General features: G+C 42.0%; 91 protein-coding genes (1 of these 91 running past the window's edge). 35 read left to right on the top strand and 56 right to left on the bottom strand.

The window, feature by feature from the left end:
- Positions 1–301: 301 nt before the first annotated feature.
- The 13 genes from Q0993_RS16240 to Q0993_RS16180 all read right to left on the bottom strand — a co-directional run bounded on the left by Q0993_RS16240 (position 302) and on the right by Q0993_RS16180 (position 15,768).
- Positions 302–1,054 carry a shikimate dehydrogenase gene (locus Q0993_RS16240; protein ID WP_299534983.1) on the bottom strand — a complete coding sequence of 251 codons (753 nt, stop codon included), beginning with the start codon at positions 1,052–1,054 and terminating at the stop codon, positions 302–304.
- Positions 1,026–2,045 carry a DUF368 domain-containing protein gene (locus Q0993_RS16235; protein WP_299534982.1) on the bottom strand — a complete coding sequence of 340 codons (1,020 nt, stop codon included), beginning with the start codon at positions 2,043–2,045 and terminating at the stop codon, positions 1,026–1,028. The genes Q0993_RS16240 and Q0993_RS16235 overlap by 29 nt, the downstream gene beginning before the upstream one ends.
- A 12-nt stretch (positions 2,046–2,057) precedes the next feature.
- On the bottom strand, positions 2,058–2,972 hold the full coding sequence (locus tag Q0993_RS16230) for a DUF368 domain-containing protein (RefSeq protein ID WP_299534981.1): 915 nt from the start codon (positions 2,970–2,972) through the stop codon (positions 2,058–2,060).
- A gap of 28 nt (positions 2,973–3,000) precedes the next feature.
- Positions 3,001–4,401, bottom strand: a complete 1,401-nt coding sequence (locus tag Q0993_RS16225; RefSeq protein ID WP_299534980.1) for a tetratricopeptide repeat protein — start codon at positions 4,399–4,401, stop codon at positions 3,001–3,003.
- A gap of 97 nt (positions 4,402–4,498) precedes the next feature.
- A complete protein-coding gene (locus Q0993_RS16220) occupies positions 4,499–5,680 on the bottom strand; it encodes an aspartate aminotransferase family protein (protein WP_299534979.1) in 1,182 nt (393 codons plus the stop codon).
- A 26-nt stretch (positions 5,681–5,706) separates the two neighbouring features.
- Entirely contained in the window at positions 5,707–7,413 is a 1,707-nt protein-coding gene (locus Q0993_RS16215) for an OstA-like protein (RefSeq protein WP_299534977.1), read from the bottom strand.
- A gap of 170 nt (positions 7,414–7,583) precedes the next feature.
- Positions 7,584–8,924, bottom strand: a complete 1,341-nt coding sequence (locus tag Q0993_RS16210; RefSeq protein WP_299534975.1) for a Gfo/Idh/MocA family oxidoreductase — start codon at positions 8,922–8,924, stop codon at positions 7,584–7,586.
- A 13-nt stretch (positions 8,925–8,937) separates the two neighbouring features.
- Complete coding sequence (locus Q0993_RS16205; RefSeq protein ID WP_299534973.1) at positions 8,938–9,609, bottom strand: DUF1080 domain-containing protein; 672 nt, start codon at positions 9,607–9,609, stop codon at positions 8,938–8,940.
- Between the two features lie 28 nt (positions 9,610–9,637).
- Positions 9,638–10,909 carry an adenylosuccinate synthase gene (locus tag Q0993_RS16200; protein ID WP_299534970.1) on the bottom strand — a complete coding sequence of 424 codons (1,272 nt, stop codon included), beginning with the start codon at positions 10,907–10,909 and terminating at the stop codon, positions 9,638–9,640.
- An 11-nt stretch (positions 10,910–10,920) separates the two neighbouring features.
- Positions 10,921–11,376, bottom strand: coding sequence for a Fur family transcriptional regulator (locus Q0993_RS16195; RefSeq protein ID WP_299534967.1), 456 nt, complete (start codon positions 11,374–11,376; stop codon positions 10,921–10,923).
- Positions 11,377–11,420: 44 nt separating this feature from the next.
- A complete protein-coding gene (locus Q0993_RS16190) occupies positions 11,421–13,625 on the bottom strand; it encodes a RelA/SpoT family protein (protein ID WP_299534965.1) in 2,205 nt (734 codons plus the stop codon).
- 44 nt (positions 13,626–13,669) lie between these two features.
- A complete protein-coding gene (locus Q0993_RS16185; RefSeq protein WP_299534962.1) occupies positions 13,670–14,896 on the bottom strand; it encodes a M48 family metallopeptidase in 1,227 nt (408 codons plus the stop codon).
- 62 nt (positions 14,897–14,958) lie between these two features.
- Positions 14,959–15,768 carry an RNA methyltransferase gene (locus tag Q0993_RS16180; RefSeq protein WP_299534961.1) on the bottom strand — a complete coding sequence of 270 codons (810 nt, stop codon included), beginning with the start codon at positions 15,766–15,768 and terminating at the stop codon, positions 14,959–14,961.
- A 231-nt stretch (positions 15,769–15,999) separates the two neighbouring features.
- Here Q0993_RS16180 and Q0993_RS16175 point away from each other — a divergent pair, with 231 nt between their 5' ends.
- The 10 genes from Q0993_RS16175 to Q0993_RS16130 all read left to right on the top strand — a co-directional run bounded on the left by Q0993_RS16175 (position 16,000) and on the right by Q0993_RS16130 (position 24,548).
- Positions 16,000–16,464 carry a (2Fe-2S)-binding protein gene (locus Q0993_RS16175; protein ID WP_299534960.1) on the top strand — a complete coding sequence of 155 codons (465 nt, stop codon included), beginning with the start codon at positions 16,000–16,002 and terminating at the stop codon, positions 16,462–16,464.
- A gap of 16 nt (positions 16,465–16,480) precedes the next feature.
- On the top strand, positions 16,481–18,652 hold the full coding sequence (locus Q0993_RS16170; protein ID WP_299534959.1) for a molybdopterin cofactor-binding domain-containing protein: 2,172 nt from the start codon (positions 16,481–16,483) through the stop codon (positions 18,650–18,652).
- 6 nt (positions 18,653–18,658) lie between these two features.
- The gene (locus Q0993_RS16165) at positions 18,659–18,901 is read left to right on the top strand and encodes a MoaD/ThiS family protein (protein WP_299534957.1); all 243 of its coding nucleotides are present in this window, start codon (positions 18,659–18,661) and stop codon (positions 18,899–18,901) included.
- A complete protein-coding gene (locus Q0993_RS16160) occupies positions 18,901–19,320 on the top strand; it encodes a molybdenum cofactor biosynthesis protein MoaE (RefSeq protein WP_299534955.1) in 420 nt (139 codons plus the stop codon). The genes Q0993_RS16165 and Q0993_RS16160 overlap by 1 nt, the downstream gene beginning before the upstream one ends.
- A gap of 177 nt (positions 19,321–19,497) precedes the next feature.
- Positions 19,498–20,481, top strand: coding sequence for a GTP 3',8-cyclase MoaA (gene moaA, locus Q0993_RS16155; RefSeq protein WP_299534953.1), 984 nt, complete (start codon positions 19,498–19,500; stop codon positions 20,479–20,481).
- On the top strand, positions 20,481–20,954 hold the full coding sequence (moaC, locus tag Q0993_RS16150; protein ID WP_299534951.1) for a cyclic pyranopterin monophosphate synthase MoaC: 474 nt from the start codon (positions 20,481–20,483) through the stop codon (positions 20,952–20,954). The genes moaA and moaC overlap by 1 nt, the downstream gene beginning before the upstream one ends.
- On the top strand, positions 20,917–21,534 hold the full coding sequence (locus Q0993_RS16145) for an NTP transferase domain-containing protein (RefSeq protein ID WP_299534949.1): 618 nt from the start codon (positions 20,917–20,919) through the stop codon (positions 21,532–21,534). Before moaC ends, Q0993_RS16145 begins: the two co-directional genes overlap by 38 nt.
- Positions 21,531–22,604, top strand: coding sequence for a HesA/MoeB/ThiF family protein (locus Q0993_RS16140; protein WP_299534947.1), 1,074 nt, complete (start codon positions 21,531–21,533; stop codon positions 22,602–22,604). Before Q0993_RS16145 ends, Q0993_RS16140 begins: the two co-directional genes overlap by 4 nt.
- The gene (locus Q0993_RS16135; RefSeq protein ID WP_299534946.1) at positions 22,588–23,364 is read left to right on the top strand and encodes a sulfite exporter TauE/SafE family protein; all 777 of its coding nucleotides are present in this window, start codon (positions 22,588–22,590) and stop codon (positions 23,362–23,364) included. The genes Q0993_RS16140 and Q0993_RS16135 overlap by 17 nt, the downstream gene beginning before the upstream one ends.
- Positions 23,361–24,548 carry a molybdopterin molybdotransferase MoeA gene (locus Q0993_RS16130; protein ID WP_299534945.1) on the top strand — a complete coding sequence of 396 codons (1,188 nt, stop codon included), beginning with the start codon at positions 23,361–23,363 and terminating at the stop codon, positions 24,546–24,548. The genes Q0993_RS16135 and Q0993_RS16130 overlap by 4 nt, the downstream gene beginning before the upstream one ends.
- Positions 24,549–24,551: 3 nt before the next feature.
- Here the strand turns inward: Q0993_RS16130 and Q0993_RS16125 are convergent, their stop codons facing one another.
- Entirely contained in the window at positions 24,552–24,959 is a 408-nt protein-coding gene (locus Q0993_RS16125; protein ID WP_299534943.1) for a PH domain-containing protein, read from the bottom strand.
- A gap of 44 nt (positions 24,960–25,003) precedes the next feature.
- A complete protein-coding gene (locus Q0993_RS16120; protein WP_299534941.1) occupies positions 25,004–26,071 on the bottom strand; it encodes a DUF3810 domain-containing protein in 1,068 nt (355 codons plus the stop codon).
- A gap of 63 nt (positions 26,072–26,134) precedes the next feature.
- Here Q0993_RS16120 and Q0993_RS16115 point away from each other — a divergent pair, with 63 nt between their 5' ends.
- A complete protein-coding gene (locus tag Q0993_RS16115; RefSeq protein ID WP_299534939.1) occupies positions 26,135–27,598 on the top strand; it encodes an aminoacyl-histidine dipeptidase in 1,464 nt (487 codons plus the stop codon).
- A 106-nt stretch (positions 27,599–27,704) separates the two neighbouring features.
- Positions 27,705–28,172, top strand: a complete 468-nt coding sequence (locus Q0993_RS16110; protein WP_299534937.1) for a CBS domain-containing protein — start codon at positions 27,705–27,707, stop codon at positions 28,170–28,172.
- A gap of 65 nt (positions 28,173–28,237) precedes the next feature.
- Here the strand turns inward: Q0993_RS16110 and Q0993_RS16105 are convergent, their stop codons facing one another.
- The 3 genes from Q0993_RS16105 to Q0993_RS16095 form a co-directional block, all read right to left on the bottom strand.
- On the bottom strand, positions 28,238–29,353 hold the full coding sequence (locus Q0993_RS16105; RefSeq protein WP_299534936.1) for a peptidylprolyl isomerase: 1,116 nt from the start codon (positions 29,351–29,353) through the stop codon (positions 28,238–28,240).
- A gap of 83 nt (positions 29,354–29,436) precedes the next feature.
- Complete coding sequence (gldI, locus tag Q0993_RS16100) at positions 29,437–29,985, bottom strand: gliding motility-associated peptidyl-prolyl isomerase GldI (protein ID WP_299534934.1); 549 nt, start codon at positions 29,983–29,985, stop codon at positions 29,437–29,439.
- The gene (locus Q0993_RS16095; protein ID WP_299534931.1) at positions 29,982–30,998 is read right to left on the bottom strand and encodes a bifunctional oligoribonuclease/PAP phosphatase NrnA; all 1,017 of its coding nucleotides are present in this window, start codon (positions 30,996–30,998) and stop codon (positions 29,982–29,984) included. The genes gldI and Q0993_RS16095 overlap by 4 nt, the downstream gene beginning before the upstream one ends.
- A 107-nt stretch (positions 30,999–31,105) precedes the next feature.
- Here Q0993_RS16095 and Q0993_RS16090 point away from each other — a divergent pair, with 107 nt between their 5' ends.
- Positions 31,106–31,525, top strand: coding sequence for a nucleoside-diphosphate kinase (locus Q0993_RS16090; RefSeq protein WP_299534928.1), 420 nt, complete (start codon positions 31,106–31,108; stop codon positions 31,523–31,525).
- 43 nt (positions 31,526–31,568) lie between these two features.
- Here the strand turns inward: Q0993_RS16090 and Q0993_RS16085 are convergent, their stop codons facing one another.
- Genes Q0993_RS16085 through Q0993_RS16075 form a run of 3 tightly spaced genes read right to left on the bottom strand, consistent with a single transcriptional unit; the run spans position 31,569 to position 33,365 of the window.
- Positions 31,569–31,865, bottom strand: a complete 297-nt coding sequence (locus Q0993_RS16085; protein WP_299534926.1) for a DUF721 domain-containing protein — start codon at positions 31,863–31,865, stop codon at positions 31,569–31,571.
- Complete coding sequence (locus tag Q0993_RS16080) at positions 31,865–32,284, bottom strand: hypothetical protein (RefSeq protein WP_299534924.1); 420 nt, start codon at positions 32,282–32,284, stop codon at positions 31,865–31,867. Before Q0993_RS16080 ends, Q0993_RS16085 begins: the two co-directional genes overlap by 1 nt.
- Position 32,285: 1 nt before the next feature.
- A complete protein-coding gene (locus tag Q0993_RS16075) occupies positions 32,286–33,365 on the bottom strand; it encodes a DNA replication/repair protein RecF (protein ID WP_299534922.1) in 1,080 nt (359 codons plus the stop codon).
- Between the two features lie 128 nt (positions 33,366–33,493).
- Here Q0993_RS16075 and Q0993_RS16070 point away from each other — a divergent pair, with 128 nt between their 5' ends.
- The 7 genes from Q0993_RS16070 to Q0993_RS16040 all read left to right on the top strand — a co-directional run bounded on the left by Q0993_RS16070 (position 33,494) and on the right by Q0993_RS16040 (position 39,690).
- Entirely contained in the window at positions 33,494–34,261 is a 768-nt protein-coding gene (locus tag Q0993_RS16070; RefSeq protein WP_299534920.1) for a tetratricopeptide repeat protein, read from the top strand.
- Positions 34,261–34,746: a 6,7-dimethyl-8-ribityllumazine synthase gene (ribH, locus tag Q0993_RS16065; RefSeq protein WP_299534917.1), complete on the top strand. Its 486-nt coding sequence runs from the start codon at positions 34,261–34,263 to the stop codon at positions 34,744–34,746. The genes Q0993_RS16070 and ribH overlap by 1 nt, the downstream gene beginning before the upstream one ends.
- 157 nt (positions 34,747–34,903) lie before the next feature.
- Positions 34,904–35,176, top strand: a complete 273-nt coding sequence (locus Q0993_RS16060) for a riboflavin synthase subunit beta (protein WP_367279626.1) — start codon at positions 34,904–34,906, stop codon at positions 35,174–35,176.
- The gene (mutL, locus tag Q0993_RS16055; protein ID WP_299534915.1) at positions 35,176–37,032 is read left to right on the top strand and encodes a DNA mismatch repair endonuclease MutL; all 1,857 of its coding nucleotides are present in this window, start codon (positions 35,176–35,178) and stop codon (positions 37,030–37,032) included. The genes Q0993_RS16060 and mutL overlap by 1 nt, the downstream gene beginning before the upstream one ends.
- Entirely contained in the window at positions 37,033–37,776 is a 744-nt protein-coding gene (locus tag Q0993_RS16050) for a rhomboid family intramembrane serine protease (RefSeq protein ID WP_299534912.1), read from the top strand. It begins immediately after the preceding gene.
- Between the two features lie 2 nt (positions 37,777–37,778).
- Complete coding sequence (locus Q0993_RS16045; RefSeq protein ID WP_299534910.1) at positions 37,779–38,654, top strand: rhomboid family intramembrane serine protease; 876 nt, start codon at positions 37,779–37,781, stop codon at positions 38,652–38,654.
- Between the two features lies 1 nt (position 38,655).
- The gene (locus Q0993_RS16040) at positions 38,656–39,690 is read left to right on the top strand and encodes an endonuclease/exonuclease/phosphatase family protein (RefSeq protein ID WP_299534908.1); all 1,035 of its coding nucleotides are present in this window, start codon (positions 38,656–38,658) and stop codon (positions 39,688–39,690) included.
- Here Q0993_RS16040 and Q0993_RS16035 read toward each other — a convergent pair.
- The 11 genes from Q0993_RS16035 to udk all read right to left on the bottom strand — a co-directional run bounded on the left by Q0993_RS16035 (position 39,664) and on the right by udk (position 50,159).
- Positions 39,664–39,987 (bottom strand): DUF6122 family protein, encoded by a 324-nt coding sequence (locus tag Q0993_RS16035; protein WP_299534906.1) that lies wholly within the window; start codon positions 39,985–39,987, stop codon positions 39,664–39,666. The two genes, Q0993_RS16040 and Q0993_RS16035, sit on opposite strands and share 27 nt — an antisense overlap.
- A complete protein-coding gene (locus tag Q0993_RS16030; RefSeq protein WP_299534904.1) occupies positions 39,980–40,630 on the bottom strand; it encodes a WbqC family protein in 651 nt (216 codons plus the stop codon). Before Q0993_RS16030 ends, Q0993_RS16035 begins: the two co-directional genes overlap by 8 nt.
- 59 nt (positions 40,631–40,689) lie before the next feature.
- Complete coding sequence (gene lepB / locus Q0993_RS16025) at positions 40,690–42,390, bottom strand: signal peptidase I (RefSeq protein ID WP_299534902.1); 1,701 nt, start codon at positions 42,388–42,390, stop codon at positions 40,690–40,692.
- A gap of 112 nt (positions 42,391–42,502) precedes the next feature.
- A complete protein-coding gene (gene dapB, locus Q0993_RS16020; RefSeq protein WP_299534900.1) occupies positions 42,503–43,204 on the bottom strand; it encodes a 4-hydroxy-tetrahydrodipicolinate reductase in 702 nt (233 codons plus the stop codon).
- A gap of 3 nt (positions 43,205–43,207) precedes the next feature.
- Positions 43,208–43,861, bottom strand: a complete 654-nt coding sequence (locus Q0993_RS16015; RefSeq protein ID WP_299534990.1) for a DUF5683 domain-containing protein — start codon at positions 43,859–43,861, stop codon at positions 43,208–43,210.
- The gene (locus Q0993_RS16010; RefSeq protein WP_299534898.1) at positions 43,854–44,759 is read right to left on the bottom strand and encodes a ParB/RepB/Spo0J family partition protein; all 906 of its coding nucleotides are present in this window, start codon (positions 44,757–44,759) and stop codon (positions 43,854–43,856) included. The genes Q0993_RS16015 and Q0993_RS16010 overlap by 8 nt, the downstream gene beginning before the upstream one ends.
- Complete coding sequence (locus tag Q0993_RS16005) at positions 44,759–45,532, bottom strand: ParA family protein (protein WP_299534896.1); 774 nt, start codon at positions 45,530–45,532, stop codon at positions 44,759–44,761. Before Q0993_RS16005 ends, Q0993_RS16010 begins: the two co-directional genes overlap by 1 nt.
- A 160-nt stretch (positions 45,533–45,692) precedes the next feature.
- On the bottom strand, positions 45,693–47,843 hold the full coding sequence (gene scpA / locus Q0993_RS16000) for a methylmalonyl-CoA mutase (RefSeq protein ID WP_299534894.1): 2,151 nt from the start codon (positions 47,841–47,843) through the stop codon (positions 45,693–45,695).
- Positions 47,836–49,221: a methylmalonyl-CoA mutase subunit beta gene (locus Q0993_RS15995; RefSeq protein WP_299534893.1), complete on the bottom strand. Its 1,386-nt coding sequence runs from the start codon at positions 49,219–49,221 to the stop codon at positions 47,836–47,838. Before Q0993_RS15995 ends, scpA begins: the two co-directional genes overlap by 8 nt.
- Positions 49,214–49,546: a septum formation initiator family protein gene (locus tag Q0993_RS15990; RefSeq protein WP_299534890.1), complete on the bottom strand. Its 333-nt coding sequence runs from the start codon at positions 49,544–49,546 to the stop codon at positions 49,214–49,216. Before Q0993_RS15990 ends, Q0993_RS15995 begins: the two co-directional genes overlap by 8 nt.
- A 4-nt stretch (positions 49,547–49,550) precedes the next feature.
- Complete coding sequence (udk, locus tag Q0993_RS15985; protein WP_299534889.1) at positions 49,551–50,159, bottom strand: uridine kinase; 609 nt, start codon at positions 50,157–50,159, stop codon at positions 49,551–49,553.
- A gap of 288 nt (positions 50,160–50,447) precedes the next feature.
- Between udk and Q0993_RS15980 the strand changes: the two genes are divergently transcribed.
- From Q0993_RS15980 to Q0993_RS15965, 4 genes are all read left to right on the top strand, one after another.
- Positions 50,448–50,933 carry an acetyl-CoA carboxylase biotin carboxyl carrier protein subunit gene (locus Q0993_RS15980; protein WP_299534887.1) on the top strand — a complete coding sequence of 162 codons (486 nt, stop codon included), beginning with the start codon at positions 50,448–50,450 and terminating at the stop codon, positions 50,931–50,933.
- Between the two features lie 96 nt (positions 50,934–51,029).
- Entirely contained in the window at positions 51,030–52,472 is a 1,443-nt protein-coding gene (accC, locus tag Q0993_RS15975; protein ID WP_299534885.1) for an acetyl-CoA carboxylase biotin carboxylase subunit, read from the top strand.
- 3 nt (positions 52,473–52,475) lie between these two features.
- Entirely contained in the window at positions 52,476–54,017 is a 1,542-nt protein-coding gene (locus tag Q0993_RS15970; RefSeq protein ID WP_299534883.1) for an acyl-CoA carboxylase subunit beta, read from the top strand.
- Between the two features lie 125 nt (positions 54,018–54,142).
- On the top strand, positions 54,143–55,363 hold the full coding sequence (locus Q0993_RS15965) for a multidrug effflux MFS transporter (RefSeq protein WP_299534882.1): 1,221 nt from the start codon (positions 54,143–54,145) through the stop codon (positions 55,361–55,363).
- A gap of 88 nt (positions 55,364–55,451) precedes the next feature.
- Here Q0993_RS15965 and acs read toward each other — a convergent pair whose 3' ends face one another.
- The 10 genes from acs to nagB all read right to left on the bottom strand — a co-directional run bounded on the left by acs (position 55,452) and on the right by nagB (position 69,488).
- Positions 55,452–57,359: an acetate--CoA ligase gene (gene acs / locus Q0993_RS15960; protein ID WP_299534881.1), complete on the bottom strand. Its 1,908-nt coding sequence runs from the start codon at positions 57,357–57,359 to the stop codon at positions 55,452–55,454.
- A gap of 34 nt (positions 57,360–57,393) precedes the next feature.
- Positions 57,394–59,106 (bottom strand): sodium:solute symporter family protein, encoded by a 1,713-nt coding sequence (locus Q0993_RS15955; RefSeq protein WP_299534880.1) that lies wholly within the window; start codon positions 59,104–59,106, stop codon positions 57,394–57,396.
- 29 nt (positions 59,107–59,135) lie between these two features.
- Entirely contained in the window at positions 59,136–59,396 is a 261-nt protein-coding gene (locus Q0993_RS15950; protein WP_299534879.1) for a DUF4212 domain-containing protein, read from the bottom strand.
- Between the two features lie 10 nt (positions 59,397–59,406).
- Complete coding sequence (locus Q0993_RS15945) at positions 59,407–60,627, bottom strand: hypothetical protein (protein ID WP_299534878.1); 1,221 nt, start codon at positions 60,625–60,627, stop codon at positions 59,407–59,409.
- A gap of 270 nt (positions 60,628–60,897) precedes the next feature.
- Positions 60,898–61,974: an anhydro-N-acetylmuramic acid kinase gene (locus Q0993_RS15940; RefSeq protein ID WP_299534876.1), complete on the bottom strand. Its 1,077-nt coding sequence runs from the start codon at positions 61,972–61,974 to the stop codon at positions 60,898–60,900.
- Positions 61,975–62,118: 144 nt separating this feature from the next.
- Positions 62,119–63,051 carry a nitrilase family protein gene (locus tag Q0993_RS15935; RefSeq protein WP_299534874.1) on the bottom strand — a complete coding sequence of 311 codons (933 nt, stop codon included), beginning with the start codon at positions 63,049–63,051 and terminating at the stop codon, positions 62,119–62,121.
- On the bottom strand, positions 63,048–64,658 hold the full coding sequence (locus tag Q0993_RS15930) for a glycoside hydrolase family 3 protein (RefSeq protein WP_299534872.1): 1,611 nt from the start codon (positions 64,656–64,658) through the stop codon (positions 63,048–63,050). The genes Q0993_RS15935 and Q0993_RS15930 overlap by 4 nt, the downstream gene beginning before the upstream one ends.
- Positions 64,651–65,922 (bottom strand): AmpG family muropeptide MFS transporter, encoded by a 1,272-nt coding sequence (locus tag Q0993_RS15925; protein WP_299534870.1) that lies wholly within the window; start codon positions 65,920–65,922, stop codon positions 64,651–64,653. Before Q0993_RS15925 ends, Q0993_RS15930 begins: the two co-directional genes overlap by 8 nt.
- Positions 65,906–67,429, bottom strand: coding sequence for a family 10 glycosylhydrolase (locus Q0993_RS15920; protein WP_299534867.1), 1,524 nt, complete (start codon positions 67,427–67,429; stop codon positions 65,906–65,908). Before Q0993_RS15920 ends, Q0993_RS15925 begins: the two co-directional genes overlap by 17 nt.
- A gap of 136 nt (positions 67,430–67,565) precedes the next feature.
- Entirely contained in the window at positions 67,566–69,488 is a 1,923-nt protein-coding gene (gene nagB / locus Q0993_RS15915; protein WP_299534864.1) for a glucosamine-6-phosphate deaminase, read from the bottom strand.
- 282 nt (positions 69,489–69,770) lie between these two features.
- On the opposite strand from nagB, the gene Q0993_RS15910 reads away from it, so the two are divergent.
- Positions 69,771–70,520 carry a DeoR/GlpR family DNA-binding transcription regulator gene (locus tag Q0993_RS15910; protein WP_299534862.1) on the top strand — a complete coding sequence of 250 codons (750 nt, stop codon included), beginning with the start codon at positions 69,771–69,773 and terminating at the stop codon, positions 70,518–70,520.
- Between the two features lie 3 nt (positions 70,521–70,523).
- Entirely contained in the window at positions 70,524–71,333 is an 810-nt protein-coding gene (murQ, locus tag Q0993_RS15905) for an N-acetylmuramic acid 6-phosphate etherase (RefSeq protein WP_299534860.1), read from the top strand.
- 49 nt (positions 71,334–71,382) lie between these two features.
- On the opposite strand, the gene Q0993_RS15900 is transcribed toward murQ, so the two are convergent.
- Together Q0993_RS15900 and Q0993_RS15895 are read right to left on the bottom strand one after the other, a co-directional pair.
- Positions 71,383–71,787 carry a cytochrome c gene (locus Q0993_RS15900; protein ID WP_299534858.1) on the bottom strand — a complete coding sequence of 135 codons (405 nt, stop codon included), beginning with the start codon at positions 71,785–71,787 and terminating at the stop codon, positions 71,383–71,385.
- Between the two features lie 57 nt (positions 71,788–71,844).
- The gene (locus Q0993_RS15895) at positions 71,845–72,969 is read right to left on the bottom strand and encodes a PQQ-dependent sugar dehydrogenase (RefSeq protein ID WP_299534855.1); all 1,125 of its coding nucleotides are present in this window, start codon (positions 72,967–72,969) and stop codon (positions 71,845–71,847) included.
- A 136-nt stretch (positions 72,970–73,105) separates the two neighbouring features.
- Between Q0993_RS15895 and Q0993_RS15890 the strand changes: the two genes are divergently transcribed.
- The 6 genes from Q0993_RS15890 to Q0993_RS15865 all read left to right on the top strand — a co-directional run bounded on the left by Q0993_RS15890 (position 73,106) and on the right by Q0993_RS15865 (position 90,531).
- The gene (locus tag Q0993_RS15890) at positions 73,106–81,676 is read left to right on the top strand and encodes a T9SS type B sorting domain-containing protein (protein ID WP_299534853.1); all 8,571 of its coding nucleotides are present in this window, start codon (positions 73,106–73,108) and stop codon (positions 81,674–81,676) included.
- Between the two features lie 314 nt (positions 81,677–81,990).
- Positions 81,991–85,194, top strand: coding sequence for a VCBS repeat-containing protein (locus Q0993_RS15885; protein WP_299534851.1), 3,204 nt, complete (start codon positions 81,991–81,993; stop codon positions 85,192–85,194).
- A 9-nt stretch (positions 85,195–85,203) separates the two neighbouring features.
- Entirely contained in the window at positions 85,204–86,445 is a 1,242-nt protein-coding gene (locus Q0993_RS15880; protein ID WP_299534849.1) for a VCBS repeat-containing protein, read from the top strand.
- Positions 86,446–86,464: 19 nt separating this feature from the next.
- Positions 86,465–87,184, top strand: coding sequence for a PHB depolymerase family esterase (locus Q0993_RS15875; RefSeq protein ID WP_299534847.1), 720 nt, complete (start codon positions 86,465–86,467; stop codon positions 87,182–87,184).
- A 94-nt stretch (positions 87,185–87,278) separates the two neighbouring features.
- Positions 87,279–89,012 carry a glycoside hydrolase family 9 protein gene (locus Q0993_RS15870; RefSeq protein WP_299534845.1) on the top strand — a complete coding sequence of 578 codons (1,734 nt, stop codon included), beginning with the start codon at positions 87,279–87,281 and terminating at the stop codon, positions 89,010–89,012.
- A gap of 28 nt (positions 89,013–89,040) precedes the next feature.
- On the top strand, positions 89,041–90,531 hold the full coding sequence (locus Q0993_RS15865) for a sulfatase (protein WP_299534842.1): 1,491 nt from the start codon (positions 89,041–89,043) through the stop codon (positions 90,529–90,531).
- A gap of 13 nt (positions 90,532–90,544) precedes the next feature.
- Here Q0993_RS15865 and Q0993_RS15860 read toward each other — a convergent pair whose 3' ends face one another.
- From Q0993_RS15860 to Q0993_RS15840, 5 genes are all read right to left on the bottom strand, one after another.
- On the bottom strand, positions 90,545–94,126 hold the full coding sequence (locus Q0993_RS15860) for a VCBS repeat-containing protein (RefSeq protein WP_299534840.1): 3,582 nt from the start codon (positions 94,124–94,126) through the stop codon (positions 90,545–90,547).
- 151 nt (positions 94,127–94,277) lie between these two features.
- Entirely contained in the window at positions 94,278–95,570 is a 1,293-nt protein-coding gene (locus Q0993_RS15855) for an HlyD family efflux transporter periplasmic adaptor subunit (protein ID WP_299534838.1), read from the bottom strand.
- Positions 95,571–97,781, bottom strand: coding sequence for a peptidase domain-containing ABC transporter (locus Q0993_RS15850; RefSeq protein WP_299534836.1), 2,211 nt, complete (start codon positions 97,779–97,781; stop codon positions 95,571–95,573).
- A gap of 31 nt (positions 97,782–97,812) precedes the next feature.
- Positions 97,813–99,060: a glycosyltransferase gene (locus Q0993_RS15845; RefSeq protein WP_299534835.1), complete on the bottom strand. Its 1,248-nt coding sequence runs from the start codon at positions 99,058–99,060 to the stop codon at positions 97,813–97,815.
- Between the two features lie 1,505 nt (positions 99,061–100,565).
- Positions 100,566–100,742, bottom strand: coding sequence for a hypothetical protein (locus Q0993_RS15840; RefSeq protein WP_299534833.1), 177 nt, complete (start codon positions 100,740–100,742; stop codon positions 100,566–100,568).
- 487 nt (positions 100,743–101,229) lie between these two features.
- Between Q0993_RS15840 and Q0993_RS15835 the strand changes: the two genes are divergently transcribed.
- Positions 101,230–101,532 carry a helix-turn-helix transcriptional regulator gene (locus tag Q0993_RS15835; RefSeq protein WP_299534831.1) on the top strand — a complete coding sequence of 101 codons (303 nt, stop codon included), beginning with the start codon at positions 101,230–101,232 and terminating at the stop codon, positions 101,530–101,532.
- A gap of 134 nt (positions 101,533–101,666) precedes the next feature.
- Here Q0993_RS15835 and Q0993_RS15830 read toward each other — a convergent pair whose 3' ends face one another.
- From Q0993_RS15830 to Q0993_RS15810, 5 genes are all read right to left on the bottom strand, one after another.
- Complete coding sequence (locus tag Q0993_RS15830; RefSeq protein ID WP_299534828.1) at positions 101,667–103,421, bottom strand: RagB/SusD family nutrient uptake outer membrane protein; 1,755 nt, start codon at positions 103,419–103,421, stop codon at positions 101,667–101,669.
- A gap of 64 nt (positions 103,422–103,485) precedes the next feature.
- Complete coding sequence (locus tag Q0993_RS15825; protein WP_299534825.1) at positions 103,486–106,806, bottom strand: TonB-dependent receptor; 3,321 nt, start codon at positions 106,804–106,806, stop codon at positions 103,486–103,488.
- Between the two features lie 476 nt (positions 106,807–107,282).
- Positions 107,283–108,458, bottom strand: coding sequence for a class I SAM-dependent methyltransferase (locus Q0993_RS15820; protein WP_299534823.1), 1,176 nt, complete (start codon positions 108,456–108,458; stop codon positions 107,283–107,285).
- A 7-nt stretch (positions 108,459–108,465) separates the two neighbouring features.
- Complete coding sequence (locus Q0993_RS15815; RefSeq protein WP_299534821.1) at positions 108,466–109,566, bottom strand: AI-2E family transporter; 1,101 nt, start codon at positions 109,564–109,566, stop codon at positions 108,466–108,468.
- A gap of 95 nt (positions 109,567–109,661) precedes the next feature.
- On the bottom strand, positions 109,662–110,312 hold the full coding sequence (locus tag Q0993_RS15810) for a DUF4159 domain-containing protein (RefSeq protein ID WP_299534819.1): 651 nt from the start codon (positions 110,310–110,312) through the stop codon (positions 109,662–109,664).
- 46 nt (positions 110,313–110,358) lie between these two features.
- Between Q0993_RS15810 and Q0993_RS15805 the strand changes: the two genes are divergently transcribed.
- Positions 110,359–111,141 (top strand): thioredoxin family protein, encoded by a 783-nt coding sequence (locus Q0993_RS15805; RefSeq protein WP_299534816.1) that lies wholly within the window; start codon positions 110,359–110,361, stop codon positions 111,139–111,141.
- Between the two features lie 69 nt (positions 111,142–111,210).
- On the opposite strand, the gene Q0993_RS15800 is transcribed toward Q0993_RS15805, so the two are convergent.
- Together Q0993_RS15800 and tsaD are read right to left on the bottom strand one after the other, a co-directional pair.
- Entirely contained in the window at positions 111,211–111,918 is a 708-nt protein-coding gene (locus Q0993_RS15800) for a 16S rRNA (uracil(1498)-N(3))-methyltransferase (RefSeq protein ID WP_299534814.1), read from the bottom strand.
- A gap of 113 nt (positions 111,919–112,031) precedes the next feature.
- Positions 112,032–113,054: a tRNA (adenosine(37)-N6)-threonylcarbamoyltransferase complex transferase subunit TsaD gene (gene tsaD, locus Q0993_RS15795; RefSeq protein ID WP_299534812.1), complete on the bottom strand. Its 1,023-nt coding sequence runs from the start codon at positions 113,052–113,054 to the stop codon at positions 112,032–112,034.
- A gap of 108 nt (positions 113,055–113,162) precedes the next feature.
- Between tsaD and Q0993_RS15790 the strand changes: the two genes are divergently transcribed.
- On the top strand, positions 113,163–113,553 hold the 5' end (the start) of the coding sequence (locus tag Q0993_RS15790; protein WP_299534810.1) for a translocation/assembly module TamB domain-containing protein. The gene runs 4,016 nt beyond the window's last position; only the first 391 of its 4,407 coding nucleotides appear in the window; it begins with the start codon at positions 113,163–113,165; the stop codon falls past the right edge of the window.

The following is a 113,553-nucleotide window of genomic DNA, read 5'->3' as shown; positions in this document are numbered from 1 at the left end:
CCTCTACATTTTCCTGTAGTTCCTGGTCTTTCCCTTCCAACATGGTCAATAGTTTTGGGTTTTGCAAACAATTGCTATGGTTAAGATACTAACAACCTGAATAACCGCAAAAATTATGGAAGGTTTCTTTAGTAAGGCGAACCTGGAATACTTCTTACCCTTAACCGACACGCTCATCAGAAGGGTTTTACATTACAACCTGTTTTTATCTTCTATCTTTCCAAGATAATTGTCCGCATATAAACTCAGAAGGTATAGGAAAGAAACGAATTGCCAAAACAGGGATAAATAGGAACCAAGATTAGCCATTCCAAATTTCCCAAGCCTTTTCCGCTTGAAGTTCCAACATACGGAGGCCATTGCATATGGTCGCTCCCCGGGATTCCCCTTCCAACAAAAATGCGGTTTTGGCCGGATTGTAAATGAGATCATATAATAAATGCCCTTTATTTAGACACTCGTAGGGAAGGGCAGGTTTTTGCTTTATATTGGGATAGGTGCCCAATGGAGTACAATTGACGATTACCTGGTGCTGTTGCAGAATGTCCTTGTCGATGTCTTTATATCCAAGTTGGGTATGGATTGGATTTCGGGATACAAAGCGAAACGTAATTCCCAACTGCCCAAGAACAAAGGCTACTGCTTTGGAAGCCCCACCAGTTCCCAATATCAAGGCACTGCCATGATGCTTTGCAAGAAAGGGTTCCAAGGACTTTTGAAATCCGTGTGCATCGGTATTGTATCCGATTAATTCCCTACCCTTTAATTTAATGGTGTTAACGGCACCGATTTGCTTTGCAGTATCATCTATTCCGGTTAAAAAGGGCATTACTTCTTCCTTGTACGGAATAGTTATGTTTAAGCCCATTAGTCCTTTAGTATGACGGATTATTTCAGGGAATTCTTCGATATGTTGCAGGTCAAAATTTTCATAAGAATGGTTATCCAAGCCCATATCAGTAAACTTTTGGGCAAAGTATCCTCTGGAGAACGAGTAGGAAATGTTTTTTCCTACCAAGCCATACCTATTTATTTTGTTTCCTGTATTCGCCATACCACTCCAGTGCCAATAAAACAAAAATTCCTAAGATCACAAAGAAAAAGGCCCACCAAGTTTCCGGGTTTCCAAAATCCGGAAAGTACCGCTCGTAATTCACAATAATCGGCTTCCCGTTAGAATCCAAATACATCTCTCCAAGGGCATCCGTTTTGAACATTGTTCTCTTCCATGGCCATACCACGCCTAGGGAGCCCGTAATAAAACCAATAATGACCGCTGTTGTCATATGCTTGTAGTGTTTGAGCACGTAACTGAGGATATGGGAGAGGGTTACCAATCCAGCTGCGGATCCAGTGGTGAAAACGGCCAGAATGGTAAGCGTGTCCAGCCGTTCTTCGTTTTTCATAAAGCTAAAGTCACCCTTAATTACCTCGGCCAATGTGTCGTAAAGGGCATTTACGGAATCGACGAGTAAAAGCACATAATTTCCTAGTAATATCAAAATAAACGAACCAGAAAGTCCCGGTAAGGTCATTCCGGAAACACTTATCATTCCGCATAAAAAAATGAATATTAAATTGTCATTTTCCCTAGCCGGACTCAAAAAACTAATAGAAATACCTACAAGAAGCCCTAGGATACCTGTTGGAATGGTCCTTTTGTTCCAGTGGCCGAAATCTTTGGAGATGTAATAAATGGATCCCAAAATCATTCCAAAAAACGCGGCCCAGACAAAGAGTTCCTTGCGTTCCAAAAAATAGTCGAGCAATTTTGAAACGCTGAAATAGCTGACCAACATTCCGAATATGAGGAGCGATAGAAATTGACCGTTTACATACTGATAAAAACTTTTGAATCTGCCATTGAACAACAGTTTAAACGCCTTCCCATTTATTTTTTGCAGTGAATAGATGAATTCTTCATAGAAGCCCCCCACAAAGGCCACAATTCCCCCAGAAACCCCAGGTACTTTATTTGCGGCACCCATAAAAAGCCCCTTTAGAACCAGGAATACCTTATCCGTAAATGTTCTAGGGTTGTACATAAGGAATAGGGCTCATTTTTTCGAGGCCGTTTTTTCCAGGATAAAAATAAGGGAAAAACCAACGAGGGCGGCAATTGCGGCCGGTATTATTTGATTGTCTCCCTCAAACAAAAATGGGGATACATTTTCATCCAGGACTATGGTCTTGTTAGCAATTTGCTTTGTTTCCAAAACTTTTTTCCAGGGCCATATTTTATTTAAAGAGCCTAAAATAAAACCCGTTAAAATAGCCAAAGTTATATTCTTGTAATGGTCGAACATCCATTTTAAAAGTCGTGCGAAACTCAAGAGCCCAAAGATTACACCTAAGGTGACCGTTATAAGTATTTTGAAATTTTTGTCGTCCACAGCATCCAAAACAGTCTTGTACGAACCTAAAAGAACCAAAATAAAGGAACCTGAAATACCAGGCAAGATCATGGCACAAACGGCCAATGCCCCGGAAAAAAACAAATAGGGGAGGCTATCCGTATTTTGTGAAGGTGGGAGGCCAGTTATGAAATAGGCGACAATGGCACCGCATAACAGTAAAAAAATGGTCATTGCCCCCCATTTTTGTATAGCTTTTGCCACAAACAAGACACTAGCCAAAACCAGCCCAAAAAAGAAGGACCACAAGGGGATAGGTTCATTTTCCAAAAGCCAGCTGATCAATTTGGAGAATGAAAAAATGCTAACCAGCATTCCTAGAAATAGTATGACCAAGAAGTTACCATTCAATTTTTGCCAAAAAGCCTTAAAACCTTCTTTTCGCCAAACACCTATCAAACTAGGGTGCACATTGTTGATGGAAGCGATTAGTTCCTCGTAGATACCAGCGACAAAAGCTATCGTTCCCCCAGAGACTCCTGGCACAAGTTCGGCCACACCCATAGCCATTCCCTTTAATCCGATAATAAAGTATTGGAAGAGGCTTCTATTTTCCATAGGGACAAAAAGGACAAAAGTAGCTTTTTTATCTCGAAGCCCTTTTACAATTGGAGATTATATCATGTATCCACCCCAAATGTTGGAATTCTGCAAACTCCTTTTCGAAGAGGTATAACTTTTCAAAATTGGTATGTAATGCTTCCTTTAAACTTACCCTGGCATTTGCTATGTCCTGTGCCGACAGATATAATCCTGCCATTTTGTATTGAATTTCGGCACTTTCTGGATAAAACTCCTTTCCTTGCAACAAAACCTGTATTCCAGTCGGAATGTCATCATTTTTTAGTAATACATCTGCCCACTGGAGCCAAGTTTCCAGTTCATAATTGCCTAATTCTACGGTTTGTTTGAAGGCGAAGTCCGCCTGTTCATAATTATTGAGAAAGGCATTGATTAGAGCACATTTTTTCCAATAATGTGGGTTTTCCCCATCAATATTCAAAGCTTTGTTAATATAATACAAGGCTTTTTTATAGTTATGAAGTCTTGCGTAGAAATCGGTAATGGCCAACCAACCCTTATCTAGCAGCGGATCCTCGTGGACAGTCTGGTAGTAATAGTATTTTGCCATGTCGTTGTTACCCAGTTTTTCATGGCATTTGCCAATGCGTAAATAGGCATGGGAAGTGGGATCTTCGATTTTAACCGTTGTCTCGTAATTCTCAATGGCGTCTTTATATTTCCCTAATTTTTCAAGCACCTTGCCCTTTTCAAAATATGCCCCGATGAACGAATCGTCCGATATTATGGCAAAATCAAAGGCCGTCAATGCCTCTGGATACATTTCCTTGGTGAAGTATTGTTTGCCTAACTGATGCCAAGCCACTTCGCAATACGGATTGCGTTCCAGATAGTCGTTAAGGTAATGTATGGCCCCATCGTAATCCTCCAAAAACTCAAAACAATAGATAACATTGTACAGGGAAGAATAATCCTGCTCATCAAAATTGACGCATTTCATAAAGCTTTTCTGCGCCAATTTAAAATCATCCATAAAAAGGTATTCCATGCCCAATAGCGAATGGATATCAAAACTGTTTTCAGCCAACTCCAAAGCTTTCTGAAGCAATAATACCGCTGCTTCATGATTGTCCTTTTTGGAATGGATATTGGCCCTTTGGATGTAGATTTCTTCGTTATGGGCATCCAAGAGCTGAAGTTCGTCCAAAAGTTGTTCTGCCACCTCCAAATGGTTTTCGAAAACAAGAACCTCCACTTCCAAAAGCTTTAACTCAATGTTTCCCGGATGTTGCCGCAACCCTATTTTTATAGCCTTTTTGGCCAAGGCTATTTTGCCATGGTTGAGATAGTGATGTATGATTTCCTCAAAATCCTCCGCGTCAAAAAAGTAGATATCATCCGTTTTTAGCATGGACTCAAACTTGGCCACGGATTGGCCCGGTCTTTCGCTAGAATCTAACGCCATAGGCACGTTTTGATTAAACTATGGAATTAAAAGTAATCTTTTGAAGATACTTTTCATTCTCGATCTAGGCTATATTATTAACAAATTAGTTAACAAATTATTGCTCAAATGTTGTCAAAACCTCAAGGATAATCGCGCATCCTTTTTCTATTTCTTGTTTGGATATGGTAAGTGGCGGTGAAATCCTCACTGCTTTAGGTTCGAATAAAAGCCAGAAAAGTATCAACCCTCTTTTGGCACACTCCAGTACAACGTAACTGGCCATTTCCCCGCTTTCCATAATAAGGGCCAACAATAGACCTTTCCCCCTTATCTCATGTATAAGATGATGCCGTAGCAATTTTCTAAACAGCTTTTCCTTTACCAAGGTATCCTGAATCAAAGTGTTTTCCGAAATTTCCCGGAGTGTGGCCAAACAGGCCGAAGCGATTACAGCATTTCCTCCAAAGGTGGTAATGTGCCCCAATTTGGGACTTTCCTGCAAGGTGGCCATCATTTGCCTTGAAGCCGAAAAGCCACCGACAGGTAATCCGGATGCCATAGCTTTGCCCAATACCAAAATATCCGGGCTACAATTGTAGTGTTCAAAAGCGAAAAGTTTGCCTGTTCTTCCAAATCCCGGCTGAATCTCGTCCAATATTAACAAACTACCCGTTTGCTTACAACGTTCCCTTACCTTTTCCAGATAACCGTCCTTAGGAACGATGAATCCGGCACCACCCTGTATGGTTTCCAAAACAACCGCAGCAGTCTTTTCGGTAATTTTCCCAATGTCGGTTAAGGAATTGAATTGTATAAAACGAATATCGCCCAACAAAGGTCTAAAGGCGCTTTTTCTTTCTTCATAACCCATTAGGCTTAAACTCCCCATTGTATTTCCGTGGTAAGCGCCATGAGCTGCAATGATCTGTGTTCTCCCGGTATAACGTCTTGCCAATTTTAAGGCTCCTTCCATGGCTTCAGTTCCAGAATTGACCAAATACGTGGTCTCCAAGTGCGGTGGCAGTAAGGAAGCAAGTAATTTGGTATAGGCCACCGCCGGTTTTTGGATATACTCGCCATATACCATAACGTGCATATACTTTTCTACCTGCTCCTTTACGGCCCGAACTACTTTGGGGTGACAATGTCCCAGTCCACATGCGGATACCCCTGCCACAAAATCCAAATGTGCATTTCCACTGGAATCATAAATGTAGCTTCCCTTGGCATGCGATACTTCCAAACCTAAAGGATTCGGCGTGGTCTGTGCCTGGTATCTGAAAAAATCTTCTTTCATAATGCCTAACAAATCCGCGTTACAAATCAGTTTACTCTAACTTTTTGGACTTTAGGCCGGGTATTGGGCTCCGGGGCTTGCCCATTCGGGTCGGGTGGAATCTCGTTAACCGGATCCCCGGCATTTTTAGTACGGTTTTCCGCTTCTGCATCTATATCTATGGGGTTATCGATACCTTGAATGGTAACCAGTTGAATGTTATTGTCATCTTCATCAAAAATGTCGTCCTTGGTCATGATGCGTTCATCTCCGCGCCAGATAAATCCTTTTAACTTTCTACTTTCCTTGGGCAAATCTTTTTCTGGAAAGATATCGCCATCAGGGTTTACGAAAAAGGTAAGATCTTCCACATCGCTGTTTACCAAGGTCATCCGAATAGCACTGCATATGGTCTTATCGATTCCTAAGAGTTCATCATCATCATTGTACATATAGTATATTACCTCGGTGTTTTTAACCAGGTCAATAATCTTGAGTTCATTATCCTCGAACTGTCCGAATAAATCTTTTCCCTTGGCCTGATTGTACCCTTCCATACTAATACTGTCCAAGGAAATGATAAAGGCATTGTTGAGTACCTTTAGGGAATCCAACTTTTCGGTTTGCAAATCCGAAATTAGATGGATGCTATCCCCGGTCATCTGATTTTCACCGTTCCAGATTATGGGATCCCGGATAAGTTGGGTAAGTCCGGTCCTTTCTTCGGTGTGAATGGAGTCGCATTTTCCGCTCATATCGGTCTTGTAGAACCTAGCGTTTCGAAATGCCCTGGAAATACGATTTTCGGGTTTGCCCGTTACCATTAAGGTATCGCCATGAACATATAGCGAATCCTGCTCCATTAATGAAATGTATACGGCCCGTTTCGTAGCGAAAACAGAATCCCTTGCCTTGAATACTTCCGCATAATGGGCCCTAATGACTCCATTGTTTACCGTGTCCGTTACTTTGATATTGTTAGTGGCGGAAGCGAACTCCGTAGCCTTGTCAAAGAACACGCTATCACCTTCAATGATGCGGTTATTGTAATCTATCCTGGTATTTTTAATTCCGTAACCACTCTCTATTTTGGTATCATAGAATCCCCTTTCGCAATAGATTTTATATTCTTCTCCCGTTATGGTAGACGGTCCATACATGTACGCATTTTTGGAAGTTTCGTAATAATCCAGGCGCTCGGAATCCATTATGTACTGAGGGTTATCAATATGCACGCTATCCAGGAACTGGTATTTTTTCAGTTCCAAAAAATAGCGCCCTATCTCACTGGTCAAAGTGTTGGCTGAATCTACTACGGTACCGAAGCTATCGTAGTAGGATTCCTGTTTTTCCCGATCAAAATATAAGGTATCCGTACGAAGTGTGGTCTCCTGATTTTCCTGTTTATTTTCCAGAACAACGTTTTCCCATGCCTTTGCCAATTTGGTCTGGCCATCATAATCTATTTTTCCACTGGTCAATAACACGGAATCCCCTTGTTGTAACCTAATGTTGCCTATGGCCTTTAACCTGTTTTCCTTTTGGTAATGGATGGCTATATCACACCAAAGATCGGCACCTTCATGTTCAAACTGGACTTGCCTATCGTCTTTACTAAAAATGAAAGCACCGGGAAATTGTTCCTCATCCTTGGTGAAGTTGGCCCCATAGACGATGTTGATTTGCTTACTCTGAACGCTGTCCTGTACCTCGGAACTATCCTGCGACCAGACATTTCCGAAAAAAAATAACATCGTTAAATAAGGAACTAGTTTATGCAAACTCAAATTTTGCCCAAAAATAGGATTTTTTCAACGACGACCCCCAGGGATTAGGATAGATTTAATACCGTTCAATTTTAAGCAATAAAGCCTGGATTCAATTTTGACCGACGGATACCATATGAATTACCTATGGGCCAGTACTAAAAATCCCTATAGGCCGATTCCAAATACTGATTGGCTTCTTCTTCGGAGAACTTGGCCGCTTTGGCATCCCAATGCAAGGTCTTGTTCGGAAAACGCCCTGCAATAACCCCAAGAAGTATGGTTTCGGTCAATCGGGAAGCGTAAGAAAATGGAGCACTACACTCCGCTGTTCCAAGGCAGGCATCCACAAATTGGTGGTAATGCTTTTTGCCTTCGGACGCATAGTCCCTTACCGGCGCGCCCAAGTTAAAGGATTCAATGTCCATTTCTTTGTACTTGCCATCCACTATCAATTGGGGAAGCTTCTGAAAATGGGGAAGATACAGCTTTCCCTTTTCCCCCAAGAACATGGCCCCTTGATCATGAAGTTTCTCTCCATTGGGCAATTCCAGGTCTTTATGTTTCTCAGGTGCTCCCGGGCCATCGTACCATATCCATTTTAGCGTTTTGTCCGTATATTTTGTTCCTGGAAATTTGTAAGTGACTATGTTGTTCTGAGGGTAGGCAAACCCGTTAGGTTCCCTACACTCATTCTTTATGGTTTTTGGCACATCCAACTCAAGGGCATTATATGGGGTATCAAAAATATGTACGCCCATATCTCCCAAGGTACCGCAACCATAATCCATTAATTTTCTCCAATTGACGGGATGGTAAAAATCTTTCTTATAGGGTCTTTCCGCCGAGGTTCCCAACCAAAGATTCCAATCCAAAGTGTCCGGAACCGGATCTACGCTTTGGGGTGCAGACCCATCATATCCCCAGTTTTTGGGAGACCATGCCCTTACGGTATGTACTTTTCCAATGATTCCGGATTGGATCAAGAGTGTTGCTAATTTGTAATCGTAAAAAGAATGCACCTGAATGCCCATTTGGGTAACCAAATTCTTTTCTGCGGCCAACTTTTTCATCGCCCTAGCCTCGGAAACATGGTGTGTCAACGGTTTTTGGCAATATACAGGTTTGTCCATTCCCATGGCCAACATAGAGGCTGGTGCATGGGTATGGTCCGGGGTGGAAACGATAACGGCGTCGATTTCATTTGCCATTTCACGTAGCATAAGCCGGTAATCGGAATACGTCCTGGCATTTGGATGAAGTTTAAGCGCGGCAGCCAATCGCTTCGAATCTACATCACATAATGCGGTGACATCTACTAGCTTATGTGAGGATATGGCTTTTAAATCTTCCATGCCCATACCTCCAACTCCAATATGTGCTGTGCGCAAACGTCCCTTATTGACCAATTTCCCGACTAGGGAGGGGGTTAATGCCACGCCTAAAATTCCTAGGCCACTCTTCTTAACAAATTCCCTGCGATTCGTTTTATTGCTCATAATGCCTTAAAGTTTACTTTTTGGTAAGATCCTTTATACGAATATTCCGAAAACGAACTACATCACCATGTCCTAAAAAACCGATATGTCCTTTGTTTCGTTGCAATCCTGGATGGTCTTTTTTGTCCATCGTACCATTTTTGCTGGCTTCAAGAAAATCGGAATCGACTATGGTGGTTCCGTTTAAATTGATTTTTATAGAAGAACCCTTGACAATCACTTCCTGTTGGTTCCATTCGCCAACAGGCTTTAAAAAACCACGTTTAGCTGGAATCACGCCATAAACCGACCCATGATATTGGTAAGGTTGCAGTTCCGCATACTTTTCCGCCGTGTTGTCTAAAATTTGGAGTTCTTTACCCGTATAAGCTGCGTCTCCTTCCAACGGTGCGTGGATGCCTAACCCATTATTGGCTCCCGGGGTCAACTGAAATTCAAATCGGAAAATGAAATCACTGTACTCCTCCTTGGTAAATAAGTTTCCACCACTACCGCCACCGTTGGGATCTACAATGATCATACCATCTTCGGCCCTATAGGATTCTTTATTGCCGACCCAACCCTCCATATTTTCGCCATTAAAGAGATTGGTAAAGCCCTTATCTACTATTTTTTGGCTGGTGCAGGAAATGGAAGCAAAGACGCAAACAACCAAGACAATTCTTAAAATACGATTTTTATCCATGTGAAGTGATTTGTCAATTCGTATGTTTCTAACGATGTATTGTCTGCGTTCTATCCGGCCCAACGGAAACAATTTTGATGGGTACTTGTAACTCTTGCTCCAAAAACTCAATATACGCATGCAAGGTTTTTGGAAGTTGGTCCGCCTTTTCCATTTGGGTGAGATCTTTTTCCCAGCCTTCCATTTCCGAATAGATCGGCGTTACGTTTTCGGTTTCAATGTTATAGGGTAAATGTTGAATTTCCTTGCCCTTGTAGTTGTAGGCCGTACAAACTTTTATTTTCTTAAAACCGCTTAATACATCGGCCTTCATCATCATCAATTCGGTTACACCATTGATTCGGACCGCATATTTAAGGGCCACAAGATCTAACCAACCACATCGCCTTGGTCTGCCTGTAGTGGCTCCGAACTCATTGCCTACCCGTCCCATGGTCTCCCCATCTTGGTCAAACAGTTCTGTTGGGAAAGGACCGCTTCCTACTCTTGTGGTATACGCCTTAAAAATACCCTTTACATCGCCTATCTTATTAGGTGCAACACCCAATCCCGTACAGGCCCCTGCTGCCGTGGTGTTGGAGGAGGTTACGTAAGGATAGGTCCCAAAATCGATATCCAACAAGGATCCTTGGGCACCTTCGGCCAATATTTTTTTTCCTTTTGATTGTGCTTGGAAAAGATAATCCTCGCTATCGATGAACTGTAGTTTCCGAAGTGTCTCAACAGCATTCAGGAATTCGGTCTCGAGCTCTTTAAGATCGTACTCGATGTCCACGTTATAAAAGGCGATCATGGCTTCGTGCTTATCGGCCAAGGCCCTATATTTTTCTTTCCAGCCATCCAGTTCCAAATCCCCGATACGCATACCGTTACGCCCGGTTTTGTCCATATAGGTGGGGCCTATTCCCTTTAAGGTAGAACCTATTTTTGCTTTTCCCTTCGCGGCTTCCGAAGCTGCATCCAAGAGCCTATGGGTTGGTAAAATGAGGTGAGCCTTTCGGGAAATCAACAGTTTTGAATGGAAATCTATATTGAATTTCCCCAACGCATCCAACTCCTTTTTGAAAATCACAGGATCTATGACTACCCCGTTACCGACAATATTGACGGCGTTTTTGTGAAAAATTCCCGATGGAATGGTGTGCAATACATGCTTTATTCCATCAAATTCCAATGTATGTCCTGCGTTTGGCCCACCTTGAAAACGGGCTATGATATCATAATTTTTCGTCAGTACGTCTACAATTTTTCCTTTTCCTTCGTCACCCCATTGTAGGCCTAACAATAAATCTACCGCCATGTATGCTTTGGTTAGTTGTTTGAGTTTTCTTCTTGGTTTTTCGTGCCATAAAAGTAAAGCGAGTGCGTATTTATCTTGATGTCGAAAACCTCCTCAATAGTCTTTTTGATAGATTGAATTCTGGGATCGCAAAACTCCATGACTTCTCCGGTGTCCGTAAGGATAACGTGATCATGTTGTCGATCAAAATAGGATTTCTCATATTGGGCTTGATTTTTCCCGAATTGATGCTTTCGCACCAGTTTGCAATCCAACAAGAGTTCAATGGTATTGTACAAGGTAGCCCGACTCACCCTATACTTTTTATTTTTCATATTGATGTACAGGGATTCAATATCAAAATGGTCGTCACTATCGTAAATTTCTTGGAGTATGGCGTATCTTTCCGGGGTTTTCCGATGCCCGTTTTCTTCTAGAAAAGTGGTAAAAACACTTTTTACTATTTCTTGATTCTTATTCGGAGTCATTACAATTTTCCAACACTGCTAAACCACAAAGGTACATTTAAAATTTAAATTCGTGTTACTTTGTCAATGCCTTCTATGCGCTTTAAATTGGTAATCAATTTCTTAAGGATACCATTATTTTTGACCACTACGGTAATACTTCCCGTAAAGGTGCCACCTTCCGTACTAAAGTTAAGATTACGCATATTTACGTGCATCTCATCCGAGATGACATCCGTAATCTCACTGACAAGTCCCAGGTTATCGATTCCAGTAAGCCGAATTTCGGATTTGAACTCTTCTTGGGTGGAATCTATCCATTTGGCGCTTATTATACGGTACGCATAATTGGACTGAAGTGATATGGCATTGGGACAGTTCTTTTTATGCACTTTTATACCCTCATTGACACTGATAAAACCAAAGACTTCATCGCCGGGTATAGGATTGCAACACTTGGATAGTTTATAATCCAACTTCTCTTCATCCTTTCCAAATACGAGTACGTCATATTTGGAGGTAATCTCATCCTTGTCAATATCCTCAGGGACGGAGTGCCGACGGATTTTATTTTTGAAGAAACTAATAAAGGCATTGCTATATGAAGAGGCAAATTCCTTGATTTTTTGATTGTCTATGGCCCCGATCCCAACTCGATAGAACAAATCCAGACTGGTCTTGAGTTTAAAATAAATGACCATTTTATTAACCACATCCTCGCTTAGGGTAACCTTTTGAGATTTCAGCTTTCGTCGCAATACTTCCTTGCCTTCTTGGGCAATACTCTTCTTTTCCTCCCGTAGGGACGATTTTATTTTGGCCCTTGCCCTAGCCGTAGTGGCATAGTCCAACCAATTCTGATTGGGTTTGGCCTGATCCGAGGTTATAATTTCTACCTGATCTCCACTATTTAGCGTTGTGTTCAGGGGAACCAATTTGCCATTTACCCGGGCACCCCGGGTGCGCATACCCACCTCGGTATGGATGTTAAAGGCAAAATCCAAGGGTGTGGCTCCCTTAGGAAGCGACTTAAGTTCGCCCTTTGGCGTAAAAACGAAGATTTCCTTGGAATAGAGATTCAATTTAAACTCCTCTACAAAATCCACAGCACTGCCATTGGAATTTTCCAAAGCTTCCTGAAGACGGTTCAACCACACTTCTATACCTTGTTCCCTTTGTTCCCCATGTTTGTACTTAAAGTGGGCGGCATATCCCTTTTCCGCAATTTCATGCATACGTTCACTGCGTATCTGTACCTCTACCCAGTTCCCTTGAGGTCCCATTACCGTGATATGAAGGGCTTCATAACCTGTGGATTTTGGAGAGGAAATCCAGTCCCGTAACCGAACCGGGTTAGGCGTGAAATGATCGGTTACAATGGAATAAATTTTCCAGGCCAGGAATTTTTCGTTCTGCTTGTCGGACTTGTAAATGATTCGGATGGCGAACTTGTCATAAATCTCATCGAAGGAGACATTTTGGGTCTTCATCTTCTTCCGAATGGAAAAGATAGATTTCATCCTGCCCTTGATATAATAGTTGAGACCTTCCTTTTTCAATGATTTATCGATGATGTTCGAAAAGGCATCGATATAATCCTGCTGCTCGACCTTGGAATCCTCTATCTTTTCCGAAATATCCTGATAGACTTCTGGCTCCGTATACTTTAGGCTAAGGTCCTCCAATTCGGTCTTTATATTGTAAAGTCCGATGCGATGGGCCAAGGGAGCGTAGATATAAAGTGTTTCCGACGCCATTTTAACCTGCTTGTGCTCCGGCATGGCATCCAAGGTGAGCATATTGTGGTATCGATCTGCGATTTTTATGATGATGACCCGCACATCATCATGAAGTGTGAGCAGCATTTTCCTAAAATTCTCCGCCTGTTGGGAGATGTTCATGTCCTTTTTAAGGTGTGCTATTTTTGTAAGACCGTCCACAATGCGGGCCACGGTCTCCCCGAACATACGCTCTATGTCATCCAATGTATACTCGGTATCCTCTACAACATCATGCAATAGGGCAGAGGCAATGGAAACCGCATCAAGGCCTATTTCCGAAGCTACAATCTTCGCTACGGCTATAGGGTGAAAAATATAGGCTTCGCCCGACTTTCTCCGTTGATTTTTGTGCGCATCTACGGCTACCTCAAAGGCAGATCGTATCAGTTTTTTGTCATCATCGGACAAAGTCTGATAGCTTATGCGTAGCAATTCCTTGTATTGCTTGGCAATTTGTCTGTTCTCCTTTTCTATGGTGGCCTGCGTCATACTATATTAAAATTACCACAATCCTAACCAATACACAACAAAAACTATGCCTTTAAGTTGCGGATTCGGGCTATTAAAGGCGGATGGGAATAGTGGACAAAAACATAGGCGGGATGTGGGGTAAGGTTACTGAGACTTTTTTTGGACAGCTTTTTAAGGGAGCTGATGAGGGGCATGGCGGCAAAGGTACTTTTGGCATAATCATCCGCTTGAAATTCGAACTTTCGTGATAGATAGTTCATGACAAGGCCCGTAATTTCGGAAATTGGGCTGTATAGAATTCCAAAACCTATCAAGGCGGCATGAAAACTCGGTTCGGTGACACCTATGGCCAGGGACATATTGGGATTGTTGATAAAAAGTGAAAGGATAAATAACGTTAGGCCGGCCAGTAATAAGGATGCGAAAAGATTAAAGACAATATGTCTACGTTTGTAATGGCCTACCTCATGGGCCAAGACTGCCACAATTTCTTCTTCTTCCAAATCGTTGATCAAAGTGTCATACAGGGTAACCCGTTTTTCCCTTCCAAATCCAGAAAAGTACGCATTGGCCTTGGTAGATCTTTTGGAGCCGTCTATCACAAAAATATTTTTTAGCTCAAAACCTACCTGCCGCGCATAGGTCTCTATTTTCTGCTTGAGACTTCCCTGGGCCAAAAGGGTCTGCTTATTGAACAAAGGCACAATTAATCTACTGTAAAAGAGGTTCATAAAAACCGTAAAAATGGCTATCACCGCCCAGGCATAGATCCAAAAACCTGTACCCGCCCACTGAAAGAACCAAATTACGACAGCCAAGACCGCACCGCCCAGAACTGACATGAGCAACCATCCTTTTAGTTTATCGAAGACGAATGTACTTTTAGTGGTTTTGTTGAATCCGAATTTTTCCTCGATTACAAAGGTTTGATAATATGAAAAAGGAGTTGTGATCAAATCGCTGCCCATTAGAATAATGCCGAAAAACAAAAGAGCTTGAAATATGCTATTATTGGTAATTGATCTGGCGATAGAATCAATCCATTCAAACCCACCGAGGGTCAAAAAGCCTAAAGTAAGCAAAAGAGAAAATGTAGAACTCAACAGTCCAAATGAATAATTGGTTTTTTTGTAGGCCTGGGATTTTTGATATTCCTCGGCATCGAACAAATTTTCCAATTCTACCGGAACCGGATCACCATATTTTCGGGCGTTTAAGTAATCTAGGACCGTCTCAACAAGATATTGAACGATTAAAATGGTGATTATGATGTAATAAAGTATATTCATTTTTGGTTTGGTTTTCTACGGCCTAAAGTCTTGGTATTACATAAGCCTACAGAACGGAAGCCTTAAAAACCTCTTTGCCGCAAGCCTTCAAAGATAAGTATTGCCGCGGACACGGAAACGTTAAGGGAATCGATTTGCCCAGCCATAGGGATTAGAATGTTTTGATGGGAGTGCTCCAACCATTCCCTGGAAAGACCTGTGGCTTCCGTGCCGACAACAAGTGCCGAGGGTTTGGTGAAATCAACCAGGGTATATTTCCTGGAAGCGGTAAGCGCTGCACAAATGATGAAAATATTCAGTTTTTTAAGAAATGTTATAACATCGGCAGTGCTTCCCGTGGCAATTTGATTTGTAAAAACGGTCCCAACGCTAGAACGGATGATATTGGGATTGTAGATGTCGGTCTTGGGGTTGGCAATAATTACCGCATCCAGGTTAGCTGCATCTGCCGTTCGTAGCAAAGCACCAATATTCCCAGGTTTTTCCGGAGCCTCGGCTATGAGGATAAAAGGGTTTTCGTTGCTTAGCACAAGATCGTCCAGCGTATGGGACTTGTCCCTGGCAATGGCTAAAATGCCTTCAGTGGTCTCACGATAGGCCAGCTTTTTATAGATTTCATTGGAAATACTTACAAGGTCAGGTCGGGGCCTAACACTTTCAAGAGATCTTAAAAAAACTTCATCATTACAGAAATCGGGATGGATAAGCAGGGTGTCCAATTCATATTTTCCTTTCATGGCCAACTCCACTTCCTGTTTCCCCTCTAGAACAAATAGTCCGGTTTTTCTTCGCTCCCGGGATTTATCCTTAAGGGCCAAGACCCTTTTAACGAGTGGGTTCTGCACACTATTGATTTGTTTAACCTGATTCATCGGTATAAATGTAATGCAATCCGCTCAGTATTTGATGGGTTGTCCTGTTGGCTATGAACAATACCCTAAGAAGAGACGGAAACACGAGAGTCTTTAACATAAAAAAAGGTTAAAAAGCCCCTTTTGAAAATTGAACATACTATATTTTGATTAATTTAGACCTTAAGGTAATCTTTGGAATTCCTCCTCATTCCGGATACCATAACGGATTTTCAACGCAATACAAACAACATGCCAACGTACACCCTAAAAATTAACGGTGAAGATAGGTCCGTGGATGTTTCCTCGGATACTCCATTATTATGGGCTTTACGGGATCATATAGGTCTTGTGGGTACCAAATATGGTTGTGGAATAGGCCAATGTGGAGCCTGCAACGTCCATGTGGACGGAAACGCTATTCAAAGCTGCCTTATACCGGTAGCACAAATGGAGGGCAAAGCCATTACTACCATTGAGGGTCTTTCGGAAGATGGTACCCACCCTGTTCAAGAAGCCTGGAAAGAGGTAGATGTGCCCCAGTGTGGATATTGCCAAGCTGGGCAAATAATGACAGCTTCTTCCTTTTTGGACAAGAATCCCAATCCCACCGAGGATGAAATAAAAAGTGCCATGCATGGCAATATCTGCCGTTGTGCAGCTTACAATCGCATACAAAAGGCGGTTGCCCTCGCCGCAGAAAAAATGGGCGAGTAACTTTAAATCAGAAAACATGTCTACCATAATATCCAATTCATTTAGCAGAAGGGCCTTTTTACGTACCTCTTCCTTGGCCGGGGGAGGAATGCTTATAGGCCTCAATCTCTTCACCGCTTGCAAGGACGAAGTAAAAATGCCTGTGGACATTGCGAGCCTCAATTTCAATGATTTTAATGCCTTTATAAAAATTGCCGATAATGGAATGGTGACAATTTATTCGCCTAATCCTGAGATTGGACAGGGGGTAAAAACCTCCATGCCCATGATTATTGCCGAGGAACTTGACGTTCCCTGGGACCATGTGCATGTAGAGCAAGGCATATTGAATACCAAAGATTATACACGTCAGGTGGCCGGTGGAAGCCAATCCATTCGTCATGGATGGGATGCCCTAAGGCAAACCGGGGCCACAGCGAAGCAAATGTTAATCAATGCCGCCGCCGCCAAATGGGGTATTGACGCTTCCGAATGTTCCGCCAGTGAAGGAGTAATTACGAATACCAAAGGAGAAACCCTTGGTTATGGCGATGTGGTGGGGGAAGCTGCCAGTCTGGATGTCCCCGAAAAAGTTGAACTCAAGGATCCAAAGGATTATACGATTATAGGAACGGATGCCGGTAACGTGGATATTGATAAAATAATAACAGGAAAACCGCTCTTTGGGTTGGATTATAAAAGCGAAGGCATGGTGATTGCTTCTGTTTTACGACCTCCCGCATTCGGAAAAAAGTTAGAATCCTTTGACGATAGCTCGGCCAGAAAAATGGAGGGTGTAATCGATGTCATACGTTTTGGGGATTTCAAGGGCGTGGGTGACAAAGTAGCTGTTTTGGCGAACACCACCTGGCAAGCTATGAAGGCCAAGGAAGCTCTAAGCGCTGAATGGAGTGATGGCACACCGATGGAAAGTACATCCAACCACGACACAGTATTGACCGACCTATTGGATGGTAATGCTTTTGAAACGCTTCGAAAGGATGGGGATGTACAAAAAGCCTTTAGAAATGCGGATCAAGTTGTAGAGCGTACCTATGAATCACCCTTCTTGCCCCACAATTGTATGGAGCCGATGAATTTTTATGCCGATGTCTCGGCTAATAAGGTTCATTTGGTAGGTCCAATACAGACTCCTGAGCGTACCGCAGGACGAGTAGCAGAGCTGTTGGAACGAAATATTGAGGATGTTCATTTGGAAATGACCCGAATGGGCGGGGGATTTGGAAGAAGATTATACGGGGACTTTGTGTTGGAGGCCGCTGAAATATCCCATTTAGCAAAAAAGCCGGTCAAAGTGGTTTATTCCAGGGAGGACGATATGACGGCAGGAATCTACCGTCCGGCCATAAAATATCGTATCAAGGCTGCCTTAAAGGATGGTAAGATTACAGGTTACCATTTAAAGGAAGCATCCGTCAATAGCAATATGTATGGTCTTATACCGAACTTTTTTCCGGCAGGGGCCCTGGAAAATTATCAGGTAGACGTGGCCAAATATGATAGTAACATTACTACCGGGGCTTGGCGCGCACCCTATACCAATTTTCTTTCCTTTGCCGAGCAGAGCTTTTTTGATGAGATTGCCGAAACGTTGGGAATAGATCCGGTACAAATGCGCCTGGATATGCTCCAGAAGGTAAAGGGTACAACGGATGAGCGTATCCAATACTCAGCTGAGCGTATGGAGGATGTTATTAACCTCGCCGTTGAGAAATCCGGATATCGTAACCCGAAGGAAGGGGTCTATCAGGGCTTCTGCGCATATTATTGTCATAATACCCATGTAGCCGAAGTGGCGGACGTAGTAATTGAAAACAATACGCCTGTTGTAAAGAAAGTAACAGTAGCCGTGGATTGTGGAATTGTAGTTAACCCTTTGGGTGCATTGAATCAGATTGAAGGAGGTGTCGTTGATGGGGTAGGGCATTCCATGTATGGTAATTTTACATTTAAGGAGGGTACTCCGGAAATGAATAATTATGATAGGTATCGGCTTATTCGTATGAAGGAAGCTCCTAAGGTTGAGACCCATTTCGTGAAGAACACATTGAGCCCGACCGGACTTGGGGAACCGACATTGCCACCTGCAGGGGCTGCAGTTTCCATCGCGATGAAAAAGGCGACAGGTAACCGAATTTACCGACAACCCTTTGTGGCCAACATGGCGGAAAAGGAAATTATTGGATAGTATTTGATGGAAATATTGCTTTTTGGAATTGCTAAAGACATTGTAGGTAGTGCGCAGATGGACTTATCCGAACTGAAATCCCGGCCATCGTCGGTTGGTGAGCTAAAGGATTTTTTGTGTGACTCTTTTCCTGAATTTGGCAGATTATCCTCGTTAGCGGTAGCGGTGAATAGCGAATATGCCGAAGACGCTGCTGTTTTGGAAGTTGGCGACGAGATAGCCATAATTCCGCCTGTAAGTGGAGGTTGATGGAGAAACCGATTATTGAAATCGTCGATATAATTGATACCTCACTGGTGTATGGGGAACTTTCCCACGCCGGTAGCGGAGGTATTTGTGTTTTTGTGGGTGCTGTTCGGGAATTTACCAATAAGGAGGAAGTGGTTTCCCTAGAATTTGAAACCTATGCAAAAATGGCAATAAAAGAGATGAAAAAAATTGCTGCGGAGGCTTCGGATAAATGGGAATTAAATAAAATTGTGATACGTCATGCCATAGGGGTCAAAAGTGTCCAGGAGCCAGTGGTGGTGGTCGGTGCATCATCGGCACATAGGAATGATTGTTTTGAAGCCTGTCGGTTTTTGATAGACACGTTGAAAGAAAGAGTACCTATCTGGAAAAAGGAGATATTCAAAAATAAATCCGTTTGGGTATCGGCCCATCCATAAGAAGGGTTGTGACCCAAACCAAAAAGCAATATCGGTTCTGAACCGTAATGGATGATAGAAATCTAATGGTGCTATGGTTATTCCATGAGATTGGTAGCAAGAAACTTTCAAAATTTTTATACAGGTAAACATGTCAATTTTTTATAGCTTAAATTTGGGTTTGAACTTCAGAGGAAGATGCTTGTAGACAATCATAATAGAAGAATAAATTATTTGCGACTAGCGGTGACGGATCGTTGCAACCTACGCTGCAATTACTGTATGCCCTCAGAGGGTATCGATTTTGCACAAAACGATAAGCTGTTTACCCTAGAGGAATTGGGGCGCTTGGCCTCTATTTTGGTTTCACAGGGAATAGACAAGATCCGTATTACCGGGGGAGAACCCTTTGTTCGCAAGAACTTGATGGTACTAATGCGGCATTTGGTGAAATTGGAGGGTCTGAATGAAATTTCGGTGACCACTAACGCCACCCTCATTGGGCCGCACATAGACGAACTCAAGCATTTGGGTATCAAAAATATAAATGTAAGTCTAGATGCCATCAACAGAGACACCTTTGAACGGATAACCCGAAGGAATCAGTATGATGTGGTACATAACAACATGCTTAGACTGATTACGGAGGGTTTTAATGTACGGATAAATTTTATTGCTTTGGATGGTCAGAATACCCAGGATATTCTGCCCATTTTGGAGCTTTCCAAACATTTTGATGTAGCCGTGCGCTTTTTGGAGGAAATGCCTTTTAATGGTGGGAGTCGAGCCTTTAATACGATTTCTTGGGATTATAAACGTATTCTTGCCCATATAGGGGATGCCCATCCGGAGTATTATCAATTGGAATCGCCAAGTACATCCACCTCCATTAATTATAAGATACCAGGTTTTAAAGGGACCTTTGGGGTAATACCTTCATTTAGCCGTACGTTTTGTGGCACCTGCAATAGACTACGGATTTCGGCTACGGGTGATGTTATTACGTGTCTTTATGGCAAACCTAAAATGAACCTTAGGGATGTTCTCCGCGGGGAGAATTCGGAGGAAAGGGTCAAGGAACATATCCTGTCTGCTATAGGCAACAGGGCAAAGACAGGTTTTGAGGCACAACAGGAAAATAGCGGTTTCTTCAAAAGCTCAATGACTTCAATAGGTGGATAATGAACAGGGAACTCTCACATGTGGACGATACGGGAAGAGCCAAGATGGTAGATGTATCCAACAAGGATGTTTCCGTACGGTCGGCAATGGCTTCTGGAAAAGTGGAATTTCCCCAAGAGGTTTTTGAAATTTTGTCCGGCAAGGATTTTCTAAGCAAAAAAGGGAGTATCATACAAACCGCGATAATTGCTGGAATTCAAGCCGTAAAGAAGACTTGGGAGCTCATTCCGTTATGTCATCAATTGAACCTTTCCAAGATAGACATCACTGTTGTACCTTTGGATAATGCCCTGCAGATCAATTGTATGGTAAAATGTACCGAACGTACCGGAGTTGAAATGGAAGCTTTGACCGGAGTTTCGGTGAGTGCATTGACCATTTATGATATGTGCAAGGCGTTGTCCCATGATATTCGCATTACGGACATTCGGCTGAATGAAAAAACTGGAGGCAAGCATGATTTTAAGGGATAGACTCTATGGACTGGTCCTCTGCGGTGGGAAAAGTACGCGGATGGGAAAGGACAAGGGTCAAATAGCATATCATGGAATACCCCAACGTGAATATCTTTATCATTTGTTGGATAAAGTCTGTGAGAAGACTTATATGAGCATCCGAAGGGAACAGGAAAGAGAGATTGGGACGAGATATAATCGCATCCAAGATCAAGATAAGTATAGGGGCCCCTTTAACGGCTTGTTATCCGCCCATAACAAATTTCCGGATGTCGCTTGGCTCGTCTTGGCCTGTGATTTGCCCTTGATGGATGTACACGCAATACGACAATTAGTTTTGGCAAGGGATTCTAACAAAATGGCAACCGCATTTGCGCAGTTGGAAAACTCCTTACCCGAACCACTTTGTGCTATCTGGGAACCCCAAGGGCTGCGTTCTTCCATGTCGTATGTAGGACAGGGAAATGGGAACAGTCCCCGTAAATTTTTGATGGAAAACGCAGTTAATTTGGTGTTTCCAAAGAGCACCGATGTACTGCTCAATGCAAATTCCATGGAGGATTATAAAGAAGTCCTGGAGAAATTGGAAGCCCTATGAACGGAGAACGCTATGTACGGCAGACCATTTTGAAGGATTTTGGTCCAAAGGCACAGGAACGTTTGTCAAAATCCAAGGTTCTTGTAATTGGGGCTGGAGGTCTAGGGATTCCGGTATTGACTTATCTTAATGCCATGGGTGTTGGTACTTTGGGCATTGTAGATGGCGATAATGTCTCGGGTTCCAATCTTCATCGTCAGGTATTGTACGATGAGAAGGATGTCGGTAAGTCCAAGGTCCAGGTTGCCATCCGAAAGCTAAAGGCCCAAAATTCCGATACTCGCTTACTCCCCTTTGAACAGTTTTTGACAAGGCAGAATGCGCTGGGAATCATTTCGGATTATGATATTGTTGTGGACGCCTCGGATAATTTTCCTACCCGGTATTTGGTAAACGATGCATGTGTTATTTTGAGAAAACCTTTTGTTTATGGGGCGTTGCACGGGTTTGAAGGTCAAGTGAGCGTTTTTAATCACAATGATGGACCCACCTACCGTTGTCTCTTCCCGAAAATGCCCGGAACGGATGAGGTTCCGGACTGTAATACAAATGGCGTTTTGGGCGTAATCCCAGGTATAGTAGGAAATCTTCAGGCCTTGGAGGTGGTAAAAGTGTTGACCGGTGTAGGAGAGGTGCTTTCAGGAAAACTTTTGCTTTTTGACGGACTGTCCCAAAACTTTCAAAACATCAAATTTTCAGTGGTTCCGGATAACCTGAAAATAGATAAACTTAAATCCACCTACGATTTTGAATGTACCACGCATGTAACTTCCATTGAGAGCTCACAATTGGAACAATTGATGAAAACGGATTCCGTTCAATTGATAGATGTACGAACACCAATGGAGTTTAAAGCAGACCACTTGGAAAAGGCACATCATATTCCGCTATCCGAGTTGATCGAACGCAAATCGGAAATTGATTTTGAACGCCCTGTCTACTTCATCTGTCAATCTGGAGTAAGAAGTCAAAAAGCCATCGAGAGACTGTGCGAATATACTCTTGGACTCGAATTGATCAATATCAAGGGCGGGATGAACAATTTAAGGGCCTATGTTGCTAAGTGCTGAAAGCCTAGTACTACTTTGCTTGGGTTTTTTTTTGGTCGCTACCTTGTATTCTTCCGTTGGATTTGGAGGTGGGTCTAGCTATTTGGCCTTGCTGACCCTTTTTTTTGCCAGTTTCTTTGCTATACGTTCTTTGGCCCTTGTCTGCAATCTGGTGGTAGTTTCGGGAAGTATGTATCTCTACTATAAAAAAGGACATATCCGTTTAAGCAAGTTTATTCCATTTGTAATCACAAGTATTCCCATGGCTTTTTTGGGAGCCTCCTTTCGCCTAAAGGAACAGGTGTTTTTTATAATTTTAGGATGTTCCTTAATTGTATCTGCCATATTTTTGGCCTGGCAGACCTACACTTTTATTGCCGATACCGACAGAATTAAGAAATATCCCGGGTATTTCGATTATTTCATAGGTGCTGCCATAGGGTTTTTATCGGGTCTGGTAGGTATTGGAGGAGGTATTTTCCTGGCGCCTGTGCTCAATCACATGCGATGGGACGTTCCTATAAAAATTGCGGCCCTGGCCAGTTTTTTTATTTTGGTAAATTCAGTCTCGGGAATCGGCGGACTTATGGTAGCCCATACTTTGGAACTTCCATTAAAAGAAACTTTTATTTTGGCAGGGACCGTATTTTTAGGAGGGCAGTTGGGTATTCGAATTAGTTTAAGAAAAATGTCGGCCAATGGCATAAAGCGGGTTACCGCACTTTTGGTTTTCATTGTCGGAATTAGGGTATTGTTAAAAAATGGATTGGAACTAATATGATTTCATTTGACGAAGCTTTTGACAAGGTAATACAGCATACCCAAAATTGGGGGGTAGAGACAGTGGATTTGCTGGAGAGTACTGATCGTGTTTTAGCTGAACCTGTTTTGGCCGATCGGGATTTCCCTCCTTTTGATCGATCTACCAGGGATGGAATAGCCATCGATTTCACGGCTTTTGAAAAGGGAAGATCTACTTTTCAAATTGAAAGTGTATTGAGTGCGGGCATGCCACAAAAAGAATTGAGTTCACCGGAACTTTGTTGTGAAATCATGACCGGGGCCATTGTTCCCAAAAACGCCGATACCGTTATCATGTACGAGGAAGCAACTCTTGAAAATGGTAATGCGATTGTAAAATCCATCCCTAAAAAAGGACAGAACATCCATAAAAGGGGAAGTGATGCACGCACCGGTGCGATATTGTTGCGGCCAGACCGCAGCGTTTCGGCGGCGGAAATCGGAGTTTTGGCTACTGTCGGAAAAACCCGCGTATCCGTAAAAAAACTGCCTAAGGTCTGTGTTATTTCCACAGGTAACGAATTGGTGGATGTTTCGGAAACGCCGCTTCCCCATCAGATTCGAAAATCGAATGCCTTATCCTTGTACGCTGCCTTGTCCAAGGACAATATAACACCGGAGCTTTTGCATCTAACCGATGACAAAAAGACGATAGAAGAAAATATTGTTAGGGTACTGCAGCAAAATGATGTAATCCTCTTGAGTGGGGGAGTATCCAAGGGAAAATTCGATTTTATCCCTGAGGTGATGAAGTCTCTCCATGTTGAAAAAGTGTTTCATCGGGTAGCCCAACGACCTGGAAAGCCATTTTGGTTCGGAGTTCAAAAGCAGCATAATACCCAAGTGTTTTCATTTCCGGGAAATCCGGTGTCTACTTTTACCAACTACCATGTGTATTTTGTACCCTGGTTATACCAATGTTTGGGATTGAGATATCCAAAAAGGGAAGTGATCTTGGATCAACCTATTCGTAATGATTTGCCTTTGACCCGTTTCGTTCAGGTCAAAACGCATTTTGAAAAGGGAAAGCTATGCGCCAATCCTATTACAGATGGTGGTTCCGGGGATTTGGCCAGTCTCTCGAAATCCGATGGATTCGTTTGCTTAAGACCTAGGGAGCAAGAATATGAAAAAGGGGAGTTGGTTTCTTTTTATGAAACATAAAGGCTATGGCGTTTTAAATTCAATCCCTGGATTTAACAGAAGAAGATGGTCAATAAATTCCTTTTTTGCCTTAGGCGAAATCAAGACTGACTTGTCTTGACCATAAAAAAGTTCAAGCCGGTCCAAAGATACGGCCGGGGCACTTACAGGATTGCGGCTTTCGGATATTTTGCTTATGGTGTTGATAGCAACGGTTTTATTAACAAACAGACCGCATCTGATTTTTAGAACTTCGTGGTCAATGACGTAGTATGTGGTCATAAAAGTGTAGGCAACAAATACAAGTACTAAAATGTTGATGCCCAATCCTATCCATTCCCGAATGCTTATCATTACCACAGAAGAACCCAGAATTATAGCCAAGAGGAAAACAACGAGTCCTGCACTGATCTTTGAAGGATACTTTTGCATTTTTATGGCTATTTTTCGGTTTCTTAATTTGAACTTCCAAACACCTATAAAGGGTTTTCCTTATGATAATTGACCAGCAATGAAACCACGGCATTGTAGCTTTTAATACCTTCAGCCTGGCTATTTGCCTTAAGGAACGAATCAAAAATGGACTTAAAAACCGGTTCCAATGGGTTTTCGAATTGTCTCCAGAATTCGACAATTTCGCGAAAATTCCCTTGAACACCAGTATGGAGTTGCGCATAAAGTCTTTTAAAAACAGCATCATCCCTTCTTCTGATTTCGGATAGACAATAGCCCAAGGCATAGGCCGAAGCGGAATATTGAAAATAAAGGTCATCATTGTTTGCCGTAACCAGGTATCCGATAAAATTGGTTTCGTCCTCCGCAGAATACCCCACTTGATGACCAATTTCATGCCCCGCTACCACGGGAAATCTAAAGTTTGGTAATCTGCCGTTTACCTGCCCTTCGTTCGTAAAGGGATTTAGATAACCACCGTATCCCATGTAAGTCAATCCCGTGCTGAACAAAGAAGTTTTGATACTCGGCCTATTATAGGCCAGAAAGGGTAGTGATTTTTCCAATTTTTGATACCCCTCAATGGTCTTCCCAAAAATCTCCTGATTCGTATATGGAATCTCCACCCGTTGAGTCGAGTCCTTGGTGATGGCCAATTGTAGTGCGTTGGTTTTGGCGGTAAGCGCTTCGGTCAGATCAATAAGATCTTCCTGGGTATGGGATTCAGGCAAAACTAGTTTCTCACCGATGGGTTGTCGGTAATAGTTGAACCCCCAAAGTAGGTGAAATGTAAAGTAGGCCGTGGAAAGTACCATGATTACATCCCGGAAGAACCCCTTTTTATGGTCTTTGATATACTTTCGGTGGACGATGAGATAGCGAACAGCAAAAAAAATCAATGAAAAATAGAGAATATCCCCGACCGAGAAGGGAATCCAACCAAATATCCATCGAAAAAACTGGGAAATCCAGGGGTACATACCCTCGCTGTAATAGGTCTCGATAAATTGCGAATTGGCACCAAGCGCTTTAACCAAAACAATCTGGGGAATCAAAGCGATGGCAATACCATTTTTTAACCTATTCTTCATCCTGTCAAAAGTAGCGAATTCCTTTTTCTATATGTACTTTTGAACACTAAACAATGTATTGCTATGAGTGAACCGATACGACAATTGGAACCTTTTTCAATTTGGAACAATTTTGCCAATTTGAACGCAATTCCGCGACCTTCCAAAAAAGAGGATAAAATTATACGGTTTATGCTGGATTTTGGAGATTCCCTAGGGTTGGAAACCTTTAGGGATAGGATAGGCAATGTTATAATAATAAAACCGGCGACAAGGGGAATGGAGGATCGAAAAACGGTAACCCTACAATCCCATTTGGATATGGTCCATCAAAAAAATGCGGATATTAATTTTGATTTCAATAGGCAGGGGATTCAAATGTTCGTAGATGGAGATTGGGTAAGGGCAAAGGGAACCACCCTTGGGGCGGATAATGGTATTGGAGTAGCCACCATAATGGCCTTAATGGAAAGCACGGATATTCCACACCCAAGGTTAGAGGCACTCTTTACAATTGATGAGGAAACGGGGATGACCGGAGCCATGGCCTTGGAAGGGGGTGTTCTTCAGGGAGAGATTTTGTTGAATTTGGACACGGAGGAAGATGATGAAATTGATATTGGTTGTGCAGGAGGCATTGATGTTACGGCAACAAGGGGGTATAATGAAAAACCGGTTCCAAGGGGTGTTACAGCCTACAAAATCGAAGTGAACGGCCTACAAGGTGGCCACAGTGGAATGGATATACACAGAGGTCTTGGAAATGCCAACAAGATAATGAACCGCTTACTATACCACAGTTCGGAGCAGTATCATACCCGAATATCAGAAATAGAGGGAGGAGGGCTTCGAAATGCAATTCCTAGGGAAAGTTTTGCAAAAATAGTGGTTGACAAGTCTCAGGCAGAGAACTTTGAAATCACATTTGAGACAATGCAACGTCAGATTGTTAAGGAACTACAGATCAATGAGCCAAATTTGCAGATTAGGTTACACGGACTAAAGACTGTGCCCAAAAAGGTTATGGGCCTGGGAGCTCAGGAAAAACTGTTGAAGGGGATATACGCTGCACATAATGGGGTATATGCGATGAGTGCGGCAATTGAAGGTTTAACGGAGACCTCCAACAATATAGCCAATGTGGAGGTGAAAAATGGACAAATTCAAATAGGGTGTCTAACACGTTCTTCCATAGATTCCGCAAAGATGGATTTAGCCTATGCGCTAAGGGCAACTTTTGAATTGGCCGGATGCAAGGTAGTCTTTCAAGGGAATTATCCCGGTTGGCAACCTAATCCCAATTCCGAAATCCTAAAGGTATTGGTCAAAAAATACAGGAGCTTGTTCAACGAAAAGCCCGAAGTTGTTGCCTGCCATGCCGGATTGGAATGCGGTATCTTAGGCCAGAATTACCCGGATATGGATATGATAAGCTATGGACCAACAATAAAAGGAGCACATTCACCGGATGAACGGGTAAGCATTTCGTCGGTTGGGAAGTTTTGGAGTTTTACAAAAGAAATCTTAAAAGATATCCCTAAGAAATGAACTCCTAAATTTTCAGCCTACATTAGAAACGTGGGTTGATATAGATTCCGTATTGTTTAATTTGTTGAAATTCAGTAACTTTAGGTAAATCCAAAAGCCGTATATCATGGGAATCAAGAGCTTTCAGGGTGCGAGGAAGCATCAGAAATCAGAAGAGAGTGTTCCGTTAAAAGTTAGTGATTACATGACCCGAAAACTGATAACCTTTAGACCGGAACAATCCGTTGAAGAGGTTATAGATGCCTTAATAAAGAACAAAATATCAGGAGGCCCCGTTGTTAATGAAAAGAATGAACTTGTCGGTATCATTTCCGAGGGCGACTGTATTAAACATATTAGTGATAGTAGGTATTACAATATGCCCCTGGAAAAGAATAAGGTAGAGCACAGTATGGTCAAAGGGGTGAAGACGATAGATGGAAACATGAATATTTTTGACGCCGCCAATAAATTCCTAAACGAGAAAAGAAGACGGTTCCCCATTGTTGAAAATGGTAAATTGGTTGGCCAGATTTCCCAGAAGGATATTCTGAAGGCCACGGTAAGGTTAAAATCGCAGAACTGGGGGAAATAGTAGTATACAATCGTTCTTTGGAGGTGTCCATAGAAAATCTGTGGACACCCCTGAGGATTTACAATTTACTGAACTATTCCTGTTATTTCCAGATCGAAGACCAAATCTGCATTAGGCGGGATTGTGCCTCCAGCCCCAGCTGCTCCATATCCCAAATGGGGAGGGATGAACAAACGTATCTTATCGCCTACTTTCATGGTCATTAAGCCTTCCTTAAACCCAGGGATTAATCTTGCTTCTGGGCTATAGTCCATCGGTATGGCGTCATACCCCCTGCCTAGTTTTCTTCGCTGATCAAACTTATTGAACTTTACGGCAACGTCTTCATAATTGCTATCAAAAAGGTCGCCATTTTGTAAGTGACCTGCATAGAAAACATTCACCTTTTGCCCAATCTTTGGTTTTTCACCCCCACCTTCTTTTAGGGTCAGAATCTTAAGACCTGAGGGTAATTCCTCTGCCTGTTCCCTTTGTTGGGCCAATTCAGCCGCAAAATCTGTCTTCATCTTTTCAAATGCCGCAATTTTCGCTTCCTCTTCCTCAAAATAATCCGTCATTACTTGTACGGCATCAAAATTTTTGGCCTTCTTACCATTCCTTATAATCTCAATGGTCTTCATGATTATGTCATCAACGGGTTTGTCCTTTTGTGGTGGTCCGGTGGTGGTCTCAACATTAGCAATGGAATCTACAACATCCATCCCCACCGTTACCTCGCCGAATACCGTATGCCTTCCATCCAAAAAGGGCGTTTCTTTATGGGTTATAAAAAATTGGCTGCCGTTGGTTCCGGGCCCGGCGTTGGCCATGGAGAGGATACCTGCTTTATAATGACTTAAGGAATCGTGAATTTCATTTTTGAACTTATATCCCGGACTGCCACTGCCCTGGCCGGTAGGATCACCGCCTTGAATCATAAAATCCTTGATGACCCTATGAAAGATGACCCCATCATAATATTTTTTTCCCTTGAACGCGTCAATCACAAAGGGGCTTGTACCTTCGGCAAGGGAAACAAAATTAGCGACCGTTACCGGTGTTTTCTCATATTCCAGCTCTACAATGATGTCGCCTTTATTTGTCTTGATATCGGCAAAGAGGCCATCACCTAAATCAGCATATTGACTTTTGCAACTTGCCAGAAGTAAGGCCAAGATTATTAAAAAATTGATTTTTTTCATTTTATGGATTTTGGTTTTTAACAGTAATCAATAATCAGTAAGCGGTACCCTTTTTATCCTTAAATACCCAGTATTTCTTATTTTCACTTCAAACTATCTTGTTGTTTTTGGATTTTGAGTATGGATAGGGTAGATTTTATGGGTACATTAATCCCTATCTTGTTATTGTCTCCATGGTAACCGTAAGCCAATGAGGAAGGATACAAAAAGGTTGCTGTTTCTTTTTCCTTTAACAATTTTACACTGTTGCGGAGCCCGGGAAAAAGTTCTTGCTTGTCTACTTTGTATTGAACTATGCCAATTGCCTCAGCGGAGTAAATGGTATCGTTGCTTAAACTCAGTATATCGTATGTCATTGTAACCAGATCATCCGACTGGGGCGTATATTCGGTATTTTCGTTCAAGGTTTTATAAAAGTACCAAGAACCGCTGGCACTCTGATTATAATCATGAAAGCTGTCCTTGGCAATAATATCGGCAATCAGTTTTTCTTCAATTTCCAGAAGTTTCTTACTACGCTCGATGGACTCTTTGAAGAAACTACTGGTTTTGGCCTGTATAGGTCTACGGGGTTCGGGACCACCGCAACCAAAGAAGACAACCACTAAGAGAATAAGCCAAAGGTATTTCATGAATTAAGCGACTTCTTATAATTTTCAAGTAGGGACTTAAAATGGGCAACGGTATCTTGTAGGGAAAGATTACTTCTTCCACCTGCAGCATTGTTATGACCACCTCCATTAAAATGTTTGCGGGCAAATTCGTTCACCAGAAAAGAACCCTTGGAACGAAATGAAATTTTAATGATACCTTCCTCCGTATTCTCTATGAAAATAACGGCGAACACAATTTCATCCAAGGTTAGTCCGTAATTTACAAAACCTTCGGTATCCCCTTTTTTAAAGTTGTTTTTTTCCAATTCCTCTTGGCTCAGGGTAATATAAACAGTCTTGTATTCCTGCAGGATAACCAAGTTTTTAAGGGCACAACCCAATAAATGCAATCTGCTAGGTGTGTTCGTATTAAAGACTTCATTATGTATTTGGGCATTCTCAGCGCCCCTGTCAATAAGGTCCGCAACTATCCTATGGGTGCGACTAGTGGTAGAGGAAAATTCAAAGGAACCCGTATCGGTCATGATACCCGTATACAAACAGTTGGCGATTTCCACGGTAATTTTAGAGGTGTCTCCCAAGGATTCTATGAAGTTGTAGACCATCTCACAAGTAGAACTCATCGAAACATCGGAATATGCGATGTCCGCATAATCCGCTGGTTCTTGATGATGATCGATCATTATGAATTTTGCACTGGATCTTTCCAAGGGTTCTTCCAATTGGCCAACCCTTCCTAAATGATTAAAATCCAAGGTAAATATTAGCGAGGCCTCGTTTATTTTCCTTTTGGCCTGACGGTTTTCCTTTTCATAATTGAGGATGTACTCGTTTCCTGGCATCCATTTCAAAAATTTTGGATAATCGTTAGGGGAGATTATAGTGGCCTGCTGCCCTTTATTTTGTAAGAAATGCCAAAGGGCCAAAGTAGATCCTACAGCATCACCATCCGGATTTTTATGGGGAACGATTACAATCTTTTGAGGCTCGGACAACAATTTCTTGATGGCATTTATATCCTCTAAATTCATGCGCGCAAAGATACGATAATATTGAAGAAACCCCACTTGAATGGTAATGAAAACCTAAAAAGTTGTAGGTTGGTGGGAAAAGCGTATTTTTGCGCAAAATTTTACAAATGACTTCGAACAGAACCTTTACAATGCTTAAACCGGACGCGGTGGAAAATGGTCACATAGGTGCCATTCTTGAAAAGATTACCTCTGCTGGTTTTAAGATTGTGGCCATGAAATATACGCAATTGAGCAGACGGGATGCCCAGGAATTTTATGCCATTCACAAGGAACGGCCTTTTTTTGGAGAATTGGTCGACTTTATGACCCGAGGTCCCATTGTTTCGGCCATTTTGGAAAAAGAAAACGCGGTTGAGGATTTCAGGGCTCTTATAGGCGCAACAAATCCGGCCGAGGCGGCGGAGGGAACCATTCGAAGGCTATTTGCCACGGACATTGCCGAGAATGCGGTCCATGGCTCGGACAGTGACGAAAATGCGGCTATAGAAAGCGCATTCCATTTCTCGGGAAGGGAAATATACTGATCAAAAATGGTAGCACCAACCAAAAAAGGTGCTTTTCGGCACCTTAGCGTAACACTAGCTTCTTTACCATATTCTTTTCGAGTTCTTCATTGAGCATTAGAATAATCCTTGACTTTCCAAGGCTCAATTCCTCCCGGAGTACGGAGGAAGAAAGCCCTACGAAAAGTGTTTCATTGCGTAGTTCAACAGAGGTAGTGTAATTGTTTACGCCCTTGCCCATTATTTTCTTCCAGGCTTCCCTTGCGTTTACCTGGTCTATTCCCTTTTCTAGATGGTTCTCCTTAATAAACTCCCGTATAGCATCGCCTATGGGAAGACCCGAATTATTTCTTTTCGCCATTACTCTTTAGCATTAATGGGATTAAACCGTTTATATGCATATTCTACACCCGCGTCGTTGGATACGGAAAAGTTGTCCTCTGAAATCCTGAGAATGGTCTCTTTCCATTCGCTTAAATCGTTTTTATAATGGAAGATGAACTCTCCATCATGTTCAAAAATCGAGAAAAATTCCGCGTCGTTGGAGGTGTCAAAAGTGCCATCAAATTTAGGTTGTACCTTTTTTCGAAAACCTTTGAGACTATCAATTTTAATGAAATCTATACTTGTACTTACCTTATACTCCTTTGTATTTCCGTCCTGAAGGGAAACCTTGGTAATTTCCCAGTAGCCGTTAAGTAAGTCCAAATCCTTTTCGGATATTGTATCGGAACATCCTACTGTAAAAAAGACAAAAGCCAAGATATAGATTCCCCTCATCTTACAATTTAAAGATTTTATAGGTTTGATGTATATTTTTAACGACGTTTTCCGTGCGCTCTGCATGGGTGTCACTAATGAATATCTGTCCAAAATTTTCATTGTCTACCAAAGCTACAATATGGGCTACCCGGGTCTCATCCAATTTATCGAAGATGTCGTCCAATACCAAAATCGGCTTTGCTTTTGCCTGCTTTTTTATAAAATGGAACTGGGCAAACTTTAAAGCGATTAAAAAAGATTTTTGCTGCCCTTGACTCCCGAATTTCTTTACTGGGTAATCGGCAATTTTAAAAATCAGGTCGTCCTTATGGATGCCCACACTGGTATACTGTAGCATCCTGTCCCGTTCTAGATTCTCCTCCAGAAGTTCCAACAGACCCTTTTCTCGTAGCTTACTTTCGTATATCAGGTTCACCATTTCCATTCCTCCCGAAATCTCGCCATATTGTTCTTGAAATATCGGAATGAAGGTCTCCATAAATGCTCGTCTTTTTTTAAAAATTTCGGCACCTAAGCCATGCATTTGCTCATTATAGATTTGAAGCGTACCGGAATCATACGTTTGGTTTACGGCAAAATATTTCAATAATGAATTCCGCTGTAGTAAGACCTTATTGTACTTTATAAGTTGGTGGAGGTATTCCTTATCGGATTGGGAGATGACCCCGTCCATGAATTTCCTTCGTGTATCACTACCTTCAAGGATAAGGTCCCTATCCGCAGGCGATATGATGACCAAGGGTAATAGACCAATATGATCAGATAGGCGATCATAGATTTTACCATTGCGTTTTATGATTTTTTTGGTTCCTCTCTTGAAGCTACAGACAATTTTTTCTGCTCTTTGATTTTTTTCAAACTCCCCATCGAGGACAAAAAAATCCTCCTTATGGCGTATGTTTTGAGTGGCTATGGGGTTGAAATAGCTTTTTCCAAAGGAGAGATGGTACACCGCATCCAAAATATTGGTCTTTCCCACTCCATTGCTACCCACAAAACAATTGATTTTGCTATCGAATTCGAAATTTTGTGATTCAAAGTTTTTATAGTTGATCAGCGATAATTTTTTCAAAAACATATCAAAAACTCCAGGATATTTTTAGTCTCGAACATTAGGGAACCTGCAAAATATCGAAAATTAACGAATAAATACCCCCTGGGATTTCAATAAAAACTTTATTTTTGCGCGACCAATTAAAATGAGGGATGGCTACATACAAGAGGCGGGGTTTTAAACCCAAAAACAAGGCAGAAGGCAAACAGTTCGATACCCAGGAAAGTACAACGGCCGAGGTTTTTAGCACCTTGGATCAAGGTGCTTCGAGAACCGAGGCATGGGTCTCTAAGAACCAGAACTATATTTTAGGGATTATCGGGGTCGTTGCCGTAGGGGTTTTGGGTTACTTGGCTTATATGCAATTTGTACAAAAACCGAAAGAGGCCAGTGCCGCCAATGAAATGTATTACCCACAACAATACTTTGATCAGGCTCTAAATAGTGAAACTGAAAAGGATTCCCTGTATAATTTGGCCTTGAACGGCGCAGAGGGTAAATATGGTTTTCTGGATATTGTAGATGAATATCCAGGGACAAAAGCGGCCAATTTAGCCAATTACTCGGCTGGGATGGCTTATTTGAATACCCAAAAATATCAGGAGGCCATTGATTATCTGGAAGAGTTTAAGTCAGATGATGATATTTTGGGCGCACTGGCAAAAGGTGGCCTTGGAGATGCATTTATGCAATTGGGGCAGCCAGAGGAGGCCCTGGGATACTACGAAAAGGCATTAACCCATAGTACCAATGCCTATACTACCCCAAAATTTTTGTTCAAATCGGGTGTTACTGCATTGGAGCTGGGCCAAAATGAAAAAGCACTTCAATATTTTGAACGTATAAAAAAGGAATTTCCAAATTCTGATGATGCAAAATCCATAGACGCATTCATAGGAATGGCTAAAAGTGGAAAGTAATGGCCACTGCAAATAAGAACTTATCCGTTTATCAAAAAGAAACCATTCCGAATGCCAAGAATCTTAGGTTTGGTGTGGTGGTCTCCGAATGGAATTCCGAGATTACGGAAGGGCTTTTTAGGGGGGCTATGGAAGCCCTGTTGGACTGTGGTGCCCTGTCCGAAAGGATAACTAGATGGAACGTTCCTGGGAGCTTTGAGTTGATCTTTGGTTGCAAAAGAATGGCCAATGAAACAGACGTGGATGCCATTGTCGCCATAGGTAGCGTTATTAGGGGGGAGACCAAACACTTTGATTTTGTTTGTAGTGCCGCAGCACAGGGCATAAAAGACCTTAACTTACAACTAGCGATTCCCGTTATTTTCTGTGTACTGACCGATGATAATTTGCAACAGGCCAGGGAGCGCAGTGGTGGCAAGCATGGTAATAAAGGTACCGAAGCCGCCATAGCCGCTATAAAAATGGCGACTTTGGGAAAAAATTAGTCTTCTTTGCCGCATCATTGATTTTCAAATTTTTATTTGCTTTTTCCGACCTCAATGGCTTTGTGCCCTGTTAACAAATTTTGGGAATCCGTTTACGGCATATTTTTTGATTTTGAGTAACTTTGAAACTATGGGTTTTATTGGGAAATTCACAAAATTGCGTAAAAACAAGGAGTTCGGTTACCAACCCCGTTACTATGATGATAAGGGTGAGGGCAGTCCCTTTAAACTGGAAAATCGTTTTGACAAGTATCGCACTACGGTTAACACTCCCAGAGGCTTAAAAGGCAAATTCCGCAGTGTTAAAGAAGATATGCAAAGGTCCGGTGATCGCCATATCAAAACCCGAATGGTCATTATAATTGCCGTATTGGTCCTCATTTTTCTGTACATCATAGATTTTGATCTTTCTATATTCTTTGGGCGATAATGGCGGATATCATTAAACTACTGCCCGACCATGTGGCCAATCAAATCGCTGCAGGTGAAGTTGTACAACGCCCTGCTTCCGTGGTAAAGGAACTATTGGAGAATGCCATCGATGCTCGGTCCAATACCATAAAGCTTATTATAAAAGATGGCGGCAAAAGCCTTATCCAAGTCGTGGATGACGGTATAGGTATGAGCACTACGGATGCTCGTTTGAGTTTTGAAAGACATGCCACTTCCAAAATTCAGAAAGCGGAAGACCTTTTCAATCTACATACTAAAGGTTTCCGTGGTGAGGCTTTGGCATCTATAGCCGCTATAGCCCATGTAGAAATGCACACCCGCACGGAAGGGGAGGAGGTAGGCACCCAATTGAGGATAGAAGGAAGTGAGGTGGTATCCCAAGAAGTCTGCGTAACTCCCAAGGGCACTTCGTTATCCGTGAAAAATTTGTTCTTTAATATTCCTGCGCGTCGTAACTTTTTAAAGTCGAATCAAGTGGAACTTCGACACATTACGGACGAATTTCATAGAGTAGCCTTAGCACACCCTGGCATAACGTTTCACTTTTATAACAATGGAAGCGAGCTCTTCAACCTGCCTAAAAGCAATTATCGCCAACGAATCGTGCATATTTTTGGAACCAGGACCAATGCGAAATTGGTACCCGTCGGAGAGGAGACCCATGTGGTAAAGATCCAAGGATTTATACATAAACCAGAATTTGCAAAAAGAAGCAGGGGAGAGCAGTTTTTTTTCGTGAACCATAGATTTATCAAGAGCCCGTATCTACATCATGCGGTCGTCTCGGCTTTTGAAGGACTTATTAAAACGGATACCTATCCTGGATATTTTTTGTATTTGGAGGTAGATCCGTCCTCCATTGATATAAATATCCACCCGACCAAGACCGAAGTTAAATTTGATGATGAACATACCCTTTATGCAATTTTAAGGTCTACCATAAAGCACAGTCTAGGGCAATTCAATATAGTTCCTACCTTGGATTTTGAACGTAATCAGAATTTGGATACGCCTTATGCCTATAAGGACCAGGAGGCAAAACAACCGCAAGTTACCGTAGATGCCCAATTCAATCCTTTTTTGGAGACTTCGGGCAAATCACCCTCCGCTGCACAGGGATATACCGCGGCGCGGAAAACCGGCCAGTGGGAGAGTTTGTATGTTGGGATGGATCAACCTTTAGGAGATGATACCGGTTTTAGTAGTGTGCACTTGGAATCTGATGGCATTACAGGTTCGATTTTTGAAGACCAATTGGATGTAGGGCATTCTGTTGCCACTACGTTTCAACTTAGGCGAAAGTATATAGTGACTTCCATTAAATCCGGAATGGTGGTCATTGACCAAAATAGGGCACACCAACGGGTACTTTACGAAAAACTCTTAAAAAACACCACGGTAAAACAGTCCGTAAGTCAACAGCTTTTATTTCCATTGACCCTCTCGTTCACCAAATCGGATAGGGCAATTTTGGAAGAAATAAGGACGGACCTTATCCATATTGGCTTTATTTTTGAAACTTTGGACAAGGAATCCCTAAAAATAACGGGAGTACCGTACTTAATTCCTGAGAACGAAGTGGGTACGGTCTTAGATCAATTGATTTCGGATTACAGGCATGAGATTGCCGGTGAAGGCTTTTCGCAGGCTGATATTTTGTCGAAAACCCTGTCAAAATCGTTGGCGGTGAAAACGGGGGAGGTTTTGGATTGTAGTTCCCAATTGGCCTTGGTCAATGATTTGTTTGCTTGTAAGGAATCCAGGGTAAGTCCGTTTAACAAACCAATATACGTTACGCTTACCGAACAAGATATTGAAAAAAAATTCATTTAGATGGGGAGATTGACCGAAGCTATTAAACATCTGCTTATAATCAATATTTTATTTTTTGTGGCTACGGCCATTTACGGAGACCAGATGTATCAATGGTTTTCGTTATGGTTCCCCAAAAATGAGAATTTCGTGTTTTGGCAAGTTGTTTCACATATGTTCATGCATGGTGGCTTTATGCATATTGCCTTTAACATGTATGCTTTATGGGCCTTTGGAACACCTCTGGAACGTATGTGGGGGCGTAATAAATTTTTATTTTTCTATTTTTCAGCTGGATTGGGAGCCGCTTTGATACACACAGGGGTCAACTATTATTACTTCAATACAGGAATTGACGCCATTGTCAATTCTGGTATTTCCAAAAGTCAGATTATCCAAATCATTTCCGAAGGGAAATATAGTCCAGATTGGTATAATTTGGCTTCAAAAAGTACCATAGACAATTTCCTTTCGGCCTATAACACTCCAGCTGTCGGTGCCTCAGGTGCTATTTATGGTATTTTGGTGGCCTTCGGAATGTCCTACCCTAATAGCGAACTTTTCATCATATTTTTACCCATTCCGATTAAAGCAAAATTCTTCATTCCTATACTTATTGCAATGGATCTTTTTTCAGGAGTTACCGGAGTATCCATTTTCGGACAGGGCATAGCCCATTTTGCTCATATTGGAGGTGCGTTGTTTGGGTTTATTATGATGTGGTATTGGAAAAAAAACCAGTTTAACAAAAATCGCTGGGACTGAATATGAGCGGGGGAAATCTAAAATATCAGTATGCCAGGCTTAGTATAGCCGAAAAGCTTATTGCTATCAATGTTGTGGTATTTATTATAAACGGCCTGTTTCCTTTTTTGCTCGGTCTGCCTAAGAACAGCATTGTACAATGGTTTCAATTGCCCAAGGACTTTTTCGATTTCCTTTCCCAGCCTTGGTCCATAATTACCTACTCCTTTTTTCATGGGGGATTGGGCCATATTTTTTGGAATATGTTGGTGTTGTATTTTGCGGGCCGCATTTTCCTAAATCTTTTTGATGGGAAACGCTTCCTGAACGTCTATTTGTTGGGGGTAATTTTGGGCGGATTGTTTTTTTTGTTGAGCTATAATCTCTTTCCAGCATTCTTTGGGGTAAATGCGGTGCTTATAGGAGCTTCAGCCGGGGTACGTGCCGTGTTGATTTTTATTTGTGCCTATATCCCAAATCAAGAAGTTCGACTTATTTTTTTCAATATCAAGCTTTGGTATATCGGAGTATTCGTAGTATTGATGGATCTTGTCCAAATGCCATATACAGGTAATGCGGGGGGGCATTTGGCACACTTGGGAGGAGCATTGTTGGGTTATGTATATGCACGGCAATTGCTAAACGGGAGGGATATTGGCGAAGGTTTTTCAAAGTTTATGGACGCTATGGCCAACCTTTTTAAGAAAAAAGAGAAGAAGGCACCTTTGAAAACGGTATATAAAAAAAAGAAAGCGACGGAAAAATCAAAAAAGGACTATGGCAAGGAGGCACATCAACGTAAAATAGATGCGATCTTGGATAAAATAAGTAAGTCAGGATATGAAAGCCTGTCCAAGGCCGAAAAAGATTTTTTGTTCAAAGCCGGTAAAGAAGACTAATTTGACCAAACGCTTATCTCTCTTCAATAAATTGGTTTTTATTTTCAATGTCATCTTTGCGTTGGCCCTATTTCTGGTTTACATTGATTACTTCAACCTTGTAGGGACATTTTCTCTAATATCGTTTCTAAACTTGTTGGTTCCGTTTTTGGTGGGCATCAATGTTTTATTTTTGATCTACTGGGCTATTCTAAGGAAAAGGGAGTTTCTTTTGTCCACTGTTATTCTCATTCCGGGATATTTTATGTTTGGTAGTTTTCTAAGGCTTTTTGATTCGAATTCTACCATTGATGAGCAAGACATTAGTATTCTGACTTTTAATGTCCATAGTTTTTATGGTTTGACATGGGCAAGGGACTCAGCCTTCAGTAAGGAAATTTTAGATTTTCTTGCAGAACAAGATGCTGATATCATTAATTTTCAAGAGTTCGGTCCTATAAAGGGAGATGCTCTGGATAAGTATCCCTATAGTTATGTTAATTTCAATTTTAAAAATAGTGAAGGACGAGTAAATCAGGCCATTTACTCAAAATATCCGATCATTGCCAAGGGATCATTGGATTTTCCCCAAAGTCGGAACAACGCTATTTATGCTGATATAGCAATATCTTCAGATACGGTGCGACTATATAATGTGCACCTACAATCCTTAAGATTCCGACTGGGTTCAGTAAAAAGGGAAGAGCCACAACGCTTATATCAAAGATTAGGAGAGGCACTTGCTCAACAAGAGGACCAGGCCCGGATATTGGTAGACCACTTTAAGGGTGTAAGACATAAAAAAATTATTTCAGGAGATTTCAATAACACACAATTCTCACATATCTACCGTACACTGAAGGGCGATTTTAAAGATACCTTTATGGAAAAAGGCGGGGGATTGGGTAGTACCTATAATTTAAGGTTTCTACCCTTTCGAATAGATTTTATCCTGGTTGACCCAAGTTTTGAAGTTACTGCACACAAGAATTATGACGTGCAACTTTCTGACCATTTACCCGTAATGGCGTCATTCCGATTGGATGGCAAGGAATAAACAGTCCGTGGCATCTGCCAACATATGTATCAATGCGGCAATTCCAAAAATTCTGACCTTTTCAAAAAACAGTAGCACAAAATAGCCCGCCAACGCCCAATAGCTGTGTAAAGGATGAAAATTGATACTGCATCGGTTTGGATCAAAAATGGGATCGGCCCATAAATGGTCAATATCTATAAGAATTCCCGCCAAAAGTATTAAGATGATATGCCATTTCCTGCTTTTATAAAAAAGCAGGCCAACAGCTATGGGAACCAAAAAATGAATTCCATAATGTGCAACGGATCTAAGCATAGATAAAATCCAAATTTTGATTTTTCAAAAAAGAAACGGTATGGGGTCCCTCATTGAACAAGAGATCCAACACACTTAGGTTTTCTATAAACCCATTACGGCTTCCAAAAACTTGTGTATATGTTTCCTGAACGAACCGAATTTCTTTTTTGGCATTGACTAAATGGCGTGCGTCCAATATTTTGGGTATTGGATTTTGAGTCTTAACGTTTTTATGGTAAGTCACGGTCTTTTCCAAGGGCATTTCAATTTGAAGACAGTTACAGACGGTTTCTATGGTCCTGAGGTTGAAATCCAACAAAGAAAAATGCTTTTCTCTAAATAGCGGTGCAATATCATCTTCATAGTACTCAAAAAATGGAGAAGTCCTATAAGCGGTTTGTAATGTTCGCCAATGTTGCCGTTGCCAAGAATAAGAGTTGTCCAACCGTACCTCCTTGTACTTTTGCCTTCCCTCTTTTCCACCCACATGCTTTATTGGGATAGTCAACATGTGTTTCCCCTGGTCGGTTGAAATATAACAACGATTACGGTAAGTTTGTTTTTGATAATTGTCTTCAATTTCCCAAAGAACCCTGTCCCTTGTTATAACCGAAAAGATAGCTATGTTCGGAAAGTAAGTAGGATGAAGGAGGGTGTACATCAAGGAATCTATTTCAGAACCGAGGAAAGATAAAACAATTTCTATGAAATATCCCTAGTTTAATCCGTGCTCTTCTTTCTCCTTTTTCTAAAGAAGTCGAATGCAAACCAAGCGCCCAGGACTACCAAGAACCATTTGAAATACGAATAGGGTTCTCCCTCACCATGAACCGTGGTAAAGACTCTATCCCAGCGAATTTTCCAGTTAGCCAGGCCATCAGTAAAATTCTCGATACTCATCCATATAAAAATTGGGGTTCCCACAATGTGGTCTTCAGGGACATAGCCCCACGCCCGACTATCTTCGGAGTGGTCCCTATTGTCTCCCATCATCCAATAGTAGTCCTGCTTAAAAGTATAGCTATCGGCCGCTTCACCATTTATTAATATTTGATTTCCGGACACTTCTATGGAGTTATGCTCATAATCTCGAATGATTTTTTTGTAAAGTGGTAGGCTTCTTAAATTTAGCGATATCGTCGTCCCTTTGGCAGGAATATAAATAGGCCCCATATTATCATAGTTCCAAGGATAATCCGGATTTTGGGGAAATAGATTTATCCCCTGCCTTCCTTTAGGTTCTATAACCTTTATAACCGAATCAATCCCGGAATTGTTTCTCAGCCTGATTGCCATTTCATCTGTTAAGGTTACAACCCTTTGCCTATCGGCAATTTCCTTCAAAGCCAACCGCTGTTGTCTTATCAGCGTGGGATCGATGCCTTTACTATCGGTCAAAATTTGAATCGGTTGGGATTTGTCGTAAACCCTATGGCCTGCATATTGCAAAGCCCTTTTTTGACCCTGAGTCAAAGACTGGGCTACGTACAACCTGTTAAACTCATTTATTCCTAAATCCGAAAGCAGTCTGGAAGACACCCCTTTTTGACCATAGGCCATATAATCGTACTGAGGTTTGGCCCTATCGGAAAGTTGTAGTTGTTTTCCATTTACATAGACAAAACCGTCGATTACGGCCAAAGAATCGCCAGGTACCCCTACACATCGCTTTACGTAGTTCGATTTTTTATCAATAGGTTTTTTAACCCCTTTTTCCTTTTTAAAGAAGACCCGGACCGTATCCGCAGGCCAGCTGAACACCACTATATCGTTGCGCTTTACCTTTGTAAAACCTGGTAATCTAAAATAGGGCAGTTGTGGTTTGTTTAAATAGGAACGGGTGCCGATCAAGGGGAGCGTGTCATGAACCATAGGGGCAGCAACCGTTGTCATGGGTGTCCTAGCCCCATAGTGATATTTGCTAACAAACAGAAAATCCCCCACACGTAGGGTTCTCTCCAAAGATCCCGTGGGTATTACATAGGGCTGAATAAAATAGGTATGTACTAAAGTCGCGGCCACAATAGCGAAGACTATAGAGCTTATCCATTCCCCAAGGCCGGTCTTGGGATGAAGACTTCGATCTTCCACATATTGAACTTCCACCGCGTAGTTTATATAGAAGATATAAAATCCCAAAGTAAGGATAACCAACCATGTCTCCAGGAGATTGTTCCTTCCAAAACTTCGGATGGTCTCTACCCAGATAACCGGAAACATCAACAGGTTAATTATAGGAATAAATAGTAAGAAGACCCACCATCTAGGTCGATTGATGATTTGCATCAAAACGATGGCATTATACACGGGAATGGCTGCTTCCCAAGCTTTTCTACCTGCTTTCACATAGAGTTTCCATGTGCCCAGAAAATGTATTACCTGTACAAGAAGAATAAAAATAATCCATTGCGATCCGTTCATAGAAAATAGTGTTAGTTGCTATTGGCTGGCTTAAAAATCAATTCTTTACATAAGGGTTCATGTAAAAGTATACACGAGGATACGTACTTTAAACTTGGAAAAGTTACATATCTTAACCTAGATTTAACACATCTTTCATGGAAAATATCCCTGTCCTTCCCAAAATCCATTCAGCCGCGATAACCGCGCCTAGGGCAAATCCTTCCCTATTGTGTGCGGTATGGCGTATTTCGATACTATCCACTTCGCTGTGATATGACACCGTATGTGTGCCGGGAACCGCATCTATTCTTTTTGACTTGATGGGTATGGTTTTCTTTCCATCATCGTCCAGCTTCCAATCCTGATAGTCCGTATTTTCTATTATTCCCTTGGCCAAAGTAATAGCCGTGCCGCTTGGAGCATCCAGCTTTTGGGTATGGTGTATTTCCTCCAATGCTATTTTGTATTCCTTGAGATTGTGCATCATTTTGGCCAGATAGGTATTTAGTTCAAAAAAAAGGTTGACACCCAAACTAAAATTGGAAGCATAGATAAAGGCTCCATTTTTATTATGGCATAAATCCACGACTTTGTCATAATCCATTAACCAACCTGTTGTGCCAGAAATAATGGGTATCCCATGTTCCAAACAACTACATATATTACCAAAGGCGGAGTCAGGGGTGCTAAAATCAATAGCTACTTCCATGTCGGAAAAGTCAATATCCGTTGTTCCTATATCAACTTTGGTGGTGATGACATGCCCTCTTTGCAGGGCTATTCGTTCTATCATCTTGCCCATTTTTCCGTATCCGAACAATGCGATTTTCACAAACTAAAACTTAATGGTTAAGGCCAACCCATAATTGGGGTCGGTGGTAATTGGATTTAGATCGATATAGGGTTGTATGTCCAAATCAAAACTTAAATCATCATCAATATTGTATTGCTTTAGGTGCGCGTCTACATTGGCATCTACAACATTAAGAGCGTAAAGGAGAATGGTAATCAAAAGGGCCAGATCCCGGTCGCGTTGAAAACGTTCTTGGGCATCCTCAAGGGCATCATCCGAAAAATCGGGATTTCCAGGGTCTATCCCGCTTCCATCAAGATCATAAAATTCATCATCGGTGAAACCCGCCCGTCTTCTTTTAAAGGCAGCCCTGAAACGATCGTAGCGTCCATCGTTGAAGGTATAGGCGTAAATACCCGTTCCAATGGCCGCGTATACAATGGGAACCTTCCAATACCTTTTATTATAAACTTGTCCCAGGCCTGGCAGCACGGCCGAATAAAAGGCAGCTTTGCTGGGAGCCAATGGATTTATGCGTTTTTTTTCGGTTACCAGGGTGTCCATTACCATAACACCTTCCTCTTCCAAATCCATTTTTAGGGAATCCACTTCTTGATTCTCAAGTTTCTTTTCTTGTGCGGAACTTATTGTCGCGGCAAGATTGAAAAAAATAACTATGATAAGGGTTCTATTCAACAAGAATCAATTTTTTAAGCCGATCAAGTTCTTCCTTGGTATGAAAAGGAATGATAATCTTCCCTTTGCCGGCCTTTGATGCATTGATAATTACCTTTGCCGAGAGGTGATCCGTAAGTTCCTGCGTTAGGTCCTTTGCAAAATCGGGTATTTCAATGGGCTTTTTATTTAAGTCGTTGGCTATATCCTTACCTTCATGATATGCTCTTACCGCTTTTTCCGTATCCCTGACCGACAGATTTCTTGAAACTATTTTTTCATACAAAGAAATTTGGTCCCTTTTCTTATCAATATTGACCAATGCCCTTCCATGACCCATGCTCACAAATCCATCCCGAATCCCAGTCTGGATTATGGGATCTAGACGTAAAAGGCGTAAATAATTGGTAATGGTAGAACGTTTTTTGCCTACCCTGTCACTTAACCTTTCCTGGGTTAGTTCAATTTCATCGATCAATCTTTGATAGGAAAGGGCAATCTCAATAGGATCTAGGTCCTGACGCTGAATGTTCTCTACCAGTGCCATTTCCAGTGATTCTTGGTCGTTTGCAATACGGATATATGCCGGAATAGTGGCCAGACCTATCATTTTGGAAGCCCTTAACCTTCGCTCCCCAGAGACCAATTGGTACGCATTGAAACCCGATTTGCGCACGGTGATGGGTTGTATTACACCTAATTCCTTGATGGAACTTGCCAACTCTTTTAAGGTGTCATCGTTAAAATTAGATCGCGGCTGGAAAGGATTTACCGTAATAGTTTCCAAATCCAATTCCACGATGTTCCCAACGACCTTATCCGCGTTTTTGTCGGATGCCGATTGTATGTCATTTTCGGGATCTTTGAGCAGTGCGGACAATCCTCTCCCAAGAGCCTGTTTTTTTGTCGCCTTAGCCATTATACGGTTTCCATATTTTTCTTCACCAGTTCATTGGCCATATTGAGATAGTTGGCCGCGCCTTTGCTACTGGCATCGTATTTAATGATACTCTCACCATAGCTTGGTGCTTCACTGAGTCTAACGTTGCGTTGTATGATGGTATCAAAAACCATATCCGCAAAATGTTTCCGTACTTCTTCCACTACCTGATTGGAAAGGCGCAATCTTGAGTCGTACATGGTTAGTAGCATCCCTTCGATATCCAAATCAGGGTTATGTATCCTCTGTACGCTCTTAATGGTGTTGAGCAATTTTCCAAGGCCCTCCAGGGCAAAATACTCACACTGGATGGGAATAATGACCGAGTCGGCCGCCGTTAAAGCATTCAAAGTCAATAGGCCTAGTGAAGGCGCACAATCTATTAGAATGTAATCATAAGTGTTTCTGAGATCCGAAATTGCCTGCTTGAGCATATATTCCCGATCTTCTTTATCGACCAACTCAATCTCTATGGCCACCAAATCGATATGGGCCGGAATCAAATCCACATTGGGCGATGACGTTGCCAAAATCGTTTCGGATGCATTTTTGGTATGCTCCAGAAGTTGATATGTGCCAAAATCCACCGATTCCACCTCAATTCCCAATCCAGAAGTGGCATTGGCCTGTGGATCTGCATCTATGAGCAAGACTTTTTTCTCAAGAACCCCCAAAGAAGCCGCTAAATTGACCGTAGTGGTGGTTTTCCCAACCCCGCCTTTCTGATTGGCAATAGCAATAATCTTCCCCATTATATCATCATAAATTAGGGGTTAAAAATACGATTATTTCATCGACCAGAAAATGTATTTTGTTAACACAAGGTGAATAACTATGGTACTTTGCGTTAAAGTTGGTTAAATTGGGTCAGTCTACCGAATCTGGGCATCAAACCGAATCCAATTTTAGCGTTTAGTCGAGCAATATCTCCAAAATCTGTATGGCCGCATCGCTAATTTTAGTTCCAGGTCCAAAAACGGCCACCGCCCCGGCATCAAATAAGAATTCGTAATCCTGATGGGGGATTACCCCACCGACGATTACCATAATATCTTCCCTACCGTGGCCTTTAAGCTCTTCCAAAACTTGGGGGACCAAGGTTTTGTGACCGGCCGCCAAAGAAGAAACACCTAAAATGTGAACATCGTTTTCAACGGCTTGTTTGGCGGCTTCGGCCGGAGTCTGGAAAAGAGGACCAATATCCACGTCAAATCCTAGATCGGCATAACCGGTAGCTACCACCTTTGCTCCCCTATCATGGCCATCTTGTCCCATTTTGGCAATCATAATACGTGGTCTTCTACCATCTTTTTCAGCAAATGTATCGGCCATTTCCCTGGCCTTTTTGAAACTCTTATCGTCTTTTATCTCCTTTGAATACACACCTGTAAATGTTTGGATTTTTGCTTTGTACCGCCCAAATGCGGTCTCCAGGGCATCACTGATCTCTCCCAATGTAGCTCTGGCTTTTGCTGCTTCTACCGCCAAAGCCAATAAATTGTTTTCTTGCGAGGTTTCTTGGGGATTGAATTTTCCTTTGGCAGCTTCCGTCAATTTTTCAAGTGCTTTTTCCACAGCGAGGGTGTTCCTGTTTTTTTTGAGTGCTTCCAGGCGCTCTATTTGCTGTCTTCGTACCTCGGCATTATCAACTTCCAGAATCTGCAAGGCATCCTCTTCTTCGAGCTGATATTTATTGGTGCCTACAATGATATCCTGTTCCCCATCAATGCGGGCCTGTTTTCTCGCGGCTGCTTGCTCGATGCGCATTTTTGGAATACCTGCCTCTATAGCTTTGGTCATTCCACCCAGTTCCTCGATTTCTTCAATGAGCTTCCAAGCCTTATTTGCCAAATCATGGGTAAGACTTTCCACGTAATAACTTCCTCCCCAGGGATCCACGGTCTTGGTAATTTTGGTCTCTTCCTGTAAAAAGATTTGGGTATTCCTGGCAATTCTTGCAGAAAAGTCCGTGGGCAGGGCAATAGCCTCATCAAGGGCGTTGGTATGTAGGCTTTGGGTACCGCCAAAAGCAGCGGCAGCGGCCTCTATTGCCGTACGGGCTACATTGTTGAAGGGATCTTGTTCCGTAAGGCTCCATCCACTGGTTTGACAATGGGTACGAAGCGCCAAGGATTTTGGGCTCTGCGGATTAAATTGTTTTACCAATTTGGCCCATAACATCCGGCCGGCCCTCATTTTGGCTATTTCCATAAAATGGTTCATCCCAATAGCCCAAAAGAATGAGAGCCTGGGTGCAAATTGGTCAATGCCTAACCCAGCCTTTAGCCCTGTCCTAATGTACTCAAGACCATCCGCCAAAGTATAGGCCAACTCAATATCCGCTGTGGCTCCAGCCTCCTGCATATGGTAGCCGGAAATACTTATGCTATTGAACCGGGGCATATGTTTACTGGTATATTCAAAAATATCGGCAATTATTTGCATAGAAGGGGTAGGGGGATAAATGTAGGTATTCCGAACCATAAACTCCTTTAAGATATCATTTTGAATGGTGCCCGCCAATTGCTCTGGTTTTGCGCCTTGCTCCTGTGCTGCCACAATGTAAAAGGCCATAATGGGAAGTACGGCTCCGTTCATGGTCATGGAAACGGACATTTTGTCCAAAGGAATACCGTCAAAAAGAATTTTCATATCCTCAACGGAATCTATAGCCACTCCAGCCTTGCCCACGTCGCCCACAACACGCTCATGGTCACTGTCATAACCCCTATGTGTAGGAAGGTCAAAAGCCACCGATAATCCTTTTTGACCTGCGGCTAGGTTTCGTCTGTAAAAGGCATTACTTTCCTCGGCCGTGGAAAAACCGGCATACTGTCGTATGGTCCAAGGTCTTCTAACATACATCGTAGAATACGGTCCCCTTAAATTAGGAGCGATACCGGCAACAAAGTTCATATGCTTCAGATTCTCCACTTCCTTTTTTTCGTAAATCGGTTTTAAGGGAATATGTTCCGCTGTTTCAAAAACATCTCCTTTTTCAAGATTGTTTTCCGGTACTGGAATTTGTTTTAATTCCAAATGTGCCATTGCTCTTCTATTCATCACTTAACCTTTTTTGTTCGAGGGATTCCGCTAGACGTTTTTCCAAGATTGGCTCTATCAAAGTTTTACGTTTGTCCGTCTTTAGAAAGGGATAAAGTTCCATAGCCTCTTTCATATGGTCTTGATCGTTCTGATATTTATTGGTGCCCAATAGTACCTCCTTTCCTTCATCAAAAAGTGACTGCTCCTTTTCCGCACTTTCCCTTATCTTCTTTTGAATAAGATGTTCTTTTAATTGTCTTAAGAATCCACCACCGGCTTCAACCGATTTGAAGCGCTCAAGGGCCTTTTCCGCCAATTGATAGGTGAGGCTTTCAATATAATATGAACCATCCGCAGGGTTGGCTACTTTCTCAAAATAACTTTCACCCTTTAAAATCAACAATTGATTCCTTGCTATTCGTTCGCCAAATTCGTTATCCTTATGAAAAATACTATCATAGGAAAGATTGCATACTGCATTGGCACCTCCTAAAATGGCCGACATACTCTCCGTAGTCGTACGGAGCATATTTACATTGTAGTCGTACAAGGTTTTGTTTCTCTTCGTAGGAAAGGCCAAAATATGGCAATCGGCTTCTATTCCATACTCTTGGGCCAAGGTTTTCCAAAGTAACCTAAGTGCCCGTAATTTGGCTATTTCAAAGAAATAATTGGTTCCGATACTAACCTTAAAAACAAGACTCGGCAATTCTTTATCCAATTCCTTGAAGAAATTGAGATATTCATTGACATGTGCCAGGGCGTAGGCCAATTGTTGCACTTTATCGGCCCCTGCATTTTGATATAATGAGATGTCGATTCCTAGAATGCTTATGTTTGGATTTCCCTGAACATAGTCATGAACTTCCTTTAAAATCTGGTAATCCTTGTCCATGGAATGGTACCAATTACCGGTTCTTGCCAGATTCCCAATAACATCTAGGTTAAGAAAGATTTTTGCCTTTTTTTCGCCTATGTAATCTATAAGGGACTTCAAATACTTTGCCGAAAGAAAAGTAAACCTAAGATGAATAGGAACTTTCTCCAGATCAATATTCGCCAGTAAATCACTGATCAATATGGTTTCTGAAGGTATGGTGATTAGCAGGCATTCCGCGCCACGCTCCAAGACTTCGATCGCCTTTTGGTTTGCAAGGTTGGAATCCCGGGCATACAAACTTTGGGTAATGTACCATTTTTTTGGAGGTCCCGAAGCACTTGGAATGACCCCTTCAACATCTTCGGAATGGTAAAATGGTTTTACATTGATACCCTCTGGCGATTTCCAAATCAAAGTTTCGTTATAGTCCGCACCTTTTAAATCTACCTGGATTTTTTGTTTCCAAGCCTTGGCCGACACGGGGTCAAACTCATCGAACAAATTCGCGTTACTCATCTTTATTGGTTTTAAGGCTATCTTCATACTCTATGAGATAGATTTCTTCATTTTTCTTCTTGAGGTAATATTGCTCACGTGCAAATTTTTCCAGCTCTTTAGGGTCGGACAGTTTTTCTATAATTTTTTTGTCCTTTGCGATTTCCTCCTGTAAAAACTCTTGCTGTTTTTCCAATTTTTTAATTTCCTTTTTTAGCTCCATGTGTATCAAGAGTGAATTTGTATCGAAGAACAACATCCAAATCACAAATACGGTGAGCACTAAAACGTAAATATTGGTCAGCACTCCGAACCATTTTTTCTGCTTAAGTTCTTTTAGGCCCATAATGCTAAACTAATTTTTCATTGATAATAGTCCGAACGATGTCTACGGCCACCGTGTTATAGTTATTGTTCGGTATTATGATATCCGCATACTCTTTTGTGGGTTCAATAAACTGATCGTGCATCGGTTTTATGGTAGTCTGGTAATTGGTCAAGGTCTCGTTCAGATTCCAACCTCTTTCATTTACATCACGTTTCAATCTACGGATCAGTCTTTCGTCGGAATCGGCATGTACAAAGATCTTTATATCGAACATTTCCCGGATAGACGCATTTGTCAGTATTAGGATGCCTTCCACAATGAGTACTTCACTAGGGTTTACCGTAACGGTTTCCGTTGTTCTGTTACACTCCAAAAAAGAGTATACCGGCTGCTTAATGGAAGAGCCGGTCTTCAATAATTTTAGATGTTCTTCCAACAATTCGAAATCTATGGATTGTGGGTGGTCAAAATTGGTTTTTTTCCTTTCTTCGATACCCAAATGGGAAAGGTCGCGATAATAGGAGTCCTGGGAAATAATGCCCACTTCCCCTGAAGGAAGTTCATCAATTATTTGATTTACCACAGTGGTCTTACCACAGCCTGTACCCCCCGCTATTCCAATGATCAACATGCGTTTTGGTTTTAATCCAAAAATACGGATTTGGTGCTAAAGCAACTATTTCCCTTGAATTTTTCCGCATACAAGATTAGCACCTTCTTTTGTATAAAAACATGATAAATTTCATGTTCCCAAGCGTTTTTTCAGGATACTTTTGTGCCATAATGTGAAGTGCCGATTTGAACAAGTGGAAATTTGGTAAGAGTTGTGGACAGCGAAAAAAAATAAGGATTACTTAACTTAAGAATTTTTAATTTGGAATATAAATTAACGGAAATTAAACTCTAAATGACCATGCCTATGGACAATGCATTTAAGGTAACGGTAAACGAGAATCTTGCGTTTGACCTTACCGATGAGGATATCCAAAAAGTGGATGCCCTCCGTACCAGTGGGACCCAGTACCATATTCTTCAGGGGAACAGACCTTTTTCAGTCGAAATTGTAGACTCCGACTTCAATCAAAAGACATACGAAATAAAAGTAAACAACAATTCCTATGCTGTACGTATTGCCGATAATTTGGACCTTTTGATCAACGATATGGGCTTTTCCTTGTCGTCGACCAAGGATATCGGTTCCATTGAGGCTCCTATGCCGGGCCTAATTTTGGAAATTAATGTAAAGGAAGGTCAGGAAGTAAACGAAGATGATCAACTTTTGATTTTGGAGGCTATGAAAATGGAGAACGTAATTACCTCTCCAAGGAACGGGGTAATCAAATCCGTGGCTGTAAAGCAAGGGGATGCGGTGGAGAAAAAACACTTACTCATTGAATTTGAATAACTGGAATATGAAATGAGCCATACTACTTCTTGGTGCCAACCGAGATGTTGATTGGTGAATTACATCTGACCGTATTAAAACAATAAACATTAACAGATGAAAAAAATATTAGTAGCAAATAGGGGAGAGATAGCGATCAGAGTTATGAAGACGGCACAGAAAATGGGTATCAAGACTGTCGCCGTTTATTCTGTTGTTGACCGAAATGCGCCTCATGTTAGATTTGCGGACGAGGCGGTCTGTATTGGGGAAGCACCTTCCAATCAGTCCTATCTAAGAGGCGATAAGATTATTGAAGTGGCGAAAAATTTGGATGTTGACGGCATTCACCCCGGATACGGATTTTTGAGCGAAAATGCTGATTTTGCAGAGGCGGTGGAAAAGAACAACCTTATCTTCATTGGCCCCAAATCCAAGGCTATTCGAGTTATGGGAAGTAAGCTTGCTGCAAAAGAAGCGGTAAAACAGTATAATATTCCTATGGTCCCAGGTATTGATGAGGCCATAACCGATGTAGAAAAGGCCAAGGAAATCGCGAAGGAAATCGGTTTCCCCATTTTAATTAAGGCATCTGCCGGAGGAGGAGGAAAAGGTATGCGGATCGTGGAAAAGGAAAAGGATCTGGAATCGCAGATGAATAGGGCCATTAGTGAGGCCACTTCGGCCTTTGGCGATGGTTCCGTGTTTATCGAAAAATATGTAACCTCTCCTAGACACGTGGAAATTCAGGTAATGGCGGACAGTCATGGAAATATCCTGCATTTTTTTGAAAGGGAATGTAGCATACAACGTAGGCATCAGAAGGTTGTAGAGGAGGCTCCTTCATCAATTTTAACCCCCGAACTAAGGGCCGAAATGGGGGATGCCGCAGTTAAAGTGGCCAAGGCATGTGACTATCTTGGTGCTGGGACCGTGGAATTCCTTATGGATGCGGACCACAACTTTTACTTTCTGGAAATGAATACACGGCTACAGGTGGAACACCCTGTGAGTGAAATTATCGCTGGGGTGGATCTCGTAGAGTTGCAGATCAATATTGCCAGAGGGGAAGCACTTCAAATTAAGCAGGAAGATTTAAAAATACATGGGCATGCCCTGGAACTTAGGGTGTATGCGGAAGACCCGTTGAACGATTTTCTGCCTAGTGTAGGGACTTTGGAAACTTATAAATTACCAACAGGTGACGGAGTCCGAGTGGATAATGGTTTTGAGGAGGGAATGGACGTTCCCATTTACTACGACCCTATGCTTTCGAAATTGATTACCTATGGTAAAAACCGTGAGGAGGCCATTCAACTTATGATCAAGGCAATTGAGGATTATCATATCGAAGGGGTTCAGACCACCCTACCTTTTGGGAAATACGTATGCGAACATGAAGCCTTCCGTTCAGGAAACTTTGATACCCACTTTGTGAAGAATTACTATTCCCCGGAGGCGCTAAAGGAAAGCACTGAGGAGGAGGCCAAAATAGCCGCAATCATGGCATTGAAACAATACAAGGAAGATCAAAAAATACTAAGAACACCAATACATTAGATTATGGATCCAAAATTGGAAAAGTTAAAAGAAAGAGTGGCCCTCGCACATTTGGGTGGAGGTCAGAAACGGATAGATAAACAACACCAAAAGAAAAAACTGACGGCTCGGGAGCGTATAGACTACTTACTTGATGAAGGTTCGTTTGAGGAAACTGGGGTTTTGGTAACGCATAGAACCACGGACTTCGGCATGGACAAGGAGATTTATTTTGGCGATGGGGTGGTTACAGGTTATGGAACCATTGATGGGCGATTGGTCTATGTGTATGCCCAGGATTTTACTGTTTTCGGTGGAGCTCTGTCCGAGACACACGCAGAAAAAATATGCAAAGTCATGGATTTAGCCATGAAAGTAGGGGCGCCTGTTATCGGACTCAATGATTCGGGTGGAGCCAGGATTCAGGAAGGTGTGAAATCCTTGGGGGGATACGCGGATATTTTCTTTAGGAATGTACAGGCCTCGGGTGTGGTACCGCAGATTTCGGCCATTATGGGCCCATGTGCCGGCGGTGCCGTATATTCACCGGCCATGACCGACTTTACGATTATGGTAGAACAAACAAGCTACATGTTCGTTACAGGTCCCAATGTGGTAAAAACGGTTACCAATGAAGAGGTAACGGCAGAGGAACTGGGAGGGGCCACTACCCACGCCGTAAAATCCGGGGTGGCGCATAAGACCTCTACAAATGACGTAGCCTGTCTGGAAGACGTTAAGAAGCTGTTGAGCTATTTGCCTCAAAGCAATAAGGAAACCCCAGAAAAATTGCCTTATGAATTGAAAGAGGAAGTACGTGACGTGCTCACTGATATTGTTCCCGATAATCCTAATAAGCCGTATGATATGCATGACGTAATCAACGGCATAATCGATGAGGATTCCTTTTATGAAATCCATAAGGATTATGCGGAGAACATTATTGTAGGATTTGCCAGATTGGGCGGTCGAAGTATTGGAATCATTGCCAACCAACCCATGTTCCTCGCTGGTGTTTTAGGAGTCAAGAGTTCCCGAAAAGCATCGCGTTTTGTTCGTTTCTGTGACTCTTTTAATATTCCTATGTTGGTGTTGGAAGATGTGCCAGGGTTCCTGCCTGGGACCGATCAGGAATGGAACGGTATCATTGTTCATGGAGCTAAATTGCTATATGCCTTTAGCGAGGCCACGGTGCCCAGGGTTACCGTTATTACCCGAAAGGCTTATGGTGGGGCCTATGATGTGATGAATTCCAAACATATTGGGGCCGACTTTAACTATGCATGGCCAACCGCGGAAATCGCGGTTATGGGAGCCAAAGGTGCCAGTGAGATTATTTTTAGAAGGGAAATCGCGGCTGCGGAAGACCCTGCGAAAAAACTGGCAGAGAAGGAGGCGGAATATGCGGATAAGTTCGCCAATCCCTACCGGGCGGCCAGACGTGGCTTTATCGATGAGGTGATTCTTCCTAAAAATACCAGAAGGAAATTAATCAAAACCTTTGCCATGCTCGAAAACAAGACTGTGGAACCGCCCAAAAAGAAACACGGGAATATTCCCTTGTAAACTGGATTGATTTCGAGATTTGAGGCCTCGGAGGTTTTTGGACCTTCGGGGCCTTTTTTTCAATTTAACAGAAAATTCAAATGTTTTTTGAATTACAATAGGAGGCATATACCTAATTTTGCCCAATGCAAAATAAACCGGAAAAACCTGATTTTGAGTTTTTGGTTCTAATGGCTTCCCTGATGTCTATTGTGGCCTTGGCCATCGATGCCCTGTTACCGGCTATTTCAGAGATAGGGCAGTCTATAAAGAGCTTCAATGCAACCGACAATCAGATGCTCATTACCATGATATTTTTGGGTCTGGGTGTGGGCCAGTTGTTTTTTGGCCCGCTATCGGATTGTTATGGTCGAAAGCCGATTGTTTATGCGGGTTTTACTCTTTTTGCCGTTGCAAGTGCAGCCTGCGTTTTGGCCCCTTCCTTGGAAATCATGGTTTTGGGGCGAATCTTGCAGGGTGTTGGACTTTCCGCACCTAGAACCATTGCTATTTCCATTATCCGCGATACCTACAAAGGAGATTATATGGCCAGGGTAATGTCTTTTGTTACCGCTTTTTTTATTTTGGTTCCCATAGTGGCACCTGCTATCGGGAAATGGATACTGGATGCATTTGGGTGGGAGGCTATCTTTTATATACAATTATTTTTTGCCCTGGTGGTGGGTATATGGTTTTGGAAACGTCAACCGGAGACTCTTAAGCCGGAATATAAAATCCCTTTCTCCAATCATGTTTTTGTTGATGGGCTAAAGGAGTTTTTAAAATTCCGGGAAACCATTGCCTTTACGTTCACCTCCGGTTTGGTTACTGGTGCATTTTTGGTATACTTGAGCGCATCCCAACAAATATTTGAATCCCAATATGGCCTAAAGGACGCTTTTCCCTATATCTTTGCCGGCTTGGCGATTTCAATAGGGCTTTCCACGTTTCTAAATGGGGCCCTTGTGATTCGTTTCGGAATGCGAAAATTAGCACTCATGGCCCTTATGGCATTTTGTGCAATCGCCCTGCTTTATGTTTTTATTTTTTGGAATAAGCCCAATCCAGGAGTTTTTGTTCTGGTTGCCTTTTTATCTTTTCAATTTTTCTGTTTGGGATTCTTATGGGGCAATTTCCGGTCCATTGCCATGGAACCCGTAGGCCATATTGCCGGAATTGCAGCCGCTATCAATGGTTTTGTTTCAACACTACTTGCCATACCCATCGCGACGTACATAGGAGGTTTTGTTGTGGATTCGGTTTGGCCCCTTTTTGCCGGTTTGGGAATTTGTGGACTGATTTCCCTAGGCATCATGCTTTGGGTACGAAAACCAAGGAGCATCGTTGCTAGAGGATTGAGCCGATGAACCTGCTATGGTTGGTCTGAACGCAGTCAAAGACACTCCGCCATTTTATGTTGCTAGAATCTTTAATGTCTATAATGGAAATTTCCAATTAAAGTACATTCTCCATAATCTCATCTACCACTTCAGGATTTAATAATGTACTGGTATCTCCTAAATTAGAGGTCTCCTGGCTCGCTATCTTGCGCAGTATTCGCCGCATAATCTTACCACTTCGTGTTTTGGGAAGCCCTGATACAAATTGAATTTTATCTAATTTGGCGATGGGGCCGATTTGTTCCGTAATCTGTTGGTTAATTTCCTTTCGAACATTCTCTCGATCCCTACTTTCACCAGTCTCCTTTAGCATAACATACCCATATAGGGCGTTGCCCTTTACATCATGGGGGAAGCCCACAATGGCAGATTCTGCCACCGCGGGATGTTCATTGATGGAGTCTTCTATAGGTGCAGTTCCCAGATTGTGACCCGAAACAATGATGACGTCATCTACCCTGCCTGTAATACGATAGTAACCTACTGCATCCCTATGGGCACCGTCGCCGGTAAAGTACTTGTTCTCATAGGCCGAAAAATAGGTGTCCCGGTAGCGCTCGTGATTTCCCCAAATGGTCCGTGCCATGGAAGGCCATGGGAATTTGATGCATAATCTACCATCTACTTGATTGCCCTGGATTTCTTTGCCTGCCTCGTCCATCAGGGCAGGTTGTATCCCTATGAAAGGGAGCGTGGCGTAAGTAGGGGTAGTCGGGGTAACATAGGGAATAGGAGAAATCATGATACCTCCTGTTTCCGTTTGCCACCAAGTATCTACAATGGGACTGTGTTTTTTGCCCACATTGTTGTTGTACCAATGCCAGGCCTCCTCATTAATCGGTTCTCCCACGGAACCAAGTACTTTTAAACTGCTTAGGTCGTATTTTTCCACAAAGTCCAAATTCTCCTTGGCTAGGGCCCTAATAGCTGTTGGGGCCGTATAAAATTGGGTTATTTTATGCTTTTGCACAATTTCCCAAAAACGACCAAAATCCGGGTAGGAGGGAACCCCTTCGAACATGACGGTGGTTGCACCGTTGGCCAATGGCCCATAAAGAATGTAGGAGTGACCCGTAATCCAACCAATGTCGGCGGTGCACCAAAAGATATCATCTTCCCTATATTGAAAAATGTTTTTGAAGGTATAGGCAGTGTATACCATATAGCCGCCACAGGTGTGTACCATTCCTTTGGGCTTGCCCGTAGAGCCCGATGTGTATAAGATAAACAAAGGGTCTTCCGCATCCATAATTTCGGCTACTAAATCGCCATAAGCGTCATCTAGAAGGGGTTGTATCCAATAATCGCGATTTTTTTGCATATGAACTTCAGTTCCGATACGCTTTACCACCAAAACGGCCTCCACACTTGGGCAATCTTCGAGTGCTTTGTCGACAATGCCCTTTAAATCGATCGTCTTCGCACCGCGATAGGAACCGTCCGAAGTAATGACCATTTTACAATCGGAGTCATTGATTCGGGTAGAGAGGGCATTGGAAGAAAATCCTGCAAAAACTACAGAATGAATTGCACCAATACGTGCACAGGCTAAGACCGCAACGGCCAATTCCGGTATCATAGGGAGATAAATACAAACCCGATCTCCTTTTTCGATACCTTTTTCCTTCAGTACATAGGCCATTTTACTGACCCTTTTGTGCAGTTGACGATAAGTTATATGTTCGGCTTTTTCATTCGGGTCATTGGGCTCAAAAAGAATAGCGGTCTTATCACCCCGGGTAGGCAAGTGTCTATCGATACAGTTTTCCGTAATGTTCAATTTTGCACCTTCAAACCATTTAATCTCCGGCTTTTTAAAATCCCAGTGCAAGACGTTGTTCCATTTTTTTCGCCATACAAAATGCTCTTCGGCAATCTCTTCCCAGAACCCTTCAGGGTTACGTGTGGATTTTCGATAGACTTGGTAATATTCCTCTAAATGCTTAATGTGATAATTGCTCATGCGTACTTCAGATTTCTTTTAAAAATAACAAAATTTAATGATTGGATGCCGCTCCAGCCCCACTAGGAATTCTTATATCCTCAACAATTTCCTGAACCTCATCCGGGGGTTCAGGGGTAAGCTTGTTGATGATGATGGAAACAACAAAGTTTACTATCATGGCCACGCTTCCAAAGCCTTCCGGGGAAATACCGAACCACCAATCTTTTTCAAGATCGGCTACTGCAACTTTTCCCCCATCAAAAATGCCAAACTTGAATTTTAGCATGTAGAACAACATTAAGGATATGCCTACCACCATACCGGCGATTGCCCCTTCCTTGTTCATTTTTTTGTAAAATATGCCCAAAACAATGGCAGGGAAAAAAGATGCTGCAGCCAAGCCAAAGGCCAATGCCACTACGGCAGCTACGAACCCCGGGGGATTGATGCCGAAATAACCGGCAATTACCACAGCTAAGGTCGCTGCTCCACGTGCAGCCCAAAGCTCCCCTTTATCGGAGATGTTTGGGAGAAACACTTTTTTGATCAAATCATGGGAAACAGAGGACGAAATCACCAAAAGCAATCCTGCTGCGGTAGAGAGTGCAGCTGCCAGGCCCCCAGCGGCCACAAGGGCGATTACCCAAGCTGGAAGATTTGCTATTTCGGGATTGGCCAGGACCATGATATCATTGTCTATGACCAATTCGTTAGCCTCTTTGTCAGCGAGATATTGAATCTTCCCATCCTGGTTTTTATCATTAAAAGTTAGTAATCCAGTGCCTTCCCAATTCTTGAACCACGCTGGCATATTTTTGTATTCTTCCTCATTGACTGTGTTGATAAGATTCGTTTTGGCAAATACCGACACGGCAGGGGCGGTAGTATACAAAATCGCGATAAGCAATAACGCCAGTCCTGCAGATTTTCGCGCATCCTTTACGCGCTTTACCGTAAAAAAGCGCACAATAACATGGGGAAGCCCTGCAGTACCGACCATTAAGGCCAATGTTATCATAAATACATCCATCACTGATTTCTTACCTTCGGTATATTCGGCAAACCCAAGTTCCGTGGAGAGACCATTTAATTTTTCCAAGAGATACAAACCGGAACCATCATTTAATTTAGATCCCATACCCAATTGGGGAATAGGGTTTCCTGTCATCTGGATGGAAATAAAAATAGCGGGCACCATAAAGGCAAAAATGAGTACGCAGTATTGGGCGACTTGAGTATATGTAATGCCCTTCATTCCCCCCAGGACCGCGTAAAACAGTACAATGACCATTCCGATGACCACACCTGTGTCGATATCAACTTCCAAGAAGCGGGAAAAGACAACACCTACACCTCGCATCTGTCCAGCCACATAGGTAAAGGAGACAATAAGGGCACAAACAACCGCAACAATACGAGCCGTCTTTGAGTAGTAGCGATCCCCAATAAAGTCAGGAACCGTAAACTTCCCAAATTTCCTTAAATAGGGGGCTAGCAATAGTGCAAGAAGTACATAACCGCCCGTCCACCCCATAAGGTAAACCGAGCCGTCATATCCCGCAAAGGCGATAATTCCGGCCATTGAAATAAACGATGCCGCCGACATCCAATCCGCAGCCGTGGCCATTCCGTTCGCAAGGGGGGATACACCGCCCCCGGCAACATAGAAATCTTTGGTTGACCCCGCTCGGGACCAAATGGCAATACCAATGTATAGGGCAAACGTGATTCCTACTAAAACATACGTCCATACTTGAACACTCATAATTTTGAAAGTTTAGGTTGGTTAGGGTTTTAGGTGTCGTATCCGTATTTTTTGTCTAATTTGTTCATCAACCGTACGTAGATGAAAATGAGGATTACGAAGATGTAGATCGAACCTTGCTGCGCGAACCAAAAACCGAGTTTAAATCCTCCGATTTGTATGTTATCGAGCACATCTTTGAATAAAATTCCGGCTCCATAAGAAACTAGGAACCAAATGGATAGTAGTATGAAAAGATACCTTACATTTTCCTTCCAGTAGGAAGATGCTTTTTTTTGTCTTTCTTTCATAATCGATTCTTTATAAATATATCATTGCTTGCAGCGTAACGGTACCCAGTTTGTCATCACCAAAGCTTTCATGCCTGTATTCCAAAGTAAGCTTGGAATTATGTCCGCTGAAGTAGGTGTTGGCCCCAATACCAAATATAGTCCTATTATTTTCAAAAGCATCATAGGTGTTTAGGGCGTAGGACGCGTATGGTTGAAATCTTGTTTTTAAAACTGACCCGGGAAGCAAGTAACCTAAATGCCCATAAGCCATGTTTCCGGTGCCATAGGCCAGAAAAAAATAATCTTCACCATAGTCGTTATGTTGATATGTGGCGTAGGCGGTAATTGCACTACCGTCATCTCCCCAAGGTGCATCATAAAAAGCATCTACCGCAAAAATCCTGACATCTTCGGGCTCTAGTACACCGTTTACATCTGCCCGTACGGAACCTGAAGGATGGGTAAAAAAACCGACGCCAAGATTAAAAATCCGCTTTCCACCCAAATAGGTACCTACTTTATAAGGCAAAATATCGGATTCCATATCAAAAAAACTATACTCAAAATATCCCGAAAAAACCTTACCTGAGTCGGCCGAACCTAATAATCGCTTTCCGGCATACACCGCACTTCCACCATTTTGTGGGTCCCTATCGTCCAAACCGTTCGTGATGGCATCATTTATTGCCACTCTATATTGCAGTTTCCCCAAACTTCCCTTGGCATAAATTCCCAGATGACGACCAAATTGGTCGGATAGCCCGACCGTGGACCACGATTGCCTGTTGTTATCCAAGGTCATAATATTAAGGGTACTTTGATTGTTGAGCCTTGAAATTCCGTTGAAATAGTGAAGTCCAGCTCCCACTGAATGCCTTTTTCCTAAATTGTATTGTGCCCACACTCCATGAAAAAAAAGTTCGGAGGCGTCTGATAAACCGGTTGGACTCATTGAATTACTGTTTAAGTTATTGAGACCAAAATGGGTCAGGATCAAGAATTTTTCGTTGATTTGGGAGAACATCAATATTCTGGCCCGTGCCAAGTTAAAGCTGGTTTGCTCCTCTTCATCCGACGCCTGTCCATTGTAAATGGCCTGTACCTGCGCCCAAGAAATGATTCTGAGGTACTTTTTGCCATTTTCATCAAATGCGATATTTAGTCCGCCTTCATAATCTGGGGAGCCTTGTGAAAAGGTGGAACCAAATGTTCCAAAAACGATAAGGCATATTAAGAATCTACACGTCATTGGTCAAGTTGGTAATGTGTTTTGAATTGCGATTTATTAGTGGTAAAACACTTTACAATCTATGATACAATTCACAAAAAACCTAAAAATTTTCGCTCTAATGAAGGTTCACATAATTCAATATTTTTATATGCTTTATTTCTCTTATTGTCAATGGTTTATAGGTAATTTGAAGAAATAATGAAATGACTGGAAGGCACGGAAAAAATTGAATATTGAGGATTGCTTTCCAAAAATCCAAAGAAAGATCATCCAAAATGTTTATGGTTTTTAATTGGGTATAAATAATACACCACCCGAAGAATCCCGTAGCGCCCCGGTAACCGAACCCAACACATTTGCTTCATTCCTTAAACGCAATACACCCATAAGCGAAAAGACCAGGGCTTCCTTAAACTCGACAAGCTTTTTTGGAGGTATTATTACTTTGATATCGCGACCCAATTGAACTTGCAACTCTTCCATAAAAAATGTATTCAAGGCACCTCCTCCGGTTACAAAAAGGGTATTGTGCTTTTTGGTTTTATTGGCGTGTATCTGATTCGCAATTTGCTGACAGTTATGATGAATCGCCGTGTGTAACAGATTTTCGATGCTATCTTCTGTAGCATCTATTATGGGAACGATTTCTTCTATAAACCATTCATAACCTGTGGATTTGGGATACGGGAGCTGATAGTACTCCAGCGCATTGAGCTTTTGTAGCATCCCAGAGTTTAATGCTCCCTTTTTGGCCATTTTACCTTCGGCATCATAATTTAGTCCAATTTTCTGCGTAATATGGTTTAAAACCATATTGGCCTGGCCAATATCATAGGCTATGCGCTCTCCATTCTTTTCAAAGGAAACATTGCTAATGCCCCCTAAGTTCAAGCAAAAGTCATATTGACCAAAGAAAAGTCGGTCGCCAATAGGGACAAGTGGAGCTCCTTGACCACCAATGGATACATCATTCGTCCGAAAATCGGAAATAACCTTATGGCCACTGGCGTTGGCCAAATGTTGCCCGGAACCAATTTGAAATGTCAACCCTATTTCAGGCCTGTGGTGGGTGGTATGGCCATGACTGGCTATGATATCTACATCCAGATTAAACGCATTGATAAATGATCTCGTCTGTTCTCCCAACCAAGTACCGTACCCATTGTGCAGTACCAAGAGTTCTTCTGCCGAAAGATGGATGGAATCCTTAAGTCTGGATTTCATTTCCGGGGTATAGGAAACGCTCCTGGTTTCACTGATTTCAAACTCCCAATGGCCCTCTTGTAACCAAATATGGCAATAGGCCAGGTCCAGTCCGTCCAAAGAGGTCCCTGACATGAGACCGATTATTCTATGAATTTTCATCTAGTTATCTTTTTTGCTTAGATCTACCGCTAGCGCTACCGGCTACTATCAATATTTTCGCAGCTGGCGGGCAGGTTCTCACAAACAGAATTCATTACTTCGGTTAGTAAGCAAAAAATGAATTTTGTCTGTGCCCATTTCATATTATTTCATCCAAATGGGATTGGTTTCCGATTTATGATCGTATCCGATAATTTCCTTATACAATTCTGGTCTTCTTGCATTTTTATATCTCCATCCGGCTGATAGCTTTATCTTCTCCTTAGTTACTTTGGATATGGTTATATCATCATCAAAAGATTTTATCTCGGATAGCACCTCGCCATAAGGGTCTATAATCATGGAGTTTCCGTTCTTTAGATGCTCACCGTCATAACCAATGGGATTGCTGAAGGCATAATATACCCCATTGTCGTAGGCCCGGGCTGGTAACCATCGCATCAGCCATTGCCTACCTTTGGGACCATCGAATTCCAAACGTAAGGACACCGGGTCATCTTCCCTATTCGACCAATACTTATGGTCAACATAACCCCTTCCGGGCATGGATGAAGGTGTACAACCTGTTACATGGGGTGCAAATATGAGTTCGGCACCTAAGAGTGAGGTAGCCCTAACATTTTCAATGACGTTGTTATCGTAACAAATCAAGATTCCGCATTTCCATCCCAATAAATCAAATACTACATATTGATTCCCCGGTGACATGTATTGACTTATAAAGGGATGGAGCTTTCGATATTTAGCGATTACGCCCTCCTTGGTGACACAGATATACGTATTATAAATTTTACCGTTTTCTTTTTCTACCAATCCAGCCAAAAGGGGAATATCGTGATTTTTGGAAATCTGAATCAGCTTCCGGGTAATTTCTCCATTGGGTACTTCCTCCGCCAATGTATTTATTTCATCAAAGGTCAGGTCTTTGGTAAACGTATAGGCCGTAACCGACATCTCATGAAAACTTATCACATCGGCCTTCTTTGATTTTGCCTTTTGGGTCAATTCCTCAATAATGGATAAGTTATAGGCTTTATCCCCGTCCTTAGGTTGAAATTGGGCAACGGCTAAATTCATTTTTGAAATTCCTTATGGGTTATGGGCAGGTTACCCTTGGACTCTAGATTACCAAGGAAATGTTGTGCGGCCACTTCTTGGAACACCTTAAAATCTTGGTAGACCATAACAACTGCATTTGCATTTTCACTATCAATATGATTTAAAACATATGGATTCCCAAAAACATATAGTATCGTATTCTCAGTAGCGATCATTTCATTGATGAATTCCAACTCTTCCTTTGATAATCCAAATTTGTTGGTCGGCTTTATCTGAGGTGGAAAAAGGGCCAAAAGAATATTTTTTTTGGCTGTTATCAGCTTAGTATCATCAACTCTTTCAAATTTTGGAAAGGTGGAGTAATCGAATTCTTTGCCTTTACCGATCAATTCAAAAAACAAGTTATCAGTGGAACGGGATATCTCAATCCCCAAAAAATTAGCGGCACTAAATTCTCGTATTTTAGATTCAGTCCCCTTTAACAAGGTGAGACTTTTCTTTGCCAACCTTGTGTTAAGTCCAACACTAGATTCAAGATTAGGGCTTGAGCTCGTTTCGTGAATGCTGAAAACTCGCTTTTTTAGCTTCCAAATACGCTCAAAACTTTCCTGGATCTGATCGGGGGTGGCATTTTCTAGAATGGTTTCAATGCCCTCTTTGGGATGTTCGGCAAAACATAGGATATCGTTTCCCGCATCAAAGGCCAACCATTCCAATTCTCCTTGTTTCGGATAGTTTTTGGAAACGGCATGCATATTCAGTGCATCTGAGATAACGAGACCTTCAAATCCCATTTCTTCCCGAAGCAATCCTTTGATGATGTCCTTGGATATGCTTGAGGGAATAGGCGTGCCATGAGCCAAACTGGGAACCGAAAGATGACCCACCATTACCGAATCTACACCTTCATCAATCAGCTTTTGAAAGGGATATAATTCGTTCTCCAGGAGTTCTTGTTTTGACTTATTAATAAGTGGAAGTCCTAAATGGGAGTCCGTGGCAGTGTCCCCATGACCTGGAAAATGTTTAATGCTAGTGAGCACACCTTCACTTTGCGAACCTTTTATAAAGGCCATGGTCTTCTCTAGGACTGAGTCCTTGTTCTCCCCAAAAGAACGATACCCGATTACTGGATTGTCCGGATTGTTGTTGATGTCCGCTACTGGAGCCAAATTCCAATGAATACCTGCTGCCTTGCAATCCCGGGCTATATTTTGGCCTACCTCAAAAATCAAATCATCATTATCTTGAATGGCACCCAAGGTAATGGCATAAGGGTATTGCGGGGTATTTTCGATTCGCATGGCAAGCCCCCATTCGGCATCAATGGCAATAAGCAAAGGATATTTTGCTGCCTTTTGATAGCGAGAGATCAATTGCTTCAATGTATCAAAGCTGTCTTTATAATAGATGACCTCTTTTTTGCCTTCATAGTTGGTCGCCGCACTGGCACGGCTATGGAAAAAGCAAATTCCACCAATGTTATGCTCCGTTATGAGCCTTTCCAATTTTTGAATTTCGACTTCCGTATCATTGATAAAGGCCGCCGGCATGAATAACTGACCGATTTTTTCGGTCTGTGAAAGTTGTCCAGAAGCCCATTTATGAATACCCTTTTTACTCATTTCCCATAGTTTTTTTACCATAATCGGCAGGGTACTTTAGATATTTCAGTAGAAAGAGTGCGGGCAATGCCGCAATGACTACCCAAATAAAGAAACCACTATAGCCCAACCAACTCTGCATATAACCACTTAACATCCCCGGTAGCATCATGCCTAAGGCCATAAACCCCGTGGCAATGGCATAATGGGAAGTTTTGGATTTCCCCTCGGCAATATATATGAGGTACATAAGAAAGGCTGCAAAGCCGAATCCATAGCCAAATTTCTCAAATACCACGGTCGCCGTAACGGCGATAATATGATCGGTATGGGTGAAGGCTAAAATAGCATAGAGTATGTTCGGAATGTTGAGGGAAAGCACCATAGGGAGCATCCATTTCTTTAAACCATCGCGAGAAATAAGGATTCCGCCCAAAATTCCACCGGCAGAAAGCATTATTACACCTACCGTTCCGAAAATGGTTCCCAATAGTTCCGTGGAATATCCCAAACCTCCCTTTTCATGGGGATCCAGTAAGAATGGTGCGGCCATTTTTACCAATTGTGACTCTCCCAAACGATAGGTGAGTATAAAGGCCAAGGCAATACCAATATTCGGCTTTTTAAAAAAGGATATGAACACCTCCAAGAATCCCTTGGGTTTGTCCAGGGCTATTGAGGATGAGGATTCGTATTTCGGAGTAACCAGGAAATTGGAAACAGTCAAAGCCAGCATTAGAAAAGCAGTAGCAGTCATGGTAATGCTCCAGGCCTTGGTATTGTCTCCGTAATGATTTTCCAAAAAACCGGCAAGAATAACGATTAATCCTTCGCCGGTAACCATGGCCAATCTGTAAAAAGTGCTGCGTATACCTACGAAGAAGGACTGTTTTTTTTCACTAAGCCCAATCATATAATAACCGTCCGAGGCGATGTCATTGGTAGCGGAAGCAAAGGCCGCCATCCAAAAACAGGCCAAGGTGGTTACAAAGAACAAATTGGTGGGCAAACTTAGGCCCACACCCAAAAGTGCCAATGCGATGACCAATTGCATGGCCAAAAACCAATTTCGTTTGGTACTCCTAAGGTCAACGAATGGGCTCCACAAGGGTTTTATTACCCAAGGTAAATACAACAAGCTGGTATACAGGCCTATATCGTCATTGCTAATGCCTAGCTTTTTATACATGATTACCGATACGGTAACTACTATGACGTAAGGTAGCCCTTGGGTAAAGTATAAAATAGGCACCCAGGCCCAGGCCCGTTTATCTTTTTGAATCATCTCGGTCAGTTTGGTCTAAATGTATGACAATCGGTTCGCTTTCCCTACCGAATCTATCAAGAAAGGTAAGCGCTATGTGTTTTCTTCCCTTTACCAATTCCTTGTCGATTTCAATTTGATTCTTAGTGCCGACATAAATTCTGGCCAACAATTTCTTTATAGGATATTCTGAATCTGCCTTTTTTCCTGAAGCATAACATAGCAAGAAAGGATATGCTTTTGAATTACTAAGATTTATTCGGAGGGTACCTCTTCCACTATTGGTGGAAATTATGGGGATTTCAGTTTTGGGAGGCAAATTTGCCCAAGGCGAGATTGGCGTAAGTGCGTCCAAGGCATAGTATTTTTTCTTGAGGTAGTCTACCACATCCAAGTTATTTTGCATTAGGCTTTTGGCACTGAAAAGCACATTACCTGCAACAACATCATTTTTTCGCGCCAGTGATAACTGATCGGGAAGCTCTTTTTTTCGGTTCCACGCCTCGTCGCTATTATTACGGATTTTATAAGCCCCATTTCCAATATACAGATTGGAATTTTGCGTATTGCGGGACCACCAATCTACGATTTTGCTGTGTGATGCAACGGGAAGTTCCATACTCCAATACACTTGCGGAACAAGATAGTCTATCCAACCTTTCTCCATCCAAAGCAGTGGATCCGCGTATAAATCTTCGTAGGTGGTCTGTCCGGCCTTGGTATCCGATCCCCGTGGGTCGGTAGATTTGTTTTTCCAAACCCCAAAAGGACTCACGCCAAATTGTATCCATGGTTTTTTGGATTTAATAGATCGGTGCACATTCTTAATGAGGGAATCCACATTGCTCCTTCGCCAATCTTCCAGTGATTGATTACCAAGGTGATTGGAAGCATAGGACAGCGAATCATTAAACACCTCACCTGGAACTTTATAGGGATAGAAATAATCGTCAAAATGAATGGCATCAATTTCATACTTCGTGACTAGTTCTTCCATCAGTGATACGAGATGCTTCCGCACTTGGGGTAATCCAGGGTTATAATAATACTTTTTGCCATAACGTATCATCCATTCCGGATGTAGATAATAATCATGGGTAGGACTTAGGATTTCCGTATTAAGATCAAAGGTGGCGCGGTATGGGTTGAGCCATGCATGGAATTCCATTCCCCTTTTGTGGGTCTCCTCTATCATCCATTCCAATATATCCGTGCCAGGTGCTTTGCCTTCCTGGCCGCTCAAAAAACGAGACCACGGTGCGTGCCTCGATTCATAAAAGGCATCCCCAGCCGCCCTTACCTGAACAATGGCCGCATTGAAGGAAAGATCCTTGTAGAAATCCAAAATGTTCAAATAATCTTCTTTTTGTTTTTCTAGGGTGTCCTTTCCACTTTTGGGCCAGTCTATATTAACGACGGTGGCAACCCAAAAACCGCGAAACTCCCTTTTAGGTTGGGGAATCGGATTGAAGATACTGCAGGAAGTAACCAATAGCGGAATAAGAAGAAAGTATATTTTTCCTGGCATTGTGGTTTTTCACAAGATTTTGATAGATGAAATTGCCATTCCGAGCCATTGGGGATTTCCTCACATATGCAGCTGTTTGGGAAATCCTCAATTATACCCGGAATGACAAAAATGCTGGGCTTTATGGCAAAAGACCCTATTCCATTTTATAACGGACAAAAGCCTCCATGGCCGCGTAATCTGCTAGGCCTAAAGCGTTGTATTTTGCCGCGGTATCTTTGTTGCGTTCTTCAGCGCGCATCCAGAACTCCCTTGAATCCTCACCTTGGAACATAACACCATCCTTTTGGGATTGATGGCAAAATATGGCATTACGCTTACGAAGTACCTGATCTGGGCTCATGGGAACGGCCATTTCTATTTGGTCCACATCCCATTCATGCCAAGCACCACGATATAGCCATAACCAACAATCCTCCATGAAGGGTTCTGATTTTAACTTTTCCATAGCTTTAAAAACGGCATCCAAACAAACTTTATGTGTGCCATGCGGATCGGCCAAATCTCCCGCCGCGTACATCTGGTGCGGTTTTACTGTCTTGATGATATCCATCATTATTTCAATATCCTCATCGGATAAACTGTTTTTTTTGATGGTTCCCGTCTCGTAGAACGGCAAATCCAAAAAATGAACATTGGAGTCGTCCAAGCCTAAATAACGAGTAGCTGCATAGGATTCGCCCCTTCTGATGTTACCTTTTAACTTTCTAACTTCCAGAGAGTCTATGCTACTTTCTTTTTTGGATTTGATAGAGTCGATAATGGTCTGTGCTTCTTGCGAAGGGGATATTCTTTTGGAAATTTCGGCATATCGCAAGGCATCTTTATCGGAAACTGCTATGTTACCGGAAGTTTGATATGCCACATGAACTTCATGGCCCTGGCCCACCAATCGATCAAATGTCCCGCCCATGGAAATCACATCGTCATCTGGGTGTGGGCTAAAGATAATGACCCTTTTTTTGGCGGGTATGGCTCGCTCTGGCCTTTTGGTATCATCGGCATCAGGTTTGCCTCCAGGCCATCCGGTAATGGTATGCTGAAGTCGGTTGAACATACGTATGTTCAAGTCATAGGAATCCTCTTGGGCCAATAGACCGGACATGCCGTTATCATTATAGTCTTTGTCGGTAAGGTGAAGAATTGATTTGTCAGTCTTACTGCACAACCAGACTACTGCCTTGGCAGTAAGGCCATCTGTCCAATCCAACGACTCATCCACTAACCAAGGTGTCCTATTTCTGGTAAGCTCGCTACCTGCCGCTTGATCCAGGACGAATGTACAGTTCTCATGTTCTTGTAAATAAGTCGCTGGAACATGGGAGGATATTTCTCCTTCTATCGTCTTTTTTAGAATACCTGCTTTGTTTTGACCCCAGGCCAATAAAACTATTCTCCGTGCATTTCTAACCGTGGCAATTCCCATAGTAATAGCTTTTCGGGGCACATTATCAATACCCAGAAATGCCGGGGCTGCATCCACTCTTGTAATATGGTCCAAGGTAATTACGCGGGTACCGGAATTGTAGTGCGAGCCTGGTTCGTTAAAACCTATGTGCCCTGTACGGCCTATACCAAGTAACTGAAAATCAAGTCCTCCAGCCTCTTTTATTTTTCGTTCATAGGCCAAACAGTATTCCTTGGTTCTTTCCGATGATATCATCCCATCCGGAATATTGATGTTTTCCGGCAATATATCCACATGATGAAACAAGTGTTCGTGCATAAAGTGGAAATAGCTCTGCCTATTCTCCTTGTCCATAGGCAAATACTCGTCCAAGTTGAAGGTAATTACGTTTTTAAAACTTAGTCCTTCTTCCCGATGCATCCTCACCAGTTCATCGTAAACACGGATTGGGGAAGATCCGGTTGCAAGACCTAATACACAGGCTTTGCCTTTGGATTGTTTTTTTCGAATCAACTCTGCAATTTCCTCAGCTACATTGGCCGAGGCCTCATCGGAGCTTTCAAAAATCACATTGTGGATCTTTTCAAAACGTGTTTCCTCAAACTGTCCCGCGGGTTTGTAGGATATATCCTTTTTTTTGATTTCTATCATGATTTCAGCTAATTTTTCAGGTCCATTTAATTGCAATTTTTTGCTTTTTGTCTTTATTGGCAACCCATGTGCCAAGAGTTTTTGGATATTGCCGCAAAGGTAATAAATAAAACATATATATGCGGTATTTTGCTATTTATTTTGCTGTTTTTTGCCATAATCAATACTATTTAATGCTTTATTTACGGTTTATTAACATTGAACACCCTTAAAAACAGTAAAAAACAGCATATCGTTTTATTTCTTATCTTTGCCTTTATAATGTAATTGCACTTGCTTTTTATGCTAAAAGAGGAAAGACAGCGGACCATATTAAATGAAGTTGAGTTGCACAACAGGGTACAATTGACGGATATAGCCGAGATTTTGGACGTTTCCATCGATACGGTGCGAAGGGATGTTAAGGAACTTGATGCCGAAAATAAGCTAAGAAAAGTTCATGGCGGGGCTGTTTCGCTGGGATTTATTGGTAGCAGTACCCGAAGCACAAATGTCTATGCGCTTGACCGTAAAATCAAAATTGCTGAAAAAGCGGTTACCTTGCTAAGGGATGGAGGAGTAATTTTTATTGATGGAGGTACTACTTGTATGGAACTGGCGAGATTGATACCGGCCAGGCTTCAATTGACCTGTTTTACGCTAAGCCTTCCCGTGGCCATGGAATTGATTTCCAAACCTAATACGACCGTTATTTTCATTGGTGGTGAGGTCTCCAAGGATGCCCAGATTTCCATGGGGGCAAGTGCCATTCATAGTCTATCGGAAATTCAGGTCGATTATAGCTTCATTGGCACTGGCTATGTCGATTCTCTTTATGGATTGACTGAATTTGATTGGGATATTGTACAAGTCAAAAAAGCAGTGATAAAGTCCTCAAAAAAAACGGTACTTTTGTCCATTTCCGAAAAGTTGAATTCCCAGCATCGCTACAAAACATGTGATATCAACGCTATTAATACCATGATTACGGAGTTAAATCCGGAAAACAATCTTTTGAACCTTTTTAGAAACCACGATTTACGCATACTTTAAACCATGGAATACAAAAAAATTACGGAGACGCCTTCGAACTACGACCATCTGGAACAAATGGATACAACATCCATCCTTACCAATATGAACAAAGAAGATCAAAAAGTGGCCGAGGCGGTCGCTTTGGCAATTCCCCAAATTTCCAAATTGGTGGATGCATTGGCAGAACGGTTTTTAAAGGGAGGCCGACTTTTTTACATTGGTGCCGGAACCAGCGGAAGATTGGGTATTTTGGATGCCTCCGAAATTCCGCCAACCTACGGAATGCCCCATTCACGTGTGATTGGTCTCATGGCCGGGGGGGATATTGCCATACGAAAATCGGTGGAACATGCCGAAGACGACACCCAACAAGCCTGGAAAGATCTCATGGTCCATGATATCAATACAAATGATGTGGTTGTGGGCATAGCCGCCTCTGGAACTACACCTTACGTAATCGGGGGTATACAGGATGCGAAGACCAATGGTCTTTTGACAGCTGGAATAACTAATAATCCTGGTTCACCTTTGGCTGTAGAGGCGGATATTCCGATTGAAATGAATGTAGGTCCTGAATTCGTAACGGGAAGTACACGAATGAAAAGTGGTACATCCCAAAAATTAGCCCTAAATATGATTTCGACTGCGCTAATGATAAAAATTGGCAGGGTAAAGGGAAACAAGATGGTAAATATGCAACTTAGCAACAACAAGTTGGTAGATCGGGGTACTCGATATGTATCCGAAGGGTTGGGTGTGGGTTATGACGAAGCTAAAAAATTACTTGAAAAATACGGTTCCGTAAAGAAGGCACTGGAAGGGGAGCGCTAAAAAAAGCCTGGGCATTATGGATTATTACTCTCGGCCTGATTACTTTGCACTAATCCTCTAGGATTGACTCGACTTCTTTCACAGTAACCATTTCATCCGAAGTGTTTCCCCAGGAATTTAAGATAAAATTCATGACATCTGCAATTTCTTCATCTTCCAGTCCCATGGGAGGCATGGCATTGTTGTAGATAACGCCGTTAACCATAAGTTCGCCTTGTTGACCAAATTTAATACCACGAATACTTTCTTCACGATAGGTCAGTAAGTAATCGGAACCGTCCAAGGGAGGAAAGGTGTTGGCAACACCTTCACCCGTCCCTAGATGACAGGTAATGCAAAAATCCTGATAGATTTCGCCTCCACGCTCCATACTTTCTTTCAACTCATTATCTTGAAACAAAGAGAGTGCTAGGCCTGTAATGGCTAAAAGATATACGAAAAGAAATGTTTTCATGAAAAAAACGAATGTAGTCAAGGGTTTGTCTGCCGCAGTGGGAAGATGAAAATGTGATCAACTACCTTTAGGCACCAATTTGTAAATTCCCTTACCTTCAACAGAGACATATATTAAACCATCTGGTCCTTGTTTTACATCCCGAACACGACCTATATCTGGCATTAACTTCTCTCGATTTACCACTTTGTTCCCGTTGAGTTCCAATCGTTCCAAATATTGAAAGGCCAGTGAACCTACCAATATACTACCTTTCCAACTTCCGTAATTGTCAGTGCTTACAAAGGCCATCCCACTCGGCCCTATGCTGGGCACCCAATAATGCACGGGTTGTTCCATGCCTTCCATTTCGGTTTTATCCGTAATTGGAGTACCGCTATAATTTATGCCATAGGTTATTACCGGCCATCCATAGTTGGCCCCTTTTTGGACCATATTGATTTCGTCACCACCTTTAGGCCCATGCTCATTATCCCATATTTGCCCTGTTTCTGGATGTTTGACCAAACCCTGTGGGTTTCTGTGACCATAACTAAAAACAGCTGTTTTGGCACCACTGTTGTTTACAAAAGGATTGTCACTAGGAATGCTCCCATCATCCTTTAAGCGATAAATTTTGCCTCCATCCCGCTTAATATCCTGCGGGTTTACGTCACGATTACCTCGATCACCTACCGAAAAATAGAGATAACCCTCATCATCGAACACGATGCGCGAGCCGAAATGTTGTCCTTTAGTCGTATTTGGAACCGCTTTGTATAACAATTCAATATCCGTCAACGCGTTATTGGTCAGTTTGGCCCTAATCAAAGCGGTATTCCCTCCTTTATCTCCACCTTCCTCTGAGGAATAGGTGATATAGAGCCATCCATTATCCTCATAGCTGGGATGGGGTTCTATATCCAATAATCCACCCTGACCTCTTTGGTACACCTTGGGCACATTGCCGATTTCCGTCTTTTTCCCGTCCTTGAAGTGAATCAGTTCCCCGGATTTTTCAGTAACTAACATACTTCCATCAGGAAGGAAGGCCATGCCCCATGGAATCTCTAGTCCATCGATTAAAAGTTCGGCCGTAAAGGGAACTTCAGAAGGGACATTTACCTGATTTTCAGCATCCTGAGCACAAGAAAAATTGAGCGATACAACGATTAAATACAGGCATACAATACTATTTTTCATATTTTGACGTTAAAAGAAATATTATAAGGTACCAATTTTGTCTAAAGATAAATAGAAAATATAAGTTTAAACAATTACACTGAAGAATATTCTGATCCCAAATCATGCATATTCTTGCCAAAACTTTACTTAACCTATGCTCCCAAGAAAACCAAGGCATACCCTGTATGCCCTACTATTGATAGCGCTGTCAATAGTATGTACATCGGCCGTAGCAAACACAAAAGTTTATAGTTTTCTAAGTGATGTTGTCTCCGTATTGGAAAAACCCATTTCAGAGAAAGGGAATTCCAAAATTGAAACCTCCACGCTAAAGACTTCCAATTCCTATGCCGCGACGAATGTCGATTCCGGTGAAATGACCGCTCCACCCATGTTTATGACTATTATCCAAGGAGCGGATGAAGAGGTAGGATGTAGTACCAATGGATTGACCGTTGCCAGATTCAATCTTTGTGGAGATTCTGACGATAGAACAATTTCCTTAGCTGGAAGTCCAGGTTCCGTTTCTTGGCAAATTCTAAACGGAGGCTGTTCACCGGATATTAACGAAGATTGCCCAAATACCAATACGGGCTGTTATACCCAGGTGGCCACAGGTTCCACTTTTAATTTAACGGCAAGTAGTATTCCTGCCACTACGGGAGCTGAGTTCAGGGTCGTTGCAGATGGTACCAGTTATTACTTCAAAGTAAAGAAAAGTACCATTACCCAGACCTTTGTAAAAAATGACTTTATCTGCGGGGTACCAGGAAGGATTCAAGTTACCAATCTTTCAAGTGCCTACGAATTTAGTATAGACGACGGCGGTGGGTTTGGACCATGGCAAGGCCCTATTTTCGATAATCTTACCCCAGGAACTTATATTGTCAAGGCCCGATTGAGAAATACCCCAAATACATGTGAATACCCATATCAGCCAATTACTATCGATCAACTGGACATTGATATCGATGTTACCTTTACCGATGCCCTTTGTGCGGGGGACACAGGTACTATTACTGTAACGGCCAACAATGTTCCAGGACCCTTCAAGTATACCTTGCTCAATTCCAGTGGCGTAGCCCAGGAGTTTACGGCTTTTATACCGGATAATCCATATACTTTTTCCGCAGTAGGATTTGGAACTTATATCGTACAGGTGGAAACGCAGCAATGTACCGGGGATCCATTAAATGGTATTGATCCCCCACGACAAAGTCTGGACACCGGTGGTAATCCTATAGTCATTGGAAATGGACTTACACCATTGGACGCTTCCACCGAGGTCAATGAAAGTTTTAACACCGATCCGAGTTGTAGCCCGGCCGATATTCCGATTATTGTGCGTACATCGGGAGGTTCTCCTCCTTATACATTTACGGTAAATGGAGGTGCGCCAGTGCCTACCCCAGTACCGTATCCTTATACCACCCAGACCGAATTTAGGGTCACTACAGCCGGCACCTATGACTTTGTCATTACCGACAGTAATGGATGTACGATAAATGCATCGGCCAATGTTGCAGAATTAGACCCTCCTGATATTACTGCTACTGGAGTGGATGGTGATTGTACCAACGGAGGAAACCGGATAAATATTAACGTTATTGATGCTAATGGGTATAATCTTTCCTTTAGGGCCGATCCGGCCGATCCTTGGGATACGAATCCCATCCTGCCGGTTCCAGATGGTACATACAGCCCTCAAGTACGTTATCAACAAGGTACATTTGATTGTATCTTGGACATAGATTCCGATGATGATGGTACACCTGATAGCATTACGGTGACCGGAGTAGGCCCTATTGTGGGCTCTGCAATAAAGATTTCCGACCGTACCTGTGATGGTTCCGGAGGTACAAATGGAGGACAAATCGATTTTGTCGGCCCATTTTCGGGAGGTTCAGGAAGTGGATATGTGTTCAGTATAGATGGATTGAATTTTTCGGCAACCCTTTCATATCCCGGTTTGGTACCGGGAACCTATACCCCAATTATTGAAGATGGAGGCGGTTGTCGCGTAGAACTTACGCCAATAACCATTCTGGATGTAGATCCTCCAACGGATATTGATTTTGTACAAAGTAATAGCAACTGTACTACTAGTACATCGGACGTGCAGTTGGTTCCCACGAGTAATGCACCTATTGTCAATTACTCCATCATAAGCCCTGTAACCTTCGATAACGGCGCCAGCGATACCTTTGTAGGCTTGAGTACAACAACTTCGTATATTTTTCAGATAACGGATGCCAACAATTGTATTTATCAGGAAGGATTTAGCCCAGCCCTGATAAGCTCTATTCGGGCCAGGGTAAAATCTGGAGGTGATTTAAGGGTTTGTAATGGAGCTACGGATGGCTCGGGTACCTTTTTAATTGACGGTTTTGCCAACAATTATACATATGATATTAATGGAGGACTTTTTACCGGAGGTCCCCAAAATGATGGAGAGGTCATTCTACCTCCCTCCGGTGCCGGGACTTATACGATAACGGTAACGGATGTGGACACGGGTTGTACCGATACGGCTTCTTTCGATATACAGGAATCTTCTTTGTTGACCTTGACCGGTACGATTACCCCAATGAGCTGTGCCAATAACAACCTGGGAAGGGTAGTGGCCAACCCATCAGGTGGATGGGGAGGTAATCGTTATACGCTAATATACCCCGGAGGAGCGACTACCATAGGACCAAAATCTGGACCTACTTTCGGAAATCTTAGCCAAGGAACGGATGCCTTGGACCCATTGGATGTTTATACTTTAATAGTGGAAGATTCCGAAGGTTGTACGGCTACCTTTGAATTTGACCTCACCCCAATAGACGCACCGGTACTGGCATTGGATCCGGTTGCTTCGGACTTTTGTTATGTTCCGGGTCCGGGAGCTACGGTCGCCGTCACCTCCACGGCAGGTACCGCGCCAATTGCGAGTCACCAATATAGAATAAATGGCGGACCGTTACAGGCAAGTCCTGTATTTACAGGAATAGCACCGGGTAATTACACCGTAGAGGTAGTGGATGGAAACAATTGTAGCGATACGGTTAGCATGACCATCAATCCGCAGTTACGGGTAAGTGCAAGCATTGAGACCGAAATTCCCTGTGGCGGTGCCCCTGGTCAAATCAGGGTGGTGGTAACTGGAGGCTACACTTCTGGAGCCGGTCCAAAGCAATATGAGGTTAGTTCGGACAATGGGGTAAGTTTTGGTGCTCCCATTCCACTGGCATCCAATAATTTCCTACATGATACCACTACACCTGGAACCTATGTGTTCCGCGTATCCGATAACAATACTACAAATAGTGCTTGTACGGCTTCATCAGTCCCCGTGATTCTTAATCCACCGGTATCCATCGACCCGGCAACGGTTAATGTTACCCCGGCTAGTTGTGGACAGAATGATAACGGTATCGTTACCATAATCCCGGATGCTACAAGTGGCATACCCCCATATGAAATAAGTTTTAATGGCGGACCTTTTGGTTCTCAGTCCACTTTTTCAAATCTTATTGCCGGAAATACATATCCCTATATCGTAAGGGATGCCCGAGGATGTGAAACGCTTCCTGCTTCGGTGCTTATTCCACTTGACGGAACCCCACCACCAGACGCGACAGTATCGCCTGTATTGGCTACATGTTCCAGTGGAGTAGTAGAAGGTGGTGTTCAAGTTACCGGCGTAGCGGGAGGTACTCCGGACTTTACCTACATATTACAAGATCAGTTTGGGTTTGAACTTTCCAGAATAGGCCCAACCTCAAGCACCAGCGAAACTTTTAGCAATTTAATACCGGGAGTCTATACTGTGGTAACCGTAGATGCCCTTGGTTGTCGGGATACGGATACGGTAACGGTAGTTCAGACCAGTTTGGATGTTGTTCCGGATCCCGTTGTCCCGGTCTGTGACGTCAGCGGTTTCAGCAATACGGTCGAAATTATTGGAGGGGTGGGGCCCAACTTTCTAATCCGTTTGGAGAATGATCCATTACCGCCGGTGACCCCTAATTCGCCGCCAAGAAGACATACCTTTTCCGGATTGCAATATGGGGTTACCTATACAGTCGAAGTAACCGACTTGGGCACCAACTGCGTGTATTTGGTAGAAATACCACCAGTTGATGGTCCTACTGCCTTGGATGTATCCGCGGTGTCCACCGCAGGATTTTGTGATGTAAATCGCAACGGTGAGATTATTTATACCGTTACCGGGTTTGCTATTGGAGATGATTTGCGAATCGAATTGTTGAACAATGGTGATGGTACTAGAATAGATCTCCACAACCCAGTAACTACTGTGGCCGATCCTTTTGTGGATAACACGTTGCAACTTCCAGGCGATTATCAAATTATTGTGACCAATTTAACGGATAATTGTACGGATGCCACGGGTGTGATTATTGATCAAAATTTACCGTCCATTGATATCTTGAACCTAACTCCTGCCAACTGTAACGCGGATGGTGCAATTACGGTACAGGGAAGCGGTGGGGCCGGTGGCCCTTATACCTTTGCCTTTATGCCTGTTTCGGTTTCCCCGACCCCGGGCGATTTTGGTACAACCACAACTTTTACCGGGCCTGCCGGAAATTATGATGTGTACGTGATGGATGTAAGTGGATGTACTTCTTTTGCCATCGCGGAGATTATACCCCTATCCCCGACATTGCCTACACCGACCTTTATCGTTGAAAATCAGTGCGATGTTACTTCCACCTCATTTGATATTGTTGTACAGGTTCCGTCCACTGTGGATACGCCAAGGTTTACTTTGGGAGGTGATACTCAATTTGGGGTATTGAACGGGGCCGGTACTTTATTTGAATACACGTTCAATGTGAGTACTCCCGGGGATTATATAGTGGATGTCATAGATGCGGATGGCTGTACCAGTCAGGGCACGGCAACGGTTTATGAATTTCTCTCGGCCTCGGGCGGATTTTCCACACTGTCTACATGTAATGCCGCAGATGGGGTTATTACGATTTCTACTGTAGGGGGAAGTGGAGATTTTGATTTCGATCTTACAGGAACAGACTATTTGGGTGGTGGTGTTAATATTACACAGACCAATAACCCGGTATTTACAAATATGCTGCCCGGTAGCTATCAGGTTACCGTAACGGACAATATCGTATTTGATGGTTCCATCTTCTGTTTCTTTACGGTAAACAATATTAACCTGGACCAGGCCATAGTTCCCGTAATTGGTGCTGTTTTGGAAAACGATATATCCTGTAACGGGGCCAATGATGGTAGTATCGATATCATATTGGCACCAGGGACGGACGCTGATGCCCCTATGGAGTATACCTTGTATAATGCAGGTACAACGACTCCGATTATACAGCAGAACGGATCAGGTTCGTTTACAGGAATAGCACCGGGGAATTATGATGTTGTTGTGCGTTCTGCCCGAAATTGTACGGTAACGGCTCCGAATATTCAAATTGATGAGCCTCCTGTTTTCTCCATAACGGCCAGTGCCCCCGATTTTGCCTGTGAGCCCGGTGCAAATCGATTTAGCTCAACTACCATCACCACTACAGTCGTTGATCCGGGGACTGTTGGAAGCGGATACCAATACAGCATTACGGGGCATTCCAACTATCAAACTTCGCCAACTTTTGAAATTGTGGATAATGGGTCGGTTCAAAACATTACGGTATATGCCATTGATGGCAATGGATGTAGGCACGAGTTTACATTACCACCGATTAATCCTCCTACCGATGTGGTACCTACAATAATTCAAATAGATCCTCTGAATTGTAGGGATGATGAACGTGTGAGAATTCAGGTAATCGGGACAACGGATTTTACCGTAAGTGCAATTTCTGCCGTTGCCGCAGGTCCATGGACCAATACTCCAGGTAATGATTACGTAGATGTATTCTTGCCGGCAACGGGTGATTATTTGTTTGAGGTTCAAGATAACATCGGAGGTTGTGCGTACCCCATGCCGGTACATACGGTCAACGAACCTATTGCACCAACCGTGGTTATCGCAGAGGCGAAACCGATAAGCTGTTTTGGTGCAAGCGATGGGGAGCTTTCTATCGAAGTTACCGATTATACTGGACAATACACCTATAATGTATATAGTGGAAGTGATCCAGGGAAGACTACCATATTGGCAACCGGAACTTTGGACACGGCCAATAACCCCGAAATCATTGCGGGACTTCCTGGTGGAAATTTCTTTGTAGAGGTTATTTCAACAGCCATGCCTTTCTGCTCTGCGGATAGTAATGCGGCCACCATTAGAACGCCCAATGGCGTTTTGGATGTTACGGCCATTGAAGTCGGCAACGTGAGTTGTAATGATAATACAGGAAGAATAGAGGCCACAGGAACCGGAGGTTGGGATTCCTCCCCCTACCAATATCGTTTATTACGGGATGACGGTTCGGGTTATCAAGAAGTAGTAGCTTTTTCGGCAAATAGCGATTTCCAAAACCTGTCCAGTGGCGATTATAGGGTAGAAATACAAGATGTTGAAAATTGTACGGATACTTTTGACATCAATCTACCCGCGGTTCCCCAAATCGATGCGGGTATACGGGAACCTCAGGCCCTGGTCTGTCCCAACGGTAACAACGCCATTTTAGAGGCTTACGACCCCAGTACGGGAGACGCCACAACCGCTATTGCCGGTGCAACCGGTGGAGTGGCAGGAGCAGGATACAATTATAGGTTGTTGTATTTGAACAGTAATGATAATACGGATATAGTCTCCACCAGTGGTTTACAAAGCTCCCCTACTTTCATCGGGGCCAGTGGTGGTTTCATCAGTGGGGGTTGGTACGCAATTGAGGTATCATCCAGTTATGACTGTATTTTCGTTACACCTCCCTATTTTGTAAGCCCTCCACCACCGGTAGAACCTAGACTGGTACAAACCAGAGTACCAGGTTGTGGGGGTCAAGGTGAGATAGAGCTAAGGATAGAAAACCCAGATCCTTTATTTACATACGAATTTCAACCGGTTGAAAATGGTGTTGTAGTTGGACCTTATCAGGACATGACGGGAACCTCTCAACGTTTCCCCGGGGATGCTGGAATCACGTATCAATTTGACGTTCGCAAAAAGAACGCCGCCAACACTTGTTTGGCCGTCCGCTCCAATGGTATTACTATGACCGATGCCACGGGCATTACCTTATTGCCCAATTTGCCGGACGATATTTCATGTGCTTCGGAATTGGACGGCAGGATTGAGTCCTTCGTAAATGGTGGAGTGGGCAATGACTTGTTCTATTTGTACAATGGTGATCCTCAGGATGCTTTTAGTCCGGCTGCCACGGCAACTTTGTTTAGAGGACCTCAGGGCAATGGTACTTTTGAAGGTCTCCCGGAGGGTACGGATTATTACATTGCTGTTACCAGTGGAGCCAGCTGTAGTGATATTGCCGGTCCCTTTGAAATCGTTAGACCTGATCCTATTCTGTTTACCGCGGATTCCACGCCGGTTAGTTGTAGTGGTGAGGAAGATGGAACTGTAACCATTGAAGTGACCAGTGGTGGAGTGGGATTGATACAATTTGCCATAGAGCCTAATTTTAATGAATTCTTCAGTGACCCCGCTACTCCGGGAATATACACTTTTGACGAATTGGCCGTAGGAGATTATGAGATTTTGATCCAGGACGAAAATGGTTGTTTTGAGAAGGATGTTATTTCGGTAATGGAACCACCCACTTTGCAAATAAGTAATTTGCAGACCACCCCTGAACTTTGTATCGGGGCCAATGATGGCACGGTAGTGTTCAATATTGTTGGAGGTACACCATTTAATGACCCACTGATAAGTCCTGCTCCATATTTTGAATATAAGATCGAAATGATAGATCCAGTTAATGAAACAGGTACTGGGGTATTTGCGCCTTATGACGGTGGGATTATCCAGAACCTTCAAGGAGGTGCCTCCTATGCCCTATATATTCAGGATGCCAATGGATGTGATACTTCTGATGTATTTACTATCGGTATTGGTGTGGACCTTACTGCGGAACCCATAGTGCAATATGGTTGTGAAGGTATTTTCCCCAACAGTACCGCTACCGTTGAAATGCAGGATAGCAGCTTGTTGCCAAGGTTGCTGTTCGCTTTGGATGTTGATGATATTACCCAAGCGGATGCCACTAGGACCTGGGCCGATTTACCACCCGGAGACCATACCGTTTATGTCTACCACGAGAATGGTTGTACTAATTTTGTGGAATTTAGTATCGATGCCTATGATCCATTGACGCTTACAGCTATAAAAACTGGGCCAGATGAAATTACAGCTACGGCTGAGGGAGGTTTTGGCGGATACGAGTTCTTTTTCGATGGGGAGTCCTACGGAACTGAGAATATCTATACGACCAATGTAAGCGGAACAGTGGAAGTACGCGTGGTAGATCAAAACGGCTGTGTGGCCGTGGCCCCGATCCCATTCCTATTTACCGGTATGTTGGAAATCCCTAATTTCTTTACACCGGACGGGGATAATAACAATGACCTATGGGTAATCAATGGGCGGGAATTTTTCCCTAATATTGAGGTCAAGATTTATGATCGTTATGGTAGGGTAGTAGCGATTTTAGATCAAGTAAAAAACTGGGACGGCACCTACGAGGGCAGTGAACTTCCAACAGGGGATTACTGGTATGTCGTAAATCAAAATGATGCCAGAAACACACGCTACGTAGGACACTTTACGCTATATAGATAGCTATTACCAAAAAATCTACAGTCTAATTGCAGGTGGGCATTTTTGAAATGTCCACCTTTTTTGTTCTTATTTTTCCGTATCTTATTTTGATAAAATGATACCAAGCTTGCAAGGTGGTTTTTAGTATTTTCATCTTTTCGAAGTATTTTGAAATTAAAAAAACCGATATAATGTTTTTAACGGAATGCTTTACGGGCTTAATCAGGGCATTGTTGAAATACTTCTTTGGAGAAAGGGCCTTTTAGCCCGATTTAGAGGAATAGAACACGGAATCCTTTTCAAACTGAAATGCAACAAATTTTGAACACCGATAAATGAGAATCAAAAAATTCATTCTTATCCTTTGCACAATTAATATCGCGACGAACTCCCTTTCACAACAAGATATTTTAGAAGGATGGACCTATATTCAGATAGACAGTACAAAACAAATGTGGGGTGATTGGAACGAACCCAATTGGCTGCGATACTTTGGATTGGATGCTGGGGATGTAAACAATGATGGTAATCTAGATATCATATCCGGGAGGTACGTTTATCATAATCCTGGAAAGGGAATGGAAGGTCATTGGAAACGGACGGTTCTGGATGATAATGTGGATGCCATTCTTTATCTAGACGTGGACGGTGATCCCTATGGGGACATCATCGCAATGGCCTTACCGAATTTATACTGGTATGAAGCCCTGAATACCGAAGGAACTAAGTATAAAAAACGTTTGATCGGTAAGGTGCCTGCTACAAGCCATGTTAACAGTCAAGGTTTTGAAAAGGCAGATTTGGTCGCTACTGGGCGTTCCGAGTTTGTTATTGCGGGAAATGGAAATATTTACGCCATTTCAATACCGGAAGCCAATGCCGATACCGTTAATTGGGAGGTGCATATGATCTGTGAGAATACTTCGGATGAAGGCATAGGGGTAGGGGATATAGACGGAGATGGCGATTTGGATATTGCAGCCGGTAGAAGGCCGGATGGCGAAGATGAACCAAAAATTTTGGTTTGGTATGAAAATCCGGGAAGTATTGAAACACTTTGGGAAGAGATCATAGTGGGCCGCAGTGAACATCCCATAGACAGGGTTGAAGTTGCTGACTTGAATGGAGATGGCAAGACAGACATCGTTGTAACGGAGGAACGTTATCCAGGACTGGAACCGGATGCTAATTTTTGGTGGTTCTCCCAAGAGGATCTAAGTAATTGGGAGCGCCATAGAATAGTTACCCAATTTTCCATCAACAATTTGGATATTACGGACCTCGATCGGGATGGGGACATTGATTTGCTCACTGCCGAACACAAGGGAGAAAATTTGGAACTACAACTATGGAAAAATGACGGAAAAGGAAATTTTAGGAAGACTGTAATCGATACGGGAAAGGAAAATCATTTGGGAACCCAATTCGTAGACTTGGACAATGATGGCGATTTGGACATTATAGGTTCGGGTTGGGACCAACATAAATATATGCATGTCTGGAGAAATGATGCCGTAAAATCCTTAAAATCGGGAATGTTATTCAAGGAATATCCATGGGTTCCAGAAATGGTAGGTGACCGTGGTAAATTTCTACGTGTTGGTGGAAAATTGGATTATGCCAGTAATGCGGACCATTTTCCCGAAGATGGACATAAAGATGGCTTTATTCCCCTAAATCAGGAATTGGACCTTGAGAATGCTATAAGCGCTGAAGTCATCGTAGAAAGAGTGCAATCCCATGAGGACACCAAGGATTTAAAAATACAGTTTAACAATGGAAAACCGTTAAGGTTACCCGAACCAGGTACCATTCCCAATCCTCCAACGGACTACATGTTCCATGCCAATGTACGTGCTTCCATACCACTTTCCGATTTAAGGCAAGGACTTGATAATCATTTCAAGCTTACCGTGGCCAAGGAACAATCCTGGGATTGGCCCCAGAATTTGGTATATGGCATCGTACTTCGAGTGTATTACTCATCCGACGAAAAAAAAAATCCTATAGCCAAGATTTCCGGGATACGATCCAATGAAGTTTTGGGTAATAACGTCATCCTCTCCCTAGCCGGGGAACAGCTTGGGGAAATCACCTCTGTGGACTACATAGGGCATTTTGAAGATGTAAACGTGCAAGGGGACGGAAGGTATCGACAGTGGCAATATAAGCACTATAGGGGAAAGCTTGGTAAGTCTATAGGAAGCTCTTCCAAAGCTCCTTTTGAAGTCGTTTGGAATACGGAATGGATTCCCGATCAAAACGGCCCTCTAACGGTAACGGCCCTGGTAGGAGACAATAAGGGGTTTACACATGTTCTTCCGTTTATTGAAAACCTTTCTCTCAAAAGAGAACACAGCGTTCTCTTGGCGAAGCCCTATGCCCAGGAACCTTTTTGGACAACACGTGATGGGGAGCATTCCCAGCTATTTGATATTCCTTTTCAAACATCCAAGGACGATAATGTGGAATTATACTGGACCAGTTGGAGTCCCTGCTATTCAGAAGGGATGGAAGTTAATGGAATTGTACAAGAAAATAATGCGGACTTACCTTGTTATGATGCCTATTGGCATACTGAAAAGCTAAAGAATATGACTTCCTTGAAGCGTGGGGAAAATCGTTTAAAAACGTTGAAAACGCCCCTTCATAATGGAAAAATGGTGCACGGTATGGAAGTTCAGTGGCCCGGTATAATGGTGAAGGTCAGAAGGGAAATACCTTTAAAAAATGCGATAGCAATCTCTGAGGGCATCTATGAAAATAGGCCACACTTTATTATACACGGTAAAGGGGCCACATACTATTTCGATAAGGCGGGTGGAGGGTTTTCCAGAATATTGGACAGCTATGGGAATGACTGGGTAAGCTACAAGACAGAACCATGGGATCAATACCCCGCTTCTGCAGCATCAGCCTTTCGTGGACTTCCCAACCTAGTCTTCAAATCGGAAAACGACAAAGGAGCAGGTCACCCTGGACATGATAAATGCGTCTCGGAGATTGTATCGGAAAATAAGATCAGGACAAGGACAAAAAGTGGTTTTTGGGAATGGGAATGGACTTTTTCGGAAGACCATGCCGTTTTGGAGGTTTTGAGCACGGACGGCACACCGTATTGGTTTTTGTATGAAGGAACACCGGGTGGGTCATTTTCACCGGAAGTTTCGACCTATGGAACAGACCGCTCTGGGCCAAGTTCACAAATTCCTGATTTTTATAAAGGGGATATCGATTTTAACAACTTTCGTTGGGCCTATTTCAATAAAAAAGGTTTGGACACCACCTTTTTCGTGGCTCAAATCAACGCGGATGGGCATACGGATATGATGTCCTATCTTGGTAATACCTCGGAAGGCGCAAAGAGCAAGGATGGAATGACGGTATTCGGTTTTGGTCGAGGAGAAAATACTACACCACTCTTAAAGGGAAAAAACTCATTTATCATTGGGATGCAAAATTTTGCCGTCACCGATGAGAGGAATCATCAAAAAATAGCGGAATACATCAACAAATTAATCAAAGACCATAATCACTAAATAGAAGTAATGAAAAAAGATGTCACCTATGTTTTCCTATTAGGATTTTTGGCAATGACAGGAATTTTCCAATCGTGTAAGCAAGAAAAAAAGAAGGAAGCTACGACCGAATCCGTTGCAAAAAAGCAGCTAGCTTTTCAACAGCGCAAAATTGTGGATAGTGCTAAATATTGGTGGGCACATACACCAGTGGATATAACAGGGGATGAGATTGCCGACTTACTTTTCATCAACAACAATTCCGGAGGAGGTTACTTGGGGTACTACAAAGGACAGAAGGAAGATGGACTTTGGGAATTGGAGATTATAGCTGAAAAACCTATTACTGGAGGACTTTTTGCGAGCGGTGAACTTGAGGCTGCCGATATGGATGGTGATGGGGATACGGATGTCTTTGCAGTGAAACATCCTGGTGAATGGGCGGATGCGGGCGCAACCGCAGAGATTTTTTGGTATGAAAATAGTAATGGAACTTGGAAACCACATACCATAGGAACGGCGCCCGATGCCATAAAGGATGTAAGCTTTGCCGATTTTGATTCCGATGGCAAATTAGATATGGCACTTTTAACTTTTGACGAGCATACCTTGAGCATTTTTCGACAAGAAGACCGCGATACTTGGCAACGAGTACAATTTATTGAGAATGAAGTACTGCATGAGGGTATGGATGTAGGAGATTTAAATAAGGACGGGCATCCCGATATTGTAGCAACAGGAATGATTTATTATAGCCCAGGTTCGGATTTGTCACAACCTTGGGTAGAAGAGAATCTGGACGAACAATGGAACAATCAAGAAGGGGACTGGTCCCGAAATGGAACAAAAACGTTCGTCCGGGATGTAGATGGGGATGGAGCGGCGGAAATCTATATGGGGCATTCCGAACGGGCAGGGTATCCCTTAGTGGTCTACAAGAGGTCTGGGGATTCTTGGGACAGTGTAACCATTTCGGATAGCATTCCGGCATGTCATACATTACAGGTACATGATTTCGATTTGGATGGAGATTTTGATATTATGGCCGGTATTAATAAGGGCAGGGCCGTAAATTTGGACAAAACGAATTTTGATGTTTCCATATTTTTAAATGAAGGCGATTATACGAACTACAAGGAAATGGTAATCGAGACCAATGGCATTTATAATGGACAGGCCATTGATTACGATGGGGATGGTGATATGGATATCTTCCGATATCCGGACCATGAGGCCACGGACTTTTTTATTTTGGAGAATCAAATAAATTAAACTCGATATTCGAATTATTTTGAAAAGAAGTATTTATCTGGTTTTGAGTTTGCTGTTCCTTCAAGGTTGCGGAGCACAATCCAAATCATTGCTTTTGGATGCGGAACAAGAAACCGTGACCAAGGAGAAATTAAGTTACTATCTCTATTACCCCGAAGGTTATGAATCCAATCCCTCTGAAAAATTTCCGCTCTTGTTATTCCTTCATGGTGGTGGTGAATCCGGCGATAGCCTACAAACCCTAAAGAAGAATGGTCCCCCCAAACTTATTGTGGAAGGAAAGCGGTTTCCGTTTTTGATATTGGCCCCCCAAAATCCCCATAAAAGAAAGTGGTGGAACGTACGTGCTGTGAATCAATTGTTGGATTCAATCGTATTTAACAATCGGGTTGATAAAAATCGAATTTATTTAACCGGACTAAGTCGTGGTGGGGGAGCAGCCTGGGAAATGGCCGTGCAATACCCTGGAAAATTTGCTGCCATGGCCGTTGTATGTGGTATGACTCCAGTGCCCTATGCCTCCTGGATAGATAGGAAAATGCCCATATGGGTGTTTCATGGCGAAGAAGATAAATCAATCCCTATATCCGAATCGGAGGATATGGTCAATACATTACAGAAAATGGGTTACGACGTCCGCTTTACCCGTTATCCCGGGGTAGGCCATAATTCGTGGATTCAAGCCTACAATACGGATGAGCTGTACGATTGGTTTATGGAGCAGGAACGAGAGAACTAATATCTAGAATAAAGGTATTTCTACTTTTTAGTGATTCTAACTTTGGATATTTTTATTGCAGAATTATTTTGAGCCTTTTTCATTTAGCATCAATATGAAGGATTACCGATTTAGAAGGACTTTTGTTTTTTTAGCTTCAGCCGTATTATTTCTTGCTGATTCATGTGTGGACCCCGCGACACCCTTTGCCAATGAATATACTCCAAATATCCGATTGAACCAGATAGGATATTATCCCACTGCGGTTAAAAAGGCAACTGTTCTCCAAGGGGAAGGGAAAGAAGAATTCAAGATAGTGGATAAGTATAAGATGGAGGTAATCCATACTGGAAAACTCTCGCAGCCCCATGATTGGGACTTGGCAGGGGAAACCGCTCGGGTGGCCGATTTCAGCAGTATTAAGGACGCAGGTACTTATATGATACTCGTGGAAGGTTTGGGATATTCATATCCTTTTGAAATTCGTAACAGTGTTTTGGATAGCACGTTTTTGGGTTCTATAAAAGGATTGTATTACCAAAGGATGGGTATTGCATTGCGCGAAGAACACGCGGGCCAATGGCAAAGACCCATGGCGCATTCGGACGACAGCGTGCTTTATCATCCTTCAAGCGGTAGGACTAAGGGGTCCCTTTCCTCTCCAGGCGGATGGTATGATGCCGGGGACTATAATAAATATGTAGTGAATGGTAGTTTTCCCTTGGGACAGTTATTTCTGCTGGAAGAGCAATATCCCGGAATTATTGAGGACAAAGAGCTTGTTATTCCAGAAAGTGGGAATGGCATTAGTGATTATTTGGATGAGCTACGATATGAAATGGATTGGCTTTTGACCATGCAGGATACCGACGGTGGATTGTTTCATAAGCTGACTACAAAGAATTTTGAACCCATGGTAATGCCCCATGAAGCTACTGGCCAGCGTTATATTGTTGGTAAAGGAACTGCCGCTACCTTGGATTTTTCGGCTTGTGCGGCACAAGCCTATCGTATTTTTAGGGAACAGGATGCCGATTATGCGGCAAAATGTCTGGAGGCTTCAAAACGGGCCTATGCTTGGGCCTTGAAAAATCCCCAAATTGAGTTTGTAAACCCTCTGGATATCTCCACAGGACAGTATGGGGATACAAATTTTGATGATGAATGGTTTTGGGCGGATGCTGAACTTTTCATCACCACAAAGAATCCATCCTATCTAGATCATTTAAATACAGATTCGATTGATTTTACATTTAAACCAGCTGAAAGCTGGACGGGATATATGCGTTTTTTGGGAATGTTCTCGCTTTTGGAGAATAGGGAAGTGGTTCCACCAGATTTGTATCAAAGATTAAGAAGCGGAATTATGGGATCAGCCAACGTATTGGTGGAGAAAGCCAAAAAATTAGACTATTTTCAACCCATCGATGATTTTCATTGGGGCTCCAATAGCGATGTACTGAATGCCGCCATGATAATGGCACAAGCCTATAGATTGGAAAAGAAGGAGGAGTATTTGGTCGGTGTACAACAAGCCATGGATTATGTTTTGGGCCATAATGCCATGGGCCTTAGCTACCTCACCGGTTTTGGGGACAAAACTCCAATGTTTATCCATCATCGGCAAAGTGCTGCCGATGGCATACCAGAACCAGTTCCAGGGTTGCTATCCGGTGGACCCAATAGCCGTTTGCAGGATACCGTTGGAGGGGCGGTTTATCCTAAAAACCCTGCACCCATGAAAAGCTGGGTGGATCAAGAACCCAGTTATGCGAGCAATGAAATTTGTTTAAATTGGAACGCACCTATGACCTATGTACTTGGTTTTCTTGAGCAGGAATCGAAATAGAATACTAAAGTGAATAAATTTTAAACCCATGAAAAACACAATTCTTTTTTTGAGCGTGGCCTTGGGCTTCATGTCTTATAGTTCAGGCACTTTTGCCAATTACAATCCCGAGGAACCGATAAAAAAGAAACCTCGTAATGTGATTTTTATTCTTACGGATGATCACAGATATGATTATATGGGTTTCACAGGGAAAGTACCGTGGTTGGAAACCCCAAATATGGACAGATTGGCCGCTGAAGGGGCCTATTTACCCAATGCTTTTGTAACTACATCGTTATGCTCCCCTAGTAGGGCCTCCATTCTTACAGGACAGTTTTCACACTCCCATACCATTGTTGATAACCAAGCGCCCGACCCGGGAAACCTTACCTATTTCCCACAATATTTACAGAAAGCGGGCTATCAGACCGGTTTTTTTGGAAAATGGCATATGGGAGATCATGGGGACGAACCCCAGCCCGGTTTTTCGCATTGGGAGAGCTTCCCAGGACAAGGGGTGTATTACAATCCCACCTTGAACATCAACGGAACTAGAGTTGCTTATAAGGACTCTACCTACATTACCGATTTGTTAACCGAACATGCGTTGGATTGGTTAAAGAAACGGAACAAAAAGAAACCTTTTTTTCTCTATTTATCCCACAAGGCTGTGCATGCCGGTTTTCAACCAGCTAGACGTCACAAAGGACGGTACAAAGGAAGGAAAATCACTTTACCAAAAACTTATGATCAGACCAAGACAGGAGAATACAGAGACCTCAAATGGCCACAATGGGTTGCCGATCAACGCATAAGCTGGCATGGCGTGGATTATATGTATCATGACAACCGGGATTTACATGCAATGGTGGTAGACTACTGTGAAACACTTTTGGGGGTGGACGATAGCGTCGGTGCCGTTATGGACTACTTGGAAAAGGAAGGTCTGGATGAGTCCACCTTGGTCATCTATATGGGTGATAATGGTTTTAGTTGGGGCGAGCATGGGTTGATAGACAAGCGCCATTTCTATGAGGAATCCGTTAAAGTTCCTTTATTGGTACGTTGCCCGGAATTATTCCAAGGGGGCAAGACCCCAAAACAGATGGTACAAAATATAGATATAGCCCCAACAGTTTTTGATGTAGCCAGCGTGCAAAAACCGGAGAATATGCCCGGGGTTTCCTTTATTCCCATTTTGACCGGCGATTCGAATGCTCCCGCCCGTAAAGAAGTATTTTATGAATACTATTGGGAATATGATTTTCCGATGACGCCCACGGTATTTGGAATGCGCACCGATAAATATAAATATATCAAGTATCATGGGCTGTGGGATAGAAACGAACTCTATGATTTGGAAAACGACCCCGATGAAATGTACAATCTCATAGCCGATCCCGACAAGCAGGAAATTGTAAAATCCATGGCTACTGCCATTTATGATTGGCAGGAAGAAACGCAAGGAATGAATATTCCCCTAAAACGAACCATTAAGTATCGCTATGGCGATTATAAACATGAAAACGAATACTAAGGGAAAACTGCTTTCAAAAATCAATTTTGCGTGTCTCATTTCCTAGGTAATCAAAAATGCGTACTTCTGTAGCTTTGGGATTGATAACCAAGGTTCTGCTTGACTGCGATTGGAAGGAACTACCCCAATAAAACTCCTGAACGTTTTGGGAACCATCCTTCAATTTGATTTGGGTCTTTATTTCGGTAGGTTCCAGTTTTATCAATTCCCTAATTAGCTTTTTTCTAGGTTCGAAAACCCGAAGGGAATCGTTGTTTTGCGAGGCCACCACAAGCATTTTTTCATTGGCAATGTTTAAGGTAACCAAGCTTTTTCCATCACCTGGCACAAGAAAATGGCTTTTCTCCAAAGAAATAGGAACGAAGTCTCCTTTCCCTGTGTTTCTAAGAGCCAAACCTACCAGGGCATCCGCAGGACCCTGTTGCACCTCCATACCATAATCATTGCCTATCAACAATAGATCTATGAAGTTATCGTCATCCAAATATTTTGGCACTATTCCATAGATAGGTGCCAGTTGCGCGGCCGTGGGCAGCGGATGGATTTTAAATTTTCCGTTTCCTAGATTTTCTATCCACGAGGATTGCATATAGTTGAAGGACAAAACCGTGGCATCATCCAACAGACCATCAGAAAACATCTCGGGAAGTGTTGATTCTCCAAATTCACCGAACGAATTGAACTTTTTACGGATACCTACGAATTGCTTGGTTACGTCTTGCCACGGATGGTATAAATACTCCTTTCGTGTACCGAGGCTATCCCTTAAATAATAGGAAATTAAGGGATCCACAGTGCCATTATTGTCCAAATCCTTTGCATATACACGAACAGGCTCGTCCACACTACCTTTGAAATATATATTTTTCCCGGAATTGCCCGCTATATAATCGGTATCACCATCATTGTCCAGATCTGCTGCTGCAAGGCTGTTCCACCAACCCGTATTGTCTGCGATACCGGATTCCTTCGTAACTTCTATCAATTTTCCATTGTCGTTTCTAAAAAAACGAAGAGGCATCCATTCTCCTGCCAAAATCAAATCTGGCCAGAAGTCTCCATTGAAATCTGTCCAAAGCGCATCACTTATCAATCCCAGACTGGTTTCGGGGAAAACATCACTAGTTACATCAACAAATTTTGGATTCCCCTGTGTGCTTTGATTTTGTAGGATATAGGAACGATCTGACAAGGGATAGGAAAAAGGCAAAACCCTACTCCCCACAAATAGATCCAAATCACCGTCACGGTCATAATCGGCTGCTTTTACCGCTGAGGAATTTGCTGTAATACTTGGAAGTGATTCGATACTTTCCGAAAAATTGCCCTCTCCATCATTGATAAAAAGCATATCCTTATAAAACTCGTGTCCAGCAGGATATTGTCCGCAGCCGCGGGCAATATACAAATCTAGGTCACCATCGTTATCCGCATCAAAAAGCAAGGTCCCTGCATCTTCCTCATGTAATTCAAGGTCCTTTTTATAGGTAACCTCGCTCTGTTTAAATGAACCATCTCTCTGCTGTATGAACCATTTTTGCTTGAATTCTCTACTTGCTGCCACGAACATATCGTCCAAGCCATCGTTATTGACATCCCCGACAGCCAAGGAAGGTCCATATTGGGAAAATTTATGCGGCAGTGTTCGCTGAAAATTAAAATCGATAAAATCATGATCCGTACTCAGGTGGTCAAGGTCGTATACTTTGGAAACCTCCTTAAACATGGATTTTTCCATATTTTGCTTTGAAGAGCCTGTTGGTGAACTCGAAGCCCGGTACGTAATCCGAAGCACTGAATCAGCGGCTATCTGGGTCAACTTTTGTCTGGCTTTCCCTGGCCACTGGATAATGATACTATCTGCCATGGAAGTTTCACCCAATCCAAAATGTAGTACTTGTTCCGGTTGAGAAAGATACCCCCTTCCGGACAATACGGATTTCTTCTGAACGGCCCCATCCGCATAAAGGGCAACAACCGTACCTATTGCTGCCGGATTGCTTTCTTCCCCAACCAGGGCAATGCGCAGATAATGGTTATTGGTAGCCATCAAATCCAAGTTATTCTGCAACAACAATGCTGGCTCATTAATGTTGTTAATGACCAAGTCCAGATCACCGTCCATATCCAAATCCCCGTAAGCCGCTCCGCTGGAATAAGTGCCAAAGTTTAGACCCCATTCCTGGGTAGCATCCGTAAATCCAAGGTCTCCTTGATTCTTAAAGGCAAAATTTGGGATTTTTATCTCTGGGATAGCGGCAATCAAGGTTTCTTTGCTCACCAAGCGACTAGCGGTAACCCTGAAATCGCCAAAATCCCTATCGGTTACGTCCTTGGGGAAGCCGTTTGTAATAAACAAATCCTGCCAGCCATCATTGTCCAAATCCGCAAAAAGTGGTGCCCAGCTCCAATCCGTTTCCTGGATTCCGGCATACATACCCATATCCCCAAAAATGGGGATTCCGGTTTCGGGATTTATTCCCAAATTCAATTGCATGGTATTTCTGGCATATTGACTCTCATACCCATACCTTTTGGTGAAAATTTCCTTTTGATAACTACTGGGACCCTGAAATAATTTTTTTCGTTTGTTGTAATAGGGTTGCATTTCCGTAATGTAGATGTCCAAACGTCCGTCATTATCAATATCGGCAATATCACTGCCCATAGAGGAAAGACTGAAGTGTTGAAAGGCCTCTCCAGCACGATTGGTAAAGGTGCCATCCTGATTATTGATATACATCAGGTCGTTACTCAAAAAATCGTTGGCCACGTAAATATCCAACCAACCGTCCTCATTAAAATCATTGATTAATGTACTGTGGCTATAACCGTGGTAGCGAATGCCCGCTTTTTCGGAGACATCAACAAAAATGGGATGTTGCAAACTGTCGTTCCATTGGTTTTCATAGAGTTTATCCTTACTCATAGAGGTGCCATCATCCTCCAAAGGACGAAACTCACTTGGGTCTATTCCCTCAATCCGATTCACACCTATAAAAAGGTCTAGGTCACCATCATTGTCGTAATCAAAAAATTGGGAGTGGGAAGAATAGGTCTCGTCGTCAACGCCATAAGTCTCTCCCATTTCCTTAAACCGAGGGACGCCCGATCCATCTGATCCCTGATTGATATAAAGTAGATTTTTTCGTCTTAATGAGTCCCTGTAAAAGGTATTACAAATATAAATATCCTTTTTGCCATCAGCATTAATATCAACTATGGATACTCCAGAAGACCAAAGAAGTGAATCTGGTTTTCCTATTTGTGCCTCCTGGGAAATATCCTCGAATTTTAGATTACCCTCATTTAAAAACAGTGTATTGTCCACTTGGTTTCCGGCAAAAAAAATATCATCCAACCCGTCGCCATTTAAGTCGCCTAAAGCTACCCCGGCCCCGTTGTACACAAACTCATTGTCTATAATATTTATAGAATCGTTCTCCATGAGTCGGTTATGGAAATGGATTCCGGATTGTGAGGGTTCAATTTTAGAAAAAAGGGTAGGAGGGGTGTCCTTTTGTCCACAAGATATAAGAAGTATTAAGAGGGTAATCCCTAGGGATACGGAATTCCCGGAAGTTAAATTCTTCATGAGCTTTATTGTTGAGGTCTAAAGTGGTCAGCATGCAAAGATGCAAGAAGACAGTGAAAGAAACAAAAAAGGACGCTCTTAATTTGTGGAATCTTGGAAAATTGCTTTCCTGGTTACATCAAAGAAATTAGGTGGGAAATTTGGATGTGGATTATCTTTCGAAGGCTTCCTTAAACTGATAAAAAAATCGTTCTAGAAGTCTCAAATCCTCTGTAATGATCTCGGCTCCCCCGCGCATTTCCTGCTTAAAATCAATTTCCTTGCCATAGCTCGTAATCATTTCCTTCGGTAGGGAGACGTCCACCAAATAAAAGCCGTCCTTGTCCGGTGTTAGGGAAATATTTTCAACTTCTCCCTTTAAGATGCCAAATTCGGTTTCTGGATAGTTTTCAAGTTTCACATTAACGGATTGTCCTAACTTAATTTTCCCCGAATTTTGAGAAGGTGTCTTCAATTTTGCCACATAATCTAAATTGTCGGAAGGTATTATGGTAAAGACAAGATCTCCTTGAAATACGGACTGGTTTTGGTCCCAATAGTTCATAAAGGAAACCTTGCCCTTAATTTCTGACTTGAATACAAAGGTGTTTTCCCAATCCTTAATGGCCTGCTTTAATTGATTAAAGGCTTGGATAGTAGTCTTCAACAATTGCACTTCCTCTCTGGTCCTTGAAATCTCGGTTTCTTTTGATGTTTTCTTGGCCCCTCCTATGGCCTCTCGTATTTGGGAAATTGAGGCCCCAAGTGTTTTTGTATTCCTTTCAGAGGACAATACTTCCAGCTTCTTGTTTTCAAATTCCTGTTGGGAGATTACTCCTTTTTCGTACAAGCCCTCGTGGCGATTCAGATCAGATTTCTTAAAAGCCAATTCAGATTTACTAAGGGCAAATTGATCTTCCAAACTGGAGAGCCTCTTTCTCAGTTCCGCAAGGGAAATCTCATTGGCAATTGCCTCGTTGGAAAAAGGTTGTAATCGTTTATTCAATTTGTATTGAAAATAGCTGTTTTCGAACAATGCAAAACTTTGGTTTATGTCTCCTAAAAATAGAATAGGAAGACTATCAAAAGGAAATTCAATGGATTTATCCGATATCTTAATGGTATCAAGTATGGATTGTAGATATAGAACATCTTCTGTGTTGGCCGTATTTTCCAAGACCGCCAAAACAGAGTTCTTATTTACCTCTTGAGATTCAATCACATGTATTGAGTCAAATTTTGCAGAAACCATCGCAAACTCCTTTTGTGGAGGGGTTTTGGTGGTGATGATCGCTTGGGACATTATTAAATCGGGATATTTAATAAACCATGAGATGGCCAATACCAAAACAATAAGGGATAAGAACAAGGTGCTGCCCCAGCGTATCATCCAATGAGGAACCCTGGTAAGTATCTCCTGAACCTCTTCACTCCGTAATTTTATATTGTCTAAAGTATCACCCATTTAATTTCCTAATTCCAATTGATTTTTTACCAAATTAAAGTATGCTCCCTGTTGCTTTACCAAAGCACGATGATTTCCTATCTCCACTATCTTGCCATTGTCCAATACCACAATTTGATGGGCATTTTTTACGGTACTTAATCTATGCGCGATAACCAAAACCGTTTTGTTGGTAAAGAATCGATCCAACTTTTCCATAATTACCTTCTCATTGTTTGCATCAAGTGCTGATGTTGCCTCATCAAAAAATAAATAATCCGGGTTTTTATATACTGCCCTGGCTATGAGTAACCTTTGTTTCTGTCCGGTACTTAAACCGATTCCTTCCATTCCAATTTTTGTGTTATAGGATAATGGCAGTTCTTCGATATATTCCTCAATATTAGCCACTTCAACAGCATATTTTAGGCGTTTTTTATCAATATGGTCTACGCCTATAGCTATGTTATTGGCAATGGTATCATTGAAGATATAGTCTTCTTGCATGACCACACCGCATTTATCCCTCCAAACTTTTTGGGATATATTCCTGGTGTCATAAGTACCAAATTTTATTTTGCCTTTAGAAGGCTCATAAAACCGCAGAAGCAATTTCATTAGGGTGCTCTTTCCACTACCGCTAGTTCCTACGATGGCTGTTACTTTATTAGAAGGAATATGTAAATCCAACCCTTGCAGGACAAACTTGTCCGAACCTCGATATCTGAAGGATAGATTCTTGATAAAAAAATCCAGATTAGCGGGAATAGCATTAATTTTTTCCCGGATGTCACCTTCCTCATCTTTTTTATTATGTATTTCACCAAGGCGTTCCAATGATATTTTGGCATCTTGGATTTCTTTTATGAAATTAATCAGCTGGGAAATAGGGGAATTCAATTGACCGACGATATAGGAAATGGCTAACATCATCCCCAAAGTAATATCCCCATCAATGACCAATTTGGCGGAAAGAACTGTAATTAGAATATTCTTTAATTCATTGATGAAACCCGAACCCACGCTTTGATACTGCTCCAAAGCCAGGCTTTCAATTGAAATTTTGAACAGGCGGGCCTGAAGAAACTCCCATCCCCAGCGTTTCTTTTTCTCGGCATTATGCAGTTTTATGGTCTGCATCCCGTTTATCAGCTCTATGACTTTACTTTGTTCCTGGCTTATTTGTGAAAATCGCTTATAGTCCAAATCCCTCCGTTTTTTCAAGAAAACAATAATCCAAATGAAATACAGAATGCTTCCTATCAAAAATATGCTGAAAATCAAAAGGCTATAGTAGGCTAGGACCAATCCAAATACCACCACATTTATCATGGAAAACAGTACGTTCAAAGATGAAGTTGTTAGTATTCGCTCAATACGGTTATGATCATTTATGCGTTGAAGGATATCACCGGTCATTCGGGTATCAAAAAATGATATCGGGAGTTTCATAAGCTTGATGAAAAAATCGGATACCAAGGAAATATTTATACGCGTGCTTAGGTGTAACAGTATCCAACTCCTGATTACCTCCACTCCCGTCCTGCCCAAGAATAAGGCTAGTTGAGCGAATAAAATGAGATAAACAAAATTAATGTCCTGATTCTTGATTCCTACATCTACTATACTTTGGGTCAGGAAAGGGAAGATGACCTGGAGTAAGCTGCCGGCCAAAAGACCAATGACCAGTTGCCAGATAAACCTTTTATATTTAATCAAGTAACTTGTTAGGAAGGATAGTCCCAAAGGTTTTACCCGACCTTCGTTAAATTCACTTTGATAGAATTTGGAAGTAGGCTCCAAAAGTAGTGCTATACCCTCTTCAGTATTTTCGTCGGCGTTGTTGCCAATCCATGATTTCAACAATTCTTCTTTAGAGTGGTTCAATAGCCCATAACCCGGATCTGAAGTTTTTAACATTTCCCCATTTTTTTTGCTGGTTTCCGCGCCATACAATACCACAAAGTGTACCTTGTTCCAGTGTAGGATACAGGGTAGGGGTGCCTTTAAAAGATCTTTATAGGAAAGTTTTACACCAAGGCTTTTAAAGCCTAGGTGTTCAGCGGCGTCACTTAGATCCAAGAGGCTGCTCCCGGATCTTGTGGTTTCACTAATTTCCCGGATATGAGGCAGGGAAACGGTTTTACCATAGTGTTTTGCAATAATCTTGAGACATGTAGGTCCACAGTCCTTGCTATCGGGTTGGGTGTAGTGTGGAAACTTTTTGGGCATAGACCGTTTTCAAAATTTTAAACTTCATTTTTTAAATGGCAATTTGAACTTTGAGGTCTGGCAACAACATTTTTATTTTTTTCATTACCTCTGACCTCGAATACTTGTCAATATTTATATAATCACCAAGACCATTGGCCTTTACCCTAGCTGCATTGCCGTTTTGGTCTATAAATTTATTCATGGGGACAACGAGCATGGGTACATTATTGTGGAAGGCCTCTTTCACCGAACCCAACCCTCCATGGGTAATGAACAAATCGGCATGGGACAACACGTCCTGTTGGGGGAGATAATCAAAAGAGAATGCATTATTCGCTTTTTTCAACTCCATTTTGTGATTGCCTTTGGAAATAATGAGTACGGTTTCCGAGAACTCCCCGACTACTGAAATTACCGTATTGAAGAAGTTAGTGACCTTTGCCCCTTGGGCTAAGGTGCCAAAAGCCATATATATTACCTTTAAACTGTTTCCAAGAAGGTATTTCCTTTTTAGGTCAGAATAAGTTGGGGTATAGTAAACACTTTCGTTTTTTTGAGATAATTTTTCAAAAAAACGTACATGTTTGGGTTTCTTAAAACGTGGGAATTCCAATTCCCTAGGTAGGAGTAAGAGGTGATCAACATTTTTAACCCCTCTGTTCAGGGAATGATTTAAATCTACTTGTCTGTTCCATTGCATTCCATATTTCCTGCAATGTTCTTTCCAGAAGTAAGTCTCATCCTTTCCTAAGAAAGCAGTTTTTAAGACTAGTTCCCGAAATCGTTGCTTCCACAATTCCCTAATCCATAAAAGCTCAATTTTTATTTTTGAAAATAGGCTCGTTTCTGGAATCACCGTTGAGTTCATCGGGGGAATGCCTTTGGTCTTTCCTGAGTATACTTTGGTATGTACTATGGTGATATTCGAGACAAAAGGTCTAAAGAAAAAATAGTATTCAGCCAGACTTTGATCTATAAATACATGAGTTGGCTTGAGTTCCTCGATTAGTTTTTGGGTGTGCCGAAACGCATTTCCAAACTCTTTTTTTCGTTCCCTATAAAACGCTTTTGAAACCGAACTTTTTAAGAGCAAACCCAGAAAGGATTTATAGTTCTTGATTATATACTCGGATAGGTAGGCAAATTCCCAATATTCGAAACCTTCATTTTTTAAGATTCCAATGAGCTGGGGGGTGGTGGTAAATACCACCTTTTTACCTTGGCTCTCAAACTTATGAGCCAAACCAAATACAGGATACAAGTGACTTTGAAAGGGTTGTATTATAAATAAGTTCATCCGTTCACGAAATTTGGCTCTGTGTTCGACAGAGCCAATTACAAAATCAAAATCTTTGACCACAATCCTTTGATTACCATGAAAGGATAATATGGATATTATAAGATTTTAACTAGCATCCGAAAGGTGGATTTGGCTGTTGGCAAAGTTCACCATATCCACCACCTCCTGCGCTGCACTGCTGCTCGCAAGTCGGCCATGTAAGTGGTTGTAGAGTTCCATCACAAGTGCAGTATTGGGTACCTCCTTTAACGGTCTTCAATTGTTCTTTGGACAGTAATCTGTCCGAAAATTGAGAAATGAGCTTTTTCATTTTTTTTAATTTTTAAAGATTAAAACATAAATTATATACACTGATTTGCAAATCCATTGTTATGGGCGATCACTGTTGAATAAGTCAACACTGATATCAAAACTTCCACTTGAATTGTACTTAGGTACTGATTTACCTTACAAAACATCTTATAACCTCCATTAATATCAACTTCTTTTAACCTATATTTGCGACCTGTTTTAAAGTTGGTTAACTCAGTTGTTCCTAGTCTTAAAATCCTTTTTTACCATTGTTTTAGCGGCTTTCTTTTTCGAATTTTTTGGTATACCGATTTTCTTGCGAATTGGCATAGAAGTTCATTGGAATTTCGACTTGAAATGAAAGTAATCTCACATTCGATAATTTTCCTGTTTTTTATATCTGATTCGTCTCCTACTGTATCTTGGTTATGAATTGCACCAAGAACTGGCTATTAGGATAGGACATTTTGAAACACATTATGACAAATTTTACGCTTGTTAGGAATATGGACATTAACCATTGTTACCCTTGTATGAAAAAATGTACAGAATCAAGAATCCGGATGGATTTCTATATGAATTCCTAGTCTCATAAATTTCATATAATAGTAATTTACTTACATAAAGTAATGAATAATTTTATAATATTATGTTTAAAATTCTGTTAAATGGCTATTGAGATCTTTTTATGATACTCATTAGAAATATTTATGAATGAGATTTAAAGGATAACGTTGACTTATCCTTTTTTGATTCGTAGATGACTTAAGATATAGCTGTTATCCTGTGATATACGATAAATAATTACTCAACTACGTTTAAAATCAGAAACGAATAAAAAGTGGTAATAAAAATTGGCCCCAAATTTTTTTGGGGCCAAAAAAGTCAAATAAGTATATTGATATTTTATTCTTTAATATCATCCACCACAGCACCATGGAAATGGAGCTTCACCTCCTGGCGGATATCCTGGGGGGCAAGCCACAGGACTACCACAGCAAAAACAATATGGAGTACCGCCTTTAACGGTTTTTAATTGTTCCTTTGACAATAATTTGTCGGACAGTTTTGAAATTATTTTTTTCATTTTCTCTACTTATTAGATTAATAATTTAAGTCTGAAAATCCGTAACACCTTTTTCTGGCGGAAATCTATCTCGTTAAACAAAAGGATAACTTAATTGCCGTAGACAATTCCCCTTTAAATTTAACTACCAACAGTCCCCTACACCATGAGGTACTTGACTTCCCGGTCCATAACCCCATGGACAATTAATATAAGCTCCACTGCTTACACAAAAACAATAAGGAGTGGCTCCACCCTTAACGGTTTTTAAACGTTCCTTGGACAATAATTTGTCCGAAAACTTGGAAATGATTTTTTTCATTTTTTTTCATTTTTGGATTAATACTTCATTTATTGTGAACGATTTGCAAATCCATACCCAATATTCGTTGGTTTCATAGTTCCTTAGGAAGGTTGATTAAGTACTTTACTTCTACTATTTTGGATAAAAACTTCCTGGCGGTATCCCCCAAAGAGTACGAAGCGAGTGATCATCAAATACATCTTCAACTTGATAAATTATATTGTACTTAGATTTAAGAATTTAAAACAGATGATTTACAGTTATCAATTTATAAGATTGAGCTTTAGAATATCTGGATTTTACTTATAAAGCTGATAATCTTCTTTATTAAAGTCATAAGGACCCTGATGCGAGTGGAAATGTGTGGGATAAAGTATTCTAAGCGGGTTGAACCTGTTTAATAACAATAATTATTATTTTCTTATATTATTTATAAGTTTAATACTACATTATTATATTTTTCTTATATTAACCTGACATATTTTTCTTTTTATACCGTTCCGTCATGCCCCAAGCAGAGATAGATATTTCGATTCTAAAGTACAGAAAGGAAAAAAGGATCAGTCAGGCTGATTTTGGAAAATTGGTGGGTGTAAAACAGGCTACTGTTTCCAACTGGGAGTCGAAAAAAGTGAGTCCTTCCGGAAAGCATCTTGAGCGAATTAAGGAATTGATGGATTCACAAATCCCGGAGTCAAAATCTGCATCAGAGGTAGATGAACTGGCTTTACTGAAGGAACTGTTATCGGCCAAGGAAGAAATAATCGGGTATCTGAAGACAACAATCGATAGAATAAAGCACGAGTAACTTGTAGTATACTTATGGTAATTCCAGCTTAATTGAAAAACGAATTCCGAAGGAATAAAGATAAAAAATAACCACAAAAAAAGAGCCGCTCAACTGAGCGGCTCTTTTTGCTTTCTTTTTCTATTGTATATTACTTAGTATCCTGGGTTTTGTGTCAATACGTCAGAACCTTGAATATCTATTTGGGCTTGCGGGATAGGGAAATATTCATTCTTCCCAGCTGTAAAGCTAGCCCCTCCAAACTTTGTTACCAAGTATTGGGATTCGTAGGCCAAATAGTCGTTCAAAACATCGGCGGCTATTCCCCATCGTACCAAGTCAAAGAAACGGTGACCTTCTCCTGACAGTTCCAACTTACGTTCGAAGCGTACCGCGGTACGGGCATCTTCCTGAGAAGCAAATTGGGAAGGTGGATATTCGGCAATTACGTAATTGGCGGCATCTTCACCAGAATCGTATTCTTTTACCCAGTGTTCTGAATTGGCCGCTCGTGCCCTAACCTGGTTTACATAGGTCCTAGCTTGCTCCAAAGAACCTGCCTCAATTTCCGCTTCTGCAGCCATTAACAATACATCTGCATACCGGATAATGGTATAATTCATTAAAGCATAACCTCGAGTCCAAGAACTACCATCCGTAAAGCTATTTTCCTGAGACCTATAGTAAATGTATTTCTTAGGTGAATAAGGTCCCGCATAAGGAAAACTTCGAATCCAAGCAGACCCGGGGTGATCTATCCAGTCTAGATAAGGAATACCTATACGTCCGATGGAATGGTCAATACGTGGATCAAGTGGGCCTGCATCCTCAACAAAATCCTCTTCAGCGTTTCCATCTACCACTACCCATGCATAGTTGTTGGCAACTTCGTTGGCAGGGTCATTGTAGGAGCCGTCCAATAATGGCAAGCCTTCTGGAGTGGTTCTAAAGGAATTGCCCAACTCAATACTAGGCTGGAAGAAGCCACAGCAGTTTCCTGGGCCATCCGGTCCTGTATTATAGGGGTAATTCAAATCATCAAAATAGTTAGCATTTTGGGTGCTTCCCGTATTATTGGCCGATTCAACATCCATAACCGCTTCCGCATGATTATCATTCTCCGCGTTATAAATTTGGGCATAGTCATCCAACAATGCATATTTTAGACCATTGGAAGTAACTCCATTGGCAATAACATCGTCAAATGAAGCTTTGGCTTCAGCAAATTTTCCTTGATATAATTGTGCTTTACCAAGATAAGCCCTGGCAGCCCATTTATTTACGCGACCTGCACCGGTTTCACTTCCCAAGTTATCATAAGCAAATTGGAAATCCGCTTCTATATTGCCCCAAACATCTGGAGTATTGGATATGGCAACAACATCGGTTGGAGCAACGGTTTCATCGAAATAAGGGATACTGTTCAAGTGCTTTTTGAGGTCAAAATAGAAATGTCCTCTAAGCATTCTTGCCTCGGCAATAATACGTGTTGCCTCTGCTGCGACTATATTGTCACCAGCCGATTGTACTGTAGCAATTACATTGTTACAGCGCACAACGCCTTCATAACGACCATTCCAAAAATTATTGATATCCCCACTGGTGGGATCTATTTCATATCGTTGTACCGGATTGATAGCGGAATAATCCCCGGCATCAGTTCCTTTGTTGGCCTCTCCTCCACAAATGGACCCTGTAACCCAATGGTTAGGACCTTCGAAACGGTTACCAAATACACCGTTCAAGGCCGAATAGGCCCCTATTAATAAACCGTCAGCACCAGCTTGATTTTCCAATTGGGCGGCTCCCAAGGAACCTGTCGGAGGTACTTCCAAAAATTCGTCATTACAGGAGACCCCTATCATAAGGACCATCGCTATAAAAACAGGTAATTTTCTTAATCTGTACATAGTTTTCATAGTTAATTTTTGCTTAAATATATAAATAATTTTTCTTTTAAATATCACAAAGCTATCACAAGCCTAAATTTACGTTAAGCAGGTATTGCGGTGTGGCTGGGTAGTTCCCCACATCGATTCCGAAGCGGGTATCCACATCACCACCAACGACGGGGTCTAAACCACTATAATTAGTAATGGTCCAAATGTTGTTTGCAGAGATACCTACTTCAAATTTGCTTAGACCTAAAGCATCCTTTACTTTGTCATCAAAAGAATATACCAAAGCTAAACGTTGTAATCTTGCGTAAGAACCGTCCTCAACATACCAAGAGTTGGAGGCGCCGCTAGTACTCAAGTTGGAAACACTTTCCCAAATGGGTGCGGCGGCATTGTTCCCCAATTCCGGAGTCCAAGATCTAAATGCAGCAACCCCCTTGGCGGAACCTTCAAAGGTCCCAAAGAAATCTCTAAACCATTTTGATTGGTTGAAAATCTCATTTCCTACGGACCAATTCCAGAACATTTCCATCTTAAGTTGTTTGTAGTTGAGTTCAAAAACAGCTCCACCTGTATAAGAAGGAACGGGATCACCCAAATACGTTCTGTCATCCGGAGTAATGGCACCATCGCCGTTTACATCTTCGTAGCGGAAACGTCCTAACCCTTTACCGTCCTGAGCGGGAGAATTGTCTACCTCAGCCTGTGAGTTGAAATAACCGATTACATTGTAACCAAAGAAGGAGGAAAGTGGTCTCCCGATTTGGTTTCGGGTAGGGGTAATTCCCCTAAAACCAATACCATCCAAGAAATCGATACCTGGAGCAAATTCCACCACCTCATTTTTCAAGAAGGAGTGGTTGGTAGTGATTTGGAAAGAAAGATCTTCGGTAAAATTACCGCGGCCTACAATCTGGAAATCAACCCCTTGATTCAACATGGATCCTACGTTTACGGAAGGCGCATCGGCATCGTTTCCTGTAACCCCGGCCAAAGGAACCTGGAACAACAGATCTTCGGTATCCTTTTTCCACCAGTCGAACTGTACTTCTATTTTGTTGTCCAGAAGGGAAAGGTCAAAACCAATGTTCAATGTAGTACTGGTTTCCCACTTCGCATCTGGATTTCCGATTCGACTCGTGGCAAACCCTTCGTCTGCACCACTATTTTGTCCACCTATAGGATAAAAGGTTCTGCCCAAATTAGCAGCGGCCAAGGAGAATTGATTACTCGGATCCACATTGTTGGAGTTACCCATTTCACCCCAACCAGCGCGGATTCTCAAATCAGAAATGAAATTCTGGTTTTGCATAAAAGGTTCTCCGCTAACCGTCCATGCGCCCGATACCGCCGGGAATACCCCATATCGGTTATTTTCACCGAATACGGAGGAACCATCACGACGAATTACACCACTCACGTAGTATTTTTCATCAAAATTATAATCCAGTTTTCCGAATAGCGAACTGAAGTTTACCCCAGTGAAAATATTTCCTTGGACGACAGGACTTTGCACCGTGGACATAGTAATAAAATCAATATCCGTTGAGAAAGGATTGATACCTGAACCAAAAATACGTCTCCCCCTTGAAGGAGTTCTTGGGGAACTGGCCCCGTTGATAGCTTCAATACCGGCCAATGCCGTAATACCATGCTTTCCATAGGTCTTTTTAAAGTTTACCGTATTGGAAAAAACCCATTGGAAACCGTAGAGCCATTCTTCCTGAAAACCATTACTGGCCTGAGGCTCGGAATCCCCTAAATATCTGAAATTATAATTCTGTCGTGTAAAATTAAAATATTGCCCACCTAAGCTGGAGCGGACCGAAAGGCCATCGGCCAGTTTAAGATTGGCATAAATATTACCAAAGGCCTCCACTGAAAAAGCTACATCACTTCCATTATCCTGTACCAAACGCCTTACCGGATTCCGTGGATTGTTGAATCCGGCTGCTCGGGTACTGGCATAGCTACCAAATTCATCGAACACCGGAATAATAGTCGGCATCCGATAGGCGGAAAGTACCTCGGATTCTTCATCCGCGATACCTGCACCCCCGGCGGCACCTTGTTGACCTACCACAGATCGATAGGTGGCTTGGAAATTCTCTCCAATGGACAACCAAGGCGTTACATCCCATTCCGAGTTGAAACGGGCCGTGTATCTTTCAAGCTCATTTTCCAATAAAATACCAGATTGAGTTTGGGCGGCGACACCAAAATAGTAACGGCCGTCCTCGGTACCTCCATCAAAGCCCAGACTAATACGGCTAATCGGTGCAATCCGTGTAATTTCCTTATACCAGTTAGTACCTGCTAGATTAGGTCGGATTAAAAACACATTTTCAGGATCCGCCTCAAAGTTGGCACGGATTTGCGCCAAATTTACATCCGATTCAAAAACTCCGTTTAGACCGTCGGCATGCAAATAGTCCGGAAAACGAGGGGTAGGATTAGATCCATACTGTGGATGTGTATACTGAGGCGCCGTGCCAGTAGCCGCAGCATTGTTTTCATAGGCGATGTGCGTATATCTGGCCATATCCTGAGGATTCAACATCTCCGGCGAACCACCAACATTGGGATCGGTAACCCCGCTTTGGATGTTCAGGGTTACATTGGTCTTCCTTTTTCCTTTTTTTCCTTGTTTTGTGGTATAAACGATTACCCCATTCGCTGCCCTAGCTCCATAGATGGAAGCCGCGGCTGCGTCTTTTAGTACTGTGGTCGTCTCAATATCGTCCGGGCTTAAGAAATCGATGTTTAGGATAGGAACCCCATCCACAACATATAAAGGTTCATTACCCCCAAAAGCTCCGAAACCACGTACCCGAATCTGGGAGGTTGTACCCGGCTGACCATTGGTTACAACGGTGACCCCAGCGACCCTACCGGCCAATTGCTGTTCTACGTTACCGGAAGGTATGGCCGCCAATTCCTCAGCCTTCACAATGGAAACGGCAGCAGTAGTTTCCCGTTTGCTCTCTGTTTGGTAACCCGTAACGATGACCTCATCAAGTGCCGCGGCGTCTTCTGCCAAGGTGACATCAACCGTAGATCGTCCATTAACCGCAACTTCTTGGGTCAAAAACCCCAGATAGCTGACAACCAAAGTGGCATTGGAATCTACATTTAACGTATAATTTCCATCAAAATCGGTTTGGGTTCCGTTAGTTGTTCCTTTTTCAACAACGTTGGCTCCAGGAAGTGGCACTCCACCGGAATCTGTAATTGTACCCGAAACGGTGGTTTGGAAAATATTTTCCGCTTCAATAGTAATTTCGTTTGCCTGGGCCATTTGTGTTCCCAAACAAATCAACATCGACAAAAACCCTATAGTGAAGAAAGAAAACTTTCCCCGGGGTCTTAACGAATTGTAATCTCGTTTTTGATTCATAATCCTTGTTGTTTGTTAGTTTAAATTAATCTTGATTTTTCAGGTTTTTCAACACTTGACGGCACACCAAAATGTTAAGGAAAACCCAAATTCCGGGTAATAATAACAAAATTATGTGAATTATAAACACCCAATTTGCAATAATTTCCCAAATGACACCGCTTTCGCAAATGTTAAAATATAAGGACTATTGCGATAAAGCCCCTGTTTTATTTGGCAAAATGGTAATTATGGTAGCTGATTTTTCAAGTATTTGGAATTTTCAGGAATCACAAACAAAACCCAATTTGTTAGGTATTTTCTCTCATTACCTCGCTGGAAACGGGGAATCTATAACGTTGGAGTTGAGCCCTATTTTTAGGGTTTGTTAACTTAAAAAACGTTAAACTTTCACAAAGTTTTGCTAACAAATATCAGCGCAATTTTCTATGTAAAAAAAAGGCATGGACCCCTTGAACTGATGCATTGCAGATGTATTACTTTTTACAATGAATAATGATCTTCTCACTATTGTGATGAGTAGTGAAGAAAAGGTAGTCTGCCCCTCCGGACAAAATGTTAAATCGTTTTCTGATAGCATCCACACTATGGGGAAAATTTCGAACAGTGATATTCGCCTTTTTAAGCTTCAGGGCTTTCATGGTTTTTTTTGAAAAAGGCCATACTTTTTCAATCCTAAATGCCCTTCCAGGGAAATCTTTCAATTCCTTTGAGGTATAGAGCTGGGAATGCTTATGAATCTTACCCAGTGCATATCGCTCTGCTATAAGTGAAAATGCTCCTGATTTTAAAATGGCCGAATTGGGCTCATAAAGATAGTTTTGTGGTGCACTAAAGTTGGGAACGGCCTTTTTTTCTTCTTGGAGTGCAAAGTTGAAAGTATCTGTTTTTTGTTGATCAAAGTTTACCGTCTTAATAGTTGTTTCCCCATCGAAGCCGGCCTGCAAAATCCATAACAGTTCCTTAACCTCATTCTTGAGGGCTACAATATGGATTTCCTTTACGAACCTGAGTTCGTTCATTCCGACCGACATATCCAGGATAGGGGAGGTTTTTAGCATTACATTATTGGATTTTTTAAAAAGTAAATCCAAATGCTCGATAACATTCGGGAAACAATCTTTCAAGAAAAAGACTTTTCCTTTTTGATCATTCCGTCGGGAGGGATCTAGATATACCCAATCGAACCCAAATTGGGATTTCTCCAAAAAAACCAATCCATCTCCGGGTATGATACTAATATTCTTTCTTCCAAAAACTTTAAAATTATGGGCAACTATTTCCGATAAATTCCTGTTTGTCTCACAATGCTGAACGTTATCTATTTTGAGGGAAAAGAAATAGGTGTCCACACCGAACCCGCCGGTGACATCCACAAGGGAATTGCCGCTTACCAGGGTAGCTTTATACTTGGCCGTGATTTCGGAAGAAGCCTGTTCAATATGTAATTTATCCGGGAAATAAATGTTTGGTGTATTATACCACGTAGGAAGTTTTGTTTTTGTTTTTTTCCTGGAAACAATCTGCTGCGCCAGTTCCTTGTTCGAAGCCCCAACAAAAAATGGCTTTTTCAATAAAAGGGATACTACATCCGTATCGGTATTTTTTGATATGAATTCCTGTATTTCAGGGTTTAGTAGATTTTTGTTCAAAATATTGCTAAAGGTCTTCAGTCAAAGATTTCACAATTTTATTTTCTGATAAAAACTCTTTTAAAATTACCTTAATAGCGGTATAACCAGGTACCGCTACGATCATTCCCACAACCCCAAAGAGGAGTCCGGCAATGATGATGACCAAAAAAATTTCTAAAGGATGGGATTTTACACTGTTCGAAAAAATAAAGGGCTGGGAAAAAAAATTATCTATCAACTGACCAATGACCAATCCAATTAAGACATAACCGGCTTTGGGCAATATTACCGTACTGAAATCGGCACCTAAATTGCTGGTCATCGTAAGCAGAATCATAATTACCCCGCCAATAATAGGCCCTATGTATGGAATAATGTTAAAAAGAGCACACAAAAACGCAATTACAACAGCATTTTCTATTCCTACAATAAGTAACACGATAGTGTAAATGACAAAAAGGATAAATATCTGTAAAAGTAACCCAACAAAGTACCTGGACAATAGATTGTTTATTTTATCTATGGACTTTACCATGCCGCTCTCCTTGTCCCTGGGAACAAAGGTCAACAAACCCTTTTGAAAAAGCTTGCTGTCCTTGAGAAAGAAAAAGGAAACGAACAAAACGGAAAACAACCCAATACTAAATGTACTGAGCACATCAACAAAAGAATTCAGGAAGTTGGGGATAAAACCTATATCAAAACCTTCCAGAAGGTTTTTTTCCAATTCACTTTCCTTGATTATTCCGGTAACGACTTCTGGAGAAGCCCCAAAATAAAGGGTAATCTCTTTGTAGAGGGAATTTAAATTATGTTGTAACTTATCGATATCCAACAAAGAAAGATTCTTGCCCTGTTCGGTTATCAGGGGAATAAACAGTGCAATTATACCGCCCAATAAACTTATCATAAGTACCATGGTAAGGATTACCGCCAGAGTGTTCGGTAATTTGATTTTTCTTCTAAGAAAAAGTACAATGGGCCTTCCAATAAGGGCAATGACCGCGGCAAAGGCCAAATAGACCAATACGGATTGTATTTTGTACAAAAAAAATAGAACCAGCACAATACCCGTTAGAATACCGATGGCCCTTAATATACCTTGTGATATAATCCTTGCGTTCATTTTTTCGTAGTCTTTATTGAATCCCCTTCCTTTTGCGCATACGCTTTCATTCTAGATCGAGATAAGTCCAAATTGGTGATTTGCCAAAGACTTTTTCAATTTCTGAATGCGTACGAAATGATATTCGCTCCCATCCGAAGTGCCTTTTCCCGGATATCCTCTGGGTTATTGTGCACGCTAGGGTCTTCCCAGCCATCTCCCAAGTCACTTTCAAAAGTAAAAAGGAGAATAAGCCTATTTTCGTTGAAGATACCCAAGGCTTGCGGTCGTTGCCCATCGTGTTCATGTATTTTGGGAAGTCCTTCCGGAAAATTGTACTCTTGTTTAAAAATTGGATGATCTTTGCCCAACTCTTCCAACTCCATATTCGGAAAAACCTTATCCAACTCCTTTCTAAGATAGGGTGCCATACCATAGTTATCATCAATATGCAAAAAACCTCCCGATAATAAGTACGCTCTTAAATTATCCCCATCCTCTTTGGAAAAAACCACATTACCATGCCCTGTCATATATAAAAAGGGGTATTGGAAAATATTTGTGCCCCCCACATTTACGGTCGCTGGTTTTTCCTTGATGCTGGTTCCTATGTTCTCGTTGCAAAAGCGAATGAGATTTGGCAAAGCGGTTGGATTGGAATACCAATCCCCACCACCATTATATTTTAGTATGGCAATTTCTTGTGCTATCAAAGAAGAAGACACACCAAGGTAAAAAATAAATAATAATGATGTAAGTAACTTCATAAACTATCGAACTAAAAAGCAACGGTATCAAATTTAAGTATTATCCATGTTGAAAAAAATCTTAGCGACGATATTAGTTTTGGGCAGTCTTGTTTTTGTGGCATTTACAAACACCAACTCTTTGGAAAATGATTATTCGGACAAAACCAATAGTGCGATTGCGACTTTTGAACCCATTGTTGTTTTGGAACTATTCACTTCACAGGGTTGTTCCAGTTGCCCTCCTGCTGACGCACTTTTGAATAAGGTCAAAAATGAATTCACGAATGAAGTCTTTGCACTTTCCTACCACGTGGACTATTGGAATTATATAGGCTGGGAAGATCCCTTTAGCAAGCCTGATTATGCCAAAAAGCAAAAAGAATACAATATACAATTTCGCAATAGAAGTAATTATACCCCGCAAATGGTTATTAATGGAAAGGAACATTTTGTTGGGTCAAATGCCTCTTTGCTCTATAGCAAGATTGATCAATACAAAGAGAGAAAGGTAGAGAACGGGGTTAAATTATCTAAAATTGATCGTGATGGACAAAATGTTTCTTTTGAATATGATATCGAAGGTGATTTAGGAAACAAAGAACTCAGGCTCCTGTTGGTTTTGGATCAACGCCGAACGGAAGTACCCAGGGGGGAAAATAGGAATAGGACCTTAACCAATAGCAACATCGTTGTGGCCGAGAAAAAAATCGCTCTTACCGATTCAAAAGGAAGGCTGGCCTTATCTATTCCAAAAATCGTTGAGCCCAACGAAAAAAAATACGTAATAGCATTGGTACAAGATTCGAGTTATGGAATAACCGGAGCTGCCAAGAATGCCATTCGATGAATTAAGATGTTGTTTGTTTTTAAAGCCTCGTAGGGAGAATTGTAACAATTCCATGCGAGGTTTTTTATTTTAACCATTGTTAATTGTAGTAACTATAGTACAGCCTACCAGGGCAGCGGTCTCCGTTCGCAAACGATTCTTTCCAAGTGAAACGGGCAAAAATCCTTTTTCATAGGCCTGTTTGATCTCGGAGGAAGAGAAATCCCCTTCCGGACCTATCAATATGGTAATATCCTTATCTGGAGCTACCCTTCTTTTTAGGTCCAGCTTTTCCTCATTTTCACAATGCGCTATAAAAAGAAGCCCCTCAGGGGTACTTTCAATGAAATTTTCGTAAGGCATGGGATCATTCAATTTAGGAAGATAGGTCTGTAAGGATTGCTTCATCGCCGAAATGATTATTTTTTCCAATCGTTCTCGCTTGATCGCTTTCCGTTCAGATCGCTTGCAAAGAATCGGTGTTATTTCATCGATACCAATTTCCGTGGCTTTTTCCAAAAACCATTCAAACCGATCGATATTCTTGGTCGGTGCTACCGCTAAATGCAGCGCGTACCTTTTTGGATGTTTTTTGGTAGTCGAAACAATTTCGGCCGAACATTTTTTTAAATCCGCAAGGAGTATTTTAGCTTGGAACAAATACCCTTTACCATTGGTAATTTGCAAAATATCGCCTTCTTTTTTCCGAAGTACTTTAACGATATGCCGACTCTCTTCCTGGTTAAGGACAAACTGCGAGACACTAGTGTCCAAAGTGGGGTTGTAAAATAGTTGCATGGCATCTTATTTAGGATTGGGAAATAGTCAATCCGATGATGTTGTTTTTAAGTTATGGCCAAGACCAATACTTATGGCAAGTATCAATTTTTGTTGCCCTTGATCAAATACATTTATATTTTGTATCGCGCCTTGGCTGATATGTTTTGATTGGTAAGCCTATTTTCCCTGAACTTAAGATATCCGGTTATTCCAATCATTGCGGCATTGTCCGTACAATATTCGAGTTTGGGCAAATAGGTATGCCAACCAAGTTCTTTTTCGGCCGATTTCAAGGCATTACGTATCCCGGAGTTTGCTGAAACACCACCTCCAATCGCAATTTGTTTCACTCTGGCATATTTCACGGCCTCTTTTATTTTATCTATCAAAATATTGATTATGGTATGCTGTATGGATGCACAAATGTCATTCCGATTTTCCAATATAAAGTCAGGGTTTGTCTTGGTTTCTTTTTGAATAAAATATAAGATACTGGTTTTTAATCCACTAAAGCTAAAATTAAGTCCACCTACTTTTGGTTTTGGAAATGGAAAGGCCGTAGGGTTTCCCAATTGCGCGTATGTATCGATTAGAGGCCCTCCTGGATAAGGCAATCCCAATATTTTTGCACTTTTATCAAAAGCTTCGCCAACGGCATCATCCAGGGTCTCACCCAAGATTTCCATATCAAAATAATCTTTGACCAAAACAATTTGCGTGTGCCCCCCACTAAGGGTCAATGCCAGAAAAGGAAAACTGGGAGGCCTGTAATTTTGTCCTTCTATAAAATGGGCCAAAATATGGGCTTGCATATGGTTCACCTCAATTAGGGGAATATGTAAGCCCAAAGCCAAGGACTTGGCAAAGGAGGTACCTACCAACAAAGACCCCAATAGTCCAGGTCCCCGTGTGAATGCTATGGCCGATAGTAGTTTTTTATCGATATTTGCTCTCATTAATGCCTGGTGCACAACAGGAACGATGTTCTGTTGATGTGCCCGGGAGGCAAGTTCGGGAACAACACCCCCGTATTCCTGATGTATTTTTTGAGAGGCCACAATATTGCTCAGTACTTTTTTGTTCTTTAGTACAGCAGCTGAAGTATCATCACAGGAAGATTCAATGGCCAGAATATAAATAGTTTTGTTTTCCACCCGGTTTGGAACAAAAATTGGATACACAAAGGTAAAACATAAAGCCCTATCAAAAAACTGAGGAAAATACTGATTAGAATTCTCTTGGTGTTTATTTTAATATGCATTTTGGGCACCATAATCCTTTCCTTGCCTGTGGTTCAGACCCAATTTGCCCAGTATGCCACAACAACCATAAACAATGAATTCGGGACCAATATTAACATAGATCGTCTTAGGGTCTCCCTTATTTCCTGGGATACTTCATTACAACATGTTTACGTTGAGGACTATAGGAAGGATACTCTTTTTTTTATAGATGAGCTTACCACCTCCATTCTGAGCATCAGAAATTTGGCCAATGGCAAATTGGAATTTGGTGAAATAGATATGGAACGCTTGAATTTTAAGCTAAAGACTTACAAAGATGAGAAGAATACCAATTTGGAGGTTTTTATTGACAAGCTGGATGATGGCAAACCAAGAAAACCCGGAACGCCGCCGTTTTTTTTCTCTTCCT

It is taken from the genome of Ulvibacterium sp., from assembly GCF_028285715.1.
Taxonomy (GTDB): Bacteria; Bacteroidota; Bacteroidia; order Flavobacteriales; family Flavobacteriaceae; genus Ulvibacterium.
This window is presented reverse-complemented; position numbering and strand designations above follow the sequence as displayed.

What these genes read in the sequence shown, in the direction of transcription:
- Q0993_RS15850 (WP_299534836.1), bottom strand. Translation starts at nt 97,781, where the DNA reads ATGCCCAAAAAGTTTCCACACTACACCCAACCCGATAGCAAGGACTGT.
- Q0993_RS15920 (WP_299534867.1), bottom strand. Translation starts at nt 67,429, where the DNA reads ATGCCAGGAAAAATATACTTTCTTCTTATTCCGCTATTGGTTACTTCC.
- gldI (WP_299534934.1), bottom strand. Translation starts at nt 29,985, where the DNA reads ATGAAATACCTTTGGCTTATTCTCTTAGTGGTTGTCTTCTTTGGTTGC.
- scpA (WP_299534894.1), bottom strand. Translation starts at nt 47,843, where the DNA reads ATGAATAGAAGAGCAATGGCACATTTGGAATTAAAACAAATTCCAGTA.
- ribH (WP_299534917.1), top strand. Translation starts at nt 34,261, where the DNA reads ATGGCCACTGCAAATAAGAACTTATCCGTTTATCAAAAAGAAACCATT.
- Q0993_RS16200 (WP_299534970.1), bottom strand. Translation starts at nt 10,909, where the DNA reads ATGGCGGTAGATTTATTGTTAGGCCTACAATGGGGTGACGAAGGAAAA.
- Q0993_RS15930 (WP_299534872.1), bottom strand. Translation starts at nt 64,658, where the DNA reads ATGAGTAAAAAGGGTATTCATAAATGGGCTTCTGGACAACTTTCACAG.
- Q0993_RS16010 (WP_299534898.1), bottom strand. Translation starts at nt 44,759, where the DNA reads ATGGCTAAGGCGACAAAAAAACAGGCTCTTGGGAGAGGATTGTCCGCA.
- Q0993_RS15935 (WP_299534874.1), bottom strand. Translation starts at nt 63,051, where the DNA reads ATGAATTTAGCCGTTGCCCAATTTCAACCTAAGGACGGGGATAAAGCC.
- Q0993_RS15895 (WP_299534855.1), bottom strand. Translation starts at nt 72,969, where the DNA reads ATGAAAAATAGTATTGTATGCCTGTATTTAATCGTTGTATCGCTCAAT.
- Q0993_RS15925 (WP_299534870.1), bottom strand. Translation starts at nt 65,922, where the DNA reads ATGATTCAAAAAGATAAACGGGCCTGGGCCTGGGTGCCTATTTTATAC.
- Q0993_RS15800 (WP_299534814.1), bottom strand. Translation starts at nt 111,918, where the DNA reads ATGCAACTATTTTACAACCCCACTTTGGACACTAGTGTCTCGCAGTTT.
- Q0993_RS15995 (WP_299534893.1), bottom strand. Translation starts at nt 49,221, where the DNA reads ATGAGTAACGCGAATTTGTTCGATGAGTTTGACCCCGTGTCGGCCAAG.
- Q0993_RS16030 (WP_299534904.1), bottom strand. Translation starts at nt 40,630, where the DNA reads ATGTACACCCTCCTTCATCCTACTTACTTTCCGAACATAGCTATCTTT.
- Q0993_RS15970 (WP_299534883.1), top strand. Translation starts at nt 52,476, where the DNA reads ATGGATCCAAAATTGGAAAAGTTAAAAGAAAGAGTGGCCCTCGCACAT.
- Q0993_RS16140 (WP_299534947.1), top strand. Translation starts at nt 21,531, where the DNA reads ATGAACGGAGAACGCTATGTACGGCAGACCATTTTGAAGGATTTTGGT.
- Q0993_RS15885 (WP_299534851.1), top strand. Translation starts at nt 81,991, where the DNA reads ATGAGAATCAAAAAATTCATTCTTATCCTTTGCACAATTAATATCGCG.
- Q0993_RS16105 (WP_299534936.1), bottom strand. Translation starts at nt 29,353, where the DNA reads ATGAAAAAAATCAATTTTTTAATAATCTTGGCCTTACTTCTGGCAAGT.
- Q0993_RS16080 (WP_299534924.1), bottom strand. Translation starts at nt 32,284, where the DNA reads ATGAGGGGAATCTATATCTTGGCTTTTGTCTTTTTTACAGTAGGATGT.
- Q0993_RS16165 (WP_299534957.1), top strand. Translation starts at nt 18,659, where the DNA reads ATGGAAATATTGCTTTTTGGAATTGCTAAAGACATTGTAGGTAGTGCG.
- Q0993_RS15940 (WP_299534876.1), bottom strand. Translation starts at nt 61,974, where the DNA reads ATGAAAATTCATAGAATAATCGGTCTCATGTCAGGGACCTCTTTGGAC.
- Q0993_RS15880 (WP_299534849.1), top strand. Translation starts at nt 85,204, where the DNA reads ATGAAAAAAGATGTCACCTATGTTTTCCTATTAGGATTTTTGGCAATG.
- Q0993_RS15860 (WP_299534840.1), bottom strand. Translation starts at nt 94,126, where the DNA reads ATGAAGAATTTAACTTCCGGGAATTCCGTATCCCTAGGGATTACCCTC.
- Q0993_RS15980 (WP_299534887.1), top strand. Translation starts at nt 50,448, where the DNA reads ATGGACAATGCATTTAAGGTAACGGTAAACGAGAATCTTGCGTTTGAC.
- Q0993_RS15990 (WP_299534890.1), bottom strand. Translation starts at nt 49,546, where the DNA reads ATGGGCCTAAAAGAACTTAAGCAGAAAAAATGGTTCGGAGTGCTGACC.
- moaA (WP_299534953.1), top strand. Translation starts at nt 19,498, where the DNA reads ATGCTTGTAGACAATCATAATAGAAGAATAAATTATTTGCGACTAGCG.
- Q0993_RS15855 (WP_299534838.1), bottom strand. Translation starts at nt 95,570, where the DNA reads ATGGGTGATACTTTAGACAATATAAAATTACGGAGTGAAGAGGTTCAG.
- Q0993_RS15835 (WP_299534831.1), top strand. Translation starts at nt 101,230, where the DNA reads ATGCCCCAAGCAGAGATAGATATTTCGATTCTAAAGTACAGAAAGGAA.
- Q0993_RS16110 (WP_299534937.1), top strand. Translation starts at nt 27,705, where the DNA reads ATGGGAATCAAGAGCTTTCAGGGTGCGAGGAAGCATCAGAAATCAGAA.
- Q0993_RS16180 (WP_299534961.1), bottom strand. Translation starts at nt 15,768, where the DNA reads ATGAATCAGGTTAAACAAATCAATAGTGTGCAGAACCCACTCGTTAAA.
- Q0993_RS16185 (WP_299534962.1), bottom strand. Translation starts at nt 14,896, where the DNA reads ATGAATATACTTTATTACATCATAATCACCATTTTAATCGTTCAATAT.
- Q0993_RS15845 (WP_299534835.1), bottom strand. Translation starts at nt 99,060, where the DNA reads ATGAACTTATTTATAATACAACCCTTTCAAAGTCACTTGTATCCTGTA.
- Q0993_RS15870 (WP_299534845.1), top strand. Translation starts at nt 87,279, where the DNA reads ATGAAGGATTACCGATTTAGAAGGACTTTTGTTTTTTTAGCTTCAGCC.
- Q0993_RS16115 (WP_299534939.1), top strand. Translation starts at nt 26,135, where the DNA reads ATGAGTGAACCGATACGACAATTGGAACCTTTTTCAATTTGGAACAAT.
- Q0993_RS16240 (WP_299534983.1), bottom strand. Translation starts at nt 1,054, where the DNA reads ATGGCGAATACAGGAAACAAAATAAATAGGTATGGCTTGGTAGGAAAA.
- Q0993_RS15825 (WP_299534825.1), bottom strand. Translation starts at nt 106,806, where the DNA reads ATGAATCAAAAACGAGATTACAATTCGTTAAGACCCCGGGGAAAGTTT.
- Q0993_RS15950 (WP_299534879.1), bottom strand. Translation starts at nt 59,396, where the DNA reads ATGAAAGAAAGACAAAAAAAAGCATCTTCCTACTGGAAGGAAAATGTA.
- Q0993_RS16230 (WP_299534981.1), bottom strand. Translation starts at nt 2,972, where the DNA reads ATGGAAAATAGAAGCCTCTTCCAATACTTTATTATCGGATTAAAGGGA.
- Q0993_RS15805 (WP_299534816.1), top strand. Translation starts at nt 110,359, where the DNA reads ATGTTGAAAAAAATCTTAGCGACGATATTAGTTTTGGGCAGTCTTGTT.
- Q0993_RS15830 (WP_299534828.1), bottom strand. Translation starts at nt 103,421, where the DNA reads ATGTACAGATTAAGAAAATTACCTGTTTTTATAGCGATGGTCCTTATG.
- Q0993_RS15865 (WP_299534842.1), top strand. Translation starts at nt 89,041, where the DNA reads ATGAAAAACACAATTCTTTTTTTGAGCGTGGCCTTGGGCTTCATGTCT.
- acs (WP_299534881.1), bottom strand. Translation starts at nt 57,359, where the DNA reads ATGAGCAATTATCACATTAAGCATTTAGAGGAATATTACCAAGTCTAT.
- Q0993_RS15955 (WP_299534880.1), bottom strand. Translation starts at nt 59,106, where the DNA reads ATGAGTGTTCAAGTATGGACGTATGTTTTAGTAGGAATCACGTTTGCC.
- Q0993_RS16170 (WP_299534959.1), top strand. Translation starts at nt 16,481, where the DNA reads ATGTCTACCATAATATCCAATTCATTTAGCAGAAGGGCCTTTTTACGT.
- Q0993_RS16235 (WP_299534982.1), bottom strand. Translation starts at nt 2,045, where the DNA reads ATGTACAACCCTAGAACATTTACGGATAAGGTATTCCTGGTTCTAAAG.
- Q0993_RS16160 (WP_299534955.1), top strand. Translation starts at nt 18,901, where the DNA reads ATGGAGAAACCGATTATTGAAATCGTCGATATAATTGATACCTCACTG.
- Q0993_RS16035 (WP_299534906.1), bottom strand. Translation starts at nt 39,987, where the DNA reads ATGCTTAGATCCGTTGCACATTATGGAATTCATTTTTTGGTTCCCATA.
- Q0993_RS15890 (WP_299534853.1), top strand. Translation starts at nt 73,106, where the DNA reads ATGCTCCCAAGAAAACCAAGGCATACCCTGTATGCCCTACTATTGATA.
- Q0993_RS15810 (WP_299534819.1), bottom strand. Translation starts at nt 110,312, where the DNA reads ATGAAGTTACTTACATCATTATTATTTATTTTTTACCTTGGTGTGTCT.
- Q0993_RS16145 (WP_299534949.1), top strand. Translation starts at nt 20,917, where the DNA reads ATGAAAAAACTGGAGGCAAGCATGATTTTAAGGGATAGACTCTATGGA.
- udk (WP_299534889.1), bottom strand. Translation starts at nt 50,159, where the DNA reads ATGTTGATCATTGGAATAGCGGGGGGTACAGGCTGTGGTAAGACCACT.
- Q0993_RS16120 (WP_299534941.1), bottom strand. Translation starts at nt 26,071, where the DNA reads ATGAAGAATAGGTTAAAAAATGGTATTGCCATCGCTTTGATTCCCCAG.
- moaC (WP_299534951.1), top strand. Translation starts at nt 20,481, where the DNA reads ATGAACAGGGAACTCTCACATGTGGACGATACGGGAAGAGCCAAGATG.
- Q0993_RS15965 (WP_299534882.1), top strand. Translation starts at nt 54,143, where the DNA reads ATGCAAAATAAACCGGAAAAACCTGATTTTGAGTTTTTGGTTCTAATG.
- Q0993_RS16070 (WP_299534920.1), top strand. Translation starts at nt 33,494, where the DNA reads ATGGCTACATACAAGAGGCGGGGTTTTAAACCCAAAAACAAGGCAGAA.
- Q0993_RS16095 (WP_299534931.1), bottom strand. Translation starts at nt 30,998, where the DNA reads ATGAATTTAGAGGATATAAATGCCATCAAGAAATTGTTGTCCGAGCCT.
- nagB (WP_299534864.1), bottom strand. Translation starts at nt 69,488, where the DNA reads ATGATAGAAATCAAAAAAAAGGATATATCCTACAAACCCGCGGGACAG.
- Q0993_RS16205 (WP_299534973.1), bottom strand. Translation starts at nt 9,609, where the DNA reads ATGGATAAAAATCGTATTTTAAGAATTGTCTTGGTTGTTTGCGTCTTT.
- Q0993_RS16210 (WP_299534975.1), bottom strand. Translation starts at nt 8,924, where the DNA reads ATGAGCAATAAAACGAATCGCAGGGAATTTGTTAAGAAGAGTGGCCTA.
- Q0993_RS16050 (WP_299534912.1), top strand. Translation starts at nt 37,033, where the DNA reads ATGGGGAGATTGACCGAAGCTATTAAACATCTGCTTATAATCAATATT.
- Q0993_RS16085 (WP_299534926.1), bottom strand. Translation starts at nt 31,865, where the DNA reads ATGGCGAAAAGAAATAATTCGGGTCTTCCCATAGGCGATGCTATACGG.
- Q0993_RS16045 (WP_299534910.1), top strand. Translation starts at nt 37,779, where the DNA reads ATGAGCGGGGGAAATCTAAAATATCAGTATGCCAGGCTTAGTATAGCC.
- Q0993_RS16190 (WP_299534965.1), bottom strand. Translation starts at nt 13,625, where the DNA reads ATGACGCAGGCCACCATAGAAAAGGAGAACAGACAAATTGCCAAGCAA.
- murQ (WP_299534860.1), top strand. Translation starts at nt 70,524, where the DNA reads ATGGAATACAAAAAAATTACGGAGACGCCTTCGAACTACGACCATCTG.
- Q0993_RS16225 (WP_299534980.1), bottom strand. Translation starts at nt 4,401, where the DNA reads ATGGCGTTAGATTCTAGCGAAAGACCGGGCCAATCCGTGGCCAAGTTT.
- Q0993_RS16135 (WP_299534946.1), top strand. Translation starts at nt 22,588, where the DNA reads ATGTTGCTAAGTGCTGAAAGCCTAGTACTACTTTGCTTGGGTTTTTTT.
- Q0993_RS15840 (WP_299534833.1), bottom strand. Translation starts at nt 100,742, where the DNA reads ATGAAAAAAATCATTTCCAAGTTTTCGGACAAATTATTGTCCAAGGAA.
- mutL (WP_299534915.1), top strand. Translation starts at nt 35,176, where the DNA reads ATGGCGGATATCATTAAACTACTGCCCGACCATGTGGCCAATCAAATC.
- Q0993_RS16175 (WP_299534960.1), top strand. Translation starts at nt 16,000, where the DNA reads ATGCCAACGTACACCCTAAAAATTAACGGTGAAGATAGGTCCGTGGAT.
- Q0993_RS15910 (WP_299534862.1), top strand. Translation starts at nt 69,771, where the DNA reads ATGCTAAAAGAGGAAAGACAGCGGACCATATTAAATGAAGTTGAGTTG.
- Q0993_RS16125 (WP_299534943.1), bottom strand. Translation starts at nt 24,959, where the DNA reads ATGCAAAAGTATCCTTCAAAGATCAGTGCAGGACTCGTTGTTTTCCTC.
- Q0993_RS15815 (WP_299534821.1), bottom strand. Translation starts at nt 109,566, where the DNA reads ATGAACGCAAGGATTATATCACAAGGTATATTAAGGGCCATCGGTATT.
- Q0993_RS16130 (WP_299534945.1), top strand. Translation starts at nt 23,361, where the DNA reads ATGATTTCATTTGACGAAGCTTTTGACAAGGTAATACAGCATACCCAA.
- Q0993_RS16195 (WP_299534967.1), bottom strand. Translation starts at nt 11,376, where the DNA reads ATGACTCCGAATAAGAATCAAGAAATAGTAAAAAGTGTTTTTACCACT.
- Q0993_RS16005 (WP_299534896.1), bottom strand. Translation starts at nt 45,532, where the DNA reads ATGGGGAAGATTATTGCTATTGCCAATCAGAAAGGCGGGGTTGGGAAA.
- Q0993_RS15945 (WP_299534878.1), bottom strand. Translation starts at nt 60,627, where the DNA reads ATGACGTGTAGATTCTTAATATGCCTTATCGTTTTTGGAACATTTGGT.
- Q0993_RS16215 (WP_299534977.1), bottom strand. Translation starts at nt 7,413, where the DNA reads ATGTTATTTTTTTTCGGAAATGTCTGGTCGCAGGATAGTTCCGAGGTA.
- Q0993_RS16075 (WP_299534922.1), bottom strand. Translation starts at nt 33,365, where the DNA reads ATGTTTTTGAAAAAATTATCGCTGATCAACTATAAAAACTTTGAATCA.
- Q0993_RS16220 (WP_299534979.1), bottom strand. Translation starts at nt 5,680, where the DNA reads ATGAAAGAAGATTTTTTCAGATACCAGGCACAGACCACGCCGAATCCT.
- lepB (WP_299534902.1), bottom strand. Translation starts at nt 42,390, where the DNA reads ATGAACGGATCGCAATGGATTATTTTTATTCTTCTTGTACAGGTAATA.
- Q0993_RS15900 (WP_299534858.1), bottom strand. Translation starts at nt 71,787, where the DNA reads ATGAAAACATTTCTTTTCGTATATCTTTTAGCCATTACAGGCCTAGCA.
- accC (WP_299534885.1), top strand. Translation starts at nt 51,030, where the DNA reads ATGAAAAAAATATTAGTAGCAAATAGGGGAGAGATAGCGATCAGAGTT.
- Q0993_RS16090 (WP_299534928.1), top strand. Translation starts at nt 31,106, where the DNA reads ATGACTTCGAACAGAACCTTTACAATGCTTAAACCGGACGCGGTGGAA.